Below are 95,994 nucleotides of genomic sequence, written 5' to 3' on the forward strand. Positions count from 1 at the left end.
CAGGGAAATCGCTTTTAAAACATGTGCAAAAATTAATTAGCCACGGAAACACAGAAATCACGGAGAAGAAGTAAATTTTTCCGTGTTTTCGTGCTTCCGTGGCAAACATAATGCTTAGGTATGCGCAGAAAGAGGAAGAATTATCAGAGAAAAGTTAAAAACGACTTCCCTGTTATATGGTCCTTAAATGCATATTATTAAAACAACATTTATTATAGGGTATGACAAAACAATCCGCCTTGAAGATTGGTCTTTAAGAGTGTTATTATTAATCGAACTCAGATTAGGTTATAAAAACGCTCATCCTAATGTAAAACTGTAAAAGGAACGACAGTTTTTTTATCATCCATCAATTAGGTCGCGTAAACCACATCATTTGAATTCAGGTAATCAGTTAATTTATTTTCATTTTACAGCTATCCAACATAAAATAACTGCAAAGATTCTCTTAAATTGCAAGCAAAAGCAATTTTATATAAGTTTGCTTTTAAATTATTAAAATCAACATGATACAAAGAATACAATCGATCTGGCTTTTTTTAGCAGCATTAACCTTAGTTTTAATGTTGTTTTTACCTATCGCTATAAAAGATACTGCAGGAACAGAATCAGCGGTATACACCACTGGACTATACCAAACTTTAACCATAAAAGCGGGCATAAGTCTTAAAACCCAATCTTTTTTGCCTTTAATCATTACCAATATCGCTGTTGCATTTATTTGTTTAATGAATATTTTCAACTACAAAAGAAGAAGTTTTCAGAAGCGCATTGCCATTGTATCGATTATATTAATTGCTGGTTTTGCCTTTTGGTGCAGCGTTTACGCCAAAAAATTGCCAGGTGGTATTGAAGGTGCCAGTTTTGGAATTGGAGCTTATTTGCCAGCTTTAGCTATTTTATTTATTTTTCTCGCCATCTTCGGTATCAATAAAGACGAGAGATTGATCCGTTCGGCCGAAAGATTGCGATAACCACTTAATTCCAGCCGAAAAATCAATTGCCGAACATGCAAATTAAGTTAAATCATGCCCTTTATGCTTTTTCGGCGGCTTTGCTTTGCGGAATTTTATCATGCAATAGCCGTATCCGTACTTTTGGAAAAACCAAAATCGCTAAAAGCGCTGACTCGATCTATCTTAAACGCAGAATATCAGAAATAAAAAACTTCGATACCAATGTTTTTACAAGAGGCTCGTTTAAAGGTACTGCCAATACGCCGATTGTATACCGCTTGTTAAAACCATATAACACCAGAAGTAAAATCCCACTGGTAATTGTATTTCATGGATCAAACGCGGTTGGAAACGATAATACCAGCCAGCTGGGCATATTGGCAAAACTGTTCGCCATGGATGAAATACAGGCGAAATACCCCGCCTTTATTTTAGCACCACAATTCCCTTCCCGATCTTCGAATTATGTATTGGATCAGAGCAGGAATGTACTGACTTCGGTACCACAACCTTGCTTAACTACCGCCTTGCAACTGATTGATAGCTTGAAAAATACTCTAAATATTGATGAGAAAAGGATTTACCTCATCGGTTTTTCGATGGGAGCCTCTTCAGTGATCAATGTCTTATCGTTAAAACCTGATTTATTCGCTGCAGGTATAAGCATTTCCGGCATACCGCAATTCGACAAAGTAAAAACACTCACGAACATTCCAATTTGGTTGATCCACGGAAATATGGATACCGAAAACCCTTTTAGTAGTGACCAAAAGTTTTTTGAAGAGTTAAAACACAATAACAGAATCAGGTTCTGGGAGTTCGACGATCTGGCCCACAACGATATTTTCGCTCCCGCAATTTTAACTGACGAACTGCCCCATTGGCTGTTTAAAAATAAACGTAAATAGCTGCATTACCCCAGCCACCTAAACCCGGTTGCAGTGGAAATCCTTTTTAAAACCTGAAAGGTGTGAAAAAGATTGAAACGGAAAACGGGACTGTTGCAACCGAAAGCCTGCTGCATTTGCTTTCCAAATCAAAAAAATAAAATCGTAGCATAAAATCATGACCGTATTTTAAACCCACCCATCATAACATCTTCCCTATTCGATTATACCCCCGCCATTACTTCCTTATTTTCAAATATTTAGCTTAAAAAACTATTTACTTGATTATCTGTAAAATACGGAATATTAACCTTACCTTTGCGGCTCAATTAAAAATAAAAAGACGAATGACAAACCCATTTCAATTATTGGGGATAAGTGATGACGTCGTTAATGCCGTAAAGGATCTTGGATTTGAAACTCCAACACCTATTCAGGAGCAAAGTATTCCTGTACTGTTAGAAGGCACTAATGATTTTGTTGGTTTGGCCCAAACAGGAACAGGAAAAACAGCCGCATTTGGTTTGCCGCTGTTAGAACTAATCGATTTTAAAGTTAATAAACCACAGGCATTGATTTTATGCCCTACCCGTGAGTTATGCTTGCAAATCGCTAACGACCTTAAAAACTTTTCTAAAAACGTTGCTAATGCCCACGTTGTTGCCGTTTACGGTGGTGCGAACATTATGCAACAACTACGCGAAATACGCCAAGGCGTTCAGATCGTAGTGGCCACGCCCGGCCGTATGTTGGACATCATTGGCCGTAAAGCCATTGATTTTTCTTCAGTTAAATATGTTGTGCTTGATGAAGCTGACGAGATGTTGAACATGGGTTTCCAGGACGACATTAACGACATTTTATCAACCACTCCTGATGACAAAAAAACCTGGTTATTCTCGGCTACCATGCCTGCAGAAGTTCGCCGTATAGCTAAAAACTATATGGATAACCCTGTTGAATTAACCATGGGCACAAAAAATACAGGTAATGTAAACATCGAACACGAATATTACATTGTTCGTGCACGTGATAAATACGCTGCCTTAAAACGTATTGTAGATTTTAACCCTGAAATTTTTGCCGTAGTATTTTGTAAAACCAAATTGGATACACAAGATGTTGCCGAGCACTTAATTAAAGATGGTTACAATGCTGATGCCTTGCACGGCGATTTATCGCAACAACAACGTGATAAAGTAATGCAACGTTTCCGTGAGCGTAACATGCAGTTGTTAATTGCTACTGATGTTGCCGCACGTGGTATCGATGTAAACAATGTAACACACGTAATCAACTATTCTTTACCTGATGAAATTGAAAGTTATACCCACCGTTCTGGCCGTACAGGCCGTGCTGGTAAAACTGGTATCTCTATCTGTATCATCAACTCTAAAGAAGTTGGAAAAATCCGTCAGTTAGAGCGCATTATTGGTAAACAATTTACCAAAGCTGAGCTTCCTACAGGATTTGATGTTTGTGAAAAACAATTGTTCTCTTTGGTACATAAAGTACACAATGTAGAAGTTAACAACGAACAAATTGATCAGTACATTCCACGTATTATGGATGAATTTGCTGATTTATCAAAAGAAGATGTAATTAAACGTTTTGCTTCATTAGAATTTAACCGTTTCTTAGATTACTATTCTAAAGCACCTGACTTAAATGCTGCAGTTGGCGATGACCGTGGTGCAGACAGAGGCGAAAGAGGTGCCGGACGTGGACGTGGTAGCGAAGGTTACACCCGTTTGTTCATCAACTTAGGTTCTGTAGATGAGTTTACCCGTGGCGATATGTTGTCATTTATCTGTAACAACGGTAAAATTGGTGGCAAAAGCGTTGGTAAAATCGATTTAAAAGGTGTTTTCTCTTTCTTTGAAGTGGAAGACGACGTAGCTGACAAAGTTTTTGAAGGCTTTAAATCTGTTGAGTTTAATGGTCGTCAGGTACGTATCGAGAAAAGCGGAGACGGTGGTCGTGGCGAAGGCGCAGGAGAAAGACGCGGTGGCGGCGAAAGACGTAGCGGTGGCGGTGGTTTCGGCGGTGAACGCAGAAGCGGCGGTGGCGGTTATCGTGGCGGCGGCGACAGAAGAAGTTCTGGCGGTGGTAGCGGAAGACGTGAAGGTGGAAACAGTGGTGGCGGTTTCAGAGATTTCTCTGGACGTAGCCGTGACGACAAGGGTGGCAACACCGGAGGTCCACGCAGAGAAGGCGGAAACCGTGAAGGTGGCAGTGGCGAACGCAGAAAAAAATGGTAAATCACTAAACCAAATATTTTACAGCCGTTCTGATTATTCAGAGCGGCTTTTTTTATGGCAAAAGTTTGTTGTTTTGATATATATGTGATGTCAGATGTTACCATCTGACATCTAACAGGATTCTTAATTTTAAGGCTTCTATAGTTACCTTTCAATCAGGTGATAATACCTGTTTACAAATTTTCTTACTAAATCAATCTCCAGTCAGATGGTAACATCTGACTTCACAACCAATATATGTGATGTCAGATGTTACCATCTGACATCTAACAAGATTCTTAATTTAAGGCTTCTATAGTTACCTTTCAATCAGGTGATAATGCCTGTTTACAAATTTTCTTACTAAATCAATCTCCAGTCAGATGGTAACATCTGACTTCACACCTAATTTTTGTTTAAAAAACAGCTATAAAACATTATATTTAACGTTTAGATATACTAAACACGATCATGCGTTATTTAAAGTTTTTCATCGTTTTATTTTCACTATTCATCAGCAGTAAACTTTCTGCCCAACAAAAAATTTCTGATCAAAAAATGCAATGGTTTGCTGATGCGAAACTGGGTATTTTCATCCATTGGGGTATTTATTCGGTTAATGGTATTTCCGAATCGTGGTCTTTTTTTAACAACTACATCAATCACGATGCTTACATGAAACAGCTTAATGGTTTTACCGCTGCAAAGTACAAACCAGAAGAATGGGTAAACCTGATTAAAGAAAGTGGCGCCAAATATGCCGTAATTACCACAAAACACCATGATGGTATTGCCCTTTGGGATAGTAAAGCTCCTTTAGCCACTACCACATTAAAAAACAGTGCTGCCAAAAAAGATTTAATCACTCCATTTGTGGCTGAACTTAAAAAATCTGGTCTTAAAACAGGGTTATATTTTTCTTTACCTGATTGGAGCTACCCGGATTATGATGGTTTTACCCGCGACAGGAAACGTTATGATTATAAACAGGATATACCACGCTTTAAAAAATTCCAAAATTATTTCCAGGGCCAGTTAAACGAACTGTCAGCCAAATACAATCCAGATTTATTATGGTTTGATGGCGATTGGGAGCATAGTGGAGAAGAATGGCAGGCCAAAAATATACTATCGAACTTACGTAAGGTAAATCAAAACATCATTATCAACTCTCGCTTAAATGGGCATGGCGATTATGATACACCAGAACAAGGTGTGCCTGTGGTAAAACCAAGTTCACCTGAGTGGGAACTTTGTTATACCATGAACGATTCGTGGGGCTATCAGCCTTATGATAATCATTATAAATCATCAAACATGATCATCCGCACGCTGGTTGATTGTATTAGCATGGGCGGTAACTTATTGCTTGATATTGGACCAAAAGCAGATGGAACTATTGCGCCAGAACAGGTTAAAATTTTAAAAGATTTAGGCCGTTGGACCCAGAAACACGCAGGGGCCATTTATGGTACACAGGCCGGGATCCCAGATGGGCATATTGTCGGTAAAACTACCCTATCCAAAAACAAAGATGTATTGTACCTGTATCTCGATTATAAAACCAAAAACGGGATTTTACTATCAGGTATAAAATCAAAAATAAACAAGATTGAAGTAGTTGGCAGCAAAGCACGGCCATATACAATTAAGCTAAATGAAACAGATTATCTGCTTAATTTAAAAGATGCCGATTTTGACAGCGATGTAACCGTTCTAAAAGTATCATTAAACGGCCCTATTCAGCTCGATGAAGACAAGCAGGAAAGCCTTTCGCTCGCAGACTTATATGCTGCGCCCAAACAACGGGGTTTAACCAACTTAAATCTGAACAGGCTGGCCATTAACTTAAATGCAGGTATAAATGTATTTCAAAATACCGGTTTACCTGCTGATGGCTTAGACTTTAACCCTGGAATTAAAGGCGCAGATCAAAAGATTAGCAATTGGGTAATTAAAAACGCAGAAGCGCTATACAAAACAACGGGGGGAATTCCGGCTGGACATTATCAGGGCAATACAACACTTTCTGCAGATAAACAAACACTATACTTATTTGTAGAAGGCACACCAACGGGGCCAATTGCTATTAAAGGTTTAAAAAACAACATCAGCAGGATCAGGATTGTGGGTGAAGGTACCATGCTGCCACACGAAATTTATAACAAACTGTATTGGAGCAAAATACCGGGTATTGTTTACATTCCGGTACCTAAAGATAAACTAGATCCTGAGTTAACCGTAATTGCAGTACTTTTAGATAGCCCGATTGATTTGTACCGCGAAAAAGTTGGCGCGATAGAAAGCAATCTCTAAAACATTTCAATCCTAATGATAATCCACTCCCATACCAAATTACAGATTCCCATCAGTCGTCATTTCGACTGAAGCGAAGCGCAATGGAGAAATCTTTGAACTGTGTTTAAAAGATTTCTCCACTACGGTCGAAATGACGAACCTACACAAAAACCTCCTCAAAACTCCTTGCTTTTCTAAAACTTCACCAAGAGGATGATCATATAGAAATTCCGTGATTTCAATGCTTCCGTGGCAAAAAATTATTTAACAATTGTAAAATAGTGGCGCGACTTTACGATTATCCTTAAATTGCATTACTTTCGCACATCATGCAGGCAAAATATATCTCATATCAGGAAACCGGATCATTTTCAAAACTGGTTTTAGATTATATTAACGACGAAAATCAGCTTAAAGCTTTTTATAGCTATCGTCCTGATATGGAGGGCTTAGCTAAAGCAATTGAGCATAGAAATTTTTTAGGGAACAGAGAAACTTTAGTTCAGGTTTTACAAGATCAATACCAACATTTACAGCCCAATAAATCGGTTACCAAAAACATAGAACTTTTAGGCTCGGCGAATACCTTTACGGTTACAACGGGCCACCAGTTGAATCTTTTTACCGGGCCGCTTTATTTTATTTACAAAATTGTAACCACCATTAATTTAGCCATCGAGTTAAAAATGGCACATCCTGATAAAAACTTTGTTCCGGTTTATTGGATGGCAACAGAGGATCACGATTTTGATGAAATTAACCACGTAAGTGTTGATGAAAAGAACATTAGCTGGATACAGCAAACCAACGGTGCCACCGGAAGACTAAGTACTAAAACCGTTGCCGCAGCAGTAACCGCATATAAGGGATATCTTGGGATCTCTAAAAACGGAAAACGAATTGCCAAATTGGTAGAACAGGCCTATTTGCAACACGATAATTTAGCCGACGCCACCAGGTTTTTGGTGAATAATTTATTCGAGAAATATGGCCTGGTGATTGTAAATGCTGATGATGCACAACTAAAAAAACAATTCGCGAATATTATTACCGAAGATATTATTCGGCATAACAGTTCGAAAAACATTGAAAAGAGCTCGAAAAACCTAGAGGATTTAGGCTATAAAACCCAGGTGAACGGCCGTGATATTAACTTCTTTTACCTTATCCATAATCTGCGCGAGCGCTTGATTTTTGAAGATGGCAAATATGTTGTCAATCATACCGACATCGGTTTTACAGAGGCTGAATTAAAAGCCGAAATCGAATCACATCCTGAGCGGTTTAGTCCGAATGTGGTGATGCGGCCCATGTATCAGGAAGTGATTTTGCCAAACATTGCTTATATAGGTGGTGGTGCGGAAGTAGCTTACTGGATGCAGTTAAAGGCAAATTTCGACTTTTATAAAGTTGATTTCCCTGTTTTATTGCTTCGTAACTCAGCTTTATTGATTGATAAACGCAGTGCGCAGAATTTATACCATTTAGGCTTTTCTTTAGAAGATATATTTTTACCAGTTGAAGCGTTAAAAAACATTTGGGTAAAGCGAAATACAACTGCCCAATTGAGCTTGGCTGATGAAACCAGGGCCATTAACAGCATTTTCGATCAAATAAAGCTAAATGCCTATAAAATAGATAAAACGCTTTCCGTATCAACAGATACAGCAAAACAGCGGACCAATCATTTATTGGCTAACCTGGAGAAGAAACTATTCCGCGCAGAGAAAAGGAAACATGAAACGGCATTGCTACAGATTGACAATGTAAAGAAAAGACTTTTCCCGAATGGGGCACTTCAGGAAAGAACCTTAAATATTGCACCCATGTATGTAAATTATGGAGAAGATTTTCTTTCCTCATGCATAGAAAACTTCGATCCACTGGGAGGCGATTTTACTGTTTTATTGCCGTAATTGTAGTCCGGAGTCGGGAGTCCGAAGTCCGGGGATCAAATCTTGACACTTAATAATAACATGACCTTCATCACTTTTACCGAAACCAATCTCAGGGCTTTTACTTATAGCGTTTTTAAAAAAATGGGCTGTTCTGATGAGCATGCCGATTTAGCAACCGATGTTTTAATCCGTTCAGATTTACGTGGAATCGACTCGCATGGCGTTGCCCGTTTAAGCGGTTATGTACGCCTTTGGGAAAAGAAAAGAATAAATGCTACTCCTGATATTAAAATCGTACATGAAACACCTACTACTGCCACTGTAGATGGCGATGCAGGTTTAGGCTTAGTGGTTGCACCATTTGCCATGAAAGTTGCTATCGAAAAAGCAGAAAAATACGGTAGTGGGTGGGTATCGGTTAAAAATTCCAATCACTTCGGTATTGCAGGTTATCATGCCTTAATGGCGGTAGAAAAAGATATGATCGGCATCAGTATGACCAATGCAAGCCCTTTGGTAGCCCCTACATATGCTAACGAACGTTTATTGGGCACCAACCCCATGTGTTATGCTTTTCCCGCAGGGAAATACCCACCGGTAATTGTAGATATGGCCACAGCAGCGGCAGCGAACGGAAAACTGGAAATTGCCCAGAGAGCAAACAAAAGTGTTCCAGACGGCTGGGTTCAGGATAAAAGTGGAGAAAACTCTACCGATCCGAACGAATTAAAAAATGGCGGCTCGCTCCTTCCTTTGGGCAGCGATAAAGATCATGGCAGTCATAAAGGTTATGGGTTGAGTGCTACAGTAGATATTTTATCAGCGGTGTTATCTGGCGCGAATTATGGCCCTTGGGTGCCTCCTTTTGTGGCTTTCTTAGAACCATCGGCCAATCCGGTTGGCGAAGGACTTGGCCACTTTTTGGGCGCTATGCGTGTAGATGGTTTCAGACCAGCTGCAGACTTCAAAAATCATTTAGATAATTGGGTAGAACGCTTTAAAAGTGCAAAAACGATAGATCCTGATAAAAAGGTAATCATCCCTGGCGAACCTGAACATGAATTTGAGCAGGAAAGGAAAATCAGCGGTATTCCGATCATTGATGTTGTGGTAAAGGATCTGAATGAACTTGCTGTAAAGTTAGGGATAGCTGAGTTAGGTTAAAGATCCTTCGACTACGCTCAGGATGACATCCCATGGAAAATTAATGTTTCCGCGGCAAAAATCCCGCCCATAAAAAAGCCGCAGATTTAACCAGAATCTGCGGCAACTATTAATGATATGGTTTATACCCAACCATAGGAGGTATTTTTTTAAGGCTTAACAGTTAAGTTATCTTTTAAATAAAGTGATTTACTTGATGATCCGATCATAATCCTATACTGCCCCGGAGCTACTTCCCATACATTATTGATATTGAGTGTTTGCAGCACCTCTTTATCCAGTTTGAATGAAATTACCTTTGTTTCACCAACCTTCAAATGTACCCTCTGAAAAGCCCTCAATGCAAGAACTGGCTGTGCCAATTTGCTCAACAAAGGTCTCATGTACAATTGCACCACTTCTTCACCATCGTAATTGCCCGTATTTTTAAGCTCGAAGCTTAACTTAGCGGTTTCATTTTTAGCAATACTTTTACGGTCAAACTTCAAATTGGTATAAGAAAAGTTGGTATAACTTAATCCATATCCAAATGGGAAAAGTGGTTCGCCGCTTAAGTTGTTATAATCATCGCCTCTGCCCGTAGGTTTGTGATTGTAAACCAGAGGTAACTGCGATTCATCAATCGGGTAAGTAATTGGAAGTTTACCTGATGGATTTACCTTTCCAAGCAGTACATCTGCAATGGCGCTACCGCCTGCTTCTCCCGGGTACCAAACATTTAAAACTGCGCTTACTTTATTTAACCAGGGCTGCATATTGATCGCACTTCCACCGGTTAATACCACAATAATAGGTTTCCCGGTTTTTGCGAGTTCCTCCAGTAGCATTTCTTGATTACCAGGCAGGTTTAACATCGCCCGATCTAAAAACTCCCCTTCTTTTATACCTGCAACAAATACGATTGCATCGTTATTTTTTGCCGCAGCAACTGCATCGGCTATTTCGTTTGATTTCCTGATATTATAATCCCAGATCAGTTTGATTTTACCATTGCCTTTAGGTTCGAAAAATTCGATCTTAATTGCATACTCCTTATTTTTCTCAAAATGAAATGGAACGGTTTTCGTATTGAAAGATTTTTTGTCCCAATTATCGATAAGTAATTGGTTATCCAGGTATAATCGGTAACCATCATTTCCCTCCAATCCGATATTAACATCGGCATTTTGTGGCACCTTAATTTTACCGGTCCACCTTACCGAATAATCATCCAATTGGAGCTGCTCGTCTGGCGGATATAACGTCCAACTAAAATTAACAGCTTTATCATTTACTTCTTTAATTGGGTTTCCTGAAAATTGAAGCCCTCTGTAATAGCTTCCCATTAATCCTGCTTTTTGATTAGCAGAAAGAAACTGGCTATCTATCGGAATATAAGTTTGCAGTTCCCGGCTGCTACCTTTTACATAGTTAACCTTAACATTATTGGATACTGCGTTTTTTAAGCCATCCAAAATATTAATCTTATTGTTTCCAGTACCACTGTAGCCACCTAATCTGGCTTCAATAGCATCTTCCCCTACCAGTAAGATCTGCTTTTCATTTTTTAACGGAAGCGTGTTGTTATCATTTTTCAGGAGCACAAAAGATTTTAAAGCGGCCTCTTTGGCTAGATTGTGATTACTTTGATCGCTTAGCATCTTTTCGGCAATACTTTCATCCACGTAAGGAAGCTCAAACAGCCCCAGCTCGAATTTAGCTTTCAGCACCCTTGACAATGCATCATCTATTCTCGATTTGGGAATGCTACCATCTAAAAATGCGGGCAGAAAAAGTTTATAATGATTATAATCTACCTGGAAGATTACATCAAGGCCAGCATTAATCGATTGCGCAGTAGCATCTTTATAATCTTTAGCCGTAAAATGTAATACATTGGCACCTCCTACTGCACCTGCATCAGAAATTACGAAACCTTTAAAGCCCCATTCTGTTTTTAGTTTAGTGGTGAGCAGCCATTTATTTGAAGTTGCCGGAGTACCAAAAACGCTGTTATAGGAAGTCATTAATGAACGGATACCTACGTTTTTAACCCCATCTTTAAATGCTGGAAAGTGGATTTCTTCTAAAAAATGTTTATCCATCTCTATCGGGTAGCTATCCCGCCCGCCATCGCCAACATTGGCAATAAAATGTTTTGGGGTAACAATGATATTCTGCCTTTCTATGGCATTCATAAAAGCATGGCCCATTAAGGTTGTTAAATATGGATCTTCTCCATAAGTTTCTTCTACCCTGCCCCATCTTACATCTGTAGCCATATTGATTACAGGTGCCAAAAGATCTCTCAAACCGCGTGCCCTTGCCTCATTGGCAATAGCGGTACCAATTTTGGCCACTAAAGTAGTATCGAAACTTGCGGCTAAACCAATTGATTGTGGAAAAGCAGTAGCACCTTGCCTGACCAAACCGTGTAAAGCCTCATCAAATGGAATGATGGGAATGCCCAAACGGGTTTCCTCAACAAAATATTTTTGAATTTTATTTACTTTTTTAGCCAGAGAAAGTCCGTCTTCAGAGGTATTATAGGTTAACATTTGTTGCGCATTACCGCTTCCTTGTGCCGCTGCACTCACCTGCAAACCAAAAATACCATTTTTAAATTGTGTTTTATTTTCAGTTGTAACATCTCCAGGGATCATAAATAACTGCCAGAATTTCTCTTCCGGTGTCATTCTCGAAATGAGATCTTTTACCCTCAAATCGATACTTAATTTCGGGTTTTTATAGGGTAAAGATTGCCCTTTTTTAACTTGAGCAAAAAGGCCACTGCAGAAAAAAAAGGCAGGCAATAAGTATAAGTATCTTCTCGGTTTCGGCATTACTAATTAGTTTCGGGCGTAAAAGAAAAAGTCAGGGCTATTTTCTCCTCTGTTTTAGGAAAATCGAAGTGTACCTTGCCATCTTTCAATGTCCATTTTACCTTTTGGTTGGTACTTAAAATGGTAATGAGACTTCCTTTTTTAGGAATACTCCCTTGCCACGAAATTTCTTTGTTCGGCGTATTGCCGATTAAACTGATGCCGTAAATAGTTTTACCATCTTTACTTTGCGTAAACCAGTTTTGTCCATCATGATAGTTTTTGGTAATCCTTGTTCCGTATATGGCAACACCATTTTTACTGGTCCACTTACCAATTTCATCCAATCTTGTAACCACATGATCAGGCAGCGTTCCATCAGCTTTAGGCCCAATACCTAAAAGCAAACTTCCGCCTTTCGCTACTATTTCTACTAATTTATGAACCACTTCGCCTGCCGATTTATACTGATCGTTGGGTACAAAACCCCAGGCTCCGCCTAACGTCATGCAGCTTTCCCATGGATAATCTAACTGATTTTCAGGGATTTTCTGTTCAGGGGTTTGGTAGTTTTCAAACTGGCCATGTACCGTTCTATCCACCACAATCAAACCAGGTTGTGCTTTTCTGGCATCAGCTGCAATTTTCGGCATATCAATATCCTGACTCCAATCAGGAATAGGTGCTCCCCAAGAAAGTACTTCTTTATTTACGCTGGCCCGTGGACGGACCCATCCACCATCTAACCATAAAATATCAATGCTTCCGTAATTGTTCATTAACTCGCCAATCTGGTTCTGAGTATAGCTTTTGAACATATTCCACCGCCATTGATTCTTTCTGATATCATAATTGTTATTTCTATCTGCAGTGGCATATTTGTCCCACCAATAGTATTGAGAATGCCAATCTGGTTTAGAAAAATAAGCACCGATCATAAAATTTTCCTTACGGAAAGCATCGAACACATATTTAGCTACGTCTTTTTTGGCATTGGTTGAAAAAGGGCCTTTTGCAATGCTAAAATCAGATTGTTTGGTATCGAACATGGCAAAGCCATCGTGATGTTTGGTGGTAAACACCAAATATTTCATTCCTGCACTTTTACCTGCTTTGGCCCATTGCTCAGGATTGAATTTTGTTGGGTTAAATTTTTCGTTTAGGCCCCAATACCATTTTTTATAGTCTTCGTATTTAATAGTACTGTCTCTATCAATCCAATCTTCAGAACAGATAGACCAAGATTCGATAATCCCTGGAACAGCGTAAAGCCCCCAATGGATAATCATTCCAAACTTTTTATCCTGCCAGGTATCGAGTTTCTTTTTAACCGCATCATCTTTAGGCCATTCGTAAATTTCCGATTGGGGCATAATGTCGTTCTGCTGGGCAAAAGTGTTAAGTGCTATAAGAACAAAACAGAAAAAAAAGTAAATTTTTATTTTCATAATTAGGCTGTAAAAATCCCGACCAAAAATTGGCCGGGACATTGTGTTTAATCAAATCGTTGCGCAATTAAGGCATCCAATAAACTTTCTTTTGAATCTGAACTTCAGGCCCTACATTGCCACCAATAGTCGCAAGGTTTGCTGCATTATTTATTCTTTCATCATCAGGATATGGCAATCTGTTATAGGCAGTAGGTGTATAAGTTGCATCCTTCGGTGTTAATCCGGTACGGCGTACTGTACACCAGGTTTCTACAGCATTAAACATACTTGCCAACCATGATTGGGTAATTATTTTTTTATAATTCCCTGCCACATCACCAGTGGTAAACTTCACAGCCGGATTATTGGTAAATACATCAATTTGCGCTTGTGTAATTGGACCAGGTTTGGCAGCAGTTGGCCAAATGGCTGTTGTATTACTGTTCACAGTAGTATACCAAAAATTAACAGAGGCACGCATCCCTAAATTGTACTCTGTTTCTGCCAAAGCCTGATTTGCTGCAACGCCTATACCTTGATTGTAAATTTCGGCCTTTAAGAAATGTACATCAGCTTCTGAAATAATTACATATGGAAAACTCTGATAATCGCGAACCAGATAATAGTTAAAAGAAGCGAACTTATTGCCAGGGTCGCTACCTGGAGCCTTTGGCGAATTGTCCCCTAGATTTGGATACGGCGTACCACCATCAGCAACAGTTCCGTTTTGAGGCTGAGGCACCCATTTACCTGCGTTATTTGGCATAAACCACACCTTGTAACGTGGATCGAAGAAACCCGAACCATCATCTGCATTGGTTGACGACATTTTTGTAAATACGTTAGAACTCATCCTGATATTGGAAACTGAAAGCTCACGAAACCCATACCACAATCGATCGCCATAATCTGGACTACTTGGTACAACAACCAATGGAAAGCTACCAAAATTACTTTTGTATAAAGCGGTTAGGTCTTGGTCATTCGGTAGTGGATACACCGAAGGGTTACCTAGAATTTCAGCAATTATATCTTTAGCTTTGGTTTGCAAATTGGTTTTACTTAGACGAACTGCATAGCGCAACCTAAGTGCATTTCCGAATTTTTTCCAGGCAACAAAATCATTAGCCAAAAAAGATTCATAAGTGCCGATCGAACTCTGATTTGCACCTCCAACACCCGCAGCTGCAGCCTTCAAATCATCTAAAACACTGCTGTAAACGGCCTCCTCTTTATCGTATTTTGGTTGGTAATTTGCAGCTCCTTCTGTAGCGATACCCGCTTGACTGTATGGTATATCTCCGTAACGATCTAACATCGACAAGGTTTTTTGGGCTATCAAAATGGTAGCCATATATTTTACATTATTATATGCTTCCGGATTTGGAGAGGAACTAATTAGCTTTAACAGTTGTTTGTAATCCGCCAAATCTGAATAATAAGTACTCCAAAAAGAACCAATATAATTGATGTAGGGCAAATTCTTATTTTGAACGCCCTGCTGATTTGTAATCGGCATAAATAAACCTGTATATATGGTATAATCTTCTTGCGTTGCACGTTTAGCCAGATTATTAAAAAAACCTGCAGGAGTTGCTGTAGAAACAGTTGCATCTTTATATGGCTTATTTAATTCTTCGAAACCCTTTTTGCACGAGACCACACCCGTCATTAGCGATATGCCAAGCACCGTGTGGATTATTTTATGTTGAATTTTCATGTCTTAATGTTTTAAATTATTAAAATGAAGATCGTATAGTGAAACCAAATGACCTAGTTTTTGGCAACGAATCGTACTCAATTCCCTGCATATTACCTATACTATTTACCCCTTCTGGGTTTAGTCCTTTAGGTATAGTGGTAAAAATATAGAATAGGTCTCTTCCCACTAATGAAAGCGACAGGTTTTGAATAAATTTGGTTTTTTGAATAAATTTTGCTGGTACCTGATAGGTTAAGGCAACCTCTCTTAGTTTCATCCAGGAATTTTTAAATACAGCTGCAGAACGCGGTACGCCAAGGTGATTCCAGGCTGAGAAAGTTCCCTGATAATACCATTGGTAGTTCACTACATCTGTATTAGGCGTGCCATCGGCAAAAACACCTCCGAAGTTGACCCCTGTATTGGCTATTGTTCCATCAGGATATACCAAGGGCAAACCACCGCCGTTACGCTCTTTTAAAGTCTCTTCGAGGTTCCCGCTTCCCATACCTGCAGCATAAGAACCAAAATAGGTATCACCACCAATCTTGGCATCAGCCAATACATATAATGAAAATGCTTTGTATTTAAAGGTGTTGGTAATACCACCTGTTAAAGATGGCTGCGAATTGCCAATTGGCACCTCGCCATTACTTAATACCCATTGCGTACCAGCATAATAACTTTTTCCATCAACGGTATACTTTAAAGGCAGTAAATCTGTGCCCTGAGCCCTTGCCACTACTTTTTGTCCGTTTATGTAAGTAAAATCTCTGCCGTAAAGCGTGCCATAATAATCACCAACCTTAACTTTTTGCGAAATACCAGCGCCGCCAAAAAAGTTACCCAGCGTTAGGGTTTCAACTCCATCCTGCAGGGCCAAAACTTTTGTGCGTGCATGTGAACCACTAATAGATACATCCCAACTAAAATCTTTTGTTTTGATTGGGGAACCACTCACGATAAACTCGAACCCTGTATTGCCTAATGAACCAGTATTAATCAATATATTAGAAAAACCAGATGATTGTGCCAATGGGTTACCTAGAATCTGGTTAAAGGTTTTCATCGAATAAGCAGTTAAATCTACGTTCAATCTATTTTTTAAAAAACCCAACGACAAACCACCTTCGTACGATCTGCTTCGTTGAGGTTTTACACCATCAAATTTCAATGTTCCAGGTAAACTCTGCGCCTGCTGGCCATTATTTGTAGTTACATCCAAAACATTAAAAATAGAATAAGGCTCAGTGTCAGAGCCTGTTTCTGCATAAGAAAGTTTCAGCTTCCCAAAGCTTAACCAAGGCAAGCTGTTCTGCATTCCTTTAATACCATCAGTAAACACATAACTTAAGTTGGCTGCTGGGTAAAAATAAGAATTTGAACCATTAGCCAGCGTACTCGACCAGTCGTTACGTGCTGTAGCTTCTAAAAACAAGTAGTTTTTATAAGAAAGGTTTAAGAAACTGAATGCTGAGTTGATCTGTTTGGCGTATTTGGTTTCTTGTGGTTGAGGAACAGGATTTGCACCATTATTCAACGCAAACACATTCGGCTTCACAAAATTGCCCGCAGTCGAATTACTTGAAGTATAGTCATTTCTGTAATATCTTTCTACACCCGCGGTTAAGCTAGCATTAATCTCTTTGCCAAAAAGATTGTCTTTGTGTAAACGTGCAAAAGCTTGTAAATTGGTTGATAAATTTTTTGCCTGTGCCAGTTTGTAAGCGCCATTAGCCTGCCCTAATACATCAGTAGGTTGGTTTTTTACCGTAGTCACATCATTCGAATTATCTACACCACCTTGTGCAGTAACGTTTAAGAAATCAGTTAAATCAGCCATTAACTTCATTCCACCAGTTAATCCGTTTCTGTTAAATACGGTATTGTTATTATTGGCATTCCAGTATTGGTTGCCCAAATACCCTCCGCTGAAAGGATAAGCAGGTGAACCAGCAGGAAAATTACTTGACGTCAATACATCCTTACGCGAATTGTTAGGACCATAAGTATTATCAAAATCAACATACGGATTATAATCTCGTGGCATAGAGTAAATTACCCCTCCAAGATAGCCCGAACCAACAGCAGGAGCATTTAAGCGCGTGAAATTAATATAGCTCGCAGTAACCTCTGCACTTAATTTTTTAGAAACTTTTAAAGTAGAGCCCAGATTAAAAGTATTTGATTGCATATTACTGTTTAGTATGTTCGCTTTGGTATCATTTCTGGTATAAGAAAGTCGGCCTGTAGCACTTTCACTTCCTCCAGAAATCGCCACATTATGACTTACTACTGAACCATCAGGGAAAAATGCTTTCCAGTTATCAGGCTGGGCAGAATAAGGCCTTAAAATACCATCATAATTCAGTATTGGTAGATTATCAAACCTTGGACCCCAAGACTGACTTCCCGGATAACTGAAGTAGGCATCTGTTGCTTTACCCATTGGATATGGCACTGTACCAAAGGAGTTGCTTAAATATTCTCCTGGAGAAGTATAACTATTCCCGATCTGATAGCGTTGTCCCGCACCATTAGTAGGGAACATTTTATTATTATCTGCTGTTAGCATCGAGGCAACACCGCCTTGTCCGTATTCATTTTGAAAATTTTGTATTTCGTAAGGATTGGTGTGTCGATAAGAGTAATTGTAATCAACACCAAGTCCTGGCCTGTTACTACCTTTTTTACGGGTAATTAAAATAACACCATTACCACCTCTTGCACCATACAATGCAGCAGCGGCTGGGCCTTTTAATACAGTAATGCTTTCTATATCATCCTGGTTGATGAAATTCATACCTGTACCCCAATCATTATTGGATGAAACATCGCCTCCTGTACTCCCAGCAACAGATGCAGTATTGTTACCGTTCACATTGGCAGGATCATTATTAAGCGCAACACCGTCAACAATAATCAAAGCCCTGTTATCGCCAGTTAACGAGGTATTTCCACGAACTACAATTCTCGATGAGCCGCCTTCTACGCCCCCACCTGATTGTGAGATTTGTAAACCAGCTACTTTACCCATCAAACCCTGTGCGATGGTTGGCGCCTGGCCAATAATTAAGTCTTTACCTGCTACTTCCTGTGTAGAGTAACCTAAAGATCTTTTTTCTTTCTTTATCCCAAAGGCTGTAGTTACCTGAACTTCATCCAAACTGTTAGAAGATGATTCGAGCCTAACATTTACTGTTGAAGATGCTCCTACATTAATTTCTTTTGAAATATAGCCAACAGATCTAAAAACAAGGATATTTCCTTCTGTTGCGGAAATAGAGAATTTACCCCCAGCGTCTGTCTGGGTAGCTTTGGTTGTGCCTTTAATAGTGACACTTACACCTGGTATTGGCCCAGATGCTTCCATTACCGTACCGGTAATGGTTTTTTGCGCAAAAGCTGTTATTGTCAAAAAAGTTAACAAAAACACACTTAGGCACTTTAAGTACATTTTTTTCATAATTCGTTTAGGTTAGTATTAGTTAAAATTGGTTCAAAATTTGGTTTAGTGGTTCTTTTTTATTTCCTCATAATTTCGGTTGTTAGTTAAAAAATTATATTATTTATCTGCTTGGTTTTAATTATTCAAATAAGCTGTTCTCTACCATCAAACTGGCAGCAGCCAATAATTCAGCCTCATCACTTAAACTAGAGCATTTAATTTCTGTTTGTTCAGCTACCCGAGGTATACAAAACTCGTTAATAGCCTGTTGTATTGGCGGCAGAAGCATTTTTCCAGCTTTTGCACCACGGCCACTTAATACAATCCGTTCAGGATTCATAATATGGATTAAAGTTGCCAATCCTTTACCAATCTGAAATGCGGCATCAGCTAAAATAGAAATAGCGACAGGATCTTGTTTTACAACTGCATTCAAGAAATGATCTACATGGCTTTTACTTTTATCATTAAAAAGCGTTCTTAAACTTGTTTCTTCTCCTTTTTTTACCGCTGCTTCTGCTTTTTGAACCATCACCAAAAGAGATGTTTCCACTTCAAGGCATCCCCGCTTACCACAAGAGCATAAGGTATTTGAGTTAGATAAAGGGATATGGCTAAATTCGCCAGCGTAGCCGCTACTGCCCCGGTATAATTTGCCATTAATAATCATCCCCAAACCTGTACCCCAACCAATATTAACTACGAGTACATCCTTTAAATTTCGTGCTTCACCAAAGTTTAATTCAGCTAAGGCAATCAAACTCGAGTCGTTATCTATGTAAACCGGTAAACTTAATTTTTTAGCGAGATAGTCTTGCAGGCTTATATCGTTTTCAACCTGCATAAATGAATAGTTCATTCCCTTCTCTGCATTTACAAAACCCGGCATACCAATACCAATTCCCAATAAATTTTGTTTATCGATTGTTGATTTCTTTATGCAATGGTCAATAAATTCAATTAAAGTATCAGCACTTTTACTCTCGGTCATGTCTAAATCAATCACCTGCGTGGGTAAAACCTGATGATTTGACAAATCATATATGGTTAATTGACTGGTTAACTGATCCATGGCTACGGCTATTATATACCTCTTGTAATCGGGGTTCAATAAAAAATTTAAAGGGCGGCGGCCTCCGGTAGATGGTGCCAATCCCTGCTCTATAATTAAGCCGTCTTCTATCAAAGCATTTACAGTAGACGTAATTAAGGGCAAGCTCTTTTTAGTACGTTTACTTAAATCGGTGAGCGATGATTTTTTTTTATAATAAAGTAGCTTAATAATGTCGGCCCTTAGTCGTTGTGCTTTCTTAATAGTTGCTGACATTTTTTAATTTGGTTACATAAAAATACAAAAAAAACAAAAGAACCGAAATCTTTTTAAAAAAATTAAAAAGAAAGTCAATTTTTAGCAATATTCATAAAACCATGATACAGGTTTTGTTACTTCAATGCAGAGAGACTTAGTGGGACAAATTATTTGCACAAAAAGCAGAATTATTACCATCTTAAGCTGGTTAAGCATTTTTTTTCATAATCTGTGTGGTAATGGTTAGTTACTTTATCAGTATTATTCGATTGGTAATTCGCAATAATAATTTGAACTATCTAATCATGGGAAAAACTGAAAACCCATTAATTTTAACAGAAGAAATGAATAAGGATATACGTTTATATTTTTACATGTTTTTTACTAACTACTGACATAACAAACTTATGAAAAAAAAATATAAACAATGAAAACTTTTTAATTTTTTTAAAAAGATGATTTTGGATCGAGTAGGAAGATAGGGATTAGTTCCCTATCTGTCCTCTCACACCACTGTACGTACCGTTCGGTATACAGCGGTTTGTTGAAATAGTATCTCTTAACAACCGGTAGTATTCTCCTGTTGTCAGGCATTGTGCCCACTGGTTGCACGGCTCGGCTCAGCTCCTCTTATAATTTACTCTCGGATTCCGTCCTACCCTCATATAAGTAGTTCTCTAACGTGGTTCTGCTGTAAACGCTCTACCATAAACTTCCTGTTTCCTTTGCCATTTCAACATTTGGTCCTTCCTCCATCTGTGATACAGTACTACGACCGCTGCTGACTTCTAAATGAGCCATTGAACGTCCCCGCTAAATGTTTCCTCTCCTGTAATCGCGCTTACACTTGACAGAGCTCATTCAGATCTCCTGGGGTAAGGCAATCCGCTTTCTATGGATGTGGCCCCTGTATCTACGTAGTGATATTCTGTGCAGTATAGGGCTTTTGTTTGTCATGCAACATCACCCATATCACCTCGCCTTATATACAGTTCCTGTTCGTAGGCCCACATATTTGCCGCCAGCTTCCTTCGGATTCGCAGTCGCCCACGACACCCTTGCTATTGGCTAACACTTCCTACTGCAAAGTGTGTTCGGGACTTGCACCCTATAGCTGATTGCCATGCCCAGCGCACATGCAAAAAGCCTCACACTTCTGTGAGGCTTTTCGTGATCCCTATGGTACAAATATCGAACACTTTTATTGATGATTGTAAGAAAATAATAGCTTTAAAAGACAGATAAATGAGGAATCTAGCATTAGCTAGGTAAAAATATCATTAAATCAAAATTCCGTACTTTTTGCAATTCTTATTTTTGGAAATCTTAGGGTTAGACTTGCGTTTTTGGGGTACTCTTTTCTAAAAGGTGTACTCATAAAACGCATAAGAAAAGATACTCCACGGTATTTTGACTGGATTGTAAATATTTTTCCGTCTGAAAAACTTGCGTATATTTAGGAGTTGCCTGCAAGCGTATAGCGACACCCAAAACGAAAGTGGACAAAAATCTACATTTGTCCAACTTTCAAATAGAATAATGAATTAACAAGCACATTGAATTTTTTCGCCACTTGGACTTGACTTTGTTCCTTCGGTAGCATAACCGTCAAATTTCCACCATTCAATACCGCCCATTAACTCTTTGACTTTAAAGCCAAGTTTTGACATATTCAACGCACCTTTTGTAGAAGCATTACAGCCAATTCCATCGCAATAAGTTACATACAAAACATCTTTATCCAAATGTTTGGTGCTTTCCTCAGTCATTTCACGATGCGGAATATTTATTGCCATTGGAATATGTTCGGCTTCGAAGCCAAATTGTTTTCTTGCATCAAGTGGAACAACTTTTTCATTGTTATTTAAAGCATCAAATAAATCTGATGGGTCCATTTCAAAGGCTAACTTATTTTCGTAATGTTTAATTTGTAAATCCATTTTTCTAAATTTTAAGATTAATAATGATACAAAACTAAAACAACTTTGTACTCCATAAAAACGAAAAGAATTCATCATTTGTAACGATTATTTTCATACAAATCTGACTGCTTAATTTCGTTCCTTTGTATAAAATTTAAAACAGAAAATGGAAATTCGGCATTTACGCCTTATCAAAGCAATTGTAGAAGAAGGTAGCATTACAAAAGCTATCGACAAATTGCATTTGACACAATCGGCGTTAAGTCATCAATTGAAAGAAGCTGAATACCAATTGGGTACAAAAATATTTCTTCGCATCAATAAAAAATTGATTTTAACGAAAGCTGGAGAAAAATTATATACAACAGCCAACGAAATTTTAGACAAACTTTCCGATACCGAAAAACAAATAAAACAACTGATTTTTGGGGAGGTTGGCGAAATAAGAATTAGCACAGAATGCTATTCAAGTTACCATTGGTTGCCTTCTGTTTTAAAACAGTTTCATCTTTTGTATCCAAATATTGAGTTGAAAATTGTGATGGAAGCAACTCATTATCCTTTACAAAAATTACAAGAAAGTATTTTGGATATTGCCATTATTAGCGACCCAATTAAGAACGAAAACATTAAGTATATAGAACTTTTTCAAGATGAAATGATGATGGTAGTTTCTGAAAATCATTCTTGGGCAAATAAAAAGTATGTGGTTGCGGAAGATTTTATAAATGAACATTTATTGATACACTCTTTGCCATTGGAAAGCGTTACTATCCATCAATTTTTATTAGCACCAGGAAAAATTACCCCTAAAAAAATAACACCATTACCACTTACAGAAGCATCAATTGAAATGGTAAAAGCTGATATGGGAATTATGGCAATGGCAAAATGGGCTTTGCAACCGTATTTGAAAAATAACAATTTAAAAGCAATAAAAATTGGCAAAAATGGACTAAAAAGGAAACATTACATTGCCTATATGAGCAACAAAACCTATCCCGATTATTTCCAGCATTTTATTGATTTTTTGCAAACTGAAATTAACCAACAATGGACTATTTAATCAGAAAATTAGAAGAAAAAGATTTAGCAACTTTGGTAGAATTATGCCAAAAGCATGCTGAGTATGAACAAGTAAGATACAAATATATTGATAAAGAAAAACAACTCAAAAGTGCAATTTTTTCACAAAATCCGAAGTTATATTGCTATGTAATTGAAAGTGGAGCAGAATTAGGAGGTTATTTTTCATTCACTTTTGACTTTTCAACTTGGGACGCACAGACATTTCTATATTTGGACTGTCTATATTTAGAACCAAATTTTAGAGGACTAAAAATTGGTGAACAAGTTTTTGAAAAATTAAAAGAAATAGGACAAGAAAACAATTGCGTAAATATTCAATGGCAGACACCAACTTTTAATGAAAGAGCCATCAAGTTTTATAATAAAATTGGTGCGACAGGAAAAGACAAACGTAGATTTTTCATAAATTTATAACGTATATACAAAAACGCCAGCAGGCAACAAGGTATTGCCAAAAGCGGGGCTGAACAGCTTCGATTGGACATTTGTGCAAGGTTCAACTTTCGTTCTTCGATTGAACTTTTTGCGCAACAAATCCCCGCCTTCGGCAATACCCAAATCGTTAGCGGTAATTTTACAGACCGTATGTAACTAATAAAATGAACAGACAAATAATGGCTTTACACTTTGTTGAATGAATAGATTTTCACTTTTTTTGAGATATAACTCGATGAGAAAGGGCAATGTGAGAACCCAATCCAGTATGGTATTTCTCCATACGCTCGTAAACAGTAAGTTATTTGAAAAAAGAGCTAAATTTTTCTACTCATTCCCATCAAGCTGACACCACCGACATCGAACACAAAATCTACGTTTATAGCATTTCAAGCGACACTGCAAATTATTATAAAAACAGAAAACCATCTTTAAGATAAATAAAGATGGTTTTTGAATTTCTGTGATCCCGCTGGGATTCGAACCCAGGACCACTACATTAAAAGTGTAATGCTCTACCAGCTGAGCTACGGAATCATTTTGTCCCTTTCGAGGCTGCGAAGTTAGAAATTAAATTCATTCCTGCAAAGAACAAAGTCAATCTATTTAATAAAAACTTAACATTTACTAAATAAATAACAGTTAAATATTTAGGATTCACAGGGTTAAGCACCTTAAAAAAATATCTTTTTCCTTTCTTCTCATCTGCTTTGTTGTAAAAGTCGACAAATAAGTTAAAATAGCCTTCGTGTAGTTATCCAAATATTATTTAACGCTACTATAAACGCAGTGATGCAGCAAACGTTTGCGCAACAATTTAGAATTAAAGTCTACCAAAAAAATCTATTTTTATTGTAGATTCTAGCCAAACAAATACTTCCATGAAAAAATCTGCATTCATCATCATCTTGTTAAATATTAACTTTTTTGCATTCTCTCAACAAAAAACAGCACCGGCACGCCCAAATATTATCGTTTTCCTGGTGGATGATATGGGTATCATGGATACTTCGTTACCGTTTTGCGACAGTACTATGCCATTGAACAAACGTTACCATACACCAAATATGGAGCGCATGGCAAAAGACGGGATGAAGTTTGTTAATGCTTATGCCCAACCTGTATGTACACCTACAAGGACGAGCTTAATGACGGGTATGAATTCCACTCGTACACATGTTACCAATTGGACGTCGCCTCAAAAAAACAACAATACCGATGAAAAAGACGAACAATTCTTCCCATTAAATTGGAATATCAATGGTTTTAGTCCAGGTTCAGATATTGAAAATTCTGTTAAAGCCACTCCTTTCCCAATACTGCTGAGGGATGCCGGTTATTACACCATACATGTGGGTAAAGCACACTGGGGCTCTATGGGAACCCCCGGAGCCAATCCTTATAACCTTGGCTTTATGGTTAACATTGCCGGGCATGCGGCAGGCCATCCGCAAAGCTATCTTGCTGAACAACGTTATGGCAACATGCCTGGGAAAACGCAGGCACAGGCAGTACCCGATTTGGAGGAATATTACGATTCTGACACTTTTTTAAGCGAAGCACTAACGCTTGAAGCAAAAAAAGCCCTGGCGATTCCGATAGCCAGAAAAGAACCTTTTTATCTTAATCTGGCTCATTATGCTGTTCATGTTCCGATTATGGCCGATAAAAGATTTGTGCAAAAATATTACGATGCAGGTTTAGATAGTACTGAAGCCAAATATGCCAGTTTAGTAGAAGGAATGGATAAAAGTTTGGGTGATATCATGGATTTCCTAAAAGCAAAAGGTGTTGATAAAAACACGATGATCATTTTCATGAGCGATAACGGCGGTTTAGATGCACACCAAAGAGGAGGTCCTGTAAACACACACAATTATCCTTTCAAATCGGGTAAGGGTTCGGTTTACGAAGGTGGTGTACGCGAGCCAATGATTGTAAAATGGCCCCTTGCTGTTCCTGCTAACTCGGTGAATCGAAACCCGGTAATTATTGATGATTTTTTTCCGACCATATTGGAAATAGCTGGAATTAAAGCGCCAAAAATCACTCAAAAATTGGATGGATTAAGTCTGTTTGCTGCATTAAAAAGCCCAGAAGTTAAACTTCAGGATAGGCCCTTAGTTTTTCATTACCCCAACAAGTGGACAACTGTTAAAGATGAAGCAGTACTTGGAATAAATTATTACAGCGCCATTCGCTTTGGCAACTGGAAATTGATTTACCAGATGCGCACACAAAAATTTGAACTCTACGATTTAAGCAAAGATATCGGCGAGCAACATAATCTTTCATCAACTAACCCTACTCAAACGAAAAAACTGGCCATACTTTTAGGCAAAACCTTAAAAGAACGTGGGGCACAAATGCCTGTAGAAAAAGCGACTGGAAAAGCAGTACCATTTCCAGATGAGATTTTTGGCAATTAACTATGTTTATCGTGATAAAGCAAAAGAGATTGTATCATAAAGACGATTTCGCCTCAGATGCTGTCATGTTGTCCAAAGGACTCCTACGGAGAGCTTGTCGAAACAACTTAAAGGGTATTTAAGCAAATCCTTCGACAAGCTCTCCGTAGGAGTCCTTTGGACAGGATGACAAATCTATATTTATGACACAACTCTTTTCCCTAAATCTTATTATAAACCCCAGCCGCGTTAACCAGAAGAAAATCGAAATGTTATTTATTTTTTTAGTTCATTTAAAATAGGTTTAGCTAAGCTGCTTAATGTATGCTGTGTAGGTTTAAGCAGTTCGAAAACGACAATGTCATTCTTTCCTTTTTTCAACCATTCTGCTGGCAAATAAATGGTTTGTTGAGGTCCAATGCCCCAATATTTCCCCAAATTATGTCCGTTAACCCAAACCACGCCTTTGCCCCATTTCCGCATATCTAAATAAGTATCTGCTACTTTTGTTAAATTAAAGGAGGCCGATTTAAGTACCGCCGCAGATTGGCTATTTACTTTAGGCTGTATTTTTTTGGTATCGATTTTATCAAATGGCAAGGGATACATTTTCCATGATTTAATCTCTTCACCATTAAAAGTTACATTTTTAGTAATCCCTTTATTATTTTTAAGCAGGTAAGGACCAAAATTAATCCTACCCAAGTTTTCTACTAAAATATCAAGTTGTACATTGCCAGCAGGAAGATTAACTATTAAACTATCCTCGTAAAGCCTTCTATCTAAAACACCTGCAAGTTTTTTATTGATATATACCAGGCCATAATCGCGTAGCTCGTTGATTTTAATTACACCTTTTCGCCCACCTTTTATGGTGCTGCTGTACAATACAAAACCATAAGGCTGGTTAAGGGCTTCGAAGGTTAATGGTTTTTCACTTAATTGTGGTTTTCCAACCAGGTTAAAGATGTCTGTTGATTTGGTAAAGGTAATTACAGGCAATGCAGCTGCAGGCTTGGCGGCAGGTACAGGAGGAAGTGTTTGGTTTGCGGGCAAATTCTTTTTAATCGCTTCGCGAAAAAGCATAAATTTTGGTGTCGCATTGCCGGCCTCATCTAAAGGTGCATCATAATCATAACTACTAATCTGCGGTTCGTAAGCTGTAGAATCGTTATAATTTGCCCCATTCATAAAAGCTCTGGTTGTACCGCCATGAAACATATACATGTTAATAGAAATCCCTCCTTTAAGTACGGTATCCAGTTTGTCAGCATACATTTTTGGATCTACCTGATGGTGTTTTGTACCCCACCAATCGAACCAGGCCGGATACCATTCTGGCACAAAATAAGGTCCGGAGCCATTGTTATATTTATTGATCAGCGTTCTGATCTGAGCAGGATTATCGATGCCATTTACGCCTGGAAGCAAACCCGCTAAATGACCACCTTCTAATGCAGGAACAGGATCGCAGGTTGAAAGCACGCCATCAAAACCGGCATCTTTAAAGAGCTGGGTATTGATCTTCAAATATTCCTTATCGTTTCCGTAAGAACCATACTCGTTTTCTACCTGTACCATTAAGATGTTGCCACCATGATTAATCTGAAATGGCGCTAACCGTTTACCAATTTCTTTAAGGTATTCTTTATATTCTTTTAAATATTGCGCTTCTTTACTCCTTACCTGTAGACCTTTAATGTTCTGTAACCAAAATGGATAACCACCAAATTCCCATTCGGCACATACATATGGACTAGGGCGAAGCAATACCCATAATCCTTCTTCTTTTGCAATACGTACAAATTCAGCAATATCATTATTACCGGAAAAATCAAACTGATCTTTCTGCGGTTCGTGTACATTCCAAAATACATAGGTACCAATGGTATTTAAGCCCATTGCTTTAGCCATTTTCATTCTATCACGCCAGGCTTCTCTTGGTATGCGGGGGTAATGCATTTCGCCAGAAATGATCTGGAAAGGCTTATTATCAAGTAAAAAAACAGAATCGGCAAGTTTAAAAGTATGTTGAGACTGGGCATGGCCTTTAAAACTCGTTAAACAAGTGATCAGGATTACTATGGACATTAAATTTTTAAGAATAGGCTTCATTGTGTGTTATCGTTAAGGTGAAAATTAAGACATAGCATAGCCATATCGATCTAAATACTGCCTTTCGGCCCTAAAATCAAATGGAATGTAAACGGAGTGCGTTACAAATTAATCGCTGAGCACAGTGGTAATCGATTTAGCCGGAATGCGGATTTTTTTAGTGTTTGTATATTGTTTATAAGGCGCCAAACTATATTCGGCAGAAGTAACATAGGTTTGTACAAAACTTTGCTTCTTCCCTTTTACATCAATATCCAGATCGAGATCGTTTTCTGTCGGGTTAACGGCTACCGTTACAATTTTTTTATTTTGCAAGTAAGACGATATATACACCTGTGCTACTTTTTCTTCAATTGTTTTAACCTGAAGCCGCCTACTACCTGCACCAATAAAACGGCTATAATTGCCTAAAGCCCATAACATTTTGCTCTCGTACACCTGACCGTCGGTTTTGTTCCGATCGATATAAACCAGACCATCCTTGTAATCGCCTGTTGATACGGCCAACCACCACTGCCAGGATGTTGCATTTGACAAAACAAGATCGTGATGGATCAACTTTGCAATAAACAAAGCGGTTACCATACCCAGGTCGCGTTTTTCGCCTTTAAGCACATCATCCCCCAACACACAATATTCAGACATCCAATACCTTAAACCTTTTACACTGGCCACAGCATCGCCTGTTTTTTTACGTACATCAATAAATTTTTGCTCTGGACTGGTGGTAAAATAGCTATGACCAGAAATAGAATTATCAATATTGGAAAGATTGCCAACATAATTAGGCGATGCAGCATTAAAGAACTGATATACCTGATTTCCCTTGGCGGTGTTTCCATTATCGTATAAGTAATCGAGCTGACCTGCCTCTCCTATCTGTATTTTGGTTTTGATCTGATTTTTAGCGAAGGTATTATTTACACCTTTATAAAGCTGAGTCAGTTCGGTGTTGTTATATGGGCAGCCTTCCTGATTATGCTCATTCCATTTCCATTGTGGCTCATTTGCAGGGCTAAGGTAATCCAGTTCTATACCTGTTGTTTTTTTTATTCCTTTGATGTTAGCAACAAGATCGGCGGCAAATCCGGGAAGTTTATCAAAATTCAGATTGCAGTTACCATCTGTAGAATATGCTTTTCCGTTTTTGGTAAAAAGCACATGTGGACTGTTTACAAAGCCGATAAACTGTTTTACGCCACGGGTTTTAGCGGCCTTTAAAAACCAGGTTTGCCCTGGCATCGCGTTCCAATCATAACTGCCATCTGGTTGCAGAAAAGCGTATTGACGACGCCATTCGTCGCCAATATCGCTTGCCTTACCTTGGGCGGCACTGCCACCACCAATGCTGAAACGCCACATGTTAAGACCAATACCAACAGGCTGACCTGCTTTTGTAGTTTGGGTACTAAAAAGCAAATCGGCCATCTTATCCCTTTTCTCTGCAGGCCATAATCCGGCAAACTGACAAGTCCATGCATCAGAAGCACCAAAACCTTCTATGGTTTGGAATGTGATGGCCGGATCGATCTCTATTTTCAGAACGGCGACTTGCGCAAGAGCGGTTTCGCCATAGAAAAATAAGGCCAGGCAGATAAAAAAACGGTTCAGGTATTGATATGGCTTTATCATGTAAAATTTAATTTCTATTTATTAATAACCCGGGTTTTGCTGCAATTTACCACCTGAGGCTAAAATCTCGGCCCTTGGTATGGGCAACCAGTAATGTTTGGTTTCAAACTTACGCCCATCCAGCGCAACTTTAGGTGTATAAGTAAATCCTGTGCCTGTTTTGGTAATAATCATTCCAGCAGCAGGTTTGTTTTCGGTTACATCAGCAATTTTCCATCTTCTTACATCATAAAAACGATGTTCTTCGAAAGCAAGTTCTACCCTACGCTCATAACGAACCGCATCGCGCATCTGTGTTTGTGTAAGTCCAACGGCCAATGCAGGCATATTCACGTCTGGCCTTGCCCTTACCATATTTATCGCTTGCCTTGCCGTCATCGTTGCTCCGGAAGGAACAGCATCAGGGCCATAAGCTTCGTTAGCCGCTTCAGCATAGTTAAGCAAAATTTCTGCATATCTAAAATAGATCCAAGGTTGAAAACCTGCATTACCCCAAGGGTTTTGCAATGGATAGGCATCATTCATGAATTTTTTAAGGTAATAACCTGTTTTGGTTGTATTCCAGTTATCATTTCCATCTTTACTATCTTTTCCTCCCGGAATAAAGGTTTCTACATTACGCTCGCGATAAGCTGCACCATTGTATAAAATGGTTGCTGCAAAACGCGGATCACGGTCTTTGTACGGATTGTTTGCATCATAACCAGAGGTAGGATCAGTAATCGGTTTTCCGTTGGCCATTTCGTAATCATCTACCAGGTTCTGCATAGGAAGATTTCCTCCCCAGCCGCCATAACCATTTGGCCCGTTGGCAATCTCCAGGTGTGTATGGTTAGCATTTTTTGTAAATAATCTGGCAAAGATGATTTCGTTATTCTGATCATTCAGGAACAGATTTTCATAGCCTCCATTAAAAATACTGTATTTATTTAAGCCAATAACAGCTTGCGCCGCTGTTGCTGCTGCCTCCCATGTACCCGCATTGTACAATGGACTAGCGGCATATAAAAGCAAACGCGATTTAAGTGCCAGTGCAGCACCTTTAGTGGCTCTACCCGGCATCCAGCTACTGCTATTATCCAATGGCAGATCTGCAGCCGCTTCATTGAGTTGGGCCACAGTATAATCAATGCTCTCTTTTATTGTTGCGCGCTGAAACAAAGCCGGAGCTTGTAAATTATCAGTCAGGCTGGTTACTTTATCACCCATTAAAACTACGCCACCATAGTTTCGAATTAAATCCTGATAACGGAAAGCCCTTACAAATTTGAGCTCCGCGATCAATTGTTTTTTATGCGATGGGCTCATGGCAATTTTAGCAAGCACACCAAGCGCATAATTACATTCTCTTATGCTTTTGTAGCTTCTGCCCCAATATACACCTGCACTGCCTAAATTTTCCGGAGCCAGCTGGCCTCTCTGAATCAACCAGGTAAAATCATCGTTATTGTAAACAGATTCGTCTGTGTATGAACTCCACATACTGTATTCGAAGCCTCTGCCAAACCCTGGTGCAGAACCATCTCCTTCTTTATCTTGTAATCGGGTGGCAATATACCTGTTGGTTACATAAGCTTCCAGAACAGATGTATCGCTTTCTATAGTAGTGGTAGAAATCCGGTCTGTTGGTTCTACGTTTAAAAAATCTTTTTTACAGCCCACCACACTCAATGAGATTAATGATAAGCCCAATAATATTTTATGTATCGTTTTAGTATTCATGATGTTTAGAATTTAATATTAGCGCCCAGATTAATAATGCGTTGCTGTGGATAGAACTGGCCACTGCCACTGTTTCCTTCGGGGTCGTAATCTTTAATTTTTGAAAAGGTTAGCAGGTTAAATGCACTGGCATAAAACCTTAAGCCCGAAACATTTATCTTCTGTAAAAACCGCGCTTTTAAATTATAGGCAAGCTCAACGTTTTTCAGCCTTAAAAAAGAAGCATCATTTAACCAAAAAGTATTGGTAAACTGTCCGCCACTGATGGCGTTCGAGGCACGATCGGTAACTCTTGGATAAGTTCCATTAGGGTTTGATACGCTAAATCTGTTATCGGCCCAGCTACTGTAGAAATTACCTACACTTCCTGCTTCCGGCAAAACATATTGGCTAACCTGGCCCTGCCCAGACAACACGAATGATACATCGAAATTCTTGTATGAAGCTCCGAAATTTAAACCATAAGTAATTTGAGGGGTATTGCTATAGGCTGATCTGGTTTGGTCATCAGCAGTAATCTTTCCGTCATTGTTATAATCCAAATATTTAAGATCACCTATTTTGGCGCCACTTACATGGGGATAAGCATCCAACTCCTGTTGTGTTCTAAATATACCAACACTATTGTACAGCAGGTAAGAATTTAGCGTTCTACCTGTTTGGCGCTGATAATCTAACGTACCGCTGGCCTCATCAATAAACACGACCTTATTTTTAGCATAGGTAATGTTTCCTGATAAATTCCAGTTAAAGTTTTCGCCATTATGGTTATAACCTAAGGTAGCCTCAAAACCATTGCTGTTTACCTTACCGATATTTTCTGATGGCACCAACGGTGTATAATTGGGGCTTTTATCATCAAATGGATTAACTATACCTGAAGAACCTGGTAATGAAGCATTTCGCGTTGTTAAAATATCAGAGCGTTTTTGCTGGAAATAAATAGCTTCGATGCTAAAGTTTTTAAATACTGTAGCGTTAATTCCGATATCGAGTTTTTTCGCCACCTCCCATGTAATGTTCGGATTTGCTAATTTAACCAGGTTTACACCAGGTTGTATGGTTAGCGCATTGCTTGCGTCTCTGGCCACAAACCCGTTGCCTACCAGTACATAGTTATCGAAATACTGGAAACCATTTACATTATCGTTACCCAGCGCACCATATGATGCACGGATTTTTAAGTTATCAATAAATTTAACGTTTTCGTTAAACCATTTTTCTTTTGAGATTACCCAACCTGCAGAAGCGGATGGAAAAACACCATACTGCTTGCCTTGAGGAAAAATAGACGATCCATCAACACGAAACTGGCCTTCAAAAAGATATTTATCATCATAAGTATAAGCTAAACGGCTGATTATACTCCGGCGGTTGTAGTTAGAGCTATAGCCCGAGTTTAGAAAATCTGTAGCTGCTGTGCCGCCTTGCGAAAGCTCAGGCAGTGATGTAGATAAAAAGTTAAAACGCTGTGCATCGAAATATTCTAAATGATTTTCGCTTTGTTCGTAACCCACAAAGGCATTAATATCATGCAGGTTGAACTTACGGGCGTAATTCAGCTTAATATTTGAAGTAAGCAACGATTCATTTTTATGGCTTTCGGTTAATGTTGCTTTTTGATTGTTACCACCAACAATTACGCTGTTAAAGTTTTTTGTTCCTTGATCATACTGGTACAACAGATAAGGTTTGTTAAAACTTTTACTAAAAACATTCGATTTGTCTGCCGAGAAAAAGCCATCTACAGAAAGTCCCTGTACACCCGGTATAATAAACGTAGCCCTTAAAATTCCATTCAAAACCTGTGTAGGGTTTTTATTGGTTCCACCTATATCGGTTACCTGCATTGCAGGGTTTGCATTCTCTATTCCTGTAGTTGGCAAACCATTTGGGTAATATGCAGCGGCAATTGGTTTTGCTCTGTAGATAGATCTAAAAATATCACCCGCCCCAACCTGCGGAAATACGCGATTCTCTTGCCTGCCCGATACTGACAAACCAACTTTAATATATTTAGATATATTGGCATCAACATTACTGCGAAAATTATACTGATTGTATTTTGTTGCAGCATTTTTGTATAAACCATCCTGAGCTATTGTGCCCAATGAAACATAGTATTTTACATCTTCACTACCACCATTAACCGAAAGGCTATGCTGACTTTGAAGTGCGGTCTTTTTTAGTGTTTCGTTAATCCAATCGGTATTTGGATACAAGAGCGGATCGGAACCATTGCGAAATTTCTCGATCTGATCTGCAGTATAAGATTGATTAAGGCCACCGGTAGGATTTGAATCGAAACTAATTTCGTTCATAATCTGTGCATAAGTAGCAGCATCGGCCATTTTCGGCAATCTGGTAGGCGACCCAAACCCTTGGTTAAAACTGTAACTTATAGATGGTTTACCCGTTTTTCCTTTTTTGGTGGTAACCAATATTACACCATTTGCGGCTCTGTTACCATAAATAGCTGCAGAAGCATCTTTTAATACCGACACACTTTCGATGTCGTTGGGATCTAAACGCTCAAGGCCACCAATCTGACCTGGTACGCCATCAACTACAATGAGTACATTATTACTCCCGGTAGTGGCAAGCCCCCTAACCGTAATGGTAGAACCATCAACACCAGGTTCGCCACTGCGGTTATTTACAATTACCCCCGAAAACCGGCCCGCCAAAGAGTTTGACAGGTTTGGTTGTGGGCTTTTCATTAATTCACTTCCTTTTACCTGCGATATAGAGCCTGTTAAGGTTGCTTTCTTCTGTGTGCCATAACCAACCACTACCAATTCGGTTAACGTTTTAGATTCTGAACCAAGCTGAACGTTAATGTTTGTTCTGTTTCCTACCGTTTGTTCCTGACTGGTGTAGCCCACATAAGAAAAAACGAGTATATCTGTTGTAGCTGCAACAGCAATGCTATAGTTACCCTTCGCATCGGTTTGTACTGCCTTCTCTGTACCCTTAATTTTAACCGCTACACCAGGAAATGTAGCACCTCTTTCGTTTGTTACCGTACCTGTTACCACAATTTCTTTAAGCTGGCTCTTTATCCCTGTTTTAATAGAAACTAAAGATGCCATTGCCGGTAAACTGATGGATACGATAAATAGAAATGCCAGTGTTTTAATTGTAAAGAATTTTGGCAAAAATCCTTTCAGAACTTTTCTTCTCATAATTGGTTTGCAAGTTTAATATTTGGTTAGCAGATCAATTTTATAACCTACCCAACTGAACCCTTTATCGGAATCGCGATTATAGCACTGCTTTATGAAAGGCTAAATTAGCGTCAACAAACAACTCCTATAGGGTACAAACAATCCAAATTAGAGGGGTAAACAAACCGAAAAAAACCCAAAACAATGCTTTGGGGCCGATTATTAAAAACAATAGCTGAATAGCTACCTGCTATTTACCTTTTTTAACTGTGGTATTAATGTTATTGGAAAACGGCTTACGGAATTTTTTAATGTACTGCGATGGGTTCATGTTAAAGAGCTTATAAAACTGCTCTCTAAAATATTTCGGATCGTTAATACCCACCATGTAAGAAGTTTCCTGAATGGTTTTATCCGTATTGATAAAAATTTCGGCAGCTTTCCTCAACCTGATGAAACGAATAAAGCCATTCGCTGACTGACCAGAAATGGATTTTATTTTGCGGTAAAGATTAGATCTCGACATACCGATAGCCGCAGTAAGTATATCGATATTAAAATCGGGATCGATCAGGTGTTCTTCTACAATACGGATACAGTTATCTAAAAACTCTTTGTATTCTGCAGAGATTTTGGTGTTGTTCGAATTGAGGGTAATCTCGTTATAAAAATATTTTTGCAGCGCATTTTTACTCTTTAGTATACTGGCTACCCTCGCTTTTAAAAAATCTTTATCAAAAGGTTTGCTAATGTAATCATCGGCCCCGCCTTCTATTCCTTTAAGTTTAACTTCTGGCGCAGAAATAGCGGTCAGCAGGATAATAGGAATATGAGAAACGGCTACATCTTCTTTTATTTTACTACAAAGTTCTATCCCGGTTATACCATCCATCATTACGTCACATATCACAATATCCGGCAATAGTTCTTTTACCATATCGTACCCGTCTTCTCCGTTGCTCGCTTCATAAAGGTGGTAATCCATTCTGAAAACCTGTTTCAGGTATTCTCTGATCTCGATGTTATCATCAATGATCAATAGTGTTTTCAAATCCACAGCGAGCTGACTATCAATCAATGGTTCTTCTGCTGCTTTTACAATATTATTTGCCGTAATTTCATCCTCTATTAACTCTTTAAACAACGATGAATCGGTATCTATCAGTTCCTCCTGCAAAATTACCGCATCTTTAAAATGGCTTATTCCTTTTAATAAAGCAATATTAAATGCCGTGCCTTTATTTTCAACGCTGGTATAACTTATCGCTCCACCATGCATTTCTATAAAATTCTTAGCCAGGTACAAACCAATACCAAAACCTCCTTTTGCTGATTTATTTCCCGGATCCTGATAAAATTTTTCATAGAGTTTTTCTCCTGCAAAGCTGGTAATACCACAGCCTGTATCTTCTATAAGCACATTTATATTTTCCTGGTTACTTTTTACAATCATTTTAACCGTACCGCCTTCTGGCGTAAATTTTATGGCATTTGCCAGGAGATTAAAAAACACAATCTCTATTTTTTCCCTATCAGCATAAAATGGGATCAATTCATCGGCGCATATAAACTCAAATACAATATTTTTAGACCTGGCCTGGTGCACAAAGCAAAGAAATACTTCTTTACACAAACTCACCAGATTTACGGGAGCTACTTTTAATTTTCCGCCATAGGTATCTGCTTTTCTGAACAATAACAATTGATCTACCAAACTTAAAAGCCGTTTTGCATTCCTGTAAACAATATTTAAATCAGTGGTATCAACATTTTTATCGTTCTTGTATAAAAGCTCTTTAACCGGATTGATAATTAGTGTAAGTGGCGTACGAAACTCGTGCGATACATTGGTAAAAAAAGAAAGTTTCTTCTCACTGAGTTCTTTCTCTTTTTCACTTTCTACATGGGCCAGCTTCACCTGAAATTCGAGGTTTGCTCGATGCTCACGGTACTTAAGATAGGCATAAATTATCCCAAAGAAAGCCAGTCCATAAATACAAAAAGCCCACCAGGTACGGTACCATGGCGGTGTAATGGTAATTATGATAGAATTGCCCACCATATTCCAGATGCCATCGTTATTTGATGCTCTTACCTTTAACACATACTTACCGGGATTTAAATTGGTATAGGTAACTTTATGCTCACTGCCACTGTAATTCCATTTCTTATCGAAACCTTCGAGAAAATAAGCATACTTGTTTTTTTCGGAAAGTGTATAATTGAGTGCTATAAAACCAAAAGAAAGCACGCTTTGGCTGTAGGGCAAAGTAATCTCCTTAGTCATGTACACCGGTAATTTTAATGGAGAATCATCACCAGGCAGAATTAATTTATTGAAAATAGAAAAATCGGAAAAATAAACCGCCGGAGCCGTTTTATTATATTTTAGCTGTTGTGGATTAAAGTAAACGATACCTTTACTTCCCGCCAGGTAAATTTCTCCTTTTGCATTTTTACAGATAGCGGCATTGGCATAAACACCGTCTTTCTCATCGTAATTTTTTACCATTTTGTTTACCGGATCAAAGAGCGAAATCCCCTGTTCGGTTGTTACCCATAGCCTGCCATTATTGTCTTCTACCAGATCGGTAAAAACATTGCTTACAAAACCGTTTTGCTTTGAATATATTTCGAAAGTATCTGTTTTAGCTACATATTTATTCAATCCATCGCGGGTGCAGATCCAAACATTTTGGTGCGAATCCAGATAAAGGCTATTTACAATGTTATTGCTAATGCCACCTTTTCTTGAATTATCGATCATGTAATTGCTAAACTTTCTGGTTTTAGGGTTAAAGCGGCTGAGCCCACTTCCGTATGTGCCTATCCAAACATTGCCCTGCGCATCTTTTAAAAGGCAGTACAAATGGTTATTACTCAATGAAGCCTGGTTTTTAGGGTCGTTAAAGTAATGGGTATAACTGCGGGTTTTATCGTTGTACACTTTCAAACCAGCATCGGTAGCCAAATAATATTCGTTATTGTTTACCTCAATTAAATCTCTAAAAACATCTTCGTTAAAAAAACTACCAAGTGCCGAACGGTGATGATGGTGAAGAAATTTATTCTCTTTCTCCTCGTAACGGTCGAAACCATTTTCGCCCAGCACCCACAGCCTGCCATTTAAATCGGTAGATAAGTTAATAATATCAGAGCTTGATAAACTATTCGCATTACCGGTATGCAGCAATTTAATTACTGAACGATTATCGGGATTATATTTAAACAAACCTTTGTTTGTGCCTATCCAAAAACCCTTACCATAGCTGATGATGGATTTAATTTCTGCCTGGCCAAAAGGAAGGGAAATAAAATTAAATTTATATTGGTTAAAGTCTATTTTACTGAGACCATTTTTACCACAAACCCATATCATTCCTGTTTTATCGCGGTATAGACCTCCGTTGGCAAAAAATTCGAGTTCTTCTATTTTCTCCCATTTATTTAGTTCGGTGTTTACCCAAAATAATCCGGAGTTTCCGCCAACCAGCATTTTTTTTGCGCCTAAATTTAATATACTAAATACTGAAGCGTTACCAGTGCCTTTACTACTGTAGGTGTTGAATTTCCTTGTTTTCGGATCGAATCTGAACAGATCGCCTTTCCAATAACAGCCAACCCATATCATGCCATCGGCATCTATGCTAAGTGTCCAGATATCGTTTGGATTTTTTTCGCCCGCTATTTCCTTTTGCGTGTAATTGGTAAAGCGCCGTGTCTTTTTATCAAATTTATTTAATCCTTTGCTCCAATTGCCTAACCATAAGTTACCTTCATTATCTTCTGCAATGGCATTAACCGATTTTCCTTTAATGGCATTTGGATTTTTAATATCGGGCTGATAAACTGTAAAAGATGCTGAGTTTTTGTTAAAAAGGTTAAAACCATCGTCGGTACCTACCCAGAGCTTATTTGTTTTATCAATGAGTAACGACCATATTTTATTATTGCTCAACGATGTTCTATTGTTTTCTTTATGATAAAAACGCTCAAATTTCTCTGTTACAGGGTCGAATTTATTTAAACCGTTCATGGTAGCCACCCAGAAAGTATCACTCTGATCTTCTACAACAGCATTGATATAGTTATTGGTTAGTGAGGTGGTATCGCCCGGGATATTTACATAAATTTTAAAAGAATAACCATCAAACTTACACAAACCGTTTTCGGTACCCACCCATATAAATCCCCTTTTATCTTTTAAGGCAGCTGTTGTGTTTTTTGAAGGGAGTCCTTCATTTATACCGTATGTTTTAATTACATAATGGCCTGCTATTACAGGCTGGTTATCGATATGGGATACCTGCGCTTTAACATGAGTAAAGAGGAAAAAAAATTGTAGAAGAAAACAAGTTAGACTAATTAATCTCATAGTTGAACAACAAAATTTGATGGGAGAATGCCTTAGCTAAACCCTGCCTCTTTTGAAATAGACGAGTTGTAAAGATACAATTTGCAAACTTATTACCGAATCTATTCTGGTGTTCAAGTTAGTGCCAATAAAAAAAGAGGCCGATTAAAAACCGACCTCTTCGCACTAATCACTACTAACTAACTAAAATTTAACTGAATTGAGATTCTTATCTACTAAAATGCCTTCACTAATTTTAAGCATGAACTGTAGTTTGCGTTTTGCCTTTAATTTCAGGATAAACAGATCGGCAGTTTCGTTTAAAGCATCTTTGTTGCCAATGTTTACAAAGGTTGGATACAAAACCTTTGCGCCACTGGTATGCAGGCGATCGTTGGTCAGATTATCCATCTGTTTGGTATTTAAGGGCTGAATGCTTACAAAATCATAATCCTGTGCATTGTATGGTAGGGCAAAACTTAAAGCATTTACTGACTTCAGGTTTATTCCTTTTACTTTAATTTCGATGATTTCGTCTTTGTTATAAGCTTGTTTAGCGGTACTCATTTCCAGTTTACCTGCAACTTTATCAATTTTAGCATTTTTTATACCTCCTTCAAGTTGTGTAGCTACAACTGAAATATCGTAGGCATCAATCAAATTGTTTTTATTGATATCACCATTGCTGATATAACCTTCAAAATCAGCATCACCTTTTCTTAAACCAGTATAATTGATGTAAGAAGTTAAATCGTTCTTATCAATTAAGCGGTCGTTATTGATATCGCCGGGAAGATAGCTTTCGGTACCAGGAACTTTAAATACATATAGCTCCCTACCTGAACCAAAACCACCCACACCATCAGCAACAGCAATTTTGAGGTAACGTGCAGCAGGATGTGCAGTGAAATTGAATATTTTAATTTCGTCGTTATTGGCCCATTCAAATGCACCAGCCTCTGTCCAGCTTTCTTTATTATTGCTATAAAATACTTTACCTTTTAATAAAATCCCGTTCCCTCTTCCTGTGCGTGGCAAGTAGTGGAATTTATCCAGTTGATTGATCGATTTCAGATCAATGATCATATCAAAAGGAACAGCTTTAACGCCCCATTTGGTATGCCAGGTATTACCTTCGTCATAATCGAATAATTTATTGATGCCTGAGCCGCCTTGATTTTCTACCGTAGTCTCGGCTACAATACCCTGAATTGCAAATTCTAAAGGATTGGTTTTGGTAGTGGCTTTAATTTCGGTCCAATCTGAGTAGCCATCTTTGTTTACAGCACGCAGTTTAAAGGTGTAAGTTGTTTCGGCTAATAAACCATCAAACAACAATGCAGTATCTCGGATAGTAGTATAATGCATATCGTTAAAATCAATTTCATAAAAATCTGCATTGCTCACTTTACTCCAGCTTGGGCTAAGCGTATAGGCCTCCCTGTTTTTATCACTTACCCTTGCATTAACAGGAGCAGTTAATTTACCTGTTGATACACGTTGTTTATCTACGGGCTCGAATTTAAAACCGTCTATACTAAGTGTTACCGGATTGATGGTAATATCGGTAGATTGAAGTTTAACCAACAATTGCGGGTTTTTAACCATTGCCACTTTTTCAAACTCGCTTCCTTTTGTCGCAAAACGGTTTAGGTTTGGTGCAGTATCGTAGAAATAAACGTTAGACTGTTTTAAAAACTCATCTTTCGAGTTTACTTCTGATAATTTTATTTTACTGTTCCCAACTTTTGCCGTTAACCTTTTTGGTTTTTCGGTAACGTTAATGACGAATTCAGTTGTTTTCTCTTTCACAAAGCTATCGAAATCGCCCTTTGCAGGATGAATGGTAACCAGGGCATTGTTCTTCTGATCTAGTGCTGATTCGATTAAAGTAGAAGCACCTTTTCCTAATTTATAGGCTTCTGTTGCACCGTCATCATCGTATTCGGTAAATGAAGTTTTTCCAAAAGGATATAATTCATAAATACGGTTTGTCTTATTGATTTCAGAAACATTGTTATTCGGATTCGTCATCGGGATAATGGCGCCATTTTTAACAAAAACAGGCAATTTCCATAACGGCGAGTCAAAACTATTGAGAATGCTGTTTCCTGTGTATTTTTCTCCGGTGAAATAGTCAATCCATGTTCCCTCTGGCAAGTAAATACCATTACGGATATCGTTACCTTTCTCATCTGACTTGGTTGCCTGATAAATTGGCGCCACTAAGAAAGAAGGTCCGTACAGGTATTGATATTGTGTTGAAGTACCTTTGGTATAAGCATTTGGATATTCCAGAAACATTGCCCTGATTATCGGCAATCCAGTAACTGCTTCTCTAGCTACGCTATAAGTATAGGGTATCAACTCCGATTTCAGTTTTAAATAGTTGCGGTTAATCGAAGCTACAGGCTCACCCAATGCATGTGGATATTTTTCGTTAGCTCCCCAACCGTCCATATTTAATTCCATTGGCGTAAAGGTTTTCCATTGGAAATCGCGGGTATTGATGGTTAGATTTTTACCGCCAAAAATACCATCCATATCTGAAGTAATATTCGGTTGACCAGATAAACCAGAACCTAAATAGGTAGGGATGTGGAAACGGATATATTCCCAAACGCCACCAGTTTGATCACCCGACCAAATACCGGCATAACGTTGTGTACCCGCCCAGCCATCTAACGAAATGATAAACGGGCGGCTACTATTACCATAATAAGGCATAATCTGGGCTACATCGGCAACACCGTTCAACCCGAACGAATAACCGGCGCCAACCCATGCTACATCGGTTTTTAATACACGAACGCCTGCATCTCTGGCTTCCTTAATAATATCGCGCTGTAATAACGGACTTACTTCTGCTTTAGGGTGAAGATCAGATTGTGTCCAAAGACCGATTTCCACGCCGTTTTTACGGGCATAATCGCCAAAACTTTTCAGGTTCTGAATGTTGCCATCCAATGTTTCGGTTTGACCATAACCTGCGCCATAACCATCATTTGGAAGTACCCAGCCCAAAGGCATATCATGTTTTTTATAACGGTCGATCACCGCACGTGCTGAAAACTGATAATTGTTTTTTTCACCGTTAAGCGATTCTTTTATACCGCCGTTATCTTTCTGACTTTCTTTGTAACGTTTACCATCTTCAAATAAAGTTCCCTTTTCGTCTTCTTTCCAAAAATCGCGGTTGTAAGCGTTTAAATGTCCCTGGTAGAAACCAAATTTTGGTAACAAAATCGGATTTCCGGTAAGTTGATAAAAATCGTTCAATAAGGGTACTGCACCATCGTTAATCATAAAAAAAGCATCCAGGTAATCGGTTTCATGTGCCAATTTTACCAATCCTTTTTCTTTAGCACCAAAATTGTAATTTCCTTTACTGAAGGTATACCACATTACAGCATAACCGTTGGTAGACCAATAATAAGGTGTTGGTGAAGCTACTCCCCCATCTGTCCAGCTGTTTTGGTTTTCGATAGAAATGGCTCTTCCCTTGTGAGAGAAACGGCCGTTCTGTACGCCGCCACCATAAAAATACTCCTGTGGATTTTCTTTCAAACTAAGGGTTACTTTCTCTTTTTCGAACTGAATCGGTGCTAATTCTTCAACAGCCACAGCTTGTGTAGCAAGGTTGATAATTTTGATCAGGGAAGTATTTTTATCGAAAAGAACGGTAATCTTACCGGTAGATATGAACAGTTGATTATTCTCATCTTTAATATCCAGTTTTGAAACTGGTCGACGTGGATTTTCCACTAAAATTTTGGCTTCTGGTTTTGCCTCCGGATCGCGTATAAAACCTCCTGTAGGGTCTTCGAAAAGACGGAAAATATGATCGCCGTAAAAATCTAATGTTAAACGTTGATTATCAGAAAGCAACAATTCTACTGTGGTGGTATTGATCTTTTTTGCACTAAGCACTTTGGTAACTTTTTCTGCTACCTGATTGGTTTTCTGAGCAGCTGGTTGAGCAGAAACAAAAAACGAAGCGGTAACTAAAAAAAAGGTAAATGCCAAAACAATGCTTTTAGGTTGATTTTTGGGGTTGGTTATTTTAAAGTTTTTTAAGAAATAATGCGGGGTCATTAAATTTTGATTTGGTTATGTGTTTTATGTTAAGCAAGCTGATAATTTTAGTTGCTATGGGATAAAGTTAACAAACACATTAAAGGAACTGGTGCGTTTTTAGGCACAAAAACCGCGCAATCGTTTGCCTATCTAATTTTTTACCAGAGATGGTGTGATGTTTTTTCTATCATTAAGAAATTAAGGGCATTAAGGTCGTAGAAGATCGATTTTATAGAAAAGATTCAGCGGTCGTCCTCCTGAACTTGTTTCAGAATCTAAAATTGCGTCATTCTGAACTTCTGAATCTTTCTGGTTAGCTTTCTTGCCACGGAAGCACAGATTTGCACGGAATTTAAGTTACCCTTCGCTTTTAGCTTTAGTCTTTCCTACCATTAAGCAGTTAAGAACATTAAGATTTTCATAGCTCAAATCCTGCGATCGTCCTCCTGAACTTGTTTCAGGATCTAAAATTGAGTCATTCTAAATTTACTTCAGAATCTTTCTGGTTAGCTTTCTTGCCACGGAAGCACAGATTTGCACGGAATTTAAGTTACCCTTCGCTTTCAGCTTTAGTCTTTCCTACCATTAAGCAGTTAAGAACATTAAGTTTTCATGGCTCGCTCCCAGCGGTCGTCCTCCTGAACTTGTTTCAGAATCTAAAATTGCGTCATTCTGAACTTCTGAATCTTTCTGGTTAGCTTTCTTGCCACGGAAGTACAGATTTGCACGGAATTTAATTTTGCTTTGAGCTTTAAGCTTTTACCTTTCTTAAAAATCTGAATAGTCTGTTGGGTAAACAAATTTAGTGTCGTTTTTAGAAACATTGTGCTGATACGCTGGCATTGCATAAAGCTTTTTCCAATATTCATCTGCCGAGAAAGCCTTCCAGTGTGCGTCTCTATCTGCTTTATTTTCAAAAGTGGTTAAATACATCAGGTTAGGCATGCGGCTACCGGCGATTACTTCTCCATAAAATACTGCATTAAAATTGAGCCTTTTAAACAACCCGATTTCATCGCCCTTATTAAACATTTCAACTTTATTCTGAAAATACTTCTCGGTAGGTGCCTCGTAACTTCTTAATTCGTACACCCGTTCTTTCATCGGCGATTTTAGATTAGGCAGCATAAAATGAGGAGCATTCTCAAAAGCCTTTAAAACAATAGATTCTAATCGCTCGTAAGGAGCCTCGGTATAAGTTGCATCAAGGTAAGTTTTACCGTCAACAACATATTGCTTATCTTTGGCTAACTTTTCATCCAGCTCCAGAACGCCATTGAATGATTTCAAAGGAATAAATACATAAATAAGCTTTTCTATAACCACAGCCTGATCGCCTATAATGGGTTTAAACACGCCCACTTTTGCAATTCCATTACGGTGCAATGCGGGTAAATATGCCTTCTGCAGGTAATCATCTACTGTTTTTTCCTGAGCATCGGTTTTTAAATGGTAAATTTTGATCTGATAGAAATCTATCTTCGATGCTTTGGCAGCGAATCCGCTAGCTAACAGTACGAATAAAAACAGATAGTATATTTTAATTTTTGGCAACATGGTTAATGGGATGATTAGTGCAATGTACCAAAGTAACAATTTATTTTGAATGATTGAACCAATGACCAATGAACCAGTAAACCAATCTATTTTGAAAGGTTCGGATTTGGTGGTTCGGCATGCAATAAATGTTTTACAAAGAAGTCGCGTTTACGCCTCCGTCCGTAAATACCACCATCGCTATGACCCATACCCGGAATGCTTAATATATCAAAGTCTTTATTTGCTTTGATCAATGCATCGGCGAGTCGGTAGGTCGATTCTGGGGGTACATTTTCATCCGCTTCACCAACAATTAAAAATAAATTACCCTGTAATTTTGGTGCATTGGTAATGTTAGATTGTTCTCCATAGTGCGGCCCTACAGGATAGCCCATCCATTGTTCGTTCCACCATTGTTTATCGATGCGGTTATCGTGACAACCACACGCAGAAACCGCAGCTTTATAAAACTCGGGATGAAATAACAGTGCACCAGTTGAACTTTGCCCACCCGCCGAAGTACCATAGATACCCACTCTTGAAATATCAGCATTTGGATATTTCGCCGCCATGGATTTCATCCACAATATCCGGTCAGGGAAACCTGCATCGGCTATATTTTTCCAGCATACATCATGAAAAGCTTTAGACCGGTTGGCAGTACCCATTCCATCAATCTGTACTACGATAAAACCTAATTCGGCAATGCTCTGCATTTCACTGGCAGGTAAGAAACTTTTGGGCACAAAACTATCATGAGGACCTGCGTAAATATTTTCGATAACAGGATAAGTTTTGTTCGGATCCATTTTTGAAGGGAAGCAAACAATGCCCCAAATATCGGTTATACCATCTCTTCCTTTAGCCACAAAAACTTCGGGTAGTTTAACTCCTGTAGCTAAATAAATAGCTGTTTGGCCATGTTCAATTTCGCTTATTTTTTTGGTGTTCGCAGTTAACCTTAACTCGCTAACAGGCGGTACATTTACCTGAGCGTAAGTATCGATATAATATTTGCGGTCAGGAGAAAAACTGAGGATATGATTACCTTTTTCTGGCGTAAGATTCACCAGTCCCTTTCCATCGAACCCGATCCTGTAATAATGGATAAAATAAGGATCTTCACCAGCATTCATTCCATTTGCCCGGAACCAAATCTGGCGTTTAACCACATCTACACTATCGATATCCCTAACTACCCAATTGCCTTTGGTAACCAGCGTCTGTTTTCCCGTGATGCCATTAACCAGATAAAGGTGTTGCCATCCATCCTGCTCACTGGTCCACAATATTTCATTTGTTTTAGGTAAGTAATGGGTATAAATGCGCCGCTCATAAATGAAGGTTTTTGTTTTTTCGTCGATAATGTTTTTGGTTTTTCCGGTTAAAACATCTACTTCAATTACCCTAAAACGTTGATGGCCGCGATCTACTTTCTCGTAGGTATAATACCTGCTGTTATTATCGCGCCAATGCAATTCTGGTGCACCAAAGAAATCTATCGGTTCTGCATCTACTTTAATGGCAGTTTTAGCTGTTACATTAAAAACATAGGGCTGATAAGCGGTAAAATCGTCACCAGGCTGCGCATACTCTCTCGATTTTAATTCACCACGGGTAGTGCCAGGAACCGAACTTAATACATAATGTACTTTTTTAGTCTCTTTCGGATCGATTTTATAGGCAACAATATTTTTTCCATCGGGCGACCATGCAAATTCGCCATAAGGTTTATCGGCATTACCATCGGTACTCAGCTGGGTTTCTGCTTTGGTAGCTAGATCAACCACAAATATATTTCCGCCCTTTATGAAGATTTCATTTTTACCATCAGGCGATTTTCTGGTTTCACGGTTCCGTTGCCAGCGCGACCTGCTTTGCTGCAAAGGTTTTTTGGCATTGTAACGATAAATTAGAGTGTCTTTGGTATCCGCTAAACTGTAATCGCTCAAGTTTAATTCATACCATTTATCCTGTATTTTTAGTTTTGCTGTATTGCCCTGATCGGCGAAATACAATTCAGCAAACTGAAGTTTTAATGGATTCTGCTTTTTACCCGTTACCTTTTCTATATTTTCAGCCAGTTTATCGCTATCAAATGCCGCTTTACGTTTACCTATTGCAGCATCTACATAATAATACTCCCATGTTCTGTTAGGAAGGTTCTTTTTATACCAAAATGCACTGCCATCTTTTTTCCAAAAGGGAATAAGATCGTTGTTGGTTGGGATATTGCGTAATGCGGTATCCAGCTTAGTAGATAATTGGTAAGCATTTGCCACTTCAGCAGCACTTGGTGCATAGGGCTGCAAACCCGCTTGCTGTGCCAGCAGCTGAGAGGAAACAAAACTTAATAAGATGATCGCTATTGCTTTTTTAGCGCTTGGATAAGTGGTCATTACAGATTTTTTGTGGTAAATATAATGTTACGGTTTTTCAGATTTCCTTTAGATTTTGATGAATAACATCAATATTTTAACCGTTCACATCAACCGCTTCTTTTGCTTTCAAATCCTGGCGGGCAATACTTCCTTTAATCAGATAATAAACCGGTATACCAATTAAAGTGATGATTAATCCAGGCCAGGTAAATTTAGGTTTAAAAATAATCAGCAAGATACAAAAAGCCAGTCCCATCACCATATAGATGATCGGCAGCACAGGGTAGCCAAAAGCTTTGTATGGCCGCTCGGCATCAGGTCGTTTTTTACGAAGGATAAAAATTCCGAAAATGGTGAGCATATAAAACATCACCACCACAAACGAGATCATATCCAACAGATCGCCGTATTTTCCGCTGATACACCATAAACAAGCAAAAACACACTGAATCCATAATCCAAAACCAGGAACTGCATTTTTGTTGAGTGTACCTACTTTTTTAAAGAAAAGCCCGTCTTTGGCCATTGAGTAATACACCCTGGCACCAGCCATAATTAAACCGTTGTTACAGCCGAAAGTTGAAACCATAATCATTAATGCAATAATGATGGTACCGGCTGTACCGAAGATATGATTGGCAGCAGAAACTGCAACCCGATCTTTATCAGCATAGGCGATATCATGTAATGAAAGTACCCCGGTATACATCACATTCGTAAGGATATAGAGTACTGTTACGATAATGGTTCCTAGGGCTAAACTCAAGCCAATATTGCGTGCAGGGTTTTTAATTTCGCCCGCAATAAAGGTAACGTTGTGCCAGGAGTCGCTACTAAATATCGAACCCACCATCGCCGCCGCAATGGCACCGAAAGCCGCCAAAGTGGTGTAAGAGCCGATATTTCCATTGGCAGAGAGCGGTCCTAAAACCCACATATTTTCCCAGTTGGTTTTCCAGATTCCTTTATCTAAAAAGAAAAGTCCAAATGCGATAAGACCAAACAGACTTAGCAATTTGGCCACTGTAAAGGTGGTTTGGATCACTTTACCGCCATTTACCCCCCTATTGTTAATATAGGTGAGTAATATAATCACCCCAATGGCCAATAGTTGAGCGGGCGAGATGGTAAAGAAACCTAAATCGATGGCTACTAAATCTTCACTTAGTGCAGGCACGAGATATGCGGTAAACTTGGCAAATGCCACGCCTACTGCGGCAATAGTTGCCGTTTGGATTACCGTAAAAAAACTCCAGCCATATAAAAAACTGATCAGCGGATTATATGCCTCCTTCAAATAAATGTATTGTCCGCCTGCTTTTGGGAACATGGCACTTAATTCGCCATAACTCAATGCAGCAGTAAGCGTCATAAAACCTGTAATTAGCCAAACCACTAACAGCCAGCCAGAACTGCCTACATTCCGGGTAATATCGGCACTTACAATAAAAATACCTGAGCCGATCATACTTCCGGCTACAAGCATTGTTGCATCCATCAATTTAAGTGAGGGTTTAAATTGTGTGGTTTCTTTTTCAATCATGTGTTCTGTTGCTTGGTGGTTCTAAATGGTTTGATGAGTTTTACTTATTTAAGTTGGCCGTAAAAATGCCAAGAGCTAGAGAAATCGCGTGTTAAGGGCTGATTGGTTAAAGTAGCCCTGATCATCTCGACAGGAATTAAGTTTTCTTTAATTACCGCATCGTGAAAAACTTTAAAGCTCATCTTACCGCTATCAACCAGTTCTTTTTTCAGCGCAAAAAGCTGAAGACCACCAGTAAGGTAAGCTACCTGGTACAAAGGACTATAATCGCCTTTGAAAGATCTTCGTACTTCGCCTTCTGCATTGGCGCGTTCGTGTCCTACCCGGTCGACCAGAAAATCGACACACTGTTGAGGGGTCCACTTGCCCAGATGAAAGTTTAGCGAAAAAAGAATCCTCGCGCAACGGTGCATCCGCCAGAAAAGCATGCCCATTTTTTCTTCGGGAGTTTTGGCAAAGCCTTTATCGTAAAGTAAAAGTTCCCAGTACAAAGGCCAGCCTTCTACACTAAAAGGTGTTTTAAATGGATCGCGATAGCTTTTATAACGGTTATTGATAAAATATTGATAATGATGGCCGGGCAAGAGTTCGTGCTGCACGGTTCCCCTCGAAAAATAAGGGTTGTTACCCCGCATACTCATTAACTTATCATCTTCTTCCATCGAATTTGTTGGATAAGAAATACTAATTTCGCGCCCACCGGTAAAAAATGGATTTACCAATTGGCGTTCGGCCGACATCATGACCATACCCCAGGTTTCTTCAGCAAGCACCGGAATATTGATCAGATCGTTGGCTTTTATAAAGCTTAAGGCATCATCCTGCAGTTTTACAATCAACTCTGGCTGTTTACCTAAGGGTACGTAGCTGTTCTTGATTTTTTCCTGAGCTTTTTTCCAGTCTTTACCGAAGCCCATAGCTGCTGAAGCTTTTAAAAGTTCTTCGTCGCAAAACTTAAATTCTTTTTCGGCAAGCTGAATCAGTTCTTCTGGTGTATAAGGAATAAGCTCTGCATTTAATTGCCTGATCAGTTCTTCCCTTCCGATGGGATTTCCTTTAATTTCTGGTTTGTTTGATTTTACAGCAGCTACAGGATCTCCTTTATCGTTAAAAAACTTGGCGTAATTGGTCAAAGCGAAATCTAACCTTTCGTAAGGTCTAGGTGCCCACCAGGTAAAACCAGGTTCATAATCCATATAAAACTGATAAAAACCTTTTAAACGGTGTTTTAAACTCAAAGTTATGGCCGTTGCCATTTTAAGCTGATCGGGTTTGAGGCTTGCTTGCTTAGCGAAATTTTGGCTCAGGGTATCAATCTGCTTCGCGATTTCGGTCATCTGGACAGCCAGTAACGATCCTTCTTTATAAGTACCCCTTCTTCTTAGTTTTTCGAGTGCATAAATCGCATCGGCGAAGGTGAAATATTTAGACAGGGCATTATACTCTGTTTCCTCTTTACCTAAGAGCCAAACAGAAGATTCTATCTGTTTTTTAAGGAGGATATAATCTACTTTGCCATAAATACTAAAGCCTTCAAATTTGGCCGATTTTAACTTGGTTAAATAATCTTTGTTGATGTCTTGCAGGCGTTTTCTTTGTTCCGGGCTTTTAAAAGTAGTCATCGGAAAAGAATAAGTACCCCCTGCAGAATAAGGATAATAGAAATCATTGATGGCATCTACATCCCTTTGGTAGCCTACTATCAGCGTGCCCATTTCGCTGGTTTGTTCGTACAAACTTTCGTTTGAAGTTTGGGCTAATACAAAAGTACCTGATAACAGGCTTACCATTAACAAGAGGGCAAAAAACTTCAATTTGTTTTGCATTTAGTTTGGTTAAGTTTGGCGAATAGCATTTGCCTCCATTTGAAAAAATGGCTAGCTTTTTTAAAAAAAATAAAAGTGTTTTTTGTTTAAGCGCCTACGTAGCTTACCCTGCTCACATTATTATAAGTATCTATATATGCTCTTGGCGACTGGCCAATAATACTTTTAAATACCCGGTTAAAATTGGTAATGCTATTGAAACCAGCTTTATAGGCTACACCTGAAATGCAATCGGCTTTTTCACCCGAAATAAGGCTTTTACAGGCATCGTTAATTCTAACTTCGTTTAAAAAGGACACGAAAGTATGTCCGGTATGTTTCTTAAAATACCTACAGAAGGCCTGAGGAGTCATAAACGCAGCATTGGCTACATCTTCTAAAGAAATTTGATTGTTGTAGTTTTCAGTGATAAAGTTAATGATCTTGCTCAATCGCATCCCTTCATTTTCGGTTACGTTAGAAGAATACATATCCGAACATAACGATTCTACATTCTCATTTAAATCCTGGAGGCTGTTAACCAATTTCAAGAAGTTAAACAGCACATCAACTCCTGATGCCTGGTGAACATTGAACATTTTGGTTACCATGTTTTTAGTAAATGCAGCAGGAATTTTGAAACCATGTTTGTGTTTAGCCAAAAAACCACTTGCCATCTTCATTTCGGGAAGATTGAACAAAGCAGCTAAAATACCGTTAGGATTAAAGTAAATAGAACATGCTTTGATTGTTTTATTGTTCTCAGCAGAGAAATACTCAGGATTGCTTTTAAAAAGATGTGGAAGTTTTGCCCCAATTACAAAAATATCACCCGATCGGAAAGCATGCATGTCATTCCCCGCAATTAACGTCCCCTCTCCCTTTTCTATGTAAGTAATCTGCCACTCATCATGTCGGTGCAGATACTGGTAAAAATATGGAAGTTCAATATGTTCCGATATCACACTCTTGTCATCGGGAACAAGCATGGTAAATGGTAATACTTTCATAATTTTGGTTTAGTTGGTTGAGTTTGATTACGAATTGAATGTATAAATATTAACTCAAATAAACCAATAAAACTTAAATAAGGTTAAAATCCTGCTACACTTTGATAATATATGACGGATTTAATGATGAATCCGGCAGCTCGTAAATCACTACATAGTTAGTTAACCTACTGTAAAGCAAGATCTAAAACGATTAATTCAAACCAGAATCGAACCAAATATACAATGACATGATGTAATTTATAAAAGTTTTAGGCTTTAGCGTTGAATAACAGATGTCTGAAGACGGGATTACAAATCCCGACTAACGGCAAATTGTGAAGAAACGGAGTTAAATCAAGAATCTGCATCATAAATATAGAATTGTCATCCTGAGCTTGTCGAAGGACCCGTTTTAAATATCTAACAAGGCGTTTCGACAGGCTCAACGTGACAAATTCGAGGTGAATTACATTTTATGATACAACCACTTAGAGATTAAAGCTTGTTGAATTACGATTCCAAATCATTTATCAATGACGGATGCCTAAAATCGAGCGTCATCCGATAGCTATCGGATGCAAGGAAGAACGACGAAGCAATCTTTCCAAATTAAGACAAAGATTACTTCATCAATAAAAAAATCGACTTCACAATGACGACATCCCTAGAAAAATAAATCCTCAGTATATTATCTAACTACTGCAAATGGCTCCATTTTTAGATCAGTAGCCATGCCTGAAACAATCTGGCTAACCAACAAACCCGTTGCAGGGCCTAAACTTAACCCCATCATACCATGGCCCGTAGCGATAATTAGATTTTCTCTTTTTTCGCTTCTGCCAATATATGGCAAACCATCAGGTGATGACGGACGAAAACCATACCAGATATCTTTTTCTGCTGGAAGTGTAGGTTTTAAGTCTGGAAAATATGCCGGAACCGATTCTACTATCCCTTTAACCCTTTGCATATTAATGCGGGTATTAATTTTATCTAACTCCATTGTACCGCCATACCTAATCTGTCCGTTCATTGGTGTTATGGCCACTCTGGCTTCACATAACAATGCCGGAATAGTTAGCCGTTGCTGAGGTTCTGGCTCCATAAAAGAATAACCTTTGCCTGGCATTAAAGATATTTTAACATCGGCCATTTTAGCCACAGCAGGCGACCATGAACCAGTTGCCAAAACGTACTGATCGGCTTCCCAGGCGATATTGCCTGTAAAAACCTTCATAATGCGATTGCCAACCGTTTCAATTTTATCAACCGCTCTGCCACGTTCTATCTTAACACCATTGTTTAATAAATACTTTAGCAAAGCATTCATCAACTTTGTTGGGTAAAGGTGTGCATCGCAACGATAATGTACTGCGCCTAAAACATCTAATTTTAAATCGGGTTGTAATGCGCGGCATTCGTCGGCTGTTAATACAGCCATATCCAAACCCAGTTCTATTGCCCTTGCAGCTAAATGCGCTTCTTCTTCTCCTGCTTTTTCTGTTTTATAAAATGCCAGAATACCGTTGTTCGTTAATTCGAAATCGAAATCAGGCTCTTTTGCCAAGCCTTCATATAGTTTTTTGCTCAGTAACGACAAATCGCGTAAAGGTGCTGCCGATTGGCTCACATGTTTTGACGTGGCATGTTTCATAAATTTCAAGCCCCAGTTAATGAGGTTCCCATTTAAAGATGGGCGAACATAAAACGGACTTTTACTGTTAAACATCCAACGAATACCCTGTTTTATCATACCCGGCGCAGCCAAGGGTACAAAATGGCTGGGCACGATCATCCCGGCATTACCAAAAGAGCAGTTGTCGGTAATATCTCCTTTATCCAAAACTGTAACTTCGTAGCCTTTTTTCTGCAGATAATACGCTGAAGTTAAACCTACAATTCCACCACCTATAATTAATACTTTCGACATTCTTTTAATTTATACTGCTGATATTCATTTCAAAAACTCACTAAATCACCTGAAATCCATGTGCATATGGATCATCTTCGGCATCTATTTTAATGGTATTGTAGCCATAAACTTTTGCCCAGCCCTCTACACTTGGTATAATAGCTTTAATTCCGTTTAAGTCTACAATTTCTTCTACTCTTCCGATAAATTTGCTACCGATAAAACTTTCGTGGATAAAATCTTCTCCCTGTTTTAATTTTCCTTTAGCAAACCACTGTGCCAAGCGGGCTGAGGTGCCTGTTCCACATGGCGAGCGATCGATGGCTTTATCGCCATAAAAAACTGCATTCCTGGCGGTTGATGTAGGGTCGATTGTTTTACCTGTCCACAACACATGGCTACAGCCATTTATCGTAGGGTCTAAAGGATGTACAAAAGTATATTGTTCGTTGATGCGTTTTCTGATGGTCTGGCTCCAGGTAATCAGTTGTGAGGCGGTGTAGTTTTCCAGTCCCGGAAAATTTTCCTGCGGGTCTACAATGGCATAAAAGTTACCTCCATAAGCTACATCAAAAGTAAGTATACCTAAATCTGGGCATTCTACTTCTAAATTTTCTGCGGCCAGGTAAGAAGCTACGTTTTTGAGCTTAACCGATTTAACCTTTTTACCTTCCTGCTTATATTCAATTAAGACTAATCCGGCCGGGGCCTCCATTCTGATCACACCTGGTATTTTGGGCTGAATTAATCCTTCTTCTATGGCAATAGTAATGGTACCGATAGTACCGTGACCGCACATTGGAAGGCAGCCACTGGTTTCGATAAAAAGCACAGCTACATCATTAGCAGGATCGTGAGGCGGATAAAGAATACTGCCCGACATCATATCATGGCCGCGTGGTTCGAACATTAAACCTGTTCTGATCCAATCGAATTCTTTCAAAAAATGCTGGCGCTTTTCGCTCATGTTCGAGCCAATAAGCTGAGGGCCGCCGCCTGCAACTAACCTAACCGGATTTCCGCAAGTATGTGCATCTACACAAAAAAAGGTTTTACTCATGAGATTTCGTTAATATCTGGTTAACCGTTCTGAAAATACCTAAAGGATTTCTGTCTTTCAATTCATCAGGCAACAATTCCTGTTCCCAATCCTGATAAGCCAATGGCCTTGCAAAACGGTTGATTGCAGTTGAACCAACTGAAGTAAAACGACTATCGTTGGTAGCAGGAAACGGTCCACCATGTTGCATGGCTGCACAAACTTCTACGCCTGTAGGCACACCATTTAAAATAATTCTTCCGGTTTTATCAGTCAGCTTATTTACCAAAGTTTGATAATGCTGAAGCTCCTGTTTTTCGGCCATTAGGGTTACGGTAAGTTGTCCTTCCAGAACATCAATGGCTTTTTCAAGTTCAGCAATATCCTGAGCAACAACCAATAACGAATATGGGCCGAAAATTTCTTCACGAAGTTTTGGATTTTTGATAAAATCGGCAGCACTTACCTGGGCAATTTTCGCCTCTGATTGATTTTGAAGCGCACTATTTTTTACTGTTGATGCCGATAAAAGCGCAACACCACCTTCATTTACTACCTCAGCAGAAAGTTTACCATAATTATTGGCAATACCTTCGGTAAGCATAGTTGCAGATGGAATAGTTGAAATTGCTTCTTTTAAAACGGCTTTAAAATTTTCGAGTGCCGGCGATTGAACCGCTAACAATAGACCCGGGTTGGTACAAAACTGACCTGCGCCCAAAGTAATTGATGCAGCATATTTTTTAGCCAGTTCTTCTGCCTGGTTTTCTATTGCCTTGGGAAGAAAGATTACCGGATTAATGCTTCCCATTTCGGCAAAAACCGGAATAGGTTGTTCGCGCTGTTGAGCAAGATTAATCAAGGCCATTCCTCCTTTAAACGAACCTGTAAACGTTACTGCTTTAGTTAATGGGTGCTGAACCAAGCTTGCTCCAATGTTATAACCATCATCATACAACAAAGAGAAAACACCTTTAGGCATTCCCGTTTTTTCGGCAGCTTTGATAATGGCACCGCCTACCATCGCACTGGTCCCGTAATGTGCGGGATGTGCTTTAACTACTACCGGGCAACCAGAAGCTAGCGCTGATGCCGTATCGCCACCTGCAACTGAAAAAGCAAGTGGAAAATTACTTGCACCAAAAACCACTACCGGCCCGATTGGGATCAGCATTCGTCTAATATCAGGCCGTGGTAAAGGCTGTCTTTCGGGCAGGGCAGTATCAATAATTGCATCAACCCAAGAGCCTTCGGCAACCAGATTGGCAAATAACCTTAACTGGCCTGTTGTTCTGCCCAGTTCGCCCTGTAAACGACCTAAAGGCAAACCACTTTCTGCCGAAGCCCTGTCTACCAACTCTCCGCCAAGATTAGCGATTTCATCGGCAATAGCATTTAAAAAAGCGGCTTTAAGATCTTTATTTAGGCTTCTATAGCTTTGGAAAGCCGATGTTGCCGATGTTAAGGCATCATTAACAAGGCTATCGTTCGCTTTAAAAAATTCACCGTCAAGCGTTAATCCCGTTGCGGGATTAACAGCTTTAAGGCTTCTTTCATTAACTTCTACATAAGTGCTGGCTACAATATTTTTTCCGTTCATATTTGGTTTTTAAACTATTTTCCCCAGCTACCTGCAGGTAGTTCCGGACGAACAGCTAATGCATCGTTAATAATTTTCAACACTTTTTCTCTCTCTGCGCCACTTATTGGTAAACGGGGTGCACGAACAGCTTCTGTTCCTAACCCGGTTGCTACCTCAGCCAGTTTAATATACTGTACCAATTTTGCATGAATATCCAGCTCAAGTACCGGTAAAAACCAACGATAAATGGTTAGCGCCTCAGCAATGCGGTTTTCTTTAATCAATCTGAAAATGGCAACTGTTTCTCTTGGGAAAGCATCTACTAAACCTGCAACCCATCCGTGTGCGCCCATCACAATACTTTCCATCGCCAATGGATCTACTCCCGTAAAGATTTTGAAGCGGTCGCCAAAGCGGTTAATCAATCGGGTTACGTTCGATACATCTCTTGTTGATTCTTTGATTGCCTGGATGTTATCGTATTTAGTCAAAACCTCGAACATATCTAAGGTTACTTCGATTTTATAATCAACAGGATTATTATAAATCATGATCGGCAGGCTTGTGCTTTCTGCAATGGCACCAAAAAAGGCCAAAGTTTCATCTGGAGCAGCATTATAACGCATTGGCGGCAACAACATTAAACCTTGTGCGCCAAGCGATTCTGCTTTTTTAGCTACTTCGATTGCTTTTTTTGTAGTCGACTCTGCAATGTTCAATAAAACCGGCACTCGGCCATTTACAACAGTTAAGGTATGCGATAACAGGCCGAACTTTTCTTCATCGGTTAGTACACTGGCTTCGCCAAGCGATCCACCTAAAATAATCCCTTCAGCACCTGCTTCTAATTGCGCTTCGATGTTTAAATCGAAAGCCGGAAAATCTAACTCATCGTTCGCTGTAAATTTTGTCGTTACAGCAGGGAAAACCCCAGTCCATTTGATACTCATTGTAGTTTTATGTTTTTAATAATTATATACAAGAAAATAAGGCCTGTTTTTAAAACCAAAAATTTAGTTTTAATTGGCCAAAACATCACTCAGCTAGTTTATTTAGCAACAAACCCATTTAAATGATGCTCAAAGTTAGCATATCCGCTTACGGGAATATTATTGGATTTTAACCAATATTGGTCATAAATGCGCCATTTAAAGCAAACACAATTGATTTGAAAAAGCTGAGGCTCTTGTAGAAGAAATGAGATATAACAAAAAAAGATCTATGTTCCTTTTAATGGCTCTTTATTAATTGTGATGTTGTTATTTTAACAAAATATTAATTTGAAAAGCAGTTTCAGTTTTTCATCGGTTATGGCAGTCCTGCTATCCCTCCTGCTCCGATAAAGGATCGGGAGCATCCGTTCTATCAGGTTTATTTAACACTGGTTCTGTGCTTCTATCCTAGTTTTCTAGCCCTGACAGAAGCGAGCATTCCGATCCTTTACCGATAAATCGGCACTGAATTAGCATCGGAATAAAGCGGATGGCAGGACTATCCTTTAAAAAATCGAAAAGCCCTGCGCTCCAAAACAAAAAACATAGTTATATCAAAGGTCTACGTTATTTTTTCACCTTTCCTTTATAAAAGATGCTGACCACGTAGTAGCTACAAGACAATTGAAAATACTATTTCTACTTGTAAAACAAGTTCAGCATGACGATCGAGTTAGAAAAAAAGAGGTTAAAAAATGATCACAATGTGTAAATGTTAATTGAACTAAGGTTATTACTAATAAGCTTCACTTCTAATCGATTCGATTTCATCTGTGGTTAAGGCCAAATGTTTACCCAACATCCTGCTTCCGTTTTCGGTAACCAGAAAATCGTCTTCAACCCTAATGCCGCTAAAGTTTCTGAACTGCTCCAATTTATCGTAATTAATAAATTCGGCAAACTGGTTGGTGGCTTTCCAACGGTCTATTAATTCGGGAATAATATAAATACCTGGCTCTACCGTTAACACATAACCTGTTTCGAGCGCTTTGCCTAACCTTAACGATTTTAATCCAAACTGGGTAGTGTTTTTAGTCAGTTCATCAGTATAACCTACATATTGCTCGCCTAAATCTTCCATATCGTGTACGTCCAGCCCCATCATATGTCCGGTTCCACATTGAAAGAACATGGCATGCGCACCGGCCTGCACCGCATCTTCGATATTACCCTTCATTAGACCAATATCTTTTAAACCCTGTGCCAGCATTTTACACGAAGCCAAATGCACATCTAAATATCTTACGCCCGGTGCCAACATGTTTTTGCCATGCGTGTAAGCATTCAATACAATATCATACACATCTTTTTGCTCGGCATTAAACTTTTTGCCTACCGGAAAAGTACGCGTAAGATCGCCTGCATAACCTAAAGCTGTTTCTACACCAGAGTCGTTCAAAACCAGTTGACCTTCATGTAGCTGATTACCGTGATAATGGTTGTGCAAAATTTCGCCACGAACAGTTAAAATAACCGGATAAGCCAGATTACCGCCCGAAGCCAATGCAGCACCTTGAATTTTTGCTGCAAGTTCGCGTTCGTACATGCCAGGTTTTGCCTGTTGCATCACCATTAAATGGATATCGGCCGATATTGCTGCTGCACGGTCTAGCTCTTCAATTTCTTCAATAGATTTAATCGATCGTTGTGCCACAACTGCTTTAATAAAACTAAGTGATGCTTTTTCTTTAAGCTGATCGACAGGCAAATTAAGCCAGCTGGCCAATTTGATCTTATTCTCTGAGCGGTAAGGAGGCAGGAAATGAACCTGATGCTTTTTGTCTTGGTATTGCTTAAGATAAGTGTCCAGTTGCGCCAAAGGAAGAACTTTGGTCAAGCCGGCATCAAAACTTTTTTCTTCCAATGTTTTCTGTCTGCCCATCCATACGATATCGTCAATTCCCATTTCATCACCGAAAAGGATTACCTGATCTTCATCAAGGTCGATGATAGCGCCCAAAGAGGGTTCACTTATCCCAAAATAGTATAAAAAGGTACTATCCTGCCTAAAATGGTAGGTATTGTCTTTATAATTCATCGGACTTTCTTCATTACCCAAAAAGAGTAATATTCCCGAATTTATCTTTGATTTTAGTGCTGCTCTTCTTTGGAGGTAAACTTTCTTTTCAAACATATTATTTTGTGTTAGGCAAATATCCCAAAAGCTAGTTTTATTCAATAACAATTAAATATAATGGCTAAAATATGGTTTATATCTGCAAATTATAAGCTATGGTTATGGCACAAAAATCACAATAAATTTCAGGTTAGCGAAAAATAAAGGTAAAATCTGCACATTGTAAGGGTGATTAATGAAAGTTTATGATAGCGTTAACAATTTTAGCCGCGGATACACGGAACATTTATGAAGTTTCTTTGTCATCCAGAGGGATAATCTATTGTATAAAAACAATATAGATGACAGCGTATTTTTATTGTAGCGATAGGTGTGAGGAATCGTCATTGCGAGAAGGCTTTTTCAGCCGACGAAGCAATCTTAATGCGCACGCAGTTAGCGATCGTTGTAAGATTATTCATTTTTACAGTTGCTTTTAAAGGCATTCATGAGCTCACATCGTTCGGTTATCTTCGTGCCTCGCAATGACGACCTTCTATAAGGATCTGTCAATGACAGGCTTAATTTATTTCATAAAAAATCGCCTTTCTCACGCCATCCTCGTTATTCCAGAGGAATCACTTTGTGACAAACGAGGACCATTTGAAAAATTTAAATGGATTATATTATTATTAAATTATATATCTTTTTTGAAATACAAAACTATAAACTGATTAACATGAAGTAATTATGTATCTATAAATAGAACAAAATCAATGGTTTTCGATCTATAAAACATTCCTATTAACCTGAGTTCGATTATTAAATCTCATTTTGTGGCGTTTTAATCAAGTTTTCTGTTAAGACGGTCGTCACCCTGAATTTATTTCAGGGTCTTTCACGCTAAAAAGATGCTGAAATAAATTCAGCAGGACGATAAAGCGGGATTAGGCGTAAATAAGATATAATTGGATTAGGCGTGTATAAGATATGATTTTCAGCTAATAATTATCGAGCTCAGGTTATTAAGTTAAATATTTAAGTTTAATAATTTGATATACAGTCAATATGAATACCTTATATCAATTCATAATACTGATAAGACATACATCCAATTGATTATCAACGCTAATTAACAATAAAAAGTCCCATAAATTTTAGTTTACAGGGCGGAGACAGTAGAAAAAATGATATTATCTTTGAAGAAGGATTTCAGTTGTATGCGCTTTTGCAAGCGAAAACTTGTATCCTCCCCTTTTCTTAACGCCATTGCCTTTTACAGCATAAGAACCGACGCCATTAATTTTTGCAGGCTGTAACAATCTCAATAAGGCATTAGGTGTATATTCATTTGCTTTGCTCAGTTTTAAGCGAATTTCGCCATTTACAGTATTATAATTTACCTCATCAATGGTATCCGCATCAAGGCCGATCCAAAGCCCTACAGCAGCAATGTAAACCGATGATTTTGCTGCCGTAGTTAATTTAACATTGATGTTATTGCCTGTTTTGTTCAAATTGCCACCGAAAGCTAACCAACCAAATTCTGGATGCTGTAAGATATACGATGAAGTATTAACCGCATAGCCAAAAAAACCAGATCCGTAATCGCCGGTAATACCGTCGTTTTTTAAGGTTGATGGATAAGCATGAAATGCTGCAGGTGCAAAACCTTCCTGGGTGATATTGGAAATCGAACCCAAAAGTCCACCGTAACCAGCACGCAAAAGATAGAAATCGCCGGGATTTTTACGGTAATCCATTAATACAGGAATGGCATTGAGTGCTGAACCGTAATGATGGATCATCCGTTCGATACGCGAAAATTTGCCTCCATAAAGAAAATCCCAGTACCGACGGGCATTACCATTGTAAGCCCAATGCGGCACCACAGGCATATAGGCCAATATCGCATCAAGCGTTACATTTGCTTTGTCCTGATAGCCAAAATAGCTCGACCATACGTAAACTTCTTCTTGACCTGTAGAGTCCCAAGGCATTTCACTGCCAAAGGGATATTGTAGCGAACGCCAGTGGTTGGCCCGCTTCTTCATTTCATTTTCTAACCTTGCTGCTTCTTCTGTTAGTCCTTCGTTTTTAAGGTCATTTAGGATGAGATAGAAAACTGTGCCTTCCATTTGGCCGAACTGTGCGTAATAAGGGGCAATATTAACCATGGCCATGCCTGTTTCAGCAGCATCTATAAGGTGTTGTTTCCAGCTCTGCTCCTCCACAAGGCCGCTATAATTACGCGCCAACCGATACATCACCCAATGGGCTGCTGCAACATGCGGGTAGTTATAAGACCGGCCCAGGTTATCAGCTTCTTTTTTGGGCCATGCAGACCATGTTTTAAAATTGATATTTGCGGCATAAGTATCTTTAGGGAGCGAATCTGGTGCATAGTAGAACAAGCTCTTTTTTACCCCATATTTCTGAGGACCGTTTTTAAGCTGTATCCGCCCAAACATTACACTATCTACAAATTGTTTCAGTTTATCAACTTCTTCTTTTTTGGGTTGTACCAATTGTTTCATTATTGCCCCTAACCACGAACCTGCACCACCTTCATCGCTTAAACCCGCAATCCATGCCCTATTGTCTTGTGTTACCTGCTGTTGCTTTTCATTATCGTAAGTAATAGCTGAAGGACTTCTTTTAAAAATAGGATCGGCCTGGTTAAACCATTGCTTGGTTATTAAAAAATTGCCGTAACTAGCAATCACATCACTTTCGGCTTCAATTATCTTATAATTTATACTTTGCTCCAAGCCATCTTCGTAGGTGATAGACAACCTTGCTCTCCCCCAGGTATTTCCCCGTACAGTATAACTTTTCCAACCATTTTTGGTTGAGGCCAATGCACTTACTTGTAGGGGCATTTTCGGGCTGAACCTGAACAGCTTTAATCTTTTTAGGATAGTTAATAAATAATTTCCCCTCTACATCTTTGGGCAGTACATAACCCGGAACTGAGATCGCTACTGGTCGTTTGTTTTCGATCAGTTTGTTTTCGATATCTTTTGCTGCTCCTGAAAGGATAAACTGAAGGGCATAACTTCTGGTTTCACCAGGTTTTAAAGTGGTTGAAGTCGGTGTATTCCATTGCTCGGCATTTTTCCATTCGTTTTCTGCATAGGCTTTACTGTATACCATCCACTCATAAAAACCTTCAAACGCGATTCCTCTTGGTGTCCGGTCATCATTAAGCGGATTGTAAGCCTCAAATGGCGTATGTCCCAGTGGCGTAACAAGCAAAGAAGGTGCATGGCCACTTAACCGGGTAACCTGCAGATAACCGGCATCTTTTCCGATGTATGGATCGTAAAAAACATTTTTCGCATGGGTTTGCTCCAATGTTCTGCCTTCGAGAATATTATCGAAAATCATCGGGATACCCAGTGCCCCGATTTCTACGTTTTTATTGGTCTTGTTTTTCAGTTCGAAGCGGAGCACAAGCTTTCCGTTAAACATTTCCCACATCCGTTTAACCTGTAGCGGGATATCAGCCGGAAGTGTTGCAGCAAGATCGGCAGCAGCGAGTACGTTTTTACCCATAGCAATATTTTCCACAGGGCTTCTTTTTGCGGCTGTGCTGTAGCTTTTCCAGGCTTCCTCGCCAATGTAGCGTAACTTCAAGTTGATATCGCCCAAATGATATAAACCATCTGAACTACGCACTTTTAAACTGTCGCTGGGTACAAAATCGAAATCTTTAACCATTTTAGGCTGTAGGCCAGCTACTGTTTGCGATGACTTAACAAGCTTTAGATTAAATGCTCCGGCGTTGTAAGTCGAAAATCCATTTTCCAGGCCCAAAGTAGATGGCTTTTTGCTTAAAGCAATCCAAGGCGATTGGGCCAGAACTACCTCAATATTTAGAAAAGATAAAATACAGCAAAATATTGCCTTAAAAGTTATTATGGATAAGACACTCTTCTTTTTGAATTTGATAATCATGATGACAAAAAGGATTTAGGGATGTGGTTAAATTAAAATTTAAAAGATAAAGCAGGCATCGAACTTAAAAATAGCGCAAAATCGGTAAAGAATTGGTGTATTTACTGGAAGTTGGGCGTGAGGCAGTAAGCGGATGGCGGGATCGATAGTGAATAGCAGGAAGCATGAAGAACAAAATAGGTTCCCGCAGATTACGCAAAGCACGTAGATTAATAACACATGAGGGGAAACCTAACCCATTACCACTACATTAGGTACCTAAACGCGATTGCCGCGGCAGCTCCCGACGTAAAGTTGGGACTACAGCGGAAAGCGCGACTGACGTGGATTGAAATGCAGGAATTGCTTTCCTATATCAAATTATAAACCATATAAGAGATATAAGGAAATTTAAGCGATTATTTTATTAATACAACATAGGGTCTTCGACAAGCTCAGACTGACAACTATTATATTAAAGACCCACCTATTTATTCCCCACAGATCACGCAAAGCATGCAGATTAATAGCACATGAGGGGAAACCTAACCCATTAGCACTACATTAGGTACCTAAACGCGATTGTAGCGGCAGCTCCCGACGTAAAGTTGGGACTACAGCGGAAAGCGCGACTGACGTGGATTGAAATGCAGGAATTGCTTTCCTATATCAAATTATAAACCATATAAGAGATATAAGGTCATTTAAGCGATTATTTTATTAATACAAGTAGGGTCTTCGACAAGCTCAGACTGACAACTATTATATTAAAGACTCACCTATTTATTCCCCACAGATTACGCAAAGCATGCAGATTAATAACTCATGAGGGGAAACCTAACCCATTAGCACTACATTAGGTACCTAAACGCGATTGCCGCGGCAGCTCCCGACGTAAAACCGGGACTACAGCGGAAAGCGCGACTGATGTGGATTGAAATGCAGGAATTGATTTCCTATATCAAATTATAAACCATATAAGAGATATAAGGTCATTTAAGCAATTATTTTATTAATACAACATAGGGTCTTCGACAAGCTCAGACTGACAACATCATATTGAAACCAGATTTGTTTAGCTTCTCTAATTTTTTAAACAGGCTGACATTTCACTTTCAACCATTCAGCTTCTTCATCAGATAAAAGGGGTTGAAGCTTCCCAAACACCATTTGATTATATTGATTTAACCACTCAATCTGATCTGGTGCCAAAAGTGTTTTATTGATAATCGCGGTATCGATAAAACATAAGGTTAAGGTTTCGAAAGTGAGAAAATCGCCAAATTCACTATTTCCATGAGGGATACATAAAACAAGGTTTTCGATGCGTACACCATGTTTTTCCGGACGATAAATACCAGGTTCGATGGAGGTTACCATTCCTGGCTTAAAGGCAACATCTACATTGGCTGGACTAATATTCTGAGGTCCTTCGTGTACATTTAGGAAAAAGCCAATACCGTGGCCCGTTCCATGACCAAAATTTATGGCATGTTCCCAGAGTGGTTTTCTGCAGATGGAATCGATTTGATAACCTTTGGTACCTTCTGGAAAAATCAGTTTAGAACCTTCAATCAGGCCTTTTAGTACCAGGGTATAATCATCGGCCTGAGTTGATGAGCAATTACCGATAGGCATTACCCTGGTAATATCGGTTGTACCATACAAATACTGGCCTCCTGAATCGACAAGAAACAAACCATCGGCTAAAATCTCCTGATTGCTCTCTGCTGTTACACTGTAATGCGGCAAAGCTCCGTTGGCATTGTAACCAGCTATGGTATTAAAACTTAAACCTACGAAAGATGTTTGTTCTGCTCTAAACCCGGCCAATTTCTCTGCTGCAGACCATTCTGTAATTTTTTCTTTTCCTAAATGATCTTCCATCCATTTAAAGAACCTGGTTAAAGCCACCCCATCATTTAGCATTGCCTTACGAATATGGTTAATTTCAGTATTATTCTTTAAACTTTTTAGGTGTGTGCTTGGATTAATACCTGAAACGATTTTGGTAGTAGAAGGCAAGCGCTGATATAAGCCAAAACAAGTACGCTTAGGATCGATAAAAACCTGTGCGTCTTTTGGTAGATTTTTTACTGCCTCAGCCACCTCAGCATAAGGATGCAAAGTTACGCCCTGCTCATTTAAAGTATCAATATCTGTTTGCGACAATTTTTGTTCGTCGATAAAGAGTTTTACCGCTGCAGGAGTAATTAAAGCAAAACTTAAGGTCACAGGATTATAATCTACATCTTTTCCCCTTAGGTTAAAAAGCCAGGCAATGTCATCAAGCGATGAAATAAAATGATAATCTGCCTCATTTATTTTTAAAGCAGCTCTTACCTCGTTTATTTTAGTCGAAATGGTAAGACCCGCAGCTTCCTCGCCTATTAAAAAGGCATTTTCTTCTGGCAGCCCTGCCCTATCGAGCCAAATGGTACTGATAAAATCGACGTCAGTTATTTCTATTCCACGCTGAGTCAAACTGTTCTGCATCTCGAGGGCTAAACCTACCGTAATAAGCAGATGGTTAAAACCTACTTTTGCACCCTTTGGCAAAACCTGGCGCAACCAATCGATGTATTCGGGCGTATGTGGCACTTTCAACTTTACCAATTCGTAACCAGTATTGTTTAATTGTGTTTCTGCCTGCGTAAAATATCGCGAATCAGTCCACAGACCAGCAAAATCCTGAGTAATGACCAGCGTGCCAGCAGACCCTGTAAATCCACAAGCAAAAGGAATAGCTTTATAATGTGCTGGTAAATATTCACTGATGTGAGGATCTGCTGCGGTAATAATATAAGCATCTACTTTTTGAGCAGCCATTAACTGGCGTAAGGCCTGCAGTTTTTCTACAAAGGTCATGTCGAGGAAGAGTTTTGTAGGGCCAAATTTAAATATTACATTGACATCAGCGCTTAAAACAAACAAGAATTAATATAAATTTTGAAAACGCAGCAGATTCCGGTTGCGTTGGAACCTGTGTTTACCTTCAAAAATATTCAGGACAAATATTAAACGTACCGATCAATTGCAGGCGCTTTAACCACCTCATAACAATCTGATTTCTGAAAGCATCGCACTTTAAAAACAAGCGCAGATTCTCTCTGTGCCAGCGCATGGATACCCAATGTAAAACGTTGTTTAAAACGTTTGGGACAAGCCTCTTTATGGCAAATTATTTCGTAACGGTCTACATTTTCTACGACCACATCAAGCACATACTTTGGCCACTGTTTTTTAATTAGATTCGGCAACCAGCTAAACTGTTGCATGTTAATCAAATCCTCCATCCCTTCAATTGCTTTTGGTGGAATATCCCCACCTATAATCTGGCTCCAGTTCCCTTCAACTTCATCAATAATCCCCAGCACTTTACATCCAGATAGCACCAACCATGGGTCTTCCATGCTTGACTGTATTAACTGATAGGATACATCCTCTAAAAATTCCTGTTCAAAAAGGTAATTAAGTTCGATCATAAGCTATTTTCATTTTTTATCGGCAGATTATTAAGTCGTATCAGTTTATCAATGGTACCAGTAAAACGTTTCATTGAGATCGGTTTGCCAAGATAACATTCAAAGCTAGAATCTATTTTTCTCACTTCATTTTCGAGGTGGGCAGATGCGTAGATCACAAACCTGGCTTTCGAGCGGAGATGCCAGGATAGTTCAGTTCCCTTCATTCCATCCATATCTATATCTAAAAAAAAGAAAATCGATTTTATCGCCGGCACTAATTGTTTTTAAGGCTTCAAAGGGATTATTAAAAGCGTTAAACAGTTTTAAAAAACGGATATCTTCAATATAATCGTGGAGTACATCAATCGCGTGCTGTTCATCATCAACAATTGCACAACTGTAATACATAGGCAAATTAAGATAGGCTGTACAAAGCTTAACAATGTAAACCTCAATTCCTATAGCCATGCAAAAAAAGGGTAAAAGTACGGTAGTAATGAGCATACTAATGAGACAGTATATCAACTTGCACTATGTTTCGTGGTAAAACATTAACACAACATCTTCGACTATTTTATTAAATCTGCAGGAAAGCAATCGCATAATGTTCCTGCTGATGAACGCAGAATCTATTGCATTTTTTACCATTAGGCAATTAAGGACATTAAGACTTTATTGTAATTGATCTGCGGTATTTCCTTAAATCTGCGGGAAAGCAAACTATATAATGTTACAGATCTACGCAGAATCTATTGCATTTTTTTTACCATTAAGCAATTAAGGACATTAAGACTTTATTGTAATTGATCTGCGGTATTTCCTTAAATCTGCGGGAAAGCAAACTGTATAATATTACAGATCTACGCAGAATCTATTGCATTTTTTACCATTAAGCAATTAAGGACATTAAGACTTTATTGTAATTGATCTGCGGTATTTCCTTAAATCTGCGGGAAAGCAATCGCATAATATTTCCTGCGAATATCGCTGATCTACAAAATAAATTACCAGCGACAGATTTATATAGAACGGTTGTCACTTCGATCCGATAGCTCGGATGAAGCGCAGTCCCGAACTTTCAGGAGAGAAATCCATGCTCAATAGATTTAGCTTCACTGAGCCTTCAGGTTCTCGCCTGCGTTGCGCTCCGCTCGAAATGACGAACCATGAAGGAAGACATATCCGCAATGACTCCTAATCACTTACTCAAACAACCCTGCAAAAATTCTATTCGAATGCAATTTTGCCTGATGATCGTAAATATGTGAGGTGCTCATGATCTCGTTTACGCCATATTTTGCAACAAAAGCTTCTAAATTCCCGCTAATGGTTTCGGCACTACCAATAAAAGAATAATACAACATTTGTTCTACAGCTTCTTTTTCCAACTGATCCCAATATTGATTGATATCATCAACTGCAGGCTTTAACAATTCTCTTTTACCTGTAATTACACCCAAGAACATCCGCTTTACCGAGCTTGATAAACGTTCAGCTTCTGCATCGGTATCGGCAGCAACCACATTTACGCAGGCCATTATATAAGGTTCCTGTAAAAATGGGGAGGGCTTAAAGTTATTTCTATAAATTGCGATGGCTTGTTCGAAATAAGCTGGTGCAAAATGACTGGCAAAAGCATAAGGGAGGCCTTTTTCTGCTGCTAAGCGTGCGCTATCTGTGCTCGAACCTAAAATCCAGATCGGGATATCCAATCCTTCTCCCGGAATGGCCCTTACACTCGCACGGTTATTATTCGCAGAGAAAAACTGCTGTAATTTCTCAATATCCCTGGGAAAACTATGAACAGCACTAAAATTTTCGCCACGAATGGCCATTGCCGTAACCTGATCGGTTCCGGGTGCCCTGCCCAAGCCCAGATCGATACGGTTGGGATAAAGAGAGGCCAAAGTACCAAATTGTTCGGCAACAATTAAAGGTGCATAATTGGGTAGCATAATGCCTCCAGAGCCTACGCGAATGCTATCGGTGCCACCTGCAATATAACCAATAAGCACAGCTGTTGCCGAACTGGCTACACCCGCCATGTTATGATGTTCGGCAAACCAGTAACGTGTATAACCTAAAGTTTCAGACTGTTTAGCTAAATCGAGGCTTGTTTTAAAGGTATCTGCGGCAGTAAAACCATCTAACACGGTTGCAAGATCCAGAACGGAATAACGTATATTTTTCAATAAGTAATCAGCCATAAATTAATAGGAATAAAATCTATGCTGCAAAAATATCCTTAATAAAACCAAGTCTGGTTTATCTGAACATATATGACGTTTAACCAACACTAATTAGTACAGCCGGTATTATACAAGGTATCTATGCAAAATAAGAACACGATCAGATAACTGAGACTACACGGATGTAGAAGTATATATGCTATTGTAACAAAACGTACAAATCTGCGCTCTTAGCTTGATTAAAACTTGTAATTCGATTAGCAAAACCATTAAAGGAGGAGTATATTTCTTTACCGGTATTCTAGAATATTTTTATGGATTATGGCTATTGCCTGCATCTTTTAAACTTAATTGACACATTTTTGCGTTAAATTAGTAAATAAGAAAAGACTTTAAATTAATCCGTACAGATAGTACCCTTTTCGGTACGAAAAGGCGTAATTTCGTTATAAGAGAAACAGATTTTTGAAGATGATTAAGTGCATAGCCATAGACGACCAGTTCAGTTCCTTAGCGGGGCTACAAAAATATATTGAGGATACACCGAACATGCGACTCGTCCAGCAATATACTGATCCAGTTACTGCTTTAAGAGAGCTAGCCAACTCAGACACAGTCGATGTAATTTTTATGGATGTGGAAATGCCCCAGATTTCTGGTCTGGAACTGGCTAAGGCCATCCGCTTTAGAACCAGAAAGCTCATCTTCACCACTTCACACCAGGAATACGCTTTTGATGCTTTTGAAGCTGCAGGAGATGCTTATTTGCTTAAACCATATAGTTACGCCAAATTTGCCACCACCATTACCCGGCTTTTTGGACAGGAAATGACCGGTGGTGCCAACGAAGATTACTTTCTGGTTAAAAACAAAGAAGAGGAACACCGTGCGGTAATGGTTAAATATGAAGATATTATTGCTTTTGAAAGTTTCCACAATTACATTAAAATACATACCGTAGAAAAAGTAATTATTGCTTATTTAAGCCTAAAAGATGTTCGGGAACAGCTTAGCATCAAGAAAGGTTTTATACAGTTACACCGTGGTTATATTGTTGCTATTGATAAGATTTTGTATGTTGATGGCAACCGGATTACCATGAACAACCACATAAGCTTTACCGTTGGAGATATTTATTATAATGAATTTAAAAATTTTATTTCCGAAAGGTTAATCATCAGTAGCCGGAAAAAATAACAGCTACTGATGGAATAAATAGTATTAAACTATTCCGGAAGTGGTGGTAACTCCTGAAGTAGTTGGTTCGGAAATACTTGTTCGTTCATTTATTTTTCCACTATATTTTTTTTTAAATACAAAAAGCGTTCTTTTAGCTAATCTTTGAGTTTTCATAATTGTTTTTTTTCGAAAACTAGCTGCGATAGCACGCTATAACTTTAATCGTTACACAAATAGTAAATAAGTCTTTATGAATAGTTTAAAATGGAGCAACAGCATGTTGCGAAACTGGCTGTATACTTACCGGATACACATAATTGCATGGACTGTATTTATCATTTGGGAAACGCTGATGGTGCTTTATTTTGCAGGTATCTTAGGAACGTTCGGCAACTACGCTATTCACTACTTGATTAATATGACCTTATTTTACACCTATCCTTTACTGATAGAAAAAGCCACAGAGTTCCCTAGCGGAGCGGTATGGAAGGTTCCTCTGGTAGTTATCCTCGCAATCTTGGCCTATTTGGGCATAGTTACCGTAGTTGATATTCTATTAAATACTTATACCAATATTTTACCGGGGAAATTGCCAAGTTTTAGGATCAGAATATCCAGGGTACTTTATAGGGGTTCATTTTTTCTTCTTTTTTCTACAGGTTATTATTTCTTAAAGCGGTTCATCAAAGAAAAAGCAGAAAAATCCCGTATTGAAAAACAGCGTTTTCAAATGCTTATTGATAAGGAAAAAATGGATAAGGAACTAGCCATGTCTAAGAATGCTTTCATGAAAGCACAGATTAATCCACATCTGCTTTTTAATACATTTGAGTTTGTACACCAGAAACTAAGCACCTACTCGCCAGAAGATGCCAAGGTAATGCTTTATCTTTCTGATATGATGCGTTTTGCAGCCAATACCCAACACAATGAAGGCTATGTATATTTAAGTGAAGAAATTGCACAATGCGAAAACCTGATTGGTTTACATCGCATTACGCAAGGTGCAATTTATATTGAGCTTGCTAGCGGTCCTGATCTTGATGAAATCAAATTAATTCCGCTTGTTTTACTTACGATTTTGGAAAATATGTTTAAACACGGGAATCTTAATGACATAGAAAATAAGGCCACTATAGATGTTTATACCTTTGATGACAAACTGCGTATCGAAAGCCGAAATTTACCCAGATTAGTACAAAGCAAGGTAGGCTTTGGCTCAGGAATGGACAATATCCGTAACCGATTAAAATACGCTTATCACCAAAATGCCGAAATAACTGCAGGAATTGACGAAGAAGGCTTCTATATTTTAAGCATAAGTATTTCCTTAAATGCATTAATAATAGAATCAGAAGATAAAAAAGCTGAACAAACTATCCCTCTTTAGCAATTAAATTGGCCCAACAAGAAACCCTTCATCTAGAAATATTATCGATTTCCCCAACTTAATATAACAAAATTATTACCACATTAAACCTTCATAATTGACGTTCTAATATTTAAATAAATCTTCATTGAAGAATTAAGTGTAAATCTTAACAAAACAGATAAAAAATGAGAAAGGGTACAATATGCTATGTAGATCAAAATAGTGGACATGGCATTATTAAAGATGAAAATGAACAGAAAATTCAATTCTTTTTAATGGAACTCCAGGAAGAAATCAGGCTTAATGATGAAATTTCTTTTGATAGAGCTTACAGCAAGAGGACTTGCTGCAACAAAAATACATTTAGTTAACACTGCAGAATTAACATCTTAGCAGCACCTCAATTAAACTTTGAGGCCAATACTAAATCGAATAAAGGAAATTATATGTGATATTTTAAATAATTGAAATTTAACATGAAGCAGAATCCCTGCTTCCAATACAAGATTACCATTTCTGAATAGGTTGATAACTGGATTTTTCTTCCTTGCGGCTAAGTTTCTTTATAAAATCTTCGCCAAAATCGTGGCTGTAAACTTTAAAATTGATTGCCCACTCATCCTTTATCATGGCAGGTACAAATTTTTCAAACATTTTTTCAAATGATCTGAAATTTACAAAGGGCTTGCAGACTACAATATATTCAGCATCTGAATTCACTATAATTTCCTCAATAAGCTTTGGCCATCTCAATTTAATCTCGATAGGCAAATTTTGATATTGCTGTCGATCAATAAACAGTCCGATGTTTTGTATAAGCTCTTCAGATAAGGAACCGCCTAGCAATGTTTTCCACTTTCCATCTTCTTTTGCTATCCTTCCCAATACCTGTTTATGGTCAAGAACAGTCCACAGCTCACCTCTCGAAAGCTGGATAAGCTGAAAATGCATGATATCGCCATTAGGCAGATTAAAGAAAAAGTCGAGTTCGATCATCAATAATGAGGTAATACTATGTATCGCGAAACCAAAAGTATAGAACTATTTCTTAAGCACAAAAAAGCACAGAATTAAAAACTTAATTGCGAATTCTTCTCCATAAAAATTCAATCTGCTAAGCCAAAGAATTGCGCGTGTTTTTTAATTATTAAATACCTGTTAAATAAAAAATTGACTTTTATCATTAAAAAAAATAAAAAACACCTTAAAAACGTAATACCAAACATACAAAAAATTTAATTTTAGCAATTATACATGTATCTTTGCGGCATGAAAAGTATCAAATCACCCGCTCTAATATTTTTTTTAATTACCACATTATCTTGCTTATCAATTCATGTTCTTGCTCAAAACAAGCCAACAAAACAAGCTGATATTTTCGAAAATGCAGATAGATTGAACGGAAACGATATGATTGAACGTTTAGCTGCTCAGCGCAGTGCATATAATAAAAACCGTTCGAAAAATAGCCTTCCAAAGGCAGAATACATCATCAACAGGAATAACTTAACCCTCATTAGCTTTAATGGATTAGATTATTATATAAAAAACAATAGGGTAATAGGCATACAAGGACTAAATCTTTCGGACGAAGCATTGAACCAGATTACAGGCAAATTGGTTCTTTTAGACAGCATCCAGTTTAATCAAAGTGAGCGGTCGAATACCGAACATTTTAATCCAAATGTAGATTTTCAGAAGATCAGGAATATCGACCGTCAATTTATGCTTACACTTAAAATGTTATCGAGCACTGTAAGAGACATAGCTGCATTTACTAAAAGTGAAAATCCATCTTTAACCGTCGAGACCAACGTTGCAAAAATGCGTTTACCAAATATTGATAAGGCTGCAGAAAAATCAAATGTGCAATTGCCGGTATTATTGTCGAAATAACAGCATTTATATATCTTATTTCAATAGAAAAGAACAATAATTAATCTGCTTTCTTTTCAGAATACACTTCTGCAATCTGAGCAGAAAGATATTTGAAAGCAAGCGGCATTTCTACAGTAGCATTTTTGATACTTCCTTCCATAAAGATGAAACCATTATAGTTTATTTTGTGCAAGGCTCTTAAATAAGGCTTAAAATCGTCGCCCATAACACCTGGCAACGACCTGTTTTGTTTTTCGGCAACCTCAGAAAATGCAATTAATGTTCCGGCCACAATAATTTCATTTGGGGACTCTCCTTCACGCATCATGTGAAATATATCAGCATTAAGCCTGAAATTTGGATGATCAATCTCCCTTACAATTTCTGCAGCTGACTTTAACGAGGTGATGAAGTTAGTTTCGGTGGTTTCGAGATTTTCCAGCAAAATTGTAACCTTATATTTCCCGGCAATTTGCGCTAGTTTTTTGCCCAGGCTAATAAAATCTGATTTTGCCTTAACGACATTATAATCAGCCGGAATGCTCCTTGCACCCAAGCTACCCAAAACAATAAACTTGATCCCTGCTTGTTGAGCTCTTGAAAGAACAGTTTCGGTATAAGTTAAAACCTTCGCTTCATCTACCTCTGGGCCAGCTATTTTTATACTCGCCGGATAGAAAAGGTTACAGGTTAATACTTTACATTTTGCAGCTTTAACCTTTATCACGTTGGCACGAAACTGATCATCTGTTAATGCAGGTGAAAGCATCTTCGGAACAGATTCGCTAATCATTTTAAAACCAGAGGCATAAGCTAAACTATCCTGTGCTAAACCAGATACAATCCCTAAACGCGGATATACCTGTTCAGAAACAAAACCACAAAAACCGATATAGACCAGGCAGATAAAAAAAGCCAGATAACTAAATTTTGTACTTCTCATATTGTTATTTAAACGGTTTGGTCAAAAAATGAAGTCTCAAGCTCCCCTTCTCCTAATTAACTGAACAACTTGCTGGTGAATGTCAAAGAATTCTCCCTTAAAGAGAATATAAAATCTAATCATTAAGTTTTGTATCAGCAAAATCACAGATTCCGAAGAAAACTGAACAAACAGAAGGTCATATTGATCGGATACAAAAATAACTTCTGCCATTGGGCAGTTTTTAAATCCAGTTCGTCGACAATCTAGCTGTGTTGGTATAATAGCGGCATTTCTACTGCAACGTTTTTGGGGTAAAGGCGTCTTGCGCATTAAGATTATTCATTTTTGCATATGTTTTTAAAGGCATTCATGAGCTCAATCGTTCGGTTATCTTCGTTCCTCGCAATGACGACCTTCCTATAGGAATCTGTGAATGATAGCGTAAAACCCAATTCCTCACCTATTTAAAATCAGGTATAGGAAATAGATATCCGCCAAATAAAACATACGACCATAAGAGGGTCCAGAATATGTTAAATATTTGTGCTGTAACAAATGTAAATGCGGGTTTACCGCCCTGAAGTTTTACCAGTGATGAAAATTTAGCTTCCATACCGATTGAAATAAAAGCGATTGCAAACCACACTGTACGTAAGCCGTTTAAGGTTGGTCCAACACTTTTTGCAGTTGTGGGAGATAACAGAAAAGAAAACACTAAAGATGCTGCAACAAAACCCAGTACAAATTTCGGGAATCGCTCCCACACAATTTTCAACCCCGGGCGTTCTGCTTTGAAGGGTATACCATCTTCACTTTTAGGTTTTTTATAGGCCCACCATATAGCTATAAAAAAGGCAGCAACACCAATAAAAACATTTTGCGAAAACTTGGCAATAACACCTGCTTTAACGGCTATTGGTCCAACCAAATCGCCTGCAGCAGTAACGGTTGCCGTTGTATCTAAGGTACCACCCAGCCATGCCCCACCAATCACCTCAGGTATATGAAAATACTTTACCGCCCAAGGTAGAATAATCATCATCGGGATAGCCATAATCAATACCAGCGTGGTTACGTAAGATAATTTACGTTTATCTCCATTAATAGCGCCTGCAGCAACAATTGCTGCAGAAACACCACAAATAGATACGGCTGAGGCCAATATTACACCAAATTCATCATCTACTTTTAACTTGCGGCTTAGCCACATCGAAAAAAACCAAACTACGGTAACAACAATAACGGCCTGTATTATACCAGGTAAACCAGCTTTGATCAGATCGGCCGATAAAATAGTGGTTCCTAATATCACCAAACCTGTTTTAATATAAAACTCAGACCGTACTGCTTCTTTTAGCCAAGATGGCAACTTGATCAGGTTGCCCAATGCGATACCGATAAGCAGTGCAAATACCACATATTCTAACCCAAAATAGGATACACTTTTATTGCCTCCGATAATAAAAGAAACGATAGCTAAAAAATAGATGAGTGCAAAACCGCCAGCAAACCGCGCAACACTGCCTCCAGATAAACCTATCGCTACCGAAGCTAAGGCCAGAAAAACTGCCCCCATTTCAACAATTAACAATAAGTTGGATGCTGATAATATTTTACCCAAAAGGTCTTCACTGGTTGCCCATTTAAATGCAGGTAAACTTATTACAGTACCATTGTTGGTTAAATAAAGTACAGTGGCAATAATAATTGTTCCCAATATAACAGCCCACCAATCTTCTGTGAGTGATTGTAAAAATGTTTTCTTATCTGGGCTTATCCCAGCATCTGTTAAGGCTCCAGTAGTATCGGCTGCGTTGTTTCGATTCGACATAGTTGATTAATTATGGTGTTAATTTGATTTCAATTCTAAAATATTGGTGGATATGATCAATAAACCGTAAACGAATACCCAATATCGTAACAAAAGTAAATATTCAGGAGGATTTTATCCGTAACAAATATCTGACTTCTGCAACACACCTTAGAGAATATACCCTGTTATAAAACAAAAAAAGCACCCCGACTTTAAATCCAGAGTACTTTTTTGCTTATAAGTTTAATCATTTTTCTATACAGGAAAAGCAGTTTCGCGTTTAGCCTGCGTAATTACAAGCGAGCTATTAAGGGTACCTATATTATCCAAACGGCCGAATTTATTAATTAAAAAATCGTTATAAGCGATCATATTTCTTGCAACAACTTTTAACATAAAATCAAAGCCACCTGTAGTATGGTAACATTCCAGTACTTCATCGAGTTTACTTACCTCCTGCTGAAATAATTTGAAGGTATTAACCGAATGATTGGTAAGCTGAACCTGTAAATAGGATATCATACAGTTCTCAAATTTATTGGGATCGATTAATGCCACTACCGAAGAAATAAACCCTAAACGTTCTAAGCGTTTTACACGTTCCTGAATGGGCGATTTTGAAAGATGCAGCATAGCAGCCAATTCCTTATAGGTTAGCCTTGCATCCTTTTGTAATAGTGTTAAAATATCTCTGTCTGTTTGGTCAGGGCTGTATAATTCCATTATAGTGGTAGTCTATTTATCTCTTTTCTAGGCTTAGTTTATAATGAATATCCAAATATATAAAATACGCTCCATTAAACCCTTAGGCGAAGCACAAAAAAAAGAACGAAGTTTTGGAAAAAAGTACAATTAAAACTACCAACAGAATTAAATTCCGAAAAAGCCTATCCAACAGGACATTTCCCGTATTTATCAGCCACCTTCGTTTTAATTGTCAATGCGACAGATATTTGTCTAACAAATGAAACAACTGCTAGCAGCACTGCGTTGATTTAGTTTAGTTAATGATAACAAGAGCGCCAGCGCGATGCTGGCTCTTTTGCTTTTTAAAACATAAAGTTACCTTGTGCAAATCTATGGCAAATAACCTACTATTCCACAATCTTTAAGTGCAACTGACTCCCTATTTCCAATCTCACTACAAGACAAAAAAATCCTCTTAACCTCAGTTCGGTTAATATTTATTCACACTGACTAATTTTAAGCCTGTGAAACTAACGCGATCGTCATGCTAAATTTATTTTATTAGTAGTTTTCATTGTTTTAAAAGGCCTAATAGCTACTTCGTGGTCAGCATCTTTCCTGCTAGATAGACCCTGAAATAAATTCAGGGTGACGGCTATGAACGAAAAATGTCTTCAGTAGACCTTTAAAGCAATATTAATAATCAAACCGAGGTTCTTATCAAAATCTTTAACTTTTTTTTGGAATATTCAATTTTTAACATTTACTTTGAAACACAAAGCACTTTATAAAACATAGAAATATGAAGCAATTTATCCCATCAAGCTTACTAGCTCCTCAATGCTTTAGCACAAAGTGTTGTCTTTTGGTTTTACTGTGTTATCAGCAGGCTTACAATTACTTGCAAATCAACATTATTTAACTCGCAAGTCATGAATACGGAAGAACAAAAATTAAGACTACATTCAAAAATATACGTCTGCACAATCATTGTAGGACTGACAATAAGCGGATTAACAGCTTTTCCGTTAGAAACCGAAATGGTCTATCTGGTTAAACAGAGTGCATTTTTACCAAGCAGTCTACAAATCTGGCTTGGAGCGGTTTATAAAGCTCTTAAAAATACCAACCTGCACTATCCATTTTTAAGTTATGGTACCGATTGGCTGGCTTTTGCACATATTATGCTGGCCGTGCTTTTTATCGGCCCACTAAAAGATCCTATCAAAAACAAATGGATAATCGACTTTGGTATCATCTGTTGTATCGCGATTGTTCCATTGGCGTTAATTGCCGGGAGTATCCGCCACATTCCGGTATTTTGGCAAATGATAGACTGTTCTTTCGGCATCATCGGTATTATCCCGCTGATACGATGTCGTATCAACATCAAAAAAATTGAAATATTAGAAAAGCATTATGGATTATGGACTTTGTAGACAAACATTCTATCGTAAGGAAAATATGGGGCAATACAGATGTTGTTCTTTTTATTTTTGCTGGCGCCGCAGCAGAGTTTAGCCTGAATAAAGCTGTTGATTGGTTGTATTTTACGGGTAAACTGCCTAAAGATCCGCTGGGAAGATTATTTTCTACGGTTGCTTATGCGCAAAAAATCGTATTTTCCACTTTAACTGGAGCCAATGCAGCGATAGATCAGATTACCATGATCCATCAGCATGTTGAAGCTGGAAGAAACGCTAAAATTCCAGATTGGGCCTATAGAGATGTATTATTTATGCTGATTGACTATTCAATCCGTGCTTTCGAAGTACTGGAAAGAAAACTCACTTTAACAGAAAAGGAAGAAATATTTACTACTTTCTATCAAGTTGGATGCCGCATGAAAATAAATGGACTTCCTGGTAATTTTGCGGCCTGGCAGATGATGCATGAACAACAGCTACAGGAAAATTTAATTTATAGCTGCTTTTCTCATGATCTTTATGATCAGTACAAAAAACACCTGGGTGCGCTGAGGTATTTATTAATGCGAAAAATACAAGCACTCATCGTTCCACCTAAAGTGAATGAATTGCTTAAACTGGGGGAAGGAAAACCCATTAAACCAATACTTACTTTATACAAAATAAGTAGGAAACTGAGGGTGAACAAACCGTTAAGAAACTTAATTCTCCCGGCAGCGTACAAGGCACAGATTTTGGGCCTCGAAGCTTTTTAATAGCAATAAGAGGGTTGTATCATAAAGTTAATTTCGATTCGTATTGTCACGTTGTCCAAAGGACTCCTACGGAGAGCTTGTCGAAACGCCCTGCCAAGGTTATTTAACCTAGTCCTTCGACAGGCTACCATAAAAAGGTCGTCATTGCGAGGAACGAAGCAATCTTAATGCGCACGCTGGTAGCGATCGTTGTAAGATTGCTTCGTCGGCTGAAAAAGCCTTCTCGCAATGACGATAATCTGAGGAGATTTAATCTAAGGTACGATACAGCTTCATTACAAACTTTTATTTCCAATCAAATGGCAAATACCAATTGGCCGGATCCATTAATTTTTGCCTGGCGAGGCTTGCATTAGGGTTACCTGCTTTTAACAGCTTTTGGTAAATGCGATCTGCTAAAAAGGCTGGGTTGTTCTGTCTGCGGGCAATACGGACCAAATCAGGCCAGCGGTTACCTTCAAAAGCAAGTTCCAATGCGGCCTCATCAATTAATTTGCCTTCTAAGCCAATCATATCCGTTTGGTAACTTATATCAATAGCGTTTACTACTGCCCTACCTCTAATGCCACAGTTACGGTACCAGGTACCCGAAACATCGTTATTTTTTCTGGCATCGAAATAATAAGGTGAGGTTTGCGGATAAGGAGTAATCATCGTATTTAATTCAGCTACCGAAACCGGGGCCTGTGCACCGGCAGTAATGGTACCTACGTAATAGGTATTCCTGATCCCCGTGTTTAACAATGCCCAGCCCAATTTGGTCTGTCCATCTCTATTGGCTGCCTCCGAAAAACGAAGGTGTAACAATGGCGCCCTGTAAATGCCCCACTTACCGCCGTTATCGGTTAGTTTGGTAATTTCATCGCCCATGGCCGAAGCATTGAACGATAATTTGCTCCTCGGATCGAAAGGAACACCGCTAGTGGTAACCTGGCTATTCCACAAGTCTTTTATAGCCTGCGAAGGTTTTATCTGATAGCTTTTAAGCGGCGAACACAAATCAATCATTGGGTTTACAGGTTTAAAGGCGGTATTATAAGGCATGGCCCATAACCACTCGGTGCTCCATGGGCTCGAGGTGGTTGGCAAGGCAAAAATAGCCCGCCAGCCTGCATCTAAACTGTTTATCAAACTACTGGCATCTTGCCCACTTCTACTAAATAGAACGGCTAAATTGGCATAAGCCACATCACCGGAGTTATTGATTTTGTAAAAGTTAAACCTAAAGTTATCATTCGCATTGCCATTTTCAGCATTCATCAGCTTGGCATAATTTTCTGCTGCTTTAATATAATTGCCTTTCCACAAGTAAAGATCGCCCAGCAGGAAAGCCTTTGATGCAAACAGTTTTTGAGTATAATTTCCATCAATGGTTACCAATAATGATGTGCCTGTAGGATAAGCATAAGGTTCTTTATAAGGCAGGCTTTCGTTAAAGGCAATTAATTTATCCAAGAGCTGATCAAACGGTATTTTAGGATAATTGGCCAGATTTTTCAAATCATCTACCGTTTCTATCGCATCGGTAATATATGGTACACTACCATATTGAATGCCTAGGTGCAGATAAATTATTATCATAAAAGATAATAACCGTCTACAGCACGTATAAATCGTTTTAAGTAAGCCTGAATGCTTTAAAAAAAAATAAATAGCGGCATTACCGATCAAAAAAATATTAACAGTACGAGAAATAAGACAAAATACGAGGGCTATTCTATAATTAATTTTTGTATATTATTTTATGAAATGTTCTATGGTTTAAAGCTATTTGCTATTCAGTCATGCTTCTGGTATGGCAATCACACAGATATTCATCGATCGGTTTTTATGGAGTGTGAAATGAGCAGGAAATACAATTCTAAGCTTGGGGTGCATTAAACAGGCTGTACAGCTACGAGCTGCATTTCTTTTTCTTTTCCGCGGAGCTTAATTGCACCTAACATTTGCGTGGTATAACGATCTGTTAACTGTAGTTCTTCAATTAGCGCTATCGATACCAGCATCTCCTGGTTAAACTCCTTGCACATATTCTGAATTCTTGAAGTGGTATTCAGTACATCTCCAGAGTAGGTAATATCGCGTTTTATAATCCCCACTTCGCCTGCTATAATCTTTCCGCAATGAATACCTGCTTTAAAAGCAGGCAGTAAACCATACTTTCCAATGTACTTACCCTTCAGAAGTAACAGATGCGCTTTGATATCAAAAAAACAATTGATGCATTTATTGTTTCTTAATCCTTCATCATAACGCCAGGCAATTACTACTTCGTCGCCCACATATTGGTATATTTCTCCCCTATTTTCTAAAATAGGATTGGTAATATCGATAAAGATATCTTTTAATAATTCGTGGTATTTTTTATCTCCGAGGCTTTCGGCGATGGAGGTTGATGAATTTAAGTCGAGAAACATAAATATCCGTGATTCTTCTTTAGGTGTATTGTATTTTCCACTGATAATATCCCAGAAAATACCTTGCCCAAACTTACTGTTTATCTGCAACAGCAACTGCGTTATGGAAACCACAAAGGCCCATACCAATCCGTTTTTTAAAAATCTTTTCGAATCGCCCAGTTCATAGAGGCTCAGTATCTCGTTCACAATCAAAATAACGCCTAAAAACGATCCAGCTACAATTAAGAGGGTATAACCATAGGGCTTATCGTTATATTTTACATTTACAAAAAACACGAGCAAACTCCCGCCCAGCAGTGCTCCAAAAAGGCCAATAACGGCATTTAATAGGATTGAAGAAATTAAGGTATAACCAGGCGCTGGCCCTAAAGAATTTCGGGTATGCAGCACAAGGTCTTCAAAAATGGCAATTACCATTCCAGCCATCGGCCAAGCCAGGATAATGACCAATAACTGCTGAAGTTTCTGCTGTGTTTGCCGATTAATTTTTACTGACATCGTGATTTCTATTCAAAACGACTGATTCAATATACCTTAACTTTTTACTAAAATAATGAATATAATCTTACATGTGCCCTAATAAACAATTGAAACAGCAATTACCTGCTAATACGTAAAAACTGTTCGCTGCCGCACAACTACTGTTCGGAAATGAACATACCTAAACGGGTAATAAGCAAAAACAACCCTTACCAAGCGATTAAGGTGACATTTACTTTTTGGCACCCGCTTGGTTAACCACGAAACTGAATAATGTTGGTACAAGCTGGTTTTAAATAGTGCACCACCATAAGCTTAATAAATTTTAACATTTAAATAAAAAACACGATGAAAACTTCAATTAAAACGCTAATCGTTACTGCATTAGCAGTAATTACTTTAACGGCTGCCCTTCCAAACAACTTAAGGGCTACAGAAAAAAACACAACGATGCTTTACAAGATTCAAAACTTTAGAAGGATTGTGATAAAGGGAAATGTAGAGGTGATGCTGGTACAGCGGCCCGCGATTGGAATATCTTTTGCAGATGATAACACTGGAAATGTGAAAGTTATCCAGCAGGGCGAGGTGCTACGCATTACCGATATCGATAATGAAAAATGTAAACTTGTTATTTATGTAAATGATATTTACCGCATTGAGGCTGATCAAAATGCTGTTGTAAAAACAGAAGCAAAGCTCAGCCCTAAATTTCTTCAGATCATTCTTAAGGGAAATGCCTTTGCCGACATCAATACCAGTAGTGAGGGCCTATATACTGAAATTCTCGACAAAAGTACATTAAAACTCAAAGGCAATACCAATCGCCATACGCTGGTTATGGGCAAAGCACCAAATTTGACTATCGATCGTTTTGCTGCCACCCAAACAGATGTTAGCCAGGTGGGAGTCACAGAAGAAGAAATTGTTGCTCTTGTTCCATCCTCAGTTCAATAAATGATAGGAGCTTGGGCTTTAAAAGTAAATCATGCTGGCCAATAATTTTGTCAATCTCATTAAGTTAAGAGATAAATCGCAAAAGATGTCACCCTGAGGGATAATTTATGGTATAAAAATGAATATTAAGACTGAAGAATTTTAAAGAGGTGAGTTGATTAGAAGTATCGTCATCTCGACCGTAGCGGAGAGATCTTTAAATTTGACTTCAATAACATAGTTCAAAGATCTCTCCTCCGAAGGAGTTCCTTTGGAACACTCCGCAGTGCTTCGGTCGAGATGACGATCATTCCATGGGAGTCTTGTCAATGGTAGTGTAGTCGAAGGGCATTTATTTGCGATTTATCAATCTTAAGAAGTCTTCGACTACGCTCTCCACAGGAGTCCTTTGGACAGACTGACGACCGCGGTGCTTGTTTAACTTTGCTCTATTTCCTTCAGGCTATTCATTTTCTTATAAGCTAAGAACCCTTTAATATTTTCAAAGTGTTCACGAACGCGTTTATTGCCAAATTCAAACACTTTTTGTGCTAATCCATCTAAGAAATCACGGTCGTGCGATACCAAAATCAAGGTACCATCAAAATCTTTTAATGCATCTTTAATAATGTCTTTGGTCTTCATGTCCAAATGATTGGTTGGCTCATCCAGGATCAATACATTTACGGGTTCTAACAACAATTTAATCATGGCCAAACGGGTTTTCTCGCCACCAGAAAGTACCTTAACCTTTTTTGTGGTATCATCGCCACTAAACATAAAGGCGCCTAAAAGGTCTTTGATTTTTATTGAGCCGTCGCTTAACGGAATTTGATCAATGGTTTCGAATACCGTTAGGTTTTCATCCAATAATGCGGCCTGATTTTGCGCAAAATAGCCAATCTTAGCATTGTGACCTACTTTTAAACCACCTTCGAAATCAATTTCACCCATAATGGCTTTAATCATAGTCGATTTACCTTCGCCGTTTTTACCAACAAAAGCCACTTTTTCTCCTCGTTCGATCACCATAGATGCTTTTTCAAAAACAACATGATCGCCGTAAGTTTTAGTCAGCTCTTCTACCATTACCGGATACTGACCTGAACGTGGTGACGGTGGAAATTTTAACCGCAACGCTGAATTATCCACTTCATCGATCTCAATTACTTCAAGTTTCTCGAGCATTTTTACACGCGATTGCACCTGTAAAGTTTTAGAATAGGTCCCTCTAAAGCGATCGATAAATTCCTGGTTGTCGGCAATAAAACGTTGTTGTTCTTCGTAAGCTTTCAACTGGTGTACACGACGCTCGGCACGCAGCTGGAGGTAATGGGTGTATTTGGCTTTATAATCATATATTCTGCCCATGGTTACCTCAATAGTACGATTGGTAATGTTATCTACAAAGGTACGATCGTGCGAGATTACCATCACGGCTTTTGCCGAATTGATCAGAAAATCTTCCAACCATTGAATACTTTCGATATCCATGTGGTTGGTAGGCTCATCCAGTAAGATAAGATCAGGTTTCTTTAATAAAATTTTGGCCAACTCGATACGCATGCGCCATCCACCCGAAAACTCAGAAGTTTGGCGGGTAAAGTCTTTACGCTCGAAACCCAAACCTTTTAATACTTTCTCTACTTCTGCATCGTAATTGGTTTCTTCGATAGAATAAAATTGCTCACTTAATTCAGATACCCGCTCGATAAGCTTCATATAATCGTCACTTTCGTAATCGGTACGGATAGTCAGTTGTTCATTCAGCTCATCAAGCTCTTTTTGCATCTGGTTTACCGCTGCAAAAGCTTTCATGGTTTCCTCAAAAACAGTAACATTGTCATGAGTAAGCAAATGTTGTGGCAAATACGCAATCACAGCTTCTTTCGGACCTGTTACGCTACCAGATGTAGGCTTAGCTACATCAGCAATGATTTTTAGAATGGTCGACTTGCCTGCACCATTTTTACCCATTAAGGCGATTTTATCGTTCTCGTTTATCGAAAAGGTTACGTCGCTAAAAAGGGTGGTTCCGCCAAATGAAACGGAGATATTGTTTACATTAATCACAATTGGGAATATTAAATTCGCGGCAAAGATAAAGGAAAGCAGTTAAATTTTAGCTAGAAGATGAGACATAAAAAAGGCCTCGCCTCTGAAACACCATGCAATCAGCCTGCAGCGAAATGGATCATCAGTTGAAAGACGAAATGTAAATAACGCAAAATTTATAACGTGGTCGCTCCTGTCTATTTTCAGTTTATAGCTGAACAGTCTGTTCCAGTTTTTTCACTCTTTCATATATCCCGGGGTCATGTTTTTTAATCCTGATCTTTACATATTTCGATGCGGGCATATTGCTTTCTTTCACTACATTGTTGATCCCTACCAGGACATTTGTTTCCGGGAAGTAGGTAACCGCATTTTTTTCAGGAATCTGATAGGAAACAATAATAAACAATGGTGCTATCCGCTCTATTCCATCATCATAGTTGAATAAATCTACTTTATCGCCAGCTTTCAACCCTGCACCATCAATGTCATTCTGGTTCATAAACACTACCCTACGTTCATTCTTTATGCCCCGGTACCGGTCATCAAGCCCATAGATGGTGGTATTAAACTGGTCGTGTGTACGAGTTGTAGCCATCATATATTCTCCATCTTCTAGATTATTTTCAGGCAGGCTGGTTAATGTAAACGGTGCTTTTTCTCCAAAATCCTTTGTAATAAATTTCCCGTCCCTTGCGAGATTAGGCAGATAAAATCCTTCTTTACGCCTAACCTTTTCATTGTAGTTTTCAAACCGGGGATACATTTTTCGATGTCGTCCCTTACAGCATCGTAACTTTCTGCGTAACGTTTCCAGTTGATGACCGATTTATCGCCTAAAGTTGCCATCGCCATACGGCATACAATCTGTGTTTCATTAATTAGATTGTCTGATACCGGTTTCAGCATTCCCTTTGATGACTGCACTACCCCCATCGAGTTTTCTGTAGTGATAAACTGATGCACACCATTTACCATATCAATATCGCTCCGGGATAGTGTTGGCAGTATGATGGATTCCTTTCCATGAACCAGGTGGCTACGGTTCAGTTTTGTAGATACAGAAACGATTAAATTAAGTTTTCGTACCGCATTGGCGGTATAGTTTGTATCTGGTGTTGCAGATAGAAAGTTCCCTCCCAAGCAGAATAAGACTTTGAGTTTTCCTTCATGCATGGCTTTTATTGTCCTCACCACATCATAGCCATGTTTACGGGGAGGATTAAAGCCATAAAAATCCTGAAGACGGTCTAGTTGAGCATCTGTAGGTTTTTCATCAATCATCATGGTCCTGTTTCCCTGAACATTACTGTGTCCACGAACAGGACAAACACCTGCCCCGGGCTTACCAATACTACCTTTTAACAACAAGATGTTGAGCATTTCCTTAATCATATCTACACCATTGGGCTGCTGTGTGATCCCCATTCCCCAGCAGATAATAATTCATTTTTTAAATGCCAGCATTTGTGCAGCATCGTAAATCAACGCAGTAGAAACACCAGATTCCTTTGCAAGTTCTGCTAACTTATAGGTTTCGAACTGTTTGATAAAAGCGCCATAGCCAACTGTTTTTTCGGCGATAAAATCATGATCGAATACCGCCCCTGGAGATTTCCTTTCAAATTCAAGCAGAAGCAGTTCAATCGCTTTTAAAAGGGCCATATCGCCATTTATTTTTACAGGCAGGTAAATATCAGCGAGTTTTCCGCCATTCCCTAGCACACCACTTACCTCCTGAGGGTTACGGAACCCCATTAATCCCGCTTCAGGCAAGGGGTTTATGGCAATAATCTTACCACCATTCTTTTTACATTTTGCGAGGGCACTCATCATCCTCGGTGCATTGGTCCCCGGATTCTGGCCGACGATCACTACTACATCGGTATCGTAGAAATCTTCGAGCTTTACGGTTCCCTTTCCAATACCAATTGTTGGGCGTAGTGCAGTACCTGATGTTTCATGGCACATATTGGAGCAATCGGGCATATTGTTGGTCCCATATTCTTTTGCAAATAACTGGTAAAGAAATGATGCTTCATTACTCGTTCTTCCCGAGGTATAAAATGTCGCCTCATCTGGGGTTTCCAATGCATTCAGATGGGCTGCAATTTTTGAGAATGCATCATCCCAGGTGATAGGTTGATAGTGGGTGCCCCCCTGTGGCAGGTACATTGGCTCGGTTAACCGTCCCATTTTTCCTATGGTGAAATCATCCAGTTTTGCCAGGTCAAAAACAGAATTTTTCTTAAAAAATTCGGCAGTAACCCTTTTGGTTGTAGCCTCTTCGGCAAGCGCCTTTGCGCCATTTTCACAATATTCTCCCAATGGAGACCGTTCATCATCCGGATCCGGCCAGGCACAGCTCGGGCAGTCGAAACCGCCTGCCTGATTCATTTTAAATAATGCCCTGGTGCCTCTTAAAAGTGTTTTTTCTTCAATTAGGTCCCCGAAAGCGGCCACTACTGCCGGTATGCCAGCGGCCCATGTTTTCACGGGTGTTAGTTTAAGGCCTAACAATTTATAGGGATTCTCTGCAGCAGGTTCTTTTTTATCGTTCTCCATACCTTAACTATTTAAATGGGGATTGGGGTAATTGTCGCTTTGGTCTTCTTCTACATTATCCAGGCAGGTAAAGTCCTTTTCTATCAGCAAACTAACAGGCCCGCTAAGGTTACTAAATCCTACCTTATCTGTATTGACCAGTTCTTCCACCATTTTCTCCGGCATGTACAGCACGATGCGGTTATCAATAAAATCGGCACTTAGGTTGTTATCACTTGTAGTTGTTATGCAATCGAACTCAGGTTATTACCTATACCCGGTTCCATCGAACCAAATTGTTCTCAATCCAAAAATCGTGCAAAATCCAGGATGGAAATAACCCAACTATCAGTAATTACCGCCCATTAAAATTTAGGGCGGTAATTTTCCCCATACATTTATAATCCTTTTTATTTTCGTTCCTTTATTTTAAAATATGAAAAACCGTAAAAGCAAAATCCTGATCTTCAGTTTCTTTTTTATCTCCTTTTTCTCTTTCAATGTGGATCTTTATGCTCAGCAAAAACCAAATATCATCTACATTTTGGTAGATGACCTTGGCTATGGCGATCTCGGCGTCCTATTTCAAAACCAGAGGTCAAAAGCCTTCCGGCTTTGTTATCACCCCATTTAGATCAAATGGCAAAATCAGGAGCCATATTAACTCAGCAATATGCCAATGCCCCAGTATGTGCTCCATCAAGGGCATCTTTAATGACCGGAGTAAACCAGGCCAATGCCAGTGTGCGGGACAATCAATTCGATAAGGCTCTGGAAAACAACCACACGATAGCAACGGTATTAAAAAATGCAGGTTATGCCACTGTTGCCATCGGGAAATGGGGTTTACAGGGAACCGATGAAAAACAAAAACCAAACTGGCCCGCCCATCCTTTAAAAAGAGGTTTTGATGATTACTTTGGATATATGCGTCATGCAGACGGACATGAACACTATCCTGTGGAAGGTACATATAGAGGCAAAAAAGAAATTTGGGCCAACTACAAAGAAGTTTCCGAAGGGTTACAAAAGTGTTATACTACCGATTTATGGACTGCAAAAGCAAAGGATTTCATTATAAATTTTGAGCAGAAGAACCAGAACAAAAAATCTTTTTTTATGTATCTGGCTTACGATGCACCACATGCAGTACTCGAACTGCCGACACAAGGGTATCCAACAGGCGGGGGACTAAAGGGAGGACTGCAATGGACCGGTCAAAAGGGAAAGATGATCAATACCGCCTCTGGAGATGTTGATAGTTATGTCCATCCTGATTATGCAGATGCTACTTACGATGATGATAAAGACCCAAATACCCCGAAGGTTCCATGGCCAGATACCTATAAAAGATATGCAACAGCGGTAAGGCGTCTGGATGATGCAGTTGGCGATATCAGAAAGCTACTATCAGATTTAAAAATTGATGATAATACACTAATTGTTTTCACCTCCGACAACGGCCCATCGATAGAATCTTATCTTCCAAAATCTTTTGTAGCTGTTAAACCGACTTTTTTCAGTAGCTATGGCCCCTTTGATGGTATAAAACGTGATTGTTGGGAAGGTGGGGTGCGTATGCCCGCCCTAGTGGTTTGGCCAAAGCGCATTCCTGCTGGCAAAGTTGTAAACACTCCCTCAATGCTCTCGGACTGGCTGCCCACCTTTGCAGGAGCCGCTAAAACCTTTGCACCTGTAAGAACTACTGGTGTCTCCCTGCTTCCTTCATTGACGAATATCGGAAAGCAGGACAAAGCTTTGGTATACAGTGAATATTTTGAGGCTGGCAATACACCAGGCTTCGATCAATTCGAACCTGGGCATGCCGGCAGAAAACGTAATCAGATGCAGCTCATCAGAATGGGAGATTTTGTAGGGGTACGGTATGATATCAAATCAGCTGATGATCAGTTTGAAATTTATAACGTAGTAAAAGATCCAAAGGAAAAAAATAATCTGGCAGGTCAGGACGGTTTCGAGAAGCTGCAAGCTAACATGAAAGCGAAGGTATTGCAGCTAAGAATTTCAGATCCAGACGCATCCCGCCCTTATGATAATACACCGGTACCTGGTATAGATTTGCCTAAAAACGCGAAGAAAGGTTTAAAATGGTCATTTTTTAAAGGAGATTTTCCATTTATACCATCATTAAACGCTCAACGTGCTGATCAATCCGGAGCTACCAAATCACCTGTTCAAATTAAAACGGCCAAAGGGATGATTATGTATAAAACCTATATCAAAATACCAAAAAGAGGATTATATACTTTTAAGCTTATTTCAGATAACAGCGCATTTGTCAAGCTTCATCAGTTTAATCTACTCGATGCAGATTTTGATTATAAAACTGGCGAAGTTATCCAAAAGAGCGTCACACTCGATGAAGGATATCACCCACTCACCATATATTATTTAAAAGATCAAAATGTCAAAAAAGGGTTCAAATTGCAATTTAAAGCGGCATCTGGTACATGGGAAGATCTAGGAGAGAAAAATTGCTTTTATTAGTGCGGGCTATCCACCACAATAGGGCGATAATTTGCATTGAGGTACTTTGAGAACAACCCATGCAACGGTTGTGCCAAGCAGTAAACCTATAGCTATCCTGCAAAACTTTGCTTTTATTTTCAACAATATTTTCGCCAAAAATCAAATCGTTATTCGACTGTGCGATCTTTTCTACTCTTACACTTAAGGAAACACGACAATGTGGTGTTTCCTTTTTTTTTTAAAACAAATACTTAAAAAAAGAATATAGGTGTTAGACTGGAGATTTCGCTGAAATTGGTTCTTCGTCACTTTTGGTGAAAGTATATTAAAAAACTACACTTTACTTGTCAGCCCAAGTTTCTTTTCAAAAGTAATCCCAACTTCCCCTAGCAGGTTATATACCTGCGCTTTTTGATATTCTATACCATATTCTTTCTTAAGTCCATCACAAAATGGACAAAATTCTTCACCAACACTTAATAGCCAAGCTTCTTCTATTGCCGTAAATAGCAACCAATTATTATAAGCTCCAGTCCTGTTTCTAAGAGACTTGATTTCAGCTATGTATCTTTTCTGTGTTTGTTCGTCAAAATCACTTTACCCCATTTGCTACTGCATCAAATACCAATACCTCAAAAGGCTGCAATACAAAAGTTATAGGTTTACCCGCTGTGGCTTCCATAGCTTTAATACGCTGATCTTGGTATGGTGACCTTAATTGATATTTCCTGGCCGCATTTGGAGGTAACTCAAAGGCATTTTCTATATCAATGGTAATTTTTTGCTCCTGATCACTTGGGTTACGCATACACAGTACTGCTTTATTGTCTTGCCATGAGGCATAGCAATAAGGCTCACCTTTATTTGGATCGCCTAGTACCCAATGGGTGTCGATTAAAGTACCAACATTTTTCTTACTCCATCTAATGCATTCTGCCAAGTCGTCCCACGCCTTCTTATTCATCAAATCGGGCGATAAATAGAGTTCCTGTAAATTTGTACCTAGTGCAAAATAACTGCGAAACTCATTGGTCATGTTATTGCCTGCTTCCGATGTCTTTTTTGCCTGATAGTAGTGGCCTAGAACTACCCCGTGCACCATCATGCTATTAATTGGGTATAAGGGTGCCCTTTCCACAACCATTTTATACATCTCCCCATCACGGTAATTCATACCCCGTTCCCTGTTGTCGCCCTTCCCAATCCAACTGACATCTGCTCCACCCATACGCCACGTACAGTCCACGAAATTAAGCCAGAATGGGGACGGCCAGGTTCCCACAGTTGTATTGATAAACAATTTGGGGTTTTTAGCATGCAGTTCTTGTGCAACTTGGCATAAACGCATAAAATGTCCTGTTGATTTTAAGTTACCAAACGTTCTTCCACTGTTTTCATATGGTGCGGCATTATCCCATTTAAAATAATTGATTGCATATTTATCCATAAAATCTGCACAGATTTGTTTGTATAGATTGTAATACCCTATATTGCCCATATCAAAAGTGGTAGCATTTTTTGGTAATGCGCCTTTTTTAATGGCCCAAGCAAGACGTTCTTTTTTTCCGCCATAGCCTCCATAAGGCGACACCCACAAACCAATCTTAATATCGCCCAGTTTTTTTTGCAAATCAGAAAAACCATTGTTAAATCTCTTTTGATCAGGGCTCCACAGATCTACACTTGGATCGTCCCATCCGTCATCCAACACAAATCCATCCAATTTAATCCCTCGCTCTTGCACCAATTCTGCTTGATAGGCTCTTGCCGTCTTGATTAGCTTTTCTTCTGAAAGATCTCCGCCCAAGTCATACCAGGAATTGTAATGCAAATATTGCCTAAAAGGTGAAGCCCGTTCCCGTTCCAGGTAATACTGAAATGTCCTGCGGCGCTGTTGTTCAGGAAACACACCTATCATAGTACTAATTTGGTAATGGTCGGTTGCGCTCAACGATAATGTCGTGGGCATAAAAAGTGTAGTTACATTTTCGGCTCCCGGATCGCTTTTGGCTATATAGGCAGGCTGTTCAATTGCTGCCAGAATAGTCGTGGACGGGATGCTGTATGGAGATCCCGGAACAGTTCCTAGAGAATTGGCAGGCAAATATTTAATTGGCAAACGAAACATCGATATCCCGGAAATTGTATCGACAAGCTCCTTTTTGCTACTGATGGCAAATACCTGCCTAATGTAATTTGATCCATCACGGAGTTCTGCCTGCCAATTAATTACAATTCTTGATTTTTGGTTGAACAAGGTCAGGCGAATTGCCTTACCTGCAATACCATCTGCCACTCTTGGGCCTTTTGCATTGGGCATCAACGCAACAAGCTGAGGCCTTGAAGTCACCACAAAATCGCCTGCATTGAATATACCTGAAGAAATGGTTTCAAATCCGTATGCAGAAATCCCACCAAAGTTGAGCGTTTTGCCGTTTTTCAAATCAGTGAAACTAATCAATTGCAAGGAACCATTCTTAATGGACCAATCTGCTTTAATTAATTGATTACTTAAGGTAAGCTGATTGTTCATTAAACTGGACTTTGCCTTTCCAGGCATAGTTGAGAGTGGCCAGTTTAGGGTTGTTTTTACATCCCCCGTGGGCAGGTTATCTTTTTTTACCTGAGCACTTAAGGAAAAACTGTTCAATGAAACAGCTAGTCCAATTAGTAGGTGGGCGAGCTGGCTTGGTTTGCTACTGTTCAAAATATAAGGGTTTTAATTGTGGTTAAATAAATTGTTCGTAAAACTTTGCTGTATTATAGAACTGGCATCAAGTAGTTTTAAGCTCCAATCGTCTAAGGCACTCATACCAAACTTAAAGCAGCTACGCCACTGATTATTCACAAAACCCTCATTAAACTGATGTATTTTGGTCTGCATTGGCGTAACTTTTAACACATTAAAAATCTATTGTGCGCTTAATACAAATTTGGTTAGTTGTCTTGCCCCTAAACTATGAATACCTAAATTAAAGAAAGCATCTAACACCGCACAAACGTTTGTTTACAAATAATTATTTATATTAATTACGAGAAGACGCCACCAGATGCTTGTTGTGAATTGCAAGGTTACAATTTAGAGAAACGATGCCAATTTGTTTAATCATTTTTGACAGGATGGGCAGTGAAATATGGCGCAAGTTTTTTGCCAAATCTGTTATGTTCAAGCTTAAAAATAACAACATTAAAGCAATAAACCTATGGTTGCAATAGTGTATTTCTGTTCCTTTAATTGTCGGGTTGTTAGAAGTTTCACGAATAAAGAATCATTTATCTAATTTCGACAAGCTACCTCTGTAGCTTTGAAAAATAATTAAGCGTTTCGCAAGAACCTGAAGTATTGTTTCAATCAGAGCAATAAATACGTTTAAGATTTGTACTTTTATAATTATAAAACGCAATCCGGTGATCGTTACCTTTTTAATTCGTTCGTTCCAAGCTAAAAAAAAGAAGATTTCATTAAACAAACCTATTGTTTTTATCGTGTGCGCTTTGCTGTTTTTTTTAAACACTAATGCACAAAACTCAAAAAAAGATAGCTTAAAAACACAACTTAAATTAGCAAACACTGTTGAGGAACAGTTTAAAATAACAGTGGAATTAATTAAATTAAATACAAAAACCAACCCAGCTTTAGCATTAACTTATGCAGAAGAATTGGTGGAGCTAGCCAATATTAATAAATCGGATTCACTGATAAACAAGGCAAATCTAAACTTAGCTACTGTCTATCTATACTTGGAGAACTTCCCAAAATCTCTCCAGTACTATTTTAAGGTTATCAATAATGCCCAAAAGGATACAGATCCAGATGTGCTTGTTTCTGCATACGTGAACTCAGGTAATATTTATGTCTTCAAAAGTGATTACAAAAATGGCATTGCCAAATATACTAAAGCGCTTGACTACCTGAAGGCAAAAACCAAACTTAACTTCGCGAGAAAAGCAGGCGTACTTAATAATATCGGCAGTCTTTACAAAGAAATAAAAGAGTATAGCAAGGCGATGGTCTATTTAAATGAAGCTATTAAATTAAGCAAACAAATAAATGATCAAGGGAATATTGCGAATATTCTAAATAATCAAGGACAAGTATACCAGCATCTTGGCAAAAATGACTTAGCACTCCAGCGTTACCTTGAAGCGATGGAAATAAGAAAGAAGACCAACGATTTGACTGGATTAGCTACTTCGAATTTCAGGCTTGGCCAATATTATTATAGTATAAAAAACTTTGCTATCGCAGAACAGTATTTTAAAAAAATTACCTCCACAAAGAATGACTCCGGCTCACTAAGCGTCATTAGTCAGGCCTCTTTTTATCTGTACAATATTTACAAGCAGCAAGGGAAATACAAGGACGCCTTACAATCCATCGAAGTTCATAAAAATGCTAACGACAGTCTATTCAACGAAGCCAGAACTCGGAAAATAACGCAGTTGGAAATGCAATTTGAATTTGACAGAGTGCAAAACCAACAAAAGATCAAACAACGTGAAAAAGACCTGTATAGTTGGCTTATAGGCATTACATTGGTTCTTTCATTAGCCATTATTTCTCTTCTTTTCTTCCTACAAAAAAACAAGGCCAAAAGACTACATTTGGAGCAGAATCATTTAAAATTAGAAAAACAAAATCTGGAAAAGGATATTGAATTAAAGGACAAGGAGCTTACCACACAAGTATTACATTTGGTCCAAAAGAACGAACTGATCGATGTAATCTCTGAAAAGTTAGTCGATATCAAAAGCAATATGAACACTGAATCACAGCAACAGGTTCAAAAGGTGATTACTGATCTCCAATCCAATTTACAACCGGAGCTTTTGAAAGAATTTAAGCTTAGATTCCAGCATGTTCACAACGACTTCTTTAATACTTTAAACGAAAAATTCCCAGATCTTAGTCCGAGTGAATTAAGGTTATGCGCTTTCTTAAAACTAAACCTAACGACTAAAGAAATCTCTGCCATTACCAACATTAGTCCCAAATCAATTGAGATAGCACGAACCCGTTTACGTAAAAAGTTAAATTTAACTGGGACTGATACGAATCTCGTGACATTCTTATCGCAATTGGAACAGGCATCAGTACATCAAAATCTGCAAGCTTAGATACTATCTTATTCTTAAATTGTTTACGACCTCTAGGCTTAATACCTGTCGGATAAGTACCATTAACTTACAGTATTTTAACAGGATGGGACAGCCAACAATATTCAATGAAAATTCTCTAAAACAAGACCTTCAGCGTTCATTTCTCTTTATTAATCATCTTGTAGTGCTAATATTAGTGTGAAATGACATCATTTGGTGGTTTTGTAGTGGTTTTGTAATGGTCAGTTTTTATTTCTTTCGTGATCAAAGCACGTATTTAGGGTATTATTAATTCGACCAAACCTCATTAACCAAACCATGGAGAATATCAACCCCGAAGATGACTTCTTTGAAAAAAACCAAATTACCGTCCCTAAAGCTGTAATGCAAGAGCTCGTTAAGAACAAATTTTTCAAAAATGCGCTTTACATTACTGAAATCGGATTTTTTATTAACGCTAACAATCGTTACAGATTAAGCGAAAGTAGCTGCCCTGATTATGTCTTGGTTTATTGCCAAAATGGAAAAGGGCATTGTGAAACGCGAAATGAAATCTTTCCAATGGAAGCCGATCAGTTCATGATTTTATCACCAACTCAGTTTCATAGTTTTCAGTCGGATCCGAACAGCCTTTGGAGCATTCAATGGTTGCGTTTTAGTGGTCTTATGGCTGACGAGTTAAAAAACAGTTTAGACTTACAACAGTTTGAAAAGCCATCTCCGCTATTTTCTAGTAATCAAATTCCCGAGGCGTTTCAGAAGATTTTTTCTTGTCTTGCTGATGGCTTCGCTTTAGAGAATATCGGTTATGCCAATCTTAATTTATATCATTTAATTACTTTATTAATATTCTTAAATAAGGAGAGCAGAAACGTAAAAAAGGATGAAGATCAATTGGAACAATCCATTTCATTTATGAAAGAAAATCTTCACAGGTCACTTACAGTTGAAAGTATTGCGAAGGAATTTAATTATTCTTCATCGCATTATTCGACGCTATTTAAGCAAAAAACTGGCCTTTCTCCAATTGATTACTTTATTAGGTTAAAAATTCAAAATGCTTGTCAACTGTTAACTAAAAGCAATCTCATTGTAAAAGAGATTGCTCAAAAAGTAGGATATGACGATCCATTCTATTTCTCTAGGATGTTCAAAAAAATAATAGGAAAATCGCCAATTGAATATAAAGAACGTTTAGAAATTGAACGAATGCAAGCAGTTTTGGGCATACAACAATTTGAATTAGCGAGCTAAGGAGCATAGTGCTAGTGTAATAGCAAGCAACATAGTACAAGAAACAAAGAACAAATGAAAAAGAGGTTGTATCATAAGTTCTGATTTCATTCGAACTTGTCACGTTGAGTTTGTCGAAATGCTTTGAAGGGCATTTAAACAGGTCCTTCGACAGGCTCTCCACAGGAGTCCTTTGGACAGGATGACAAT

The 95,994-nt window shown here is 38.6% G+C and carries 62 protein-coding genes, 1 tRNA gene and 1 pseudogene; 20 read left to right on the forward strand and 44 right to left on the reverse strand.

Features of this window, described 5'->3' with window-relative positions:
- Positions 1-506: 506 nt before the first annotated feature.
- The 6 genes from AW17_RS10200 to AW17_RS10225 all read left to right on the forward strand — a co-directional run bounded on the left by AW17_RS10200 (position 507) and on the right by AW17_RS10225 (position 9,443).
- Positions 507-974 carry a DUF4293 domain-containing protein gene (locus AW17_RS10200; RefSeq protein WP_029276075.1) on the forward strand — a complete coding sequence of 156 codons (468 nt, stop codon included), beginning with the start codon at positions 507-509 and terminating at the stop codon, positions 972-974.
- Between the two features lie 35 nt (positions 975-1,009).
- Positions 1,010-1,864 carry a carboxylesterase family protein gene (locus tag AW17_RS10205; RefSeq protein WP_051691750.1) on the forward strand — a complete coding sequence of 285 codons (855 nt, stop codon included), beginning with the start codon at positions 1,010-1,012 and terminating at the stop codon, positions 1,862-1,864.
- Between the two features lie 326 nt (positions 1,865-2,190).
- Entirely contained in the window at positions 2,191-4,104 is a 1,914-nt protein-coding gene (locus AW17_RS10210) for a DEAD/DEAH box helicase (RefSeq protein ID WP_029276079.1), read from the forward strand.
- A 450-nt stretch (positions 4,105-4,554) separates the two neighbouring features.
- Positions 4,555-6,399 (forward strand): alpha-L-fucosidase, encoded by a 1,845-nt coding sequence (locus tag AW17_RS10215; RefSeq protein ID WP_029276081.1) that lies wholly within the window; start codon positions 4,555-4,557, stop codon positions 6,397-6,399.
- Positions 6,400-6,710: 311 nt separating this feature from the next.
- A complete protein-coding gene (gene bshC / locus AW17_RS10220; RefSeq protein ID WP_029276083.1) occupies positions 6,711-8,297 on the forward strand; it encodes a bacillithiol biosynthesis cysteine-adding enzyme BshC in 1,587 nt (528 codons plus the stop codon).
- 60 nt (positions 8,298-8,357) lie between these two features.
- Positions 8,358-9,443, forward strand: coding sequence for an Ldh family oxidoreductase (locus AW17_RS10225; RefSeq protein WP_029276085.1), 1,086 nt, complete (start codon positions 8,358-8,360; stop codon positions 9,441-9,443).
- 149 nt (positions 9,444-9,592) lie between these two features.
- Here AW17_RS10225 and AW17_RS10230 read toward each other — a convergent pair whose 3' ends face one another.
- The 6 genes from AW17_RS10230 to AW17_RS10255 form a co-directional block, all read right to left on the reverse strand.
- Positions 9,593-12,265: a glycoside hydrolase family 3 C-terminal domain-containing protein gene (locus AW17_RS10230; protein ID WP_029276087.1), complete on the reverse strand. Its 2,673-nt coding sequence runs from the start codon at positions 12,263-12,265 to the stop codon at positions 9,593-9,595.
- Between the two features lie 2 nt (positions 12,266-12,267).
- Positions 12,268-13,692: an alpha-L-fucosidase gene (locus AW17_RS10235; RefSeq protein WP_029276089.1), complete on the reverse strand. Its 1,425-nt coding sequence runs from the start codon at positions 13,690-13,692 to the stop codon at positions 12,268-12,270.
- Between the two features lie 67 nt (positions 13,693-13,759).
- Positions 13,760-15,394 (reverse strand): SusD/RagB family nutrient-binding outer membrane lipoprotein, encoded by a 1,635-nt coding sequence (locus tag AW17_RS10240; RefSeq protein ID WP_029276091.1) that lies wholly within the window; start codon positions 15,392-15,394, stop codon positions 13,760-13,762.
- 19 nt (positions 15,395-15,413) lie between these two features.
- Entirely contained in the window at positions 15,414-18,842 is a 3,429-nt protein-coding gene (locus tag AW17_RS10245) for a SusC/RagA family TonB-linked outer membrane protein (protein ID WP_051691751.1), read from the reverse strand.
- Between the two features lie 121 nt (positions 18,843-18,963).
- Positions 18,964-20,151 carry an ROK family protein gene (locus tag AW17_RS10250; protein WP_029276094.1) on the reverse strand — a complete coding sequence of 396 codons (1,188 nt, stop codon included), beginning with the start codon at positions 20,149-20,151 and terminating at the stop codon, positions 18,964-18,966.
- 1,526 nt (positions 20,152-21,677) lie between these two features.
- Positions 21,678-22,073, reverse strand: coding sequence for a rhodanese-like domain-containing protein (locus AW17_RS10255; protein ID WP_029276095.1), 396 nt, complete (start codon positions 22,071-22,073; stop codon positions 21,678-21,680).
- A gap of 148 nt (positions 22,074-22,221) precedes the next feature.
- On the opposite strand from AW17_RS10255, the gene AW17_RS10260 reads away from it, so the two are divergent.
- Together AW17_RS10260 and AW17_RS10265 are read left to right on the forward strand one after the other, a co-directional pair.
- Positions 22,222-23,121: a LysR family transcriptional regulator gene (locus AW17_RS10260; protein WP_029276097.1), complete on the forward strand. Its 900-nt coding sequence runs from the start codon at positions 22,222-22,224 to the stop codon at positions 23,119-23,121.
- A complete protein-coding gene (locus AW17_RS10265) occupies positions 23,109-23,558 on the forward strand; it encodes a GNAT family N-acetyltransferase (protein ID WP_029276099.1) in 450 nt (149 codons plus the stop codon). Before AW17_RS10260 ends, AW17_RS10265 begins: the two co-directional genes overlap by 13 nt.
- A gap of 485 nt (positions 23,559-24,043) precedes the next feature.
- On the opposite strand, the gene AW17_RS10270 is transcribed toward AW17_RS10265, so the two are convergent.
- Positions 24,044-24,116: transfer RNA gene (locus AW17_RS10270), tRNA-Lys, on the reverse strand.
- Positions 24,117-24,460: 344 nt separating this feature from the next.
- On the opposite strand from AW17_RS10270, the gene AW17_RS10275 reads away from it, so the two are divergent.
- Positions 24,461-26,008 carry a sulfatase gene (locus AW17_RS10275; RefSeq protein WP_029276101.1) on the forward strand — a complete coding sequence of 516 codons (1,548 nt, stop codon included), beginning with the start codon at positions 24,461-24,463 and terminating at the stop codon, positions 26,006-26,008.
- A 255-nt stretch (positions 26,009-26,263) separates the two neighbouring features.
- Here AW17_RS10275 and AW17_RS10280 read toward each other — a convergent pair whose 3' ends face one another.
- The 22 genes from AW17_RS10280 to AW17_RS10385 form a co-directional block, all read right to left on the reverse strand.
- Positions 26,264-28,102 (reverse strand): glycoside hydrolase family 35 protein, encoded by a 1,839-nt coding sequence (locus AW17_RS10280; protein ID WP_029276102.1) that lies wholly within the window; start codon positions 28,100-28,102, stop codon positions 26,264-26,266.
- A 108-nt stretch (positions 28,103-28,210) separates the two neighbouring features.
- Positions 28,211-29,734 carry a glycoside hydrolase gene (locus tag AW17_RS10285; protein ID WP_051691752.1) on the reverse strand — a complete coding sequence of 508 codons (1,524 nt, stop codon included), beginning with the start codon at positions 29,732-29,734 and terminating at the stop codon, positions 28,211-28,213.
- A 21-nt stretch (positions 29,735-29,755) separates the two neighbouring features.
- A complete protein-coding gene (locus tag AW17_RS10290) occupies positions 29,756-31,456 on the reverse strand; it encodes a RagB/SusD family nutrient uptake outer membrane protein (RefSeq protein ID WP_029276105.1) in 1,701 nt (566 codons plus the stop codon).
- A gap of 5 nt (positions 31,457-31,461) precedes the next feature.
- Positions 31,462-34,641 carry a SusC/RagA family TonB-linked outer membrane protein gene (locus AW17_RS10295; RefSeq protein WP_051691753.1) on the reverse strand — a complete coding sequence of 1,060 codons (3,180 nt, stop codon included), beginning with the start codon at positions 34,639-34,641 and terminating at the stop codon, positions 31,462-31,464.
- 232 nt (positions 34,642-34,873) lie between these two features.
- Complete coding sequence (locus AW17_RS10300) at positions 34,874-38,998, reverse strand: hybrid sensor histidine kinase/response regulator transcription factor (RefSeq protein ID WP_029276107.1); 4,125 nt, start codon at positions 38,996-38,998, stop codon at positions 34,874-34,876.
- A 183-nt stretch (positions 38,999-39,181) separates the two neighbouring features.
- Positions 39,182-43,072 (reverse strand): TIM-barrel domain-containing protein, encoded by a 3,891-nt coding sequence (locus AW17_RS10305; protein ID WP_029276108.1) that lies wholly within the window; start codon positions 43,070-43,072, stop codon positions 39,182-39,184.
- A 750-nt stretch (positions 43,073-43,822) separates the two neighbouring features.
- Positions 43,823-44,611: an NIPSNAP family protein gene (locus tag AW17_RS10310; RefSeq protein WP_029276109.1), complete on the reverse strand. Its 789-nt coding sequence runs from the start codon at positions 44,609-44,611 to the stop codon at positions 43,823-43,825.
- Positions 44,612-44,697: 86 nt separating this feature from the next.
- A complete protein-coding gene (locus AW17_RS10315; protein WP_036669606.1) occupies positions 44,698-46,992 on the reverse strand; it encodes a S9 family peptidase in 2,295 nt (764 codons plus the stop codon).
- A gap of 76 nt (positions 46,993-47,068) precedes the next feature.
- Positions 47,069-48,517, reverse strand: coding sequence for an APC family permease (locus tag AW17_RS10320; protein ID WP_029276112.1), 1,449 nt, complete (start codon positions 48,515-48,517; stop codon positions 47,069-47,071).
- Between the two features lie 44 nt (positions 48,518-48,561).
- Positions 48,562-50,343: a DUF885 family protein gene (locus AW17_RS10325; RefSeq protein WP_029276114.1), complete on the reverse strand. Its 1,782-nt coding sequence runs from the start codon at positions 50,341-50,343 to the stop codon at positions 48,562-48,564.
- 86 nt (positions 50,344-50,429) lie between these two features.
- Positions 50,430-51,332, reverse strand: coding sequence for an AraC family transcriptional regulator (locus AW17_RS10330; protein WP_029276116.1), 903 nt, complete (start codon positions 51,330-51,332; stop codon positions 50,430-50,432).
- 670 nt (positions 51,333-52,002) lie between these two features.
- Complete coding sequence (locus tag AW17_RS10335; RefSeq protein ID WP_029276117.1) at positions 52,003-53,244, reverse strand: NAD(P)/FAD-dependent oxidoreductase; 1,242 nt, start codon at positions 53,242-53,244, stop codon at positions 52,003-52,005.
- Between the two features lie 40 nt (positions 53,245-53,284).
- Complete coding sequence (locus AW17_RS10340; RefSeq protein ID WP_029276118.1) at positions 53,285-54,286, reverse strand: 4-hydroxyproline epimerase; 1,002 nt, start codon at positions 54,284-54,286, stop codon at positions 53,285-53,287.
- Positions 54,279-55,865 (reverse strand): aldehyde dehydrogenase (NADP(+)), encoded by a 1,587-nt coding sequence (locus tag AW17_RS10345; protein ID WP_029276119.1) that lies wholly within the window; start codon positions 55,863-55,865, stop codon positions 54,279-54,281. Before AW17_RS10345 ends, AW17_RS10340 begins: the two co-directional genes overlap by 8 nt.
- Before the next feature lie 14 nt (positions 55,866-55,879).
- Entirely contained in the window at positions 55,880-56,797 is a 918-nt protein-coding gene (locus AW17_RS10350) for a dihydrodipicolinate synthase family protein (protein WP_029276121.1), read from the reverse strand.
- A 778-nt stretch (positions 56,798-57,575) separates the two neighbouring features.
- The gene (locus tag AW17_RS10355) at positions 57,576-58,973 is read right to left on the reverse strand and encodes an aminopeptidase P family protein (RefSeq protein ID WP_029276122.1); all 1,398 of its coding nucleotides are present in this window, start codon (positions 58,971-58,973) and stop codon (positions 57,576-57,578) included.
- A 1,115-nt stretch (positions 58,974-60,088) separates the two neighbouring features.
- A complete protein-coding gene (locus tag AW17_RS24140; RefSeq protein WP_245235042.1) occupies positions 60,089-61,756 on the reverse strand; it encodes a DUF5695 domain-containing protein in 1,668 nt (555 codons plus the stop codon).
- Positions 61,644-62,855 (reverse strand): DUF5695 domain-containing protein, encoded by a 1,212-nt coding sequence (locus tag AW17_RS24895; protein WP_245235041.1) that lies wholly within the window; start codon positions 62,853-62,855, stop codon positions 61,644-61,646. The genes AW17_RS24140 and AW17_RS24895 overlap by 113 nt, the downstream gene beginning before the upstream one ends.
- Positions 62,856-63,926: 1,071 nt before the next feature.
- Positions 63,927-65,702, reverse strand: coding sequence for an aminopeptidase P family protein (locus AW17_RS10365; RefSeq protein WP_029276123.1), 1,776 nt, complete (start codon positions 65,700-65,702; stop codon positions 63,927-63,929).
- A 149-nt stretch (positions 65,703-65,851) separates the two neighbouring features.
- A complete protein-coding gene (locus tag AW17_RS10370; protein WP_029276125.1) occupies positions 65,852-66,319 on the reverse strand; it encodes a hypothetical protein in 468 nt (155 codons plus the stop codon).
- A gap of 192 nt (positions 66,320-66,511) precedes the next feature.
- Positions 66,512-66,769 (reverse strand): hypothetical protein, encoded by a 258-nt coding sequence (locus AW17_RS10380; protein ID WP_029276128.1) that lies wholly within the window; start codon positions 66,767-66,769, stop codon positions 66,512-66,514.
- 734 nt (positions 66,770-67,503) lie between these two features.
- Positions 67,504-68,508 carry an LLM class flavin-dependent oxidoreductase gene (locus AW17_RS10385; protein ID WP_029276130.1) on the reverse strand — a complete coding sequence of 335 codons (1,005 nt, stop codon included), beginning with the start codon at positions 68,506-68,508 and terminating at the stop codon, positions 67,504-67,506.
- Between the two features lie 453 nt (positions 68,509-68,961).
- Between AW17_RS10385 and AW17_RS10390 the strand changes: the two genes are divergently transcribed.
- Positions 68,962-69,687, forward strand: a complete 726-nt coding sequence (locus AW17_RS10390; protein ID WP_029276132.1) for a LytR/AlgR family response regulator transcription factor — start codon at positions 68,962-68,964, stop codon at positions 69,685-69,687.
- Positions 69,688-69,711: 24 nt separating this feature from the next.
- Here AW17_RS10390 and AW17_RS25120 read toward each other — a convergent pair whose 3' ends face one another.
- On the reverse strand, positions 69,712-69,843 hold the full coding sequence (locus AW17_RS25120) for a hypothetical protein (protein ID WP_280739961.1): 132 nt from the start codon (positions 69,841-69,843) through the stop codon (positions 69,712-69,714).
- A 76-nt stretch (positions 69,844-69,919) separates the two neighbouring features.
- On the opposite strand from AW17_RS25120, the gene AW17_RS10395 reads away from it, so the two are divergent.
- Together AW17_RS10395 and AW17_RS10400 are read left to right on the forward strand one after the other, a co-directional pair.
- Entirely contained in the window at positions 69,920-71,059 is a 1,140-nt protein-coding gene (locus AW17_RS10395) for a sensor histidine kinase (RefSeq protein WP_029276134.1), read from the forward strand.
- Between the two features lie 167 nt (positions 71,060-71,226).
- On the forward strand, positions 71,227-71,412 hold the full coding sequence (locus tag AW17_RS10400) for a hypothetical protein (protein WP_029276136.1): 186 nt from the start codon (positions 71,227-71,229) through the stop codon (positions 71,410-71,412).
- Positions 71,413-71,548: 136 nt separating this feature from the next.
- Here the strand turns inward: AW17_RS10400 and AW17_RS10405 are convergent, their stop codons facing one another.
- Positions 71,549-72,037: a hypothetical protein gene (locus tag AW17_RS10405; RefSeq protein ID WP_029276137.1), complete on the reverse strand. Its 489-nt coding sequence runs from the start codon at positions 72,035-72,037 to the stop codon at positions 71,549-71,551.
- A 273-nt stretch (positions 72,038-72,310) separates the two neighbouring features.
- On the opposite strand from AW17_RS10405, the gene AW17_RS10410 reads away from it, so the two are divergent.
- Positions 72,311-72,937 (forward strand): hypothetical protein, encoded by a 627-nt coding sequence (locus AW17_RS10410; protein ID WP_029276139.1) that lies wholly within the window; start codon positions 72,311-72,313, stop codon positions 72,935-72,937.
- A 40-nt stretch (positions 72,938-72,977) separates the two neighbouring features.
- Here AW17_RS10410 and AW17_RS10415 read toward each other — a convergent pair whose 3' ends face one another.
- From AW17_RS10415 to AW17_RS10430, 3 genes are all read right to left on the reverse strand, one after another.
- Positions 72,978-73,862 (reverse strand): sugar phosphate isomerase/epimerase family protein, encoded by an 885-nt coding sequence (locus AW17_RS10415; RefSeq protein WP_029276140.1) that lies wholly within the window; start codon positions 73,860-73,862, stop codon positions 72,978-72,980.
- Between the two features lie 442 nt (positions 73,863-74,304).
- Positions 74,305-75,675 carry a YeiH family protein gene (locus AW17_RS10425; protein WP_051691754.1) on the reverse strand — a complete coding sequence of 457 codons (1,371 nt, stop codon included), beginning with the start codon at positions 75,673-75,675 and terminating at the stop codon, positions 74,305-74,307.
- A 237-nt stretch (positions 75,676-75,912) separates the two neighbouring features.
- A complete protein-coding gene (locus AW17_RS10430) occupies positions 75,913-76,380 on the reverse strand; it encodes an Lrp/AsnC family transcriptional regulator (protein ID WP_029276144.1) in 468 nt (155 codons plus the stop codon).
- An 896-nt stretch (positions 76,381-77,276) separates the two neighbouring features.
- On the opposite strand from AW17_RS10430, the gene AW17_RS10435 reads away from it, so the two are divergent.
- On the forward strand, positions 77,277-77,783 hold the full coding sequence (locus tag AW17_RS10435) for a hypothetical protein (protein WP_029276146.1): 507 nt from the start codon (positions 77,277-77,279) through the stop codon (positions 77,781-77,783).
- Complete coding sequence (locus tag AW17_RS10440) at positions 77,771-78,526, forward strand: oxygenase MpaB family protein (protein ID WP_029276147.1); 756 nt, start codon at positions 77,771-77,773, stop codon at positions 78,524-78,526. Before AW17_RS10435 ends, AW17_RS10440 begins: the two co-directional genes overlap by 13 nt.
- A 285-nt stretch (positions 78,527-78,811) precedes the next feature.
- Here AW17_RS10440 and AW17_RS10445 read toward each other — a convergent pair whose 3' ends face one another.
- Positions 78,812-80,107, reverse strand: a complete 1,296-nt coding sequence (locus AW17_RS10445; protein WP_051691755.1) for a RagB/SusD family nutrient uptake outer membrane protein — start codon at positions 80,105-80,107, stop codon at positions 78,812-78,814.
- Between the two features lie 296 nt (positions 80,108-80,403).
- Positions 80,404-81,444, reverse strand: a complete 1,041-nt coding sequence (locus tag AW17_RS10450; RefSeq protein ID WP_209444225.1) for an adenylate/guanylate cyclase domain-containing protein — start codon at positions 81,442-81,444, stop codon at positions 80,404-80,406.
- 330 nt (positions 81,445-81,774) lie between these two features.
- Between AW17_RS10450 and AW17_RS10455 the strand changes: the two genes are divergently transcribed.
- Positions 81,775-82,383 carry a GIN domain-containing protein gene (locus AW17_RS10455; RefSeq protein ID WP_029276152.1) on the forward strand — a complete coding sequence of 203 codons (609 nt, stop codon included), beginning with the start codon at positions 81,775-81,777 and terminating at the stop codon, positions 82,381-82,383.
- A 417-nt stretch (positions 82,384-82,800) separates the two neighbouring features.
- Here the strand turns inward: AW17_RS10455 and abc-f are convergent, their stop codons facing one another.
- The 5 genes from abc-f to AW17_RS24145 form a co-directional block, all read right to left on the reverse strand.
- Positions 82,801-84,435 (reverse strand): ribosomal protection-like ABC-F family protein, encoded by a 1,635-nt coding sequence (gene abc-f / locus AW17_RS10460; protein WP_029276154.1) that lies wholly within the window; start codon positions 84,433-84,435, stop codon positions 82,801-82,803.
- Between the two features lie 190 nt (positions 84,436-84,625).
- Complete coding sequence (locus tag AW17_RS24620) at positions 84,626-85,018, reverse strand: molybdopterin dinucleotide binding domain-containing protein (protein WP_209444227.1); 393 nt, start codon at positions 85,016-85,018, stop codon at positions 84,626-84,628.
- 38 nt (positions 85,019-85,056) lie between these two features.
- Complete coding sequence (locus AW17_RS25255; RefSeq protein ID WP_209444229.1) at positions 85,057-85,845, reverse strand: molybdopterin-dependent oxidoreductase; 789 nt, start codon at positions 85,843-85,845, stop codon at positions 85,057-85,059.
- An 18-nt stretch (positions 85,846-85,863) separates the two neighbouring features.
- Positions 85,864-86,982 (reverse strand): molybdopterin-dependent oxidoreductase, encoded by a 1,119-nt coding sequence (locus AW17_RS25260; RefSeq protein WP_209444231.1) that lies wholly within the window; start codon positions 86,980-86,982, stop codon positions 85,864-85,866.
- 3 nt (positions 86,983-86,985) lie between these two features.
- Complete coding sequence (locus AW17_RS24145) at positions 86,986-87,210, reverse strand: DUF7009 family protein (protein ID WP_425339092.1); 225 nt, start codon at positions 87,208-87,210, stop codon at positions 86,986-86,988.
- Between AW17_RS24145 and AW17_RS25375 the strand changes: the two genes are divergently transcribed.
- On the forward strand, positions 87,209-87,301 hold the full coding sequence (locus AW17_RS25375) for a RagB/SusD family nutrient uptake outer membrane protein (RefSeq protein ID WP_425339093.1): 93 nt from the start codon (positions 87,209-87,211) through the stop codon (positions 87,299-87,301). The two genes, AW17_RS24145 and AW17_RS25375, sit on opposite strands and share 2 nt — an antisense overlap.
- A gap of 299 nt (positions 87,302-87,600) precedes the next feature.
- Positions 87,601-89,469, forward strand: a complete 1,869-nt coding sequence (locus AW17_RS10475; RefSeq protein ID WP_051691757.1) for a sulfatase-like hydrolase/transferase — start codon at positions 87,601-87,603, stop codon at positions 89,467-89,469.
- 315 nt (positions 89,470-89,784) lie between these two features.
- Here the strand turns inward: AW17_RS10475 and AW17_RS10480 are convergent.
- From AW17_RS10480 to AW17_RS24155, 3 genes and pseudogenes are all read right to left on the reverse strand, one after another.
- A pseudogene (locus AW17_RS10480) lies at positions 89,785-90,030 on the reverse strand (DUF2264 domain-containing protein); the annotation flags it as partial.
- A 13-nt stretch (positions 90,031-90,043) separates the two neighbouring features.
- Complete coding sequence (locus AW17_RS10485) at positions 90,044-92,158, reverse strand: alpha-galactosidase (RefSeq protein ID WP_029276159.1); 2,115 nt, start codon at positions 92,156-92,158, stop codon at positions 90,044-90,046.
- A gap of 12 nt (positions 92,159-92,170) precedes the next feature.
- On the reverse strand, positions 92,171-92,335 hold the full coding sequence (locus tag AW17_RS24155; RefSeq protein ID WP_157280261.1) for a hypothetical protein: 165 nt from the start codon (positions 92,333-92,335) through the stop codon (positions 92,171-92,173).
- 524 nt (positions 92,336-92,859) lie between these two features.
- Here AW17_RS24155 and AW17_RS10495 point away from each other — a divergent pair.
- Together AW17_RS10495 and AW17_RS10500 are read left to right on the forward strand one after the other, a co-directional pair.
- Complete coding sequence (locus AW17_RS10495; RefSeq protein WP_083488678.1) at positions 92,860-94,569, forward strand: tetratricopeptide repeat protein; 1,710 nt, start codon at positions 92,860-92,862, stop codon at positions 94,567-94,569.
- Positions 94,570-94,869: 300 nt separating this feature from the next.
- Positions 94,870-95,805 (forward strand): AraC family transcriptional regulator, encoded by a 936-nt coding sequence (locus AW17_RS10500; protein WP_051691758.1) that lies wholly within the window; start codon positions 94,870-94,872, stop codon positions 95,803-95,805.
- Positions 95,806-95,994: the final 189 nt, after the last annotated feature.

The sequence above is a fragment of the Pedobacter borealis DSM 19626 genome, assembly GCF_000708285.2.
Taxonomy (GTDB): domain Bacteria; phylum Bacteroidota; class Bacteroidia; order Sphingobacteriales; family Sphingobacteriaceae; genus Pedobacter; species Pedobacter borealis.

What these genes read in the sequence shown, in the direction of transcription:
- AW17_RS10300 (WP_029276107.1), bottom strand. Translation starts at nt 38,998, where the DNA reads ATGAGATTAATTAGTCTAACTTGTTTTCTTCTACAATTTTTTTTCCTC.
- AW17_RS10265 (WP_029276099.1), top strand. Translation starts at nt 23,109, where the DNA reads ATGGACTATTTAATCAGAAAATTAGAAGAAAAAGATTTAGCAACTTTG.
- AW17_RS10500 (WP_051691758.1), top strand. Translation starts at nt 94,870, where the DNA reads ATGGAGAATATCAACCCCGAAGATGACTTCTTTGAAAAAAACCAAATT.
- AW17_RS10255 (WP_029276095.1), bottom strand. Translation starts at nt 22,073, where the DNA reads ATGGATTTACAAATTAAACATTACGAAAATAAGTTAGCCTTTGAAATG.
- AW17_RS10240 (WP_029276091.1), bottom strand. Translation starts at nt 15,394, where the DNA reads ATGAAAATTCAACATAAAATAATCCACACGGTGCTTGGCATATCGCTA.
- AW17_RS10205 (WP_051691750.1), top strand. Translation starts at nt 1,010, where the DNA reads ATGCAAATTAAGTTAAATCATGCCCTTTATGCTTTTTCGGCGGCTTTG.
- AW17_RS10290 (WP_029276105.1), bottom strand. Translation starts at nt 31,456, where the DNA reads ATGAATACTAAAACGATACATAAAATATTATTGGGCTTATCATTAATC.
- AW17_RS10400 (WP_029276136.1), top strand. Translation starts at nt 71,227, where the DNA reads ATGAGAAAGGGTACAATATGCTATGTAGATCAAAATAGTGGACATGGC.
- AW17_RS10445 (WP_051691755.1), bottom strand. Translation starts at nt 80,107, where the DNA reads ATGATAATAATTTATCTGCACCTAGGCATTCAATATGGTAGTGTACCA.
- AW17_RS25255 (WP_209444229.1), bottom strand. Translation starts at nt 85,845, where the DNA reads ATGGGGATCACACAGCAGCCCAATGGTGTAGATATGATTAAGGAAATG.
- AW17_RS10325 (WP_029276114.1), bottom strand. Translation starts at nt 50,343, where the DNA reads ATGCAAAACAAATTGAAGTTTTTTGCCCTCTTGTTAATGGTAAGCCTG.
- AW17_RS10230 (WP_029276087.1), bottom strand. Translation starts at nt 12,265, where the DNA reads ATGCCGAAACCGAGAAGATACTTATACTTATTGCCTGCCTTTTTTTTC.
- AW17_RS24155 (WP_157280261.1), bottom strand. Translation starts at nt 92,335, where the DNA reads ATGCAGACCAAAATACATCAGTTTAATGAGGGTTTTGTGAATAATCAG.
- AW17_RS10405 (WP_029276137.1), bottom strand. Translation starts at nt 72,037, where the DNA reads ATGATCGAACTCGACTTTTTCTTTAATCTGCCTAATGGCGATATCATG.
- AW17_RS10475 (WP_051691757.1), top strand. Translation starts at nt 87,601, where the DNA reads ATGGCAAAATCAGGAGCCATATTAACTCAGCAATATGCCAATGCCCCA.
- bshC (WP_029276083.1), top strand. Translation starts at nt 6,711, where the DNA reads ATGCAGGCAAAATATATCTCATATCAGGAAACCGGATCATTTTCAAAA.
- AW17_RS25375 (WP_425339093.1), top strand. Translation starts at nt 87,209, where the DNA reads ATGCAATCGAACTCAGGTTATTACCTATACCCGGTTCCATCGAACCAA.
- AW17_RS25260 (WP_209444231.1), bottom strand. Translation starts at nt 86,982, where the DNA reads ATGGAGAACGATAAAAAAGAACCTGCTGCAGAGAATCCCTATAAATTG.
- AW17_RS10260 (WP_029276097.1), top strand. Translation starts at nt 22,222, where the DNA reads ATGGAAATTCGGCATTTACGCCTTATCAAAGCAATTGTAGAAGAAGGT.
- AW17_RS10345 (WP_029276119.1), bottom strand. Translation starts at nt 55,865, where the DNA reads ATGAACGGAAAAAATATTGTAGCCAGCACTTATGTAGAAGTTAATGAA.
- AW17_RS10335 (WP_029276117.1), bottom strand. Translation starts at nt 53,244, where the DNA reads ATGTCGAAAGTATTAATTATAGGTGGTGGAATTGTAGGTTTAACTTCA.
- AW17_RS10365 (WP_029276123.1), bottom strand. Translation starts at nt 65,702, where the DNA reads ATGACCTTTGTAGAAAAACTGCAGGCCTTACGCCAGTTAATGGCTGCT.
- AW17_RS10450 (WP_209444225.1), bottom strand. Translation starts at nt 81,444, where the DNA reads ATGTCAGTAAAAATTAATCGGCAAACACAGCAGAAACTTCAGCAGTTA.
- AW17_RS10245 (WP_051691751.1), bottom strand. Translation starts at nt 18,842, where the DNA reads ATGAAAAAAATGTACTTAAAGTGCCTAAGTGTGTTTTTGTTAACTTTT.
- AW17_RS25120 (WP_280739961.1), bottom strand. Translation starts at nt 69,843, where the DNA reads ATGAAAACTCAAAGATTAGCTAAAAGAACGCTTTTTGTATTTAAAAAA.
- AW17_RS24620 (WP_209444227.1), bottom strand. Translation starts at nt 85,018, where the DNA reads ATGATGGCTACAACTCGTACACACGACCAGTTTAATACCACCATCTAT.
- AW17_RS10355 (WP_029276122.1), bottom strand. Translation starts at nt 58,973, where the DNA reads ATGTTTGAAAAGAAAGTTTACCTCCAAAGAAGAGCAGCACTAAAATCA.
- AW17_RS10390 (WP_029276132.1), top strand. Translation starts at nt 68,962, where the DNA reads ATGATTAAGTGCATAGCCATAGACGACCAGTTCAGTTCCTTAGCGGGG.
- AW17_RS10235 (WP_029276089.1), bottom strand. Translation starts at nt 13,692, where the DNA reads ATGAAAATAAAAATTTACTTTTTTTTCTGTTTTGTTCTTATAGCACTT.
- AW17_RS10385 (WP_029276130.1), bottom strand. Translation starts at nt 68,508, where the DNA reads ATGGCTGATTACTTATTGAAAAATATACGTTATTCCGTTCTGGATCTT.
- AW17_RS10210 (WP_029276079.1), top strand. Translation starts at nt 2,191, where the DNA reads ATGACAAACCCATTTCAATTATTGGGGATAAGTGATGACGTCGTTAAT.
- AW17_RS10315 (WP_036669606.1), bottom strand. Translation starts at nt 46,992, where the DNA reads ATGACCACTTATCCAAGCGCTAAAAAAGCAATAGCGATCATCTTATTA.
- AW17_RS10310 (WP_029276109.1), bottom strand. Translation starts at nt 44,611, where the DNA reads ATGTTGCCAAAAATTAAAATATACTATCTGTTTTTATTCGTACTGTTA.
- AW17_RS10200 (WP_029276075.1), top strand. Translation starts at nt 507, where the DNA reads ATGATACAAAGAATACAATCGATCTGGCTTTTTTTAGCAGCATTAACC.
- AW17_RS10280 (WP_029276102.1), bottom strand. Translation starts at nt 28,102, where the DNA reads ATGAAGCCTATTCTTAAAAATTTAATGTCCATAGTAATCCTGATCACT.
- AW17_RS10395 (WP_029276134.1), top strand. Translation starts at nt 69,920, where the DNA reads ATGAATAGTTTAAAATGGAGCAACAGCATGTTGCGAAACTGGCTGTAT.
- AW17_RS10455 (WP_029276152.1), top strand. Translation starts at nt 81,775, where the DNA reads ATGAAAACTTCAATTAAAACGCTAATCGTTACTGCATTAGCAGTAATT.
- AW17_RS10250 (WP_029276094.1), bottom strand. Translation starts at nt 20,151, where the DNA reads ATGTCAGCAACTATTAAGAAAGCACAACGACTAAGGGCCGACATTATT.
- AW17_RS10410 (WP_029276139.1), top strand. Translation starts at nt 72,311, where the DNA reads ATGAAAAGTATCAAATCACCCGCTCTAATATTTTTTTTAATTACCACA.
- AW17_RS10430 (WP_029276144.1), bottom strand. Translation starts at nt 76,380, where the DNA reads ATGGAATTATACAGCCCTGACCAAACAGACAGAGATATTTTAACACTA.
- AW17_RS10350 (WP_029276121.1), bottom strand. Translation starts at nt 56,797, where the DNA reads ATGAGTATCAAATGGACTGGGGTTTTCCCTGCTGTAACGACAAAATTT.
- AW17_RS10415 (WP_029276140.1), bottom strand. Translation starts at nt 73,862, where the DNA reads ATGAGAAGTACAAAATTTAGTTATCTGGCTTTTTTTATCTGCCTGGTC.
- AW17_RS10330 (WP_029276116.1), bottom strand. Translation starts at nt 51,332, where the DNA reads ATGAAAGTATTACCATTTACCATGCTTGTTCCCGATGACAAGAGTGTG.
- AW17_RS10320 (WP_029276112.1), bottom strand. Translation starts at nt 48,517, where the DNA reads ATGATTGAAAAAGAAACCACACAATTTAAACCCTCACTTAAATTGATG.
- AW17_RS10340 (WP_029276118.1), bottom strand. Translation starts at nt 54,286, where the DNA reads ATGAGTAAAACCTTTTTTTGTGTAGATGCACATACTTGCGGAAATCCG.
- AW17_RS10285 (WP_051691752.1), bottom strand. Translation starts at nt 29,734, where the DNA reads ATGATAAAGCCATATCAATACCTGAACCGTTTTTTTATCTGCCTGGCC.
- AW17_RS10305 (WP_029276108.1), bottom strand. Translation starts at nt 43,072, where the DNA reads ATGACCCCGCATTATTTCTTAAAAAACTTTAAAATAACCAACCCCAAA.
- AW17_RS10275 (WP_029276101.1), top strand. Translation starts at nt 24,461, where the DNA reads ATGAAAAAATCTGCATTCATCATCATCTTGTTAAATATTAACTTTTTT.
- AW17_RS10435 (WP_029276146.1), top strand. Translation starts at nt 77,277, where the DNA reads ATGAATACGGAAGAACAAAAATTAAGACTACATTCAAAAATATACGTC.
- AW17_RS10380 (WP_029276128.1), bottom strand. Translation starts at nt 66,769, where the DNA reads ATGGCTATAGGAATTGAGGTTTACATTGTTAAGCTTTGTACAGCCTAT.
- AW17_RS24895 (WP_245235041.1), bottom strand. Translation starts at nt 62,855, where the DNA reads ATGATTATCAAATTCAAAAAGAAGAGTGTCTTATCCATAATAACTTTT.
- AW17_RS10440 (WP_029276147.1), top strand. Translation starts at nt 77,771, where the DNA reads ATGGACTTTGTAGACAAACATTCTATCGTAAGGAAAATATGGGGCAAT.
- AW17_RS10225 (WP_029276085.1), top strand. Translation starts at nt 8,358, where the DNA reads ATGACCTTCATCACTTTTACCGAAACCAATCTCAGGGCTTTTACTTAT.
- AW17_RS10215 (WP_029276081.1), top strand. Translation starts at nt 4,555, where the DNA reads ATGCGTTATTTAAAGTTTTTCATCGTTTTATTTTCACTATTCATCAGC.
- AW17_RS10370 (WP_029276125.1), bottom strand. Translation starts at nt 66,319, where the DNA reads ATGATCGAACTTAATTACCTTTTTGAACAGGAATTTTTAGAGGATGTA.
- AW17_RS10295 (WP_051691753.1), bottom strand. Translation starts at nt 34,641, where the DNA reads ATGAGAAGAAAAGTTCTGAAAGGATTTTTGCCAAAATTCTTTACAATT.
- AW17_RS10425 (WP_051691754.1), bottom strand. Translation starts at nt 75,675, where the DNA reads ATGTCGAATCGAAACAACGCAGCCGATACTACTGGAGCCTTAACAGAT.